At 40.1% G+C, this 85,980-nt stretch carries 82 protein-coding genes and 1 tRNA gene; 42 read left to right on the plus strand and 41 right to left on the minus strand.

What is annotated here, in order from left to right:
- The 5 genes from Q1A31_RS12035 to Q1A31_RS12055 form a co-directional block, all read left to right on the plus strand.
- A partial coding sequence (locus Q1A31_RS12035; RefSeq protein WP_299876673.1) for a hypothetical protein occupies positions 1-210 on the plus strand: 210 nt, incomplete at its 5' end.
- A gap of 298 nt (positions 211-508) precedes the next feature.
- Entirely contained in the window at positions 509-1,375 is an 867-nt protein-coding gene (locus tag Q1A31_RS12040) for a hypothetical protein (RefSeq protein ID WP_299876676.1), read from the plus strand.
- A gap of 128 nt (positions 1,376-1,503) precedes the next feature.
- Positions 1,504-2,949, plus strand: a complete 1,446-nt coding sequence (gene mltB / locus Q1A31_RS12045) for a lytic murein transglycosylase B (RefSeq protein ID WP_299876679.1) — start codon at positions 1,504-1,506, stop codon at positions 2,947-2,949.
- Between the two features lie 152 nt (positions 2,950-3,101).
- Positions 3,102-4,694: an ABC-F family ATPase gene (locus Q1A31_RS12050; protein WP_299876681.1), complete on the plus strand. Its 1,593-nt coding sequence runs from the start codon at positions 3,102-3,104 to the stop codon at positions 4,692-4,694.
- 19 nt (positions 4,695-4,713) lie between these two features.
- A complete protein-coding gene (locus Q1A31_RS12055) occupies positions 4,714-5,463 on the plus strand; it encodes a 5'-methylthioadenosine/adenosylhomocysteine nucleosidase (RefSeq protein WP_299876684.1) in 750 nt (249 codons plus the stop codon).
- A gap of 81 nt (positions 5,464-5,544) precedes the next feature.
- Here the strand turns inward: Q1A31_RS12055 and Q1A31_RS12060 are convergent, their stop codons facing one another.
- The 3 genes from Q1A31_RS12060 to Q1A31_RS12070 all read right to left on the minus strand — a co-directional run bounded on the left by Q1A31_RS12060 (position 5,545) and on the right by Q1A31_RS12070 (position 8,523).
- Positions 5,545-6,342, minus strand: a complete 798-nt coding sequence (locus tag Q1A31_RS12060; RefSeq protein WP_299876687.1) for an undecaprenyl-diphosphate phosphatase — start codon at positions 6,340-6,342, stop codon at positions 5,545-5,547.
- A gap of 117 nt (positions 6,343-6,459) precedes the next feature.
- Entirely contained in the window at positions 6,460-8,061 is a 1,602-nt protein-coding gene (pckA, locus tag Q1A31_RS12065) for a phosphoenolpyruvate carboxykinase (ATP) (RefSeq protein WP_299876690.1), read from the minus strand.
- A 385-nt stretch (positions 8,062-8,446) separates the two neighbouring features.
- Positions 8,447-8,523, minus strand: a tRNA-Arg gene (locus Q1A31_RS12070).
- A gap of 132 nt (positions 8,524-8,655) precedes the next feature.
- Between Q1A31_RS12070 and Q1A31_RS12075 the strand changes: the two genes are divergently transcribed.
- Positions 8,656-9,279 (plus strand): hypothetical protein, encoded by a 624-nt coding sequence (locus tag Q1A31_RS12075; protein WP_299876693.1) that lies wholly within the window; start codon positions 8,656-8,658, stop codon positions 9,277-9,279.
- 132 nt (positions 9,280-9,411) lie between these two features.
- On the opposite strand, the gene mutS is transcribed toward Q1A31_RS12075, so the two are convergent.
- The gene (gene mutS, locus Q1A31_RS12080; RefSeq protein WP_299876696.1) at positions 9,412-12,045 is read right to left on the minus strand and encodes a DNA mismatch repair protein MutS; all 2,634 of its coding nucleotides are present in this window, start codon (positions 12,043-12,045) and stop codon (positions 9,412-9,414) included.
- Between the two features lie 191 nt (positions 12,046-12,236).
- Here mutS and Q1A31_RS12085 point away from each other — a divergent pair, with 191 nt between their 5' ends.
- Positions 12,237-13,391 (plus strand): hypothetical protein, encoded by a 1,155-nt coding sequence (locus Q1A31_RS12085; RefSeq protein ID WP_299876699.1) that lies wholly within the window; start codon positions 12,237-12,239, stop codon positions 13,389-13,391.
- Positions 13,392-13,540: 149 nt separating this feature from the next.
- Here the strand turns inward: Q1A31_RS12085 and mscL are convergent, their stop codons facing one another.
- Positions 13,541-13,933, minus strand: coding sequence for a large-conductance mechanosensitive channel protein MscL (gene mscL, locus Q1A31_RS12090; protein ID WP_299876701.1), 393 nt, complete (start codon positions 13,931-13,933; stop codon positions 13,541-13,543).
- A gap of 371 nt (positions 13,934-14,304) precedes the next feature.
- Positions 14,305-15,141 (minus strand): triacylglycerol lipase, encoded by an 837-nt coding sequence (locus Q1A31_RS12095; RefSeq protein WP_299876704.1) that lies wholly within the window; start codon positions 15,139-15,141, stop codon positions 14,305-14,307.
- A gap of 193 nt (positions 15,142-15,334) precedes the next feature.
- Between Q1A31_RS12095 and Q1A31_RS12100 the strand changes: the two genes are divergently transcribed.
- The 3 genes from Q1A31_RS12100 to Q1A31_RS12110 all read left to right on the plus strand — a co-directional run bounded on the left by Q1A31_RS12100 (position 15,335) and on the right by Q1A31_RS12110 (position 19,851).
- On the plus strand, positions 15,335-16,018 hold the full coding sequence (locus Q1A31_RS12100; protein ID WP_299876707.1) for an HAD family hydrolase: 684 nt from the start codon (positions 15,335-15,337) through the stop codon (positions 16,016-16,018).
- A gap of 167 nt (positions 16,019-16,185) precedes the next feature.
- Positions 16,186-18,339: a bifunctional (p)ppGpp synthetase/guanosine-3',5'-bis(diphosphate) 3'-pyrophosphohydrolase gene (locus Q1A31_RS12105; RefSeq protein ID WP_299876710.1), complete on the plus strand. Its 2,154-nt coding sequence runs from the start codon at positions 16,186-16,188 to the stop codon at positions 18,337-18,339.
- A 231-nt stretch (positions 18,340-18,570) separates the two neighbouring features.
- Positions 18,571-19,851 (plus strand): MFS transporter, encoded by a 1,281-nt coding sequence (locus tag Q1A31_RS12110; protein ID WP_299876713.1) that lies wholly within the window; start codon positions 18,571-18,573, stop codon positions 19,849-19,851.
- Between the two features lie 81 nt (positions 19,852-19,932).
- Here Q1A31_RS12110 and Q1A31_RS12115 read toward each other — a convergent pair whose 3' ends face one another.
- From Q1A31_RS12115 to Q1A31_RS12135, 5 genes are all read right to left on the minus strand, one after another.
- Complete coding sequence (locus Q1A31_RS12115) at positions 19,933-21,159, minus strand: malic enzyme-like NAD(P)-binding protein (RefSeq protein WP_299876716.1); 1,227 nt, start codon at positions 21,157-21,159, stop codon at positions 19,933-19,935.
- 86 nt (positions 21,160-21,245) lie between these two features.
- Positions 21,246-22,256, minus strand: a complete 1,011-nt coding sequence (locus Q1A31_RS12120) for a M48 family metalloprotease (RefSeq protein ID WP_299876719.1) — start codon at positions 22,254-22,256, stop codon at positions 21,246-21,248.
- Positions 22,256-23,218: a thermonuclease family protein gene (locus Q1A31_RS12125; protein WP_299876722.1), complete on the minus strand. Its 963-nt coding sequence runs from the start codon at positions 23,216-23,218 to the stop codon at positions 22,256-22,258. The genes Q1A31_RS12120 and Q1A31_RS12125 overlap by 1 nt, the downstream gene beginning before the upstream one ends.
- Positions 23,184-23,429, minus strand: a complete 246-nt coding sequence (locus tag Q1A31_RS12130; RefSeq protein WP_131907768.1) for a type B 50S ribosomal protein L31 — start codon at positions 23,427-23,429, stop codon at positions 23,184-23,186. The genes Q1A31_RS12125 and Q1A31_RS12130 overlap by 35 nt, the downstream gene beginning before the upstream one ends.
- A gap of 87 nt (positions 23,430-23,516) precedes the next feature.
- Positions 23,517-23,963 (minus strand): DUF1801 domain-containing protein, encoded by a 447-nt coding sequence (locus Q1A31_RS12135; protein WP_299876730.1) that lies wholly within the window; start codon positions 23,961-23,963, stop codon positions 23,517-23,519.
- A 215-nt stretch (positions 23,964-24,178) separates the two neighbouring features.
- Here Q1A31_RS12135 and Q1A31_RS12140 point away from each other — a divergent pair, with 215 nt between their 5' ends.
- From Q1A31_RS12140 to Q1A31_RS12150, 3 genes are read left to right on the plus strand one after another with little or no spacing between them, the layout of a single operon-like run.
- Positions 24,179-24,790: a LemA family protein gene (locus Q1A31_RS12140; protein WP_131907766.1), complete on the plus strand. Its 612-nt coding sequence runs from the start codon at positions 24,179-24,181 to the stop codon at positions 24,788-24,790.
- Between the two features lie 20 nt (positions 24,791-24,810).
- Entirely contained in the window at positions 24,811-25,692 is an 882-nt protein-coding gene (locus Q1A31_RS12145) for a YgcG family protein (RefSeq protein WP_299876735.1), read from the plus strand.
- Between the two features lie 2 nt (positions 25,693-25,694).
- Positions 25,695-26,192, plus strand: coding sequence for a TPM domain-containing protein (locus Q1A31_RS12150; RefSeq protein WP_299876738.1), 498 nt, complete (start codon positions 25,695-25,697; stop codon positions 26,190-26,192).
- A gap of 54 nt (positions 26,193-26,246) precedes the next feature.
- Here Q1A31_RS12150 and xerC read toward each other — a convergent pair whose 3' ends face one another.
- The 3 genes from xerC to dapF all read right to left on the minus strand — a co-directional run bounded on the left by xerC (position 26,247) and on the right by dapF (position 28,855).
- Entirely contained in the window at positions 26,247-27,143 is an 897-nt protein-coding gene (xerC, locus tag Q1A31_RS12155; RefSeq protein ID WP_299876741.1) for a tyrosine recombinase XerC, read from the minus strand.
- A gap of 13 nt (positions 27,144-27,156) precedes the next feature.
- Positions 27,157-27,903, minus strand: a complete 747-nt coding sequence (locus tag Q1A31_RS12160) for a DUF484 family protein (RefSeq protein ID WP_299876744.1) — start codon at positions 27,901-27,903, stop codon at positions 27,157-27,159.
- A gap of 94 nt (positions 27,904-27,997) precedes the next feature.
- Positions 27,998-28,855: a diaminopimelate epimerase gene (gene dapF / locus Q1A31_RS12165; RefSeq protein ID WP_366943016.1), complete on the minus strand. Its 858-nt coding sequence runs from the start codon at positions 28,853-28,855 to the stop codon at positions 27,998-28,000.
- A 156-nt stretch (positions 28,856-29,011) separates the two neighbouring features.
- Here dapF and Q1A31_RS12170 point away from each other — a divergent pair, with 156 nt between their 5' ends.
- The 5 genes from Q1A31_RS12170 (at position 29,012) to dacB (ending at position 36,025) form a co-directional block, all read left to right on the plus strand.
- Positions 29,012-29,245, plus strand: coding sequence for a sulfurtransferase TusA family protein (locus tag Q1A31_RS12170; RefSeq protein WP_299876747.1), 234 nt, complete (start codon positions 29,012-29,014; stop codon positions 29,243-29,245).
- Between the two features lie 107 nt (positions 29,246-29,352).
- The gene (gene bioF / locus Q1A31_RS12175; protein WP_299876750.1) at positions 29,353-30,561 is read left to right on the plus strand and encodes an 8-amino-7-oxononanoate synthase; all 1,209 of its coding nucleotides are present in this window, start codon (positions 29,353-29,355) and stop codon (positions 30,559-30,561) included.
- Positions 30,558-32,363, plus strand: a complete 1,806-nt coding sequence (locus Q1A31_RS12180; RefSeq protein ID WP_299876753.1) for a mechanosensitive ion channel — start codon at positions 30,558-30,560, stop codon at positions 32,361-32,363. Before bioF ends, Q1A31_RS12180 begins: the two co-directional genes overlap by 4 nt.
- Before the next feature lie 62 nt (positions 32,364-32,425).
- Entirely contained in the window at positions 32,426-33,892 is a 1,467-nt protein-coding gene (gene ubiD, locus Q1A31_RS12185) for a 4-hydroxy-3-polyprenylbenzoate decarboxylase (RefSeq protein ID WP_299876755.1), read from the plus strand.
- A 177-nt stretch (positions 33,893-34,069) separates the two neighbouring features.
- Entirely contained in the window at positions 34,070-36,025 is a 1,956-nt protein-coding gene (gene dacB, locus Q1A31_RS12190; RefSeq protein WP_299876759.1) for a D-alanyl-D-alanine carboxypeptidase/D-alanyl-D-alanine-endopeptidase, read from the plus strand.
- Between the two features lie 119 nt (positions 36,026-36,144).
- Here the strand turns inward: dacB and ppk2 are convergent, their stop codons facing one another.
- On the minus strand, positions 36,145-37,104 hold the full coding sequence (ppk2, locus tag Q1A31_RS12195; RefSeq protein WP_299876762.1) for a polyphosphate kinase 2: 960 nt from the start codon (positions 37,102-37,104) through the stop codon (positions 36,145-36,147).
- 83 nt (positions 37,105-37,187) lie between these two features.
- Between ppk2 and Q1A31_RS12200 the strand changes: the two genes are divergently transcribed.
- Together Q1A31_RS12200 and Q1A31_RS12205 are read left to right on the plus strand one after the other, a co-directional pair.
- On the plus strand, positions 37,188-38,108 hold the full coding sequence (locus Q1A31_RS12200; protein WP_299876765.1) for a DNA ligase: 921 nt from the start codon (positions 37,188-37,190) through the stop codon (positions 38,106-38,108).
- Between the two features lie 79 nt (positions 38,109-38,187).
- A complete protein-coding gene (locus Q1A31_RS12205) occupies positions 38,188-38,958 on the plus strand; it encodes a hypothetical protein (protein ID WP_299876769.1) in 771 nt (256 codons plus the stop codon).
- 92 nt (positions 38,959-39,050) lie between these two features.
- Here Q1A31_RS12205 and Q1A31_RS12210 read toward each other — a convergent pair whose 3' ends face one another.
- Together Q1A31_RS12210 and Q1A31_RS12215 are read right to left on the minus strand one after the other, a co-directional pair.
- On the minus strand, positions 39,051-39,509 hold the full coding sequence (locus Q1A31_RS12210; RefSeq protein WP_299876774.1) for a hypothetical protein: 459 nt from the start codon (positions 39,507-39,509) through the stop codon (positions 39,051-39,053).
- A 248-nt stretch (positions 39,510-39,757) separates the two neighbouring features.
- The gene (locus Q1A31_RS12215; protein ID WP_299876778.1) at positions 39,758-40,444 is read right to left on the minus strand and encodes a DUF533 domain-containing protein; all 687 of its coding nucleotides are present in this window, start codon (positions 40,442-40,444) and stop codon (positions 39,758-39,760) included.
- 258 nt (positions 40,445-40,702) lie between these two features.
- On the opposite strand from Q1A31_RS12215, the gene Q1A31_RS12220 reads away from it, so the two are divergent.
- The 3 genes from Q1A31_RS12220 (at position 40,703) to Q1A31_RS12230 (ending at position 42,943) form a co-directional block, all read left to right on the plus strand.
- Complete coding sequence (locus Q1A31_RS12220; RefSeq protein WP_299876781.1) at positions 40,703-41,428, plus strand: 2OG-Fe dioxygenase family protein; 726 nt, start codon at positions 40,703-40,705, stop codon at positions 41,426-41,428.
- A 198-nt stretch (positions 41,429-41,626) separates the two neighbouring features.
- Entirely contained in the window at positions 41,627-42,412 is a 786-nt protein-coding gene (locus tag Q1A31_RS12225) for a hypothetical protein (protein ID WP_299876784.1), read from the plus strand.
- 264 nt (positions 42,413-42,676) lie between these two features.
- Positions 42,677-42,943: a hypothetical protein gene (locus Q1A31_RS12230; RefSeq protein ID WP_299876787.1), complete on the plus strand. Its 267-nt coding sequence runs from the start codon at positions 42,677-42,679 to the stop codon at positions 42,941-42,943.
- A gap of 103 nt (positions 42,944-43,046) precedes the next feature.
- Here Q1A31_RS12230 and Q1A31_RS12235 read toward each other — a convergent pair whose 3' ends face one another.
- The 13 genes from Q1A31_RS12235 to ppa form a co-directional block, all read right to left on the minus strand.
- Positions 43,047-44,225 carry a hypothetical protein gene (locus tag Q1A31_RS12235; protein WP_299876790.1) on the minus strand — a complete coding sequence of 393 codons (1,179 nt, stop codon included), beginning with the start codon at positions 44,223-44,225 and terminating at the stop codon, positions 43,047-43,049.
- 90 nt (positions 44,226-44,315) lie between these two features.
- Positions 44,316-44,741: a heme-binding protein gene (locus tag Q1A31_RS12240; RefSeq protein ID WP_299876793.1), complete on the minus strand. Its 426-nt coding sequence runs from the start codon at positions 44,739-44,741 to the stop codon at positions 44,316-44,318.
- 180 nt (positions 44,742-44,921) lie between these two features.
- Positions 44,922-47,387, minus strand: coding sequence for a glycerol-3-phosphate 1-O-acyltransferase PlsB (plsB, locus tag Q1A31_RS12245; protein WP_299876796.1), 2,466 nt, complete (start codon positions 47,385-47,387; stop codon positions 44,922-44,924).
- Between the two features lie 84 nt (positions 47,388-47,471).
- A complete protein-coding gene (locus Q1A31_RS12250; protein ID WP_299876799.1) occupies positions 47,472-48,491 on the minus strand; it encodes a M14 family metallopeptidase in 1,020 nt (339 codons plus the stop codon).
- Between the two features lie 29 nt (positions 48,492-48,520).
- Positions 48,521-49,936, minus strand: a complete 1,416-nt coding sequence (locus Q1A31_RS12255; RefSeq protein ID WP_299876802.1) for a glutamate--cysteine ligase — start codon at positions 49,934-49,936, stop codon at positions 48,521-48,523.
- Positions 49,937-50,112: 176 nt separating this feature from the next.
- Entirely contained in the window at positions 50,113-50,751 is a 639-nt protein-coding gene (lipB, locus tag Q1A31_RS12260; protein WP_299876805.1) for a lipoyl(octanoyl) transferase LipB, read from the minus strand.
- Positions 50,739-51,011 (minus strand): YbeD family protein, encoded by a 273-nt coding sequence (locus tag Q1A31_RS12265; RefSeq protein ID WP_299876807.1) that lies wholly within the window; start codon positions 51,009-51,011, stop codon positions 50,739-50,741. The genes lipB and Q1A31_RS12265 overlap by 13 nt, the downstream gene beginning before the upstream one ends.
- A gap of 58 nt (positions 51,012-51,069) precedes the next feature.
- A complete protein-coding gene (locus tag Q1A31_RS12270) occupies positions 51,070-52,197 on the minus strand; it encodes a D-alanyl-D-alanine carboxypeptidase family protein (RefSeq protein ID WP_299876810.1) in 1,128 nt (375 codons plus the stop codon).
- A gap of 96 nt (positions 52,198-52,293) precedes the next feature.
- Positions 52,294-52,809, minus strand: coding sequence for an SPOR domain-containing protein (locus Q1A31_RS12275; protein ID WP_299876814.1), 516 nt, complete (start codon positions 52,807-52,809; stop codon positions 52,294-52,296).
- Positions 52,810-52,883: 74 nt separating this feature from the next.
- Positions 52,884-53,906 (minus strand): lytic murein transglycosylase B, encoded by a 1,023-nt coding sequence (gene mltB, locus Q1A31_RS12280; protein ID WP_299876817.1) that lies wholly within the window; start codon positions 53,904-53,906, stop codon positions 52,884-52,886.
- Positions 53,907-55,022 (minus strand): rod shape-determining protein RodA, encoded by a 1,116-nt coding sequence (gene rodA / locus Q1A31_RS12285; RefSeq protein ID WP_299876820.1) that lies wholly within the window; start codon positions 55,020-55,022, stop codon positions 53,907-53,909.
- A 1-nt stretch (position 55,023) separates the two neighbouring features.
- Positions 55,024-57,027 carry a penicillin-binding protein 2 gene (gene mrdA / locus Q1A31_RS12290; RefSeq protein WP_299876824.1) on the minus strand — a complete coding sequence of 668 codons (2,004 nt, stop codon included), beginning with the start codon at positions 57,025-57,027 and terminating at the stop codon, positions 55,024-55,026.
- A 265-nt stretch (positions 57,028-57,292) separates the two neighbouring features.
- Positions 57,293-57,829, minus strand: coding sequence for an inorganic diphosphatase (gene ppa / locus Q1A31_RS12295; protein WP_299876829.1), 537 nt, complete (start codon positions 57,827-57,829; stop codon positions 57,293-57,295).
- Between the two features lie 129 nt (positions 57,830-57,958).
- Between ppa and Q1A31_RS12300 the strand changes: the two genes are divergently transcribed.
- The 8 genes from Q1A31_RS12300 to Q1A31_RS12335 all read left to right on the plus strand — a co-directional run bounded on the left by Q1A31_RS12300 (position 57,959) and on the right by Q1A31_RS12335 (position 64,657).
- Complete coding sequence (locus Q1A31_RS12300) at positions 57,959-58,534, plus strand: DUF2058 family protein (protein ID WP_299876832.1); 576 nt, start codon at positions 57,959-57,961, stop codon at positions 58,532-58,534.
- A gap of 152 nt (positions 58,535-58,686) precedes the next feature.
- Positions 58,687-59,571 (plus strand): energy transducer TonB, encoded by an 885-nt coding sequence (locus tag Q1A31_RS12305; RefSeq protein ID WP_299876835.1) that lies wholly within the window; start codon positions 58,687-58,689, stop codon positions 59,569-59,571.
- Positions 59,572-59,589: 18 nt separating this feature from the next.
- Entirely contained in the window at positions 59,590-60,204 is a 615-nt protein-coding gene (locus tag Q1A31_RS12310; RefSeq protein WP_299876840.1) for a YqgE/AlgH family protein, read from the plus strand.
- Positions 60,205-60,216: 12 nt separating this feature from the next.
- A complete protein-coding gene (gene ruvX / locus Q1A31_RS12315) occupies positions 60,217-60,657 on the plus strand; it encodes a Holliday junction resolvase RuvX (protein WP_299876842.1) in 441 nt (146 codons plus the stop codon).
- 36 nt (positions 60,658-60,693) lie between these two features.
- Positions 60,694-61,221, plus strand: coding sequence for a bifunctional pyr operon transcriptional regulator/uracil phosphoribosyltransferase PyrR (pyrR, locus tag Q1A31_RS12320; protein ID WP_299876845.1), 528 nt, complete (start codon positions 60,694-60,696; stop codon positions 61,219-61,221).
- 105 nt (positions 61,222-61,326) lie between these two features.
- Positions 61,327-62,286, plus strand: a complete 960-nt coding sequence (locus Q1A31_RS12325; RefSeq protein WP_299876848.1) for an aspartate carbamoyltransferase catalytic subunit — start codon at positions 61,327-61,329, stop codon at positions 62,284-62,286.
- 2 nt (positions 62,287-62,288) lie between these two features.
- Positions 62,289-63,572 (plus strand): dihydroorotase, encoded by a 1,284-nt coding sequence (locus Q1A31_RS12330; RefSeq protein ID WP_299876851.1) that lies wholly within the window; start codon positions 62,289-62,291, stop codon positions 63,570-63,572.
- Between the two features lie 41 nt (positions 63,573-63,613).
- Positions 63,614-64,657: an App1 family protein gene (locus Q1A31_RS12335; RefSeq protein ID WP_299876854.1), complete on the plus strand. Its 1,044-nt coding sequence runs from the start codon at positions 63,614-63,616 to the stop codon at positions 64,655-64,657.
- A gap of 5 nt (positions 64,658-64,662) precedes the next feature.
- On the opposite strand, the gene Q1A31_RS12340 is transcribed toward Q1A31_RS12335, so the two are convergent.
- The 3 genes from Q1A31_RS12340 to Q1A31_RS12350 form a co-directional block, all read right to left on the minus strand.
- Entirely contained in the window at positions 64,663-64,932 is a 270-nt protein-coding gene (locus tag Q1A31_RS12340) for a hypothetical protein (protein WP_299876856.1), read from the minus strand.
- A 340-nt stretch (positions 64,933-65,272) separates the two neighbouring features.
- Entirely contained in the window at positions 65,273-65,983 is a 711-nt protein-coding gene (locus Q1A31_RS12345; RefSeq protein WP_299876859.1) for a hypothetical protein, read from the minus strand.
- Positions 65,984-66,137: 154 nt separating this feature from the next.
- Entirely contained in the window at positions 66,138-66,665 is a 528-nt protein-coding gene (locus tag Q1A31_RS12350; RefSeq protein ID WP_299876862.1) for an anti-sigma factor, read from the minus strand.
- A gap of 210 nt (positions 66,666-66,875) precedes the next feature.
- On the opposite strand from Q1A31_RS12350, the gene ycaO reads away from it, so the two are divergent.
- From ycaO to Q1A31_RS12370, 4 genes are all read left to right on the plus strand, one after another.
- Entirely contained in the window at positions 66,876-68,585 is a 1,710-nt protein-coding gene (ycaO, locus tag Q1A31_RS12355; RefSeq protein WP_299876865.1) for a 30S ribosomal protein S12 methylthiotransferase accessory factor YcaO, read from the plus strand.
- A gap of 178 nt (positions 68,586-68,763) precedes the next feature.
- Positions 68,764-69,417 carry a glutathione S-transferase gene (locus Q1A31_RS12360; RefSeq protein WP_299876868.1) on the plus strand — a complete coding sequence of 218 codons (654 nt, stop codon included), beginning with the start codon at positions 68,764-68,766 and terminating at the stop codon, positions 69,415-69,417.
- A gap of 70 nt (positions 69,418-69,487) precedes the next feature.
- A complete protein-coding gene (gcvA, locus tag Q1A31_RS12365) occupies positions 69,488-70,441 on the plus strand; it encodes a transcriptional regulator GcvA (RefSeq protein ID WP_299876871.1) in 954 nt (317 codons plus the stop codon).
- 559 nt (positions 70,442-71,000) lie between these two features.
- Entirely contained in the window at positions 71,001-71,267 is a 267-nt protein-coding gene (locus Q1A31_RS12370) for a DUF1127 domain-containing protein (RefSeq protein WP_299876874.1), read from the plus strand.
- 104 nt (positions 71,268-71,371) lie between these two features.
- Here the strand turns inward: Q1A31_RS12370 and Q1A31_RS12375 are convergent, their stop codons facing one another.
- Positions 71,372-72,391, minus strand: a complete 1,020-nt coding sequence (locus Q1A31_RS12375) for a peptidoglycan-binding protein (protein WP_299876877.1) — start codon at positions 72,389-72,391, stop codon at positions 71,372-71,374.
- A 184-nt stretch (positions 72,392-72,575) separates the two neighbouring features.
- Here Q1A31_RS12375 and Q1A31_RS12380 point away from each other — a divergent pair, with 184 nt between their 5' ends.
- The gene (locus tag Q1A31_RS12380) at positions 72,576-73,601 is read left to right on the plus strand and encodes a D-cysteine desulfhydrase family protein (RefSeq protein ID WP_299876880.1); all 1,026 of its coding nucleotides are present in this window, start codon (positions 72,576-72,578) and stop codon (positions 73,599-73,601) included.
- 45 nt (positions 73,602-73,646) lie between these two features.
- On the opposite strand, the gene pyrC is transcribed toward Q1A31_RS12380, so the two are convergent.
- Together pyrC and ggt are read right to left on the minus strand one after the other, a co-directional pair.
- Positions 73,647-74,723 carry a dihydroorotase gene (pyrC, locus tag Q1A31_RS12385; protein WP_299876883.1) on the minus strand — a complete coding sequence of 359 codons (1,077 nt, stop codon included), beginning with the start codon at positions 74,721-74,723 and terminating at the stop codon, positions 73,647-73,649.
- Positions 74,724-74,895: 172 nt separating this feature from the next.
- A complete protein-coding gene (gene ggt / locus Q1A31_RS12390; RefSeq protein WP_299876886.1) occupies positions 74,896-76,635 on the minus strand; it encodes a gamma-glutamyltransferase in 1,740 nt (579 codons plus the stop codon).
- A gap of 150 nt (positions 76,636-76,785) precedes the next feature.
- On the opposite strand from ggt, the gene Q1A31_RS12395 reads away from it, so the two are divergent.
- Entirely contained in the window at positions 76,786-77,340 is a 555-nt protein-coding gene (locus tag Q1A31_RS12395) for a rhomboid family intramembrane serine protease (RefSeq protein WP_299876889.1), read from the plus strand.
- 3 nt (positions 77,341-77,343) lie between these two features.
- Here the strand turns inward: Q1A31_RS12395 and Q1A31_RS12400 are convergent, their stop codons facing one another.
- Positions 77,344-77,865 carry a DUF2799 domain-containing protein gene (locus Q1A31_RS12400; RefSeq protein ID WP_299876892.1) on the minus strand — a complete coding sequence of 174 codons (522 nt, stop codon included), beginning with the start codon at positions 77,863-77,865 and terminating at the stop codon, positions 77,344-77,346.
- Between the two features lie 184 nt (positions 77,866-78,049).
- A complete protein-coding gene (locus Q1A31_RS12405; RefSeq protein ID WP_299876895.1) occupies positions 78,050-78,304 on the minus strand; it encodes a hypothetical protein in 255 nt (84 codons plus the stop codon).
- 197 nt (positions 78,305-78,501) lie between these two features.
- Between Q1A31_RS12405 and hemP the strand changes: the two genes are divergently transcribed.
- The 4 genes from hemP to Q1A31_RS12420 all read left to right on the plus strand — a co-directional run bounded on the left by hemP (position 78,502) and on the right by Q1A31_RS12420 (position 80,653).
- Entirely contained in the window at positions 78,502-78,624 is a 123-nt protein-coding gene (gene hemP, locus Q1A31_RS20995) for a hemin uptake protein HemP (protein ID WP_366943019.1), read from the plus strand.
- Between the two features lie 218 nt (positions 78,625-78,842).
- The gene (locus Q1A31_RS12410; protein WP_299876898.1) at positions 78,843-79,157 is read left to right on the plus strand and encodes a hypothetical protein; all 315 of its coding nucleotides are present in this window, start codon (positions 78,843-78,845) and stop codon (positions 79,155-79,157) included.
- Between the two features lie 138 nt (positions 79,158-79,295).
- Positions 79,296-79,667: a TusE/DsrC/DsvC family sulfur relay protein gene (locus Q1A31_RS12415; RefSeq protein WP_299876901.1), complete on the plus strand. Its 372-nt coding sequence runs from the start codon at positions 79,296-79,298 to the stop codon at positions 79,665-79,667.
- Positions 79,668-80,008: 341 nt separating this feature from the next.
- Entirely contained in the window at positions 80,009-80,653 is a 645-nt protein-coding gene (locus tag Q1A31_RS12420; protein ID WP_299876904.1) for a hypothetical protein, read from the plus strand.
- Positions 80,654-80,673: 20 nt separating this feature from the next.
- On the opposite strand, the gene Q1A31_RS12425 is transcribed toward Q1A31_RS12420, so the two are convergent.
- A complete protein-coding gene (locus Q1A31_RS12425; RefSeq protein ID WP_299876907.1) occupies positions 80,674-81,381 on the minus strand; it encodes a DUF4124 domain-containing protein in 708 nt (235 codons plus the stop codon).
- Positions 81,382-81,565: 184 nt separating this feature from the next.
- Here Q1A31_RS12425 and Q1A31_RS12430 point away from each other — a divergent pair, with 184 nt between their 5' ends.
- Positions 81,566-82,393: a hypothetical protein gene (locus Q1A31_RS12430; protein ID WP_299876910.1), complete on the plus strand. Its 828-nt coding sequence runs from the start codon at positions 81,566-81,568 to the stop codon at positions 82,391-82,393.
- A 113-nt stretch (positions 82,394-82,506) separates the two neighbouring features.
- Here the strand turns inward: Q1A31_RS12430 and Q1A31_RS12435 are convergent, their stop codons facing one another.
- Complete coding sequence (locus Q1A31_RS12435) at positions 82,507-83,706, minus strand: cystathionine gamma-synthase family protein (RefSeq protein ID WP_299876913.1); 1,200 nt, start codon at positions 83,704-83,706, stop codon at positions 82,507-82,509.
- Between the two features lie 188 nt (positions 83,707-83,894).
- Positions 83,895-85,793 (minus strand): isoprenylcysteine carboxylmethyltransferase family protein, encoded by a 1,899-nt coding sequence (locus Q1A31_RS12440; RefSeq protein WP_299876916.1) that lies wholly within the window; start codon positions 85,791-85,793, stop codon positions 83,895-83,897.
- Between the last annotated feature and the right edge of the window lie 187 nt (positions 85,794-85,980).

Below are 85,980 nucleotides of genomic sequence, written 5' to 3' on the forward strand. Positions count from 1 at the left end.
GTGAAACGTGTCATCGCCGATGATAGTGTGGGGCTTCCCCATGTGAAAGTAGGTCATCACCAAGTTATTATCCTAAAAGCCTGTCTAGCAATAGACAGGCTTTTTTTATGCCTGCGATTTAGGGAAACATCAGGTTTATACACCGAGCATGTAACACCATCTACTATCCCCAAATCCTACGTTATGGCTTTTATATGTGAGGTAACGTGACTCTATAAGGAGTTTATCTATTAAAATAAGGGTATTACTACGCTATATAAATAAAGGTAGATATACCTCACATAGATAAAAGCTTGAGGAATTTACTGTTTACGGATTTTTATAAAAATAAAATTGTCTTATATTTAGTCTTTAGGTAAACAGCGCCCAGCCACAGCTAAGTGATATAGATAGAAAGTGCCTGAAAGTAGGGGGGTGACCTGTAATTAATATTAAAGATGTAATATATATTAGAGTATGCTAATATAGTGATTAAGATCAATGAATAGAGTTATTATTAGGTATAAATATGAAAAATACAAACTTACAGTTTTTACTATTTTCTTCCTTGCTGGTATTCGCGAGTGGAGTAAATGCTGACAACCGCCTGGTTTATCCGCCGGCTGATAACTCTCAAATATATGAATATCCACCAATAAACTTTGGAAGTGCGCCAGTAGCAAACTCCAGTATCCCTTATCCTTCAATGAATAGTGCACCAGTTTATAACCAACAAAAGTTTACTGGTAATAGACCAGCACAAAACAATGGTTATCAAAACCGCATGCTTCCACAAAACGCTATGACTAATGGTATGCCGATGAATAGGATGAACCCTTATCAAACTAATAATGGTTTTCCAATGGCTAATAATATGCCATTTAATAATAATTCGAATAATGGTTTTAATCCATTCTCTGGTGGCAATATGCCTTTTGGTAATAATTCGGGGAATAGCTTCAATCCATTCTCAGGTAATAATATGCCTTTCGGTAATAATTCTGGCAATAGTTTTAATCCATTCTCTGGTGGTAATATGCCATTCGGAAATAACTCAAACAATCCAATGAGTAATATGTTTGGCAACAACAATGCTAATAATAACACTATGCCTTTTTTCGGAAATACTCGTAATCCAAATCGTAAAAAAGCTTGGGGTGATACAAGAAATATCTGGCCTGATTTTTATACAGATTTTACAGATGATGCCTGGGATACGATGTCTAGTGGGCCACGTGATTTGGGTACAATGCCGGGTGGCTGGCGTTTTCCTCATATCAGTACACCTGATCCAGTCACTGTTTCAGATGCCATTACTAATCAGTTCCCGCCCATAGCTGAAGAAGCTGGCAATATGATGGATTTTTCTGATTGGGGTGTTTTTGACGATAAGTAAAAGTAAAAATTATGATGTTATTAATCGCTTTATTATTTTAAGTTAATACTCATTCAGCTAGCATTTATATAAATGATGTAAGATATTCCCTAAGATAGTCAAGGATGAGTTATCAAGGGGAATAAATAATGAGCATCGTAAAAATGCTAGCGGGTATCAGTATTTGTATTGCTGTAGTCAATATGACATCTTGCAGCAATACTAAAAATGATACAAAGCCAGCTACAAAAGTAAAACCAGTAAAACATCACGTTAAAGCTGATACAAAACAAAAACAACAATACGCTAAACTACTAGATATCTGGGAAAAGCAGGGTTTAGTAAAACCCAAAACAACACAAAATATACGTACTGCAACTGCTAAGCCAGCAAAAAAACTAGCTCAGTCTAAAGCAACCAATAAAGTTTCATCAAAAGTAGCACAGCAAAAAGTTGTCTATGAGAAACGGAGGCCACCTGCTAGAAACAAGATAGTACGAAATAACACAGCCAAAAAACCAGTAAAAAGCAGTTATCGTACCCCGTCTCACAGAGCTCCTGTTAAAAATATAAAATATGCCTCTCTTTCTGGAGATTATGTTAATAATCAACAGACGCATGCTTTTATTAATAAAATGGTAAACAAGCATGGGTTTGATCGCGGATATTTGAATTACCTTTTTGCTAATACTGAAGCAACTCCATTCTTGAAACGCATGGCGTACTCTGATGCAAAAGGCCCAATAAAATCCACTAAAAAATCACGTTCTGGTCGTTGGAATAGATACCGTGGGAATTTCTTGACCGAAAAAACAATAAGCAAAGGCGTTCAGTTCTGGCGTGAAAATAGAGTTGCTTTACAACAGGCTGAGCAAAAATACGGAGTACCGCAAGAATACATTTTAGGCATCATTGGTGTTGAAACTCGCTATGGTGGTAATGTAGGTAAAAATAGAGCGATTGATGCTTTATCTGCAATGGGCTTTGATAATGCTCGCCGAGGAAAATATTTCCAGAGTGAATTAGAAAGCTATTTGTTGATGACGAGAAAAGAAGGACTAGATCCTCTTAAACCAATGGCATCTTATGCTGGAGCACTAGGTCTTTGTCAATTCATGCCAAGCAATATTAAGCGATATGCTGTTGACCACGATAGAAATGGTCATATAAATCTCTGGACTCCTAAAGATGCTATTGGCAGCGTAGCTAATTACTTTAAAAAGCATGGTTGGAAAACAGGCGGTACAGTCGCTGTTCGTGCTTCTTCTAAAAACAGTAGTTACAAATCACTGCGTACAGGTTTTAAATCTAGTCATAGTTTAAATAGCCTTAAAAGTAGGGGGGTGTCTGCTGACTATCTGGGTAATATCTCTGGTAAAGCAAGTCTAATCAAACTAAACACGTATAGTGGTGATGAGTTATGGCTTGGAGGTCATAATTTCTACGTGATTACGCGCTACAATCATAGTAGTCATTATGCAATGGCTGTTCATCAGTTAGCTGAAGCAATTGATGCGCGTATTGGTGGGAAAAGTGTCATTCGACAGGCGTCTATTGATTCAGAGTTAGATGAATATAGAGCGTTACTGGATTAAGCCTCGATTAGTACAGCCTAATAATGCTTGATTAGAGCTAGTATAAATCTATAATGCACAGTCTTCTTTATTTAGAAGACTGTGCTTTTTTTTGCCCGTCTTTTTTATACTTAAATATACGATCTTCAACACAACTAATTTAGGTAATCGTTTTGATTTCAGCTTCTAATATCACAATGCAGTTTGGCGAAAAGCCATTATTCGAAAATGTATCTGTCAAATTTGGCAACGGTAATCGATACGGATTGATTGGCGCAAATGGGTGTGGAAAGTCCACATTCATGAAAATCTTAAGCGGTCAATTAGCGCCTACTGCCGGAAACGTGACAATTGATCAGGGTATTCGTTATTCGGTATTAGGACAGGATCAATTCGCATTTGAAGAATTCAGTGTGCTAGATACCGTTATCATGGGTGATAAGAAACTTTGGGCCATCAAAGAAGAGCGTGATCGGATATATTCATTGCCAGAAATGAGTGAGGAAGATGGGATCAAAGTCGCAGATTTAGAGATTGAATTTGGCGAAATGGATGGTTACACCGCAGAGTCACGCGCGGGTGAATTATTACTAGGGCTGGAAATATCTGAAGATCAGCATTGGGGGCCGATGAGTGCGATAGCTCCGGGTTGGAAACTTCGTGTTTTACTTGCTCAAGCCTTATTTGCTGATCCTGATTTATTATTGCTGGATGAGCCAACCAACAACCTTGATATAAATACCATACGTTGGCTAGAAAAAATCCTAAATAATCGAAAAAGTACCATGGTAATCATCTCCCATGATCGCCATTTTTTGAATAGTGTCTGTACCAATATGGCTGACTTGGATTATGGCGAATTACGCATGTTCCCGGGCAATTATGACGAGTACATGACAGCAGCAACACAAGCACGCGAGCAACTACAAAACGAGAATACGAAAAAGAAAGCTAAAATTGCAGAATTACAACAATTTGTAAGTCGTTTCTCGGCGAATGCATCAAAAGCAAAACAAGCTACATCGCGCCAGAAACAATTAGATAAAATTGAGTTAGCGCATATCAAACCGTCTAGTCGTGTTAATCCTTACATCGTTTTTGAACAAGAAAAGAAATTGTTTAAAAATATACTGGAAGTGAAAGGCCTAAGTAAAAGTTACGATGAACCACTCTTCCGTGATATTGATTTGATGGTTGAAGTAGGTGAACGTATTGCGATTATCGGGCCAAATGGTATCGGTAAATCTACTCTTTTACGTTGCCTAACAAATGATATACAACCTGATAGTGGCATGGTGAAATGGTCTGAAAATGCCACGCTGGGGGTATACGCTCAGGATCACGCATATGAGTTTGAAAATGGTGAATCACTGTATGACTGGATGAACCAATGGCGCAGTGAAGAAGATGATGAGCAATCAGTTCGCTCAGTTCTAGGTCGCCTGTTATTCTCAAAATCACAAAGTGAAAAATCTGTAAAAGTCATATCAGGTGGTGAACAAGGTAGAATGATTTTCGGTAAGCTTATGATGAGGAAGGATAATGTACTTCTGATGGATGAGCCAACCAATCACCTGGACATGGAATCTATCGAGTCTTTGAATCTAGCGCTAGAAAATTACCCGGGAACATTATTCTTTGTCAGTCATGACCGTGAGTTTGTTAACTCACTTGCGACACGTATCATTGAAATGACTCCTACAGGAATCAATCAATACTCTGGTACTTACGATGAGTATCTAGCTAGTCAAAGCCTAGAAGGCTAAATAAGGCTGTTATAAAGCTATGATTGGAATAATGGCTGCAATGCATGAGGAACTCAAACGCATTGTAACCATGCTTGAAGATGTAACAGAAGAAAAAGTAGGCCATAAGATAGTTTATCTTGGCCTACTCAATCAAAAAAAAGTTGTCGTCGTTTTCTCTGGCTGGGGAAAAGTGGCTTCCGCTTCAACGACAACAATGCTTGTCGAAAGATATAGAATCTCAAAGCTCGTATTTACCGGTGTCGCTGGAGCAATTCCAGAATACTTAAAAATTGGTGATATTGTTATTGGGAGTTCTTTTGTACAGCATGATATGGACTGCGCAGGTGTATTGGGTATCAAGCGCTTTGAAATACCGCTTCTATCACTCACTGAAATTTCTGCAGACCCAGCTGATTTAACGTTAGCTAAAAATGCTTCCCAGCAATATATATCCGATGATCTAAATGATGATGTTGAAGCAAAGGAATTATCTAATCTAGGAGTCACGAAGCCAGTTGTTTATACCGGCTTAATTGCGAGTGGCGATCAATTCATTAGCTCGTTGAAGAAACAACAAGAATTATTAGAGGCATTGCCTGATCTGTTGGCTGTGGAAATGGAAGGTGCAGCAGTCGCTCAAGTTGCCCATGAATACTCATTACCTTTTACAGTGATAAGGATTATATCTGATAAAGCTAATCACGATTCTATGATTGATTTTCCGCGTTTTATCGAGCAGGTCGCCTGTCACTTTACTGCGGGTATTGTGAACCGCTTGATCACTTGACATCTATTTACGTTTTAAAAAAGCTAAAACGTAATATCCTTCAAAGTAGGGGGGTGACCTATTACTAGTATTGTTATTGAATTAAGCGTGAGCAGAAGGACTAATAACTCCAGCGTAAATCAAATACAGTAATATTGCTCCAAATATAATCCGGTAGATGCCAAAGCCAACAAAAGTAAACTTCTCTAAGAATCGAAGAAATAATTTCATTGTGAAGTAAGCGACGATGAACGATACAACAAAGCCAACGGCCAAAGTCAACAAGTTTGAATCACTGAAGTCCTTATAGTTTTTTAGTAACTCATAGCCACTCGTTGCAGCCATTACTGGTAATGCCAGCAAGAATGAGAACTCAGCACTGGCTTTGCGACTTAATCCGACTAAAAGTGCACCAACGATAGTAGAGCCAGCGCGGCTTGTTCCTGGGATCAGAGCAAATACTTGAGCAATACCAACCCACGCGGCTTGCTTATAACTAATAGCTTCAACATCTAGCGTTTTAGCAACGGCATTTTTCTGAAAGTATTCAATAATCAAAAAGACGATGCCACCGATAATAAACATGATCGCAACGACTTGAACTGAAAAGAGCATTTTGATTTGGTCTTTAAATATAAAGCCAATGATTGCTAAAGGTAAAAATGCGATAAGAATTTTTACCCATAAATCGAAATGTTTGGGGTGAAACTTATCTTTGTAATTGGCAATAACAGCGAGAATCGCTGATAACTGGATAATTATCTGGAAGGCGGTATTCTCTTCGGTCTGCGGTAAGCCCATTAATTCCGAGCCCACTATTAAATGACCTGTAGAAGATATGGGTAAAAACTCTGTGATACCTTCGATGATGCCTAGAATGACGGCATGAATGATTTCCATCTAGTAAATCCCACTCTAAAATATAAAAAAGTGGGATTGTACACCAATCTAAGATGAAACTAACTATCATCTTAGATTGCTTAAAACTAAGTTTAACTAAATAAAATTAGTTGTTAGTTAGTCAATAGTTGGAGAGGCAACCAGCAATGATTTTCCTTCAGGAATATCTGTGTATTTCTCGAAGTTATCGATAAATAATTTTGCTAAGTCTTTAGCTTTGGTATTCCATTCTTCAGCATCCGAGTACGTATCACGAGGATCAAGAATTTCTGGGTTTACGTTATCTAATTGTACTGGCACTTTAAGGTCAAAGAACGGAATTGACTTTGTTTCTTGTTCGTCGATGCTGCCATCTAGAATAGCGCTGATTATTGCACGAGTATCTTTGATGGAAATTCGTTTGCCAGTACCATTCCAGCCAGTGTTTACCATGTAAGCTGTCGCACCAGATTGTTCCATACGCTTAACTAGAGTAGCCGCATATTTACTTGGGTGTAACGATAGAAAAGCAGCGCCAAAACAAGCAGAAAACGTTGGAGTCGGCTCTGAAATGCCACGCTCAGTTCCAGCTAGTTTTGCTGTGAAGCCTGATAGGAAGTGGTATTGCGTTTGCTCTGGTGTCAAAATAGACACAGGAGGTAAAACACCGAAAGCATCTGCCGATAAGAAAATAACTTTATTTGCAGCGCTACCTTTTGATTGAGGCTTTACGATGTTTTGTATGTGGTAGATTGGGTATGAAACACGAGTGTTTTCAGTTTTTGATCCGTCATGAAAATCAATCGTGTTATCTTCGCGTGTTACTACATTTTCGAGTAATGCATCACGGCGAATTGCCTGATATATTTCTGGCTCTTGCTCCGGGTCGAGACTAATGGTTTTAGCATAACAACCGCCTTCAAAATTGAAGATGCCGTCATCATCCCAGCCGTGTTCATCATCACCGATTAAAGCACGTTCAGGGTCTGTAGAAAGGGTTGTTTTACCGGTGCCAGATAAGCCAAAGAAAATTGCAGAATTTCCGTCTTTTCCAATGTTTGCAGAACAATGCATAGAAGCAATGCCTTTGAGTGGAAGTAGGTAATTCATAATCGAGAATAAACCTTTTTTCATCTCTCCGCCGTACCAGGTGCCTCCGATTAACTGGATGTTTTTGGTTAGATTGAAAGCAACGAAGTTTTCAGAATTCAACCCCTGTTCTTTCCAGTCAGGGTTAGTGACGCTTGCACCATTCATAACCGTGAAGTCTGGCTCGAATGTTTCTAGCTCTTCATCAGTAGGGCGGATAAACATGTTTTTAACAAAGTGAGCTTGCCATGCAACCATGGTGATAAAGCGTACGCTTAATCGAGAGCTTTCATTTGCACCACAGTAAGCATCGACAACAAATAAGCGTTTGTTTGATAACTCATCTACAACTAGTGTTTCAAAATGCTCCCAAAGCTCAGGCGTAATTGGGTTGTTATCATTTTTGCCTTGATCAGACCACCAGAAAGTATCTCTGGTTACATCGTCACGAACTATGTATTTATCTTTAGGAGAGCGTCCAGTAAAAATACCTGTATCCACTGCGACAGCACCGGTGTCAGTTACCACCCCTTTTTCAAAGCCTACCAGATCTTCACGTGTTTCTTCGTTAAACAGCGTTTCATATGAAGGATTATAGATAACTTCAGATGGGTCTTTAATACCGTAACTACTTAGATCAATGGTTTTCATTCTTATAAGGCTTCCTTAAGATTCTTGTACTCAGTTGTAATCAGTCGATACTTTAGTACGGCTGGGGTGGGCGAGTGTATGGATTTAAATTATTCTGTCAACAAGGATTGAAGATCTAAAGTGTAATTATACTGTGTAAATATAAACAGTATTACACTGACCTGACTCAATTTTTCATATTTACAGCAGTAACTGAAATCTAACTTATATGAAATATTAATGAATTGATTAATATCAGTCTCGACTTATAAATTTGGTATCGAAAAATAAGGTTTGTTGATTTTGGAAAGGTATTTCGATTTTCATCCATTGAAATTTAGCGGATATGATTACCAGGAACGCTTAAAGAAGTGAAATGAGGAGGGAGATTTGGCGCTGAATAAATTGGCGTCCCGAGGAGGAATCGAACCACCGGCCTGCCCCTTAGGAGGGGGCCGCTCTATCCAACTGAGCTATCGGGACAAAATACAGATAGTATTAAGGAAATACTAAGGCTAAATATTGTTGCTATGTTGCAGGATTGTATCGAACTTTTAGCTCTGTTTCAGAATATTTATTTCTCATTTGTGAATAAGTACTTATACTCCATGCCCTATGGCTTCAATCGACAACAAACTTACAAATAACGAAACACTGATTAATGAGTTTCGCCTGGGGATGGCTGATTTTAATGCGGCGATGAAATCTCGTGAAGAGCTATCTTTGCGAATTGCAAAACGCACGACACAGCTTATCCGGTTTACATTAATTGGTTTGGTTGTCTTGGGCTTGGCGATGTTTATTATGATCTGGACGCTAACTAGTAATATGGCAGACATCACCAATCATATGTCTAAAATATCAGGTGACATGAAATCGATGCGCAATGATTTTCATCAAGTTGCTGGAGATGTTGGTACTATTCGTAAAGACTTCTCAGGTGTAAGTGCAGATATTAAGTTGCTTAATAACTCTGTCACATTTATGCAGCAAGATATGTCGAAGCTTGATCAAAGTGTTGGTTATATGAGTAACAATATCAATACAGTACGAAAAATTCTGGCTCAAATGGATAAGAGTATTCACCGGATAGATGTGAATATCACCGGCATGCGACAAGATGTTAATACGATGACAATCGGTGTTGGTAGAATTTCAGACAATATTGGTTATATGACTAAAAACATTGATACGATGGCTTCACCGATGCGGGTCCTTCCATTTTCCTCTTGGCGCTGATTTGCGAATCGACTGGAAGAATACTAAAAAAAGATGCACTGACATAAAAAAACACCCTAGCTCTGCATAAATTCCAAAACCGTTTTTAAACAACAAAAACAAATTGTCATTCAAAGTAGGGGGGTGATCATATTAATTATCTAATAGCTTTTTTAGCTGATAAAGTTTCTCTAGTGCTTGTTTCGGCGTTAAGTCATCTGGATCGATATCGATCAGTGTGTTTTTAATCTCTATAGCTGATTCATCTTCAATAGCAAAATGATCATCATCTATTGGATCTTCATCAGCAAAACCTAAATTCAAAGACATTGTTTGCCCTGGTTGTGGCTTCTGTCTTGCGTCCTGTTCTAGTTGATGAAGTTTCTTGCGTGCCTGAGCTATTACGCCTTTAGGCACTCCTGCTAGTTGTGCTACTTGCAGTCCATAACTTTGATTCGCGGGGCCGTCTTTTACACTGTGTAGAAACACAATTTTGTCACCATGCTCAACAGCGTTTATATGCACATTTGCTATCGTCGGTATTTTCTCTGGTAGTGCCGTCAATTCAAAATAGTGTGTTGCGAATAAGGTGAATGCTTGTTTCTGCTTTGCTAGAAACTCGGCGAAAGACCACGCCAAAGATAAACCATCAAAGGTACTTGTACCTCGACCAATCTCATCCATTAGCACTAGTGAATTAGCCGTCGCGTTATTGAGAATATTTGCAGCTTCAGTCATCTCTACCATAAAGGTAGATCGACCTGTGCTTAAATCATCGTGCGCTCCGATTCGTGTAAATATTCTATCAATAGGACCGATTACAGCAGATTCTGCGGGTATGAAGCTTCCGATGTGAGCCATTAATACAATTAAGGTAATTTGGCGCATATAGGTCGATTTACCACCCATATTAGGGCCGGTAATCATTAGCATACGGCGCTGATCGTCCATATTTAAGTCGTTAGGTACAAAAGGGTCATCTAAGGTGCTTTCAACCACTGGGTGCCGTCCAGCAACGATATTGATGCCGGGAGCTTCGCTGAGTTCTGGTTTTGAGTAATTAAGTAATACTGCGCGTTCGGCAAAGTTACTCAGCACATCTATTTCGGCAATGTTTTGCGCGGTTTCTCTAAGTGACAGTGTGTATATTGCAAGGTCTTTGAGTAGTGTTTCATAAAGCGCCTTTTCGCGTGATAACGAGCGTTCTCTGGCAGATAGTACTTTGTCTTCAAATTCTTTTAATTCCGGAAGTATAAAACGCTCCGCCATTTTTAATGTTTGGCGACGGATATATTCAGGAGGGATTTCATCGGTGTGTGAACGTGGAATCTCAATATAAAAACCATGTACGCGGTTGTAAGCTACTTTTAAGCTAGAGATGCCTGTTCGTGCTTTTTCACGCGTTTCCAAATCTAATAAGTACTGATCTGAATTTTTACTCAGATTACGTAACTCATCGAGTTCTTCATCAAAGCCTTCAGCGACTACTCCTCCGTCACGAATTAAGACAGGTGGATTTTCTATAATGGCAGAATCAAGCAGAGCCACTAACTCCTGATGCTCATCAATCCCCGTTCTTAGTGTTTCAATGAGTGGGTTATCTAATTGTTTTAAGGTGCTGTTTAACTCAGGGACAACTTTCAGAGAGTCTCTTAGCGTGGATAAATCACGTGGCCTTGCGGTAGCCAAAGCGATTCTGGAAATAATACGTTCGATATCACCGATATGGCGTAATACGCCATGCAGTGTTTCATAGTGGTATTGTTGAATGAAACTATCGATAGCCTGATGGCGATTTCTCAATACGTTTTGGTCACGCAGTGGCTTATTAAGCCAGCGACTTAATAAGCGCCCACCCATACTGGTAGCAGTGTTATCCAATACCGATATCAAGGTATTCTTATGGTCTCCCATAAGGCTATGTTCGAGTTCTAAGTTGCGTCGACTTGCTGCGTCCAGAATAATGCCGTCATCGCTGCTTTCTACTTTTAAGCTGTTAATGTGCGGCAGTGCCATACGTTGAGTTTCATTAACGTATTGCAGCAAAACGCCAGCGGCAGTAATTGCAACGGGGAGATCATCACAGCCAAAACCTAATAAATCTTTAGTGCCAAGTTGCTTTTGTATTAGGTTTCGAGCATTTTCTTCATCAAAGTGCCAAGGTGCTCTTTTGGTAATAGAGTACTGACCCGATAACTTAATTTTGGAATCTTCATTTACGAGTATTTCTGCTGGACGCATGCGTTCAACTTCATTGTGTAAAGCCTCGATGCTATCGACTTGTTGAACAATAAAGCGCCCATTGCTCAAATCGATATACGCCAAACCAAAGTTGCTTAGGTGCTGGTTTGTTGGCTCTGAGATTGCCAGTAATAAATTGTCACGGCGCTCTTCCAGTAAGAAGTCATCAGTGACTGTTCCCGGTGTGAGAATACGAACAACTTTTCTTTCAACTGGCCCCTTGGATTTAGCTGGGTCTCCAATCTGTTCGCAAATACCAACTGATATACCTTGTTTTAGTAAACGCGGTAAATATTGTTCTGCAGCATGATAAGGAATGCCGGCCATAGGAATTGGCTCACCATCTGACTTTCCACGGGCGGTAAGCGTAATGTTTAAAATTTGAGCCGCTTTCTTTGCGTCTTCAAAAAACAATTCATAGAAGTCACCCATCCGATAAAACAGTAAAAGATCTGGGTTTTCAGCTTTGATGCGTAAAAACTGCTGCATCATCGGGGTATGTTTCTGCGTACTTTTCGGTGCAGACTTGGTAGGGGTTTGAGTCATCCGGCTAATTTAACAAATCAGTCTTACAGTGTCACAATAAACTTGGAAATCTAAACAGAGAAATTAGCATTGATGAAACTATTTATTAAGCTTATGTCTAAAAGATTTATAAAAGCAGTCTAAATTATGTCTACAGGATTGCTTATGGTAGAATCATCGCGGCTTTATTATAAAAATTTATGGGGATAAATATGTTAAAGATTAATGGCTTAATAGCATTAACCACAGTTTCATTGTTTGGGCTTACGGCTTGTGGTGGTGGCGGAAGTTCCTCTTCCGTTGTTAAAAAGGATGGTGTTTTCAAAGACAGTAACGTGTCTGGTCTATCTTATGTTTCTGGTGGTCAGGATGGCGTAACAGATTCATCTGGAGGCTTCGTCTACGAAGATGGCGAAGATGTTGCTTTCTCAGTAGGTGTAGTAGCGCTAGGATCGGGTGCTGGTAAAGCGGTAATGACACCAGTAGACCTTGTTACAGATGGTACTTTGGCCTCAGCAGAAGTGATCAATAAAGTTCGCTTTTTGATGATGCTTGATAAAGATAATACGCCGAGTAACGGCATCGAAATTTCTAAAAAAGTTCAGGCGAAAGCAGCTAGCTGGACAGCAGTAAATTTTGCTGCGGCTGATTTTCCTACGCAAAATGTGAATAATATCGTAACTTCCGCTTCGGTTGAGGATGGGGTAGTGCACGAACTGCCTGATGCTTTGGCTGCAGCAACTCACTTAAAGACGACATTACTTTGTGCGAATGCGGGTGCTTATGTAGGTTCTTACGAAGGTACAGAATCAGGTAATGTTGCATTAGTCGTAAACCCAGTAACGGGTGAGGTAGCAGGTTCTTCTTATAATCCAGATAACGAAGTATCGGTTGAAATTAGCAGTACTACGGCGCTTGATTATGATATGGGTTTAGAGTTTGTTAGTGCTGAAGATTCTGCAAAAGCATTTTCCGGAAAACTGAATTCTACAGAAGACCTATCAGGTACTTGGGAAAATAGCGCGGATACGTCCCAGAAAGGTACATTCTCTGCAGAGAGATTAGGTGGTGAAAGTGATGCGGTTTATCGTTATACGGTTCCATTTACTGGTGGAGACAAAGGTTTATTTACCTTTGATGTCGACAAATCAAATAATGTGAAGGGTTCTACTTATAGTGTTTCAACAAATGAAGAAAGTGAAATCACAGGTAAGTTAGTAGATAACAAACTTACTGCAAAATCAGCTGATGGCACTGAAATTGATGGTGTTTTAGATGAAGAAACTTTGACCTTGAGCGGAGTCTGGTCGAATGTTACAGATCTGGAGGCAGGTTCTTACGTTGGTGGTGGTTGCCGGCTAAACTAAGCTAGTTCAATAAATTTAAGTCGAATCATCAAAATAATCACATATAAGCAATAAAAAAGGGGGATGTATTTTTGCAAATACACCCCCCTACTTTTAAGCCTTTTTTAAGAAATAATCTAAATTCTTACTTCCTAAAATTAACCTAAAAATTACTTCTTTTGTAACGCGTCACGAATCTCAGTAAGTAGATCTTCTTGAGATGGACCAGCTTCTGGCTCAGGCTCTTTATTACGAGTAGCGATTTTAATAATAATAAATACAACTGCCATAATAATTAGGAAGTCGATAAAGCTTTGAATGAAAGCGCCGTACTTAAGCATAATTGGCTCTAAACCTTTATCTCCACCACCTGTTTCAGCAAGCTTGATGCCTAAATCTGTAAAATTTACACCACCTAATGCTACTCCGATTGGAGGCATGATTACGTCGCTTACTAATGATGAAATTAGTTTACCTGATGCTACACCGATAATAATACCAGTAGCCATATCTATTAAATTGCCGCTTAGTGCGAATTCTTTGAAATCTTTAATCATTCCCATGTCTATCTTCCTTAATTGTTTGTTGATAATAAAATAAGTGATTGTTTTGTAAAATCGTACGTTTAGTGCATCCCACTTAGAATTGGTTCGAAACTTTAATAAATAATATTAATTGTTATTAATTTTCTGGGAAATAAAAACCCCGAGATAGACTCGGGGTTGAATGTGGTTACAACATGAAATCATATGATCTCAGGCAGTGTCATCCTCCAAGAAAACACTAAGTAACCTTTCTCCTCGGGTGGTATTTGTGGAGAGCGCACAGTTTACTATAAAAATTACTATTGGTGAATTTAAATTCATGTATTAAAAAACGAGGTAGGGTGCTTTGTCTTTATTTTGAAAAAGAAATATAGTGACTAAGTGCTGCTCTATTTTTGAGTTGCAGTGTTAGGGATATGTTCAAGAATCTGCAATACAATTAATCCATCTTTACCATTCAATGAGTGATTTTCAGTGCTCAATGCGATGCCAGATCGGTCCTTCAATGCCCAGATGTTATTCATATCCTGACTAAAAGGAGGAACAACAAAATCGAATTTATCCGGTTTGGTAAAGGAATCATTTTTACGAATGATAGAAGCGTAATGAATATTGGGATGGTATTGGTGATTCATCCAGTAAATAAAATTATACGATGACTCTTCTTTAAGGTCAGAAAATAAACCGCGTGAATCTTGCAGTTCGTCTACACCAGCCATGCTTGCCATCATCCCAATCGGTGAATTACCTGCTAAATGCGCGATGTTCGCTGCCGGTGTTCCCAGATGTGGTGAGGCAATAGTAATCAATGCATTTACTGCTATTTGACGTTGTGGGTCGAGCACATAAAGTCGGGCAACTAATCCACCAGCCGAGTGTCCGACTAAGGTGATTGGTTCTATACGATAAGCATACAAGTGAGAAAGATACTGCATCAATAAACTTTCCTGAATTTGTAAGTTGGCTTTTGATGGAAGGTTTACCGTATAAAAGACATCGCCTTTTGTCATCAGGTCACGAGGTATAAGCATTCCTTGTGGGCCATAGCCATAGCTTCCACCATCTTTCCAGCCAGCGCTTAATAAAGGCTGGGTAAATCCAGAATATCGCCATGACATATCATCCGCCATAAATCCATGCACTAGGACAATCGTTCTTGCTTGCGCGGAACTTACAGCAAAGATTGAAATCAATAGTAAGGCTAATGATATTATGAAGCGTTTCATGAGTGCCTCCAGGGCAACTTTTGGTAGATGAATCAGCTTTAAGTAGCAAATATAAGCTTTAATATTTGTTCAAATATTGAGATCAAAATAAATCAGGATTTTCCAATCTAGCATTCACTGCAAATTATGCATTAAGTATGTTAGTTTCTTGTCTTGAGGATTGGAATATATAAATGGGAGTACACACGGTTTCATGACAATTAAATGTATCGCTTTTGATTTGGATAATACCTTGTGGGCAGTAAACCCTGTGATTATTAAGGCTGAGCAAGGTTTTTACCAATGGCTAAAATCAAACTATCCAAAGATCACCCAAAAATATAGCGGTGAGGCGTTAGTTCAGCATCGTATGGACTATATGCACTCTAAACCTGAGTTGCATCACAACTTAACCGATTTGCGTAAAAACTGGATGAAAATACTGGCTGATGAAGCGGGCTATGATCACAGTTATGTCGAGCCTGGTTTTGATGTATTTTGGTCAGCCAGAAACGAAGTGACTTTTTATGATGGCGCTTTGGAAATGCTGGAAAAGCTTTCTAAAAAATACTCTTTAGGCGTTATTACTAATGGTAATGCTGATGTGAATAAAATCGGTGTGGGTCATTATTTCGATTTTTCACTCTCTTCAGAAAAAGCTGGTGTGTCCAAACCTCATCAGGATATTTTTCATCAAGCCATGGAAATGTCAGATCACGATTTACACCAAACTGTTTATGTCGGTGATGATCCCGAGCGAGATATTATCGGCGCCCAAAAAGTCGGGATGAAAGCTATTTGGTATAACCCGACACTGATGCCATGGCCGGGTGGTCAAACGCCTGCTGCTGTATTCCAGCATCATCACCAATTAGAAGACAAAATACTAAATTTATGACATGATAGGTTGCCTATATACAGTCAAATTGCTACTTAAAGACGAATCGTAAATGGTCAATTAATAGCTTAACGTTTGATTAAATAATAAGAAGAAATAACTAAAAAAGCCCTTAAAGTAGGGGGGTGTACTTCCAGTTCAATATTTCCATTGAGGGTTTTGGGGTAATGAAGCATAGTCAGCTAAGAGATACCAGTTCGCGCACTCGCGAACAATGGATACATCGCCTATCCATTAATGAAAGCGAAGAAGATCAACAACTGCTGATTGAAGCAATTGATCTGATGCTTACTGTTGCCGAGCTTGATGAAGATTCTCAGGTGCCTTTAAGTCTGGATGTCGCAGATATCTTACGAAATTTACAAGTTGATCAAGTTACTCTAATCGCCACTGTGCTCAGCGATGTACGCCTTTGCGATACCTTTTCAATAGAAGAAATAGCTGAGAAATTCAGTAGCACTATCGCATTGTTAGTGAAAAATATGCGTTGGTTGCATAATTTCAAACCACAAAACGAAAACGAAGCCGTTATCCCAGAACAAGCCGAACGCCTTAGAAGGATGTTGTTGGCGATGGTCGATGATGTGCGTGCGGTGCTAATTTATCTCGGTTGGCGTTTACAATATCTGCGTCTTCTTGCGGATGCTGAACTATATGATAAACGCGAAGTTGCTCAAGAAACGATGGATATCTATGCGCCCTTGGCAAATCGTCTGGGTATCAGTCAGTTAAAATGGGAGATGGAAGATCTGGCTTTTCGTTATCTTGATCCCATTGGTTATAAGAAAATTGCTAAATCACTAGATGCTAAGCGTCTGGAACGCGAAGCGTATGTTGAAGCATTTATTTTTAATTTGCGCCAGCTATTAGGCGATATGGAAATAGAAGCCGAGGTATATGGTCGTCCCAAGCATATCTATAGCATCTGGAAGAAGATGCAGCGCAAAGAACTCTCTATCGATCAGCTATATGATTTACGTGCGGTCAGAGTTATCGTCAGCGATGTTAAAGCCTGCTATACCGCGCTTGGTGTTGTGCATGAAAAATGGAAACACGTTCCTGCGGAACTCGATGATTATATTGCGAATAAAAAGCCCAATGGTTATCAGTCTTTACATACCGTCGTCATTGGTCCACAAGGACGATACGTAGAAATCCAGATTCGCACACAGGATATGCACGTTTTCGCCGAATTAGGAGTTGCCGCGCATTGGCGCTATAAAGAAGGTGGCGCACAAGATGCAGCGATGGAAAGAGTCGTTGGTTCTTTAAGAAGATTGCTGGATAGCGATGATACCGATGCAGAGTTACTCGAAGATTTCAGGGCAGAGATATTTCCCGACCGGGTGTTCGTGCTAACTCCGCAGGGCGATATTGTAGAGCTATCAAAAGGTTCGACGCCATTAGACTTTGCCTATGCTATTCATACCAGCGTTGGACATCGTTGCAATGGCGCAAAAGTGAACGGTGTAATCGTCACTCTCGACCATAAACTTAATAATGGCGATCAAGTAGAAATTATCACTAAGAAAGTCGAGCAGCCCAGCAGGAAATGGCTCAATCCGACCTTAGGTTATGTCGGATCAGCAAGCTCTCGGAGCAAAATCAGACATTGGTTTAGACAGCAGGATCATGAGAAGAACTTGCAAGATGGCAAGGATGTCATCGAGCAGGAAAAACATCGTTTAAATCTTAAAAAGATAGATCTGGAGCCGTTAATTCAGCGTTTTCGATATCAATCTAAAAAAGAATTTCTGATTGCATTGGGTAGAGGCGATATCAGTGTCGCTCAGTTGATCGATACACTGGAAGTGCCGAAGAAAGAAGAAGTTAAATTCCGTAAGGTTAATGTCAAAAATGAACATAACGACCGCGGTATTCAAATTCAGGGTGTCAGTAATCTTCTGGTTGAAATTGCAAATTGCTGTAAACCTGTACCAGGAGACAATATCATTGGTTATATCACTGTCGGACGAGGTATTACCATACATCGAGAAGACTGCCCCAATATTGATGAAACCAATCTGGGTCCAGATAAATCATTACGCTTGGCTGAAGCCAGTTGGGGTACAGAAACAACGGCCTATACCGTCGATATTCAGGTGACTGGATTTAATAAGCCTGGTTTGATTAGTGATGTTGCACAAGTGTTAGCTAAAGAACAAATTAACGTTGTTAGTATGAATACCAAACGCGGTAATACAGAACTCGTATCTTTATTGAGTATTTCTATCCAGATAGAAAACACCGGGCAGTTGTTCGATGTACTGGAAAAAATCGCACAACTACAAAATGTAATGGACGCTAAACGTCAGAGCTAGTTTCTACTTGATTATGCTTTTAGTTTGATGTGTTTAAATAAGTCAGCAAGAGAACAATATTGTTCTCTTTGTTGATAATACACCCCCCTACTTTAAGCATAAAATTAGCCATATTCAGAAATATTACGCTGATGCGTTTTCTATGATATTTCTATTGGTTTTAATCAGTTTCGGTGCGAGAATGCGCCATTTTTTGACCTAACGTTTTATTTCCTTCTGCAGCTTCGTCTTATGATTAACAATATTTTAAAAACTACATGGCCTTTGTTTTTAGGTTTGGCCTTTTTGATGCTGGGAAATGGCCTGCAGGGTACTCTGGTGAGTTGGCGAGCCAATTTCGAAGGGTTTAGCTCGAGTACCACGGGTTGGATCATGACGGCCTACTACTTAGGCTTTCTGGCTGGGTCTTTACTTACCAATAAACTCATAAGACAGGTAGGTCACATTAGAGTGTTTGCAGCGCTAGCGTCATTGGCGTCAACGGCAGTATTAGTGCAAATTCTGTTAATCGATCCCGTTGCCTGGATATTTATGCGGTTGATTACCGGGTTTAGTTTTGCTGGTGTCTATGTGGTTGTTGAAAGCTGGTTGAACGCACGTGCTGATAATGACAGTCGTGGCAGGATTTTATCGCTATATATGATTGTTTCCTACGGTGGTCTGGCGGGCGGACAATTATTGTTTAAGGTCGCCGATCCCACTACCTTCAACCTATTTTTACTCTCTTCGATTTTGCTATCGGTGGCGTTAATTCCGCTATTGGTTACCCGGGTAGCGGCTCCTTTAGAAGAAGAAAGCGAAAGCATGAGTGTTTTAGAGTTGTTTAAAACCGCACATACGGGTGTTGTGAGTATTACATTAACCTCGATAGTTTCAGGTGTGGTTCTCGGTATGGGTGCGGTTTATGCCGCGAATGCAGGGATGAGTATTTCGCAAACCGCGGTCTTTATGAGTGTGTTCATTGCTATGGGTGCAGCGGCGCAATGGCCGGTAGGCTGGATATCTGATAAATTTGATCGACGTTTAGTCATCGTTGTTTTGTGTGCGCTTTCTGTTGCCTTCATTGCCGTGCTTTATAGACTAGATCCGCAGTCCACAGCCTTTATTGTAATATTTGGCTTGTTTGGCGCTGCAGCTCTGCCTGTGTATTCATTGAGTATTGCGCATACCAATGATCGTTTGAGGCCAGAGCAGATGACGAGCGCAAGTAGTACCATGGTACTGTTTTCTGGTATTGGAGCGGCTGCTGGCCCAATAACGGTAGGTTACTTAACAGCCGCTTTTGGCAATGTATGGTTTCTCTTGTATTTAGGAGCGATACATGTGGTGCTAGGTTTGCTTGTTTTATATTTCATCTTCCAGAGAGAGGCGGTACCAGACGACGAGCAAGTGGATCATCAGCTTATGGCTTCAAGAATTACTCCGGTAGGTTTAGAGGCGGTTGCATTAGATGCGGAAGAGTCAGCGAATGAAGAGGATGATGCAGAAAAAGCCGTTAAAAAAGGCATGTAACAATTTCATTTATTTATAGATATGTAGAAACAAAAAAGGATGCCAAATGGCATCCTTTTTTATTACTTTAAAAATATTTTGTTATTTGATCTTAGCAACGCCAGAATCAATTGCAGCCTTTGATATAGCCGCAGGTAAAATATCAGCTAAGCGCGGATCTAAAGGAGTAGGGATGATGTATTCAGGACCAAACTCCATAGACTCTTTGTTGTAAGCCTTAAGGACTGAATCGGGTACTGGCTCTTTAGCAATTGACGCTAGTGCGTGAACAGCAGCCATTTTCATCTCTGTATTGATGTTAGTTGCGCGAACATCTAAAGCGCCTCGGAAGATGTATGGGAAGCCTAATACATTGTTGATCTGATTAGGGTAATCACTTCGGCCAGTCGCCATAATGATGTCAGGGCGAGCTTCGCGTGCTACTTCAGGATCAATTTCTGGGTCTGGATTAGAAAGAGCAAATACAATTGGATTGTCAGCCATCGCTTTTAGTGCTTCTACACTCAATAAATTAGGACCAGAAAGACCAATAAATACGTCGGCACCAGTACATGCATCTAACAACGTTCTGTCTTCAGTTTCTAGTGCCCATTCCTGTTTGTATTTGTTTAAGTCATCACGACCAGAGTGAATAACGCCGCCGCGATCAAGCATATAGAGTTTGCTTTTATCTGCGCCCAGTGACGTTAGTACTTTCATTGAAGCGATACCGGCTGCACCAGCACCTAGACAAACAATTCTAGCATCTTTTAGTTCTTTGCCTTTCAGCTCTAAAGCGTTAATTAGGCCAGCAGCAATGATAATGGCTGTGCCGTGTTGATCATCATGAAATACCGGAATATCCAGTTTTTCTTCCAGGATACGTTCAATTTCAAAACATTCAGGTGCTTTAATATCTTCTAGATTAATACCACCAAAAGTAGGCGAGATATTTTCCACTGTCTTGCAGAAATCCTCAATTGAATCTGAATTTACTTCAATATCAAAAACATCGATATCTGCAAAGCGTTTGAACAATACGCCTTTACCTTCCATCACAGGTTTGCTTGCAAGAGCACCAGTGTTACCTAGACCTAATACAGCGGTTCCATCAGTTATAACACCAACCAGATTTCCTTTTGCGGTGTATTTATAAGCATTTTCAGGATCTCTTTCGATCTCTTTAACTGGTTCTGCTACACCAGGTGTGTAAGCAAGCGATAAGTCCTTCTGAGTTTCAGTAGGCTTTGTAATCTCAATTGCGATTTTTCCCGGCTTAGGATTTAAGTGGTACTCAAGGGCTTCTTTTTTTAGTGTTTCATTCGACATGAATTCTTCCTTATAGTAATTCTAGGTAACGTGTATTTAAGCGTAGACCAATATTAGTCTGAGTGGTGAAAAATAACAAAAATTGCTTATTGAATGACCTTTACCAAACTTCCCTGAACGGGTTGTCCTTTTGGGAACATGCCATTTATAAGACGTAAACGTTGTTCATTGACCTTGCTTTTTTGTGCTAGCGTAGCATAAGTCAAACCTGGTGTAGTTGCACGACCTACAACGATTCTTCCATTATTATTTTTATCTATGCGAAACGACATCCCATCAATTTGTTTTAAATATTTATCGTGGCCTGCATCTCTGGTGGTTTGAGTTTTGAATTTATTGGCTTGTCTAATAACTTCCTTTAGACGCGTATCGTTATCTGGGTGTGAAGAGAAAACACCGTGATACGCCTGAACTTTACGACCTTCTTTCTGCGCCTGATACTTCTCAAATTCTTCTTGTGACTTCAATACGCTAACGACTTCAATCATGTTTTCAGGATCGTATCCGACACGCGCTAAATACTCTGCGCCTAATTTATCCGCTTGCAGTTCGTGATCTCTGCCATAACCGCTCAACAGTGCTTGTCCTAACTGACCAAACCCCTTGCCTGCTGTTACACCAGCCTGATCAGCTAAAATACTTTGCAGCACGGCACCCACAGCGCCTGCACTTTGCTGTTTTACGCCATGTTTGGCTGTAACGTGACCAATCTCGTGTCCTAATACGCCGGCCAACTCGCCTTCTGAATTAAGATAAGCCATGAGTCCTGTGGTTACATAGACATAGCCACCCGGAAGAGCAAAAGCGTTAACGGTGGGGTCATCCAATACGGTGAAGGTATAGCGAATATCGCTTCTATGACTTTGTTTTGCGAGTTCCTGACCAATATTGTTAACGTAAGCCTGTAATCCAGAATTGTTATAGCGCTTCTTCTGTTTCATGATGCTTTTATGGCCTTGCGCGCCAATTGACAATTCCTGCTCTTCATTGATCAGGGTAAAGTCTCTTTTGCCAGAGACAGGATTGGTAGAACAGCCTGCAAGCGTGGTGATTAGTGCCGTAGCGATTAAGCCTCTAAAAGTAGTTTTGATGTTCATTATTTTGAGCTCCATTTAATCATCGATTCAATTTGCGTCCCTGCAAATATTTGAAGTTGTGATGGGTGATTAAGTTGAATGGTTCGTCTTTTTCTTTGGTTTTTGAGCATACCTGAAACGATTATGCTTTTGCCGATTAATTTATCAAAGTCTATGGATTTAAAATAGCCTAAGTTTTTGTTTTTTATTGTTATGTGTGTTGGTTTTTTATCATGGCTTTCAAGCGTTAGAGAAATAGATTTTTTATGTGTTTGTTTACTTTTAACGACGCCTTTTAAACGGACATAACCTTTCGTTTTGGGTTTAATCGATTCAGTCGTTACAAGCCGGTTTTTCTTGAGTTTCCATATTTTTAGTGATTTTAGTTGAGCCGTTTGCTCTGCTTTTTTGTAGCAATCTGCGAATGCAATATTAGGTGATATGGCGAGTGTTTTTGCATAGCCTTGCTGAAGTAGCCAGCTAGATATATTGGTACCATCTTTTAAAAACACATGTGCCAGTACTCTAGAATACTTATCTTTCTTTTCTTTTCCATAAAGGAGTCTGACTTTGTAATTGTGCTGTTTAAGTTTTTCTCTTAAAGCTTCTTTGGCTTTTGCGCCGTATGCCTGACCTTTTTGTTTGTGGTGTTTTGTTTCTGGCGTGTCTACACCAATGATTCTTACTTTGCGTTTGTCGGTAAGTAACACCGTATCGCCATCATAGACCCACTTAACGGTTGCGCTTTCTAATTGATTATTTTTAGGGGAAGGGCAAATTTCGGCCGCAAAGGTGGGGGGTGTCAAAACGATAAATGTGATTATCACAGACGCAAAAAAGGCACTCATAACAGGTGCCTTTTTTGAGGTATGCTTTAAAAGCATTAACGAATGTAAGTTTGCAGCAAGCCAGATCGGAACCCGGTTTAGCTCAGCAGACAAGGATTCGTTATTTTCTACCGTAACGATTGTTAAACTTGTCAATCGCACCAGCAGTTGTTTTAGTGTTTTGCTTGCCCGTGTAGAAAGGGTGAGATGCACTAGAGATATCCACTTTAATTAGTGGGTATTCATTACCATCTTCCCATTTTGCAGTCTCTTTTGAAGAAAGCGTTGAGCGAGTAAGAATTTTAAAGTCGCTCGCAAGGTCCTGAAAAATTACTTGATTGTAGTCTGGGTGTGTATCGGCCTTCATTAGAAGATCCTCTTAAAATCGTGTTCAAAAATCGAAGAGCGGGGATTCTAACAGATGCCCCCAATGCTTTGCAAGCGGAGTATGCCCTTATAATCCTAAAAGTGGAAGATGTTTTATCTTATGGTAAGTCAAACAAAGCAATAAGCATTGTTTTAATGCATCTTTAGGAATTGTTTCATCGAGAGAAAAAATAATCGCTCTATTACCATCATAGCGAAACGTATCTGGATAAATCTCTCTGAATGTCTCAACTAAAGTAGTGCTACAGGTCAAATAAACCGCGTAGTCATTGGGAGTCGACGCCTTCCACGTTAATCTTACGGTAGATCCAGACTTGGCTTTGTAAGCAGGTTCCCCCCATTTAAGTGTTTCTTCAATATCACTGATTTCATCATTATGTTTAGCGAGATCAAATATCATTTGTCGAATGGTTAGCAGTTTTTTCTGAATCGTTTCAGGATACAAACCATAGGTATGTTTGACATCATCGGATTGAATAACGTTTTCTAGTGATTTTAGATCTGGGTCAGGCATGGCTGTTAATTCCTTTGATTAATCATCCTTTTTCTTTTTCTATAATACACCCCCCTACTTATAGGCACTTTTTAAGCAGGATTAACTTAGATGTTAGATGAGATGGCACAAAAGAAGCGAGCAGGCTAGACTAGTGACAAATTCATAAATATATGAATTAATAAGGCTATTCAAAGTGAAGTTAAGTTTACGTAAAACAGAAGGGGAGAGAGAGAATGTCTAAGTTCGGAATGGTAATTCTTGCAGCAATCACATTATTTATTATTTTTGGTGTGGGTGTTTATAACCGCATTGTAAGTGGTGATGAAGGTGTGACTGCCTCCTGGTCTGAAGTGGTTAACCAATACCAGCGCAGAGCAGACCTGATACCTAATCTGGTAAGCACGGTTAAAGGTTTTGCCGCACAGGAAAAAGACGTATTAACCAGTGTTGTTGAGGCGCGTGCGAAAGCTACCTCCGTTCAAATCACACCGGAAACGCTCAATGATCCTGCGGCATTCAGTCAATTCTCACAAGCGCAAAGTCAATTAACAGGAGCTTTGAGTCGTTTGCTGGTAACGGTTGAGCGCTACCCTGATCTGAAGTCAGATAAGAACTTCCTGGAATTACAGACTCAGTTAGAAGGAACGGAAAATCGCATTACAGTCGCACGTAAACGCTATATCGATGCGGTAAAAGATTACAATTTAACGGTCAGAAAATTCCCCGGCAATATGATTGCTAGCCTTATGGGGTATTCGACCAAGCAGAATTTCACCGTTGAAAATGAAGACGCGATTGCCGCACCACCAAAGGTTGATTTTAATACGGCGCCTGCTACAAATTAAATTGATCTACTAAAACCAGAATGTATACAAGGCACTCATTATCAGGGTTATTCCTGAGTTTCTTCATAGTGATTGGGACTATCAGTGGAATACTAGTCTCAAGTAATGCGATGGCTGACTTGGTAAAAGTCCCTGACTTAAGTAGCCGAGTGACTGATTTAACGCGGACCTTATCATCGGCTGAGAAAGCAACACTCGAATCGACTCTGGAAAATCTGGAGAAGACCAAAGGAAGCCAATTGGCTATCTTAATCGTAAATAGTACAGCTCCAGAAGCCATTGAAGATTTTTCCATGCGCGTTGTGGATAAATGGAAATTAGGTCGTGAAGACACAGATGATGGCGTATTACTTTTAATCGCGATGAAAGATCGAAAGATGCGGATTGAAGTAGGTTATGGATTAGAAGGTGCAATACCTGATATCGCAGCGGGCCGGATCATCAACGAATACATCACCCCTGCGTTTCGAAGTGGCAATTATTACTCAGGAGTTGCCGCAGGTGCGAATAAAATAATCGCGCTAATTAATGGTGAAGCATTGCCACCACCGAGTTCATCACAAGGCAGTAACAGTGATTCAGTCGGCCCGATTCTGTTCTTTTTAATCTTTGTCAGTAGCTTTATTTCAAGAGGGCTTACCGTTATGTTGGGTAGCCTGATTGCTACCTCAATTATCGCTATAAGTGGGGGGGTGATCATTTGGTTTTTAACTCAGGATATATTCTTCACCTTATTTGCCGCCATGTTTTTGGCGATCTTTAGCTCTGCATTTGGCAGCTCAAAAAGCAGTAGTTACCGCGATGGTGGGGGTTACGGCGGCGGTTTTGGCGGCGGCGGAGGAGGAGGCTTTAGTGGCGGCGGTGGTGGATTCGGCGGAGGCGGCGCGTCCGGCGGATGGTAATTATGAATTTTAAAAGAACAATCAAACATCTGTTTTATCCCGGTTGGTGGTTGCGTCGTGATTTTCCGCCATCAGAAATGGCGAGAATCGAAGGGGCAATCAAACAATCAGAAAGTAAACATAGTGGCGAGATTCGTTTCGCCATTGAAAGCTCATTGCCGTTCAAGGCGCTCTGGCATGATGAGTCGATGCATGAACGCGCTATTGAGGTATTTTCGCTCTTAAGAGTCTGGGATACCGAAGACAATAATGGCGTGCTGATCTATTTATTACTGGCTGATCATAAAGTTGAAATTACCGCTGATAGAAATATCAATAAGGTCGTTGGTGAACAAGAATGGCAGAGAATTTGCGGAATAATGCAAACGGAATTTCGCGCAGGAAATTTTGGTAATGGCGTGGTGTTAGGGATTAATGAGATTGGCGTATTGCTGGAAAAGCATTTTCCTGTTACTGCCGCTGATACTAATGAATTATCGAATAAACCTGTGATTCTTTAACGGATAAACGCTTAGGTATCAATTTAAGGTCACCCCCCTACTTATAGGCGTTTTTTAATCGCTCTTCTTTTTACGCGCTCTAGGGTGCGCTTTATCGTAGACTTTGGCCAAATGTTGAAAGTCTAAATGGGTGTAAATCTGTGTAGTCCCAATATCGGCATGCCCCAGTAATTCCTGTACCGCTCTCAAATCTCCTGATGATTCTAGAATATGACTGGCAAACGAATGTCTTAGTTTGTGCGGGTGTAGATGCTGTTCCAAACCTTGTTTCTTACGCCAGAAATTTAAACGCTGTTGGATCGAGCGCTGACTAATTCGTTTGCCTCTATTGCTTACGAATAGTGCTTGTTCATCAATTTTGGCCAAGATATCTCGCTTACCTAACCACATTTGTATCGCGTCGCTCGCTTTACGTCCAATCGGAAGAACTCTGGTTTTATTACCTTTACCCAATGCTCTAAGAGAGTTTTCAGTGAGGTCGATACTGTCTAAATCAAGATTCGTCAGTTCAGAGAGTCGCAAACCAGATGAATAAAAAAGCTCCATGATCGCTTTGTCACGAATCGCTAAGATGCTGTCGGGTGGAATATCCAATAGCTGGCTGAGCGAATCAACATCTAATGTATCTGGGAGTGTTCTGGCCGACTTTGGAGCACGAATGTCGACTGCAGGATTGTTTTTGAGTTGATGATTTCTAATCAGGAACTGATAGAAGCTACGCAATGACGATAGCTTCCGTTGTAATGTTTTTCCGCCGATTCCTTGTCGATGTAAACCGGCAACCCAGTTGCGCACGTGCAAGCTGTCTGCTTTAACAATGTCATCGCAGTCATTTTTTTTCAGCCAAAGGCTGAATTGCTTGAGGTCTCTTTCGTAGGCGCCAAGCGTATGCGGCGAGTATTGTTTTTGGTATTTTAAGTGTTCAGCGAATTGTTTGGTGGCGTGCGACAAATCAGTAATCAGATTACTGATTTAGTTTCGGTAAATGGTAAGTGATGCTGGTAGAAATTAGCTCACCTAAATGACTGATAAATACAGTGCCCATTCCAGGGTGGAAACGGCTTTCGTCTTCACTACCAAGCGCTAATATACCGATGTTTTCTGCGCCGAATAATGGGACTAGCGCTGCAGAATTAACCTTGTCAGCCTGTTTTTCAAACAAGAAGGCTTGCTGCTCTTCTTTCATGTGACCACAAATAGGTTTTTTAGATTTGAAGAGGTTATCAAAGCTTTTCAGGTTTTCGTTGCTTGATGAGATAAAGTGCATGGTGTCATCGCCACCAATGATTTTTAGTGTGACAAAATCGGCATTAAAATCTTCACGAAGTACATCCTGACAGGTACCAATAACATCGTCGATACCGTCGGCGCGCATTAATTCGAGTGTGAAACGTTGTAAGCGCGTAACAATTTGCTCATTACCACGAGCCGTTCTGATCAGACCATTCAGTTGCTCTTCAAGGTCACGGCTTTTTTCACGAAGTATCGCAACTTGACGCTCAATAAGCGATGCTGTTCCCGCCCCATGAGGTACTTGAATCTGTGATAACACATCAGTGTGACGCTGGAAGAAATCAGGGTGTGAAGCTAAATACTTGGCAATAACGGACTCATCCATCATTGCATCGGCCATTATCGCGTCAGCGGATGAAGTGTCTGTGCTTTTTTCATCATTCTCTTTCGCAGATTTAGATGTTTCGCCGGTACTCATTAATAAAGCTCCCTAAGATTTCTTTGTAGGTTTAATTGGATTTTGAATATGGTTTTTATGTGGAACATGGCTATTAACCTATGTGACCAAAAATTTACAGTGAAATCATTCCCTTGAACACCGTAGCTGTTGGTCCGCTCATCATAACTGGATTTGCATCTCCTGCCCAGCTAATTGATAAATTGCCGCCGAGCAAATTTACATCAACATCATTATCCAAATGCCCCATAACTATGCCAGCAACTACTGCTGCACAGGCTCCTGTGCCACAAGCCTGGGTTTCGCCAACGCCACGTTCGTACACACGAAGTTTGATATTTTGTCGGTCGAGTACTTGCATAAAACCTACGTTTACCGAGTTAGGGAAGTAACTGCTTTGCTGAATTGCTTTGCCTAATTCTTCAACCGCTGCGGCTTGTGTGTCATCAACAACTATAACAGCGTGCGGATTACCCATAGAGACTGCACCTATCTCAATGTTCTGTTGATTGATTTGAATAGGGTAGGCTCTTTGTTGAAGGTTTTCTGCTTTGTCTTCATTGCCTGCGTTAGCAATAAAAGGGATTTGTGCTGGCTCTAGAATAGGTGCGCCCATATCGACAGTGACGTTACCATTCTCTTCGACATTTAAAATTAGCCGGCCGTTTTTAGTGATGACTGAAATTTCATTTTTATCTATTAAGCCTTCATTTTGAACAAAATGTGCAAAACAGCGTGCGCCATTTCCACATTGTTCAACTTCGCCACCATCAGAATTAAATATTCGATAGCGAAAGTCTGTGCCTTCAACATCAGACTTTTCGACCAGCAATAATTGATCGCAGCCAATGCCTAATTTACGATCTGAAATGAAACGCACTTGCTCTGGAGTTAGGTTAATTGCCTGATTTATGCCGTTGATAACAACAAAGTCATTTCCGAGGCCATGCATTTTTGTAAAGTTAATATTCATTGTGCTATCTGTCTAATTGCCTTGAATAAACGTAATTAATTCCTATATTACAATTATGGTGTCACGTTTGACATACAAAGTTGATGCAGAAATAGAAATTTAATGATAAAGTACGCGACAATATCAGCTTTCACTAATATAGAATAGGAGAATATAATGAGTGATTTTAACGAAGAATTAGACGCACGTGGACTTAATTGCCCTTTACCAATTTTACGTGCTAAAAAAGCAATTAATGGATTAGAGAATGGCGAAACTTTAAAAATCATTGCAACTGACCCTGGTTCAGTTAAAGATTTCGAAGCGTTTTGTAAGCAGACTGGTAACGAGTTAGTGTCTACTGCTGAAGATGGTAGCGAGTTCACTTTCTTTATCAAGAAAGCTGGCTAAAAAAAACTAATTATTTCCCGCTAGAAATGATTTAGTAAAAAGCACCTTCGGGTGCTTTTTTTTTATCTTCAGATTACACTGTAATATTTTAGGCTTACATTGTAACAATGAAAAATGATCCAAAATTAATACAGGCTTTCTTAAAAGAAAAACAACAGCAACACTTATATCGTAAGCCGCGTATTAGTGAATCCGCACAACATCCATTAATGCAGATTGATGGTGATAAATATTTAACCTTTTGCAGTAATGACTATCTAGGGCTGGCCAATCATCCTGATTTGATCAATGCTTTCAAACAAGCGGCTGATAAATATGGGGTTGGGAGTGGTTCAGCACACCTAATTAATGGTCATTCAATTGAGCATCAAAAATTAGAAGAAGAATTAGCTGTATTTACCGGACGAGATCGAGCTTTGCTTTTTTCAACGGGTTATATGGCAAATCTGGGAACGGTAAACGCACTATTAGATCGGGGTGATTCTTTATTCGCTGATCGATTAAACCATGCGTCTTTAATAGATGCGGGTTTGCTTTCTAACGCTAAAATGAAACGCTATGCGCATGCAGATGTGGGAGCACTCGAAAAACTCTTTAAAAAACTACCGAGTACTCAACAAAAAGATAGTTTCACCAATAGCATGATTTTGACTGATGGCGTTTTTAGTATGGATGGTGATGAAGCACCACTGCAAGATCTCGCAACAGTAGCAAAGAAATATCAAGCCTGGTTGATGGTAGATGATGCGCATGGTTTTGGCGTGCTGGGTAAAACCGGAGCAGGTCAGCTACAGCAGGATAATCTTTCACAAGATGACGTGCCTGTTCTGATGGCAACGTTAGGTAAAGCAGCAGGAACCGCAGGTGCATTTGTCGCAGGCAGTGAGGATTTGATAGAATATCTGACACAAACCGCGCGTACTTTTATCTTTACTACAGCAATGCCACCGAGCATTGCGGCAGCGACGCGTGCTAGTTTAAAAGTAATTGCAGAAGAAAGCTGGCGTCGAGAAAAATTGAATGCCCTAATCAATCAATTTAAGCAAGGGGCCGAACAATTGGGTATTGAATTAATGCCTTCCAATACAGCCATTCAACCTATTTTACTCGGTAGTACAGAACGCTCATTAAAACTAAGCAAGGCCTTATCTGATCAGGGTATACTGGTTTCTGCCATACGACCGCCTACGGTACCCGAAGGCCAATCTAGATTAAGAGTAACATTTTCTGCAAGCCACACCGATAAACAGGTAGAGCAACTTTTAACCGCATTGGAAAATGCCTTTCATGAAAATAACAGGAATACACACGAATGATCGCAACTAGTTTATTTATAACTAGCTCAGCTACTAGCAAAATAGTCAGAAAAGTAAACGGTATAGTTTCTAACTGGCTAGAAGTTTTTCAACGTCTGTTTTTAGCCTTTTGTGTGTTTTGCTTGCTCTTATCTGGAGCACCTGTTTTCGCAGAAAGTCATACAAAAACGGATGAAAATATAACGGAAAAAGTTGAAGTTCCTTCAGTTGAAGCGACTAAAGAGGAAATAAAACTAGGTCTTACCCAACAAACACTCTCTACGATGCTGGATTTTCTGGAGCTGCAAGAACGACTAAAAAATGATCTTGTTCTTTTACAAAAAGAATTAAAAACGGCTAAATCGGAAACCGAGACTGCCGAACTAAAAGCTGAAATCAAAACGATAGAAGATAAACTAAAAGACACTAAGGGTAATATTGAAAACATTGCGGCTGATACAGATTTGGGGGCATTAGAATCTGTTGAAGCAAAGCCTTTTGATCTGCAAAAAGAAATAATGGCGTTACTTGAACCTGCTTTAAAGGAGATGAAGTACGCAACCAATGATGTTCGGAAAAAATCTGATCTTCGCGAAAAGATAGATTATTTTAGTAAGAGAGAGCCAATCGTAAAAGAAGCTTTAGCCAATATTGCAGAATTAAACAAAGCAAATAAGAATCCCAAAATAGCTAAAGCATTAGAAGAAATGAATGACAACTGGTCTAAGCAGTTAGTTTTTATTCAAAGTGAGCTTAAGGCGAAGCAGTTGCAACTAGAAAAACTCGTTGCGGAAGAAACAACCTTTTTAAATAAGTCAGAGAGCTTCTTTAAGAATTTTTTCCAGCGACGTGGCTGGGTATTAATACAAGCGCTTCTTTCTATTATCGGGATACTCATATTGTCCCGGTTAATTCATTCAGTCCTAACTAAAACAGTAAAAGGGTACCGCGCTCAATATCGCAGTGTGCAACTTCGCGTTATTGATTTGATGCATCGTATTGGAACTTTGCTATTCCTCATTATTGGGCCGATGGTGGTGTTTTACCTAGCTGAAGACTGGGTGTTATTTAGTTTGGGTGTACTATTTTTAATCGCATTTGCCTGGAAGTTAGGTCAGGCAATTCCAAGATATTGGTCGCAATTGGAATTGTTTTTGAATGTTGGTCCAGTGCGAGAAGGTGAAAGACTTTTATTGTATGAAATCCCCTGGCGAGTTAAAAATATCAATATGTATTCGGTTCTGGAAAACCCCGTAGCTGATCTTACTCTGCGTTTAGATATCAATGATTTAGTCGATTTACGTTCGCGACAAATCGTACCGGGTGAGCCCTGGTTTCCCTGTAAGCAAGGTGATTGGGTCATTCTGAAAGATGGATTGCGCGGAAAAGTCATTGGTATTTCATTGGAGCTGGTACAACTTATCCAGCGCGGTGGCGCAGTGTCAACCTATCAGATGGATACTTTTTTATCGTTATCCCCATTAAATATGTCAAAGAGTTTTCGTGTTAAGGAAACGTTTGGCGTTTCTTACAAGCATCAAAAAGAAAGCACCACTGATATTGTTCAGAAACTGAAATTCATCATCAATAAACGCGCTGTAGACGAAGGATATGAAGATCATATTCAGAGCATTAATGTAGAATTCGAATCAGCTGCTGAGTCCTCTTTGAATCTGGTTGTGATTGCCGACTTTAAAGGTGAGGTTGCTGATATTTCTAATCGTTTGCGTCGTTCCATTCAACGTTGGTGTGTTGATGCTGCGACTGAGAATGGCTGGGAAATTCCGTTTCCACAACTCACAGTACACAGAGAAGATAATTAGATAGTTAAGTCATCGTATCCATATTAATTAACACACCCCCCTACTTATAGGCACTTTTTTAAATGAAATATAAAGACCTGCGTGATTTTATTAAACAACTTGAGTCTCAAGGAGAATTAAAAAGAATCACGGCTGAGATTGATCCTAATCTGGAAATGACTGAAATTTGTGATCGTACATTGCGTGCGGGTGGACCTGCATTGTTGTTTGAAAATCCTAAAGGCTTTGATGCACCAGTTTTAGGTAACCTGTTTGGTACGCCAGAGCGCGTGGCAATGGGGATGGGGGAAGATTCAGTATCGGCGTTGCGTGACGTGGGCAAATTATTAGCGAGTTTAAAGGAACCGTCACCGCCAAAGGGAATCAAAGACGCACTAAGCTCGATTCCCAAATACAAAAAAGTATTGGATATGGCTCCGAAAAAGGTGAAGAAAGCTGCCTGCCAAACTCATGTGATTGAAGGCGATGATGTCGATTTATCCAAACTGCCGATTCAAACCTGTTGGCCGGGAGATGTTGCTCCGCTTATCACCTGGGGTCTAGTTATCACCAAGGGGCCGAATAAATCTCGTCAGAATTTAGGTATTTATCGACAACAGGTAATTGGTAAAAACCGGGTAATCATGCGTTGGTTATCGCATCGTGGTGGTGCACTAGATTTTAGAGATTGGTTGGAAAGTCATCCGGGAGAACCTTTCCCAATTTCCGTTGCCTTAGGCGCTGATCCGGCAACCATTTTAGGTGCGGTGACACCGGTTCCTGATACCTTGTCTGAATACGCATTTGCTGGTTTGTTGCGAGGTTCTCGAACTGAAGTAACCAAATGTATAGGTAATGATTTACAAGTGCCAGCCTCGGCAGAATACGTGCTAGAAGGCTTTTTATATCCTGATGATATGGCGGATGAAGGCCCCTATGGCGATCACACGGGGTATTACAATGAAGTCGAACGTTTTCCTGTGTTCACTATAGAACGAATCACACATCGCGAAGACCCTATTTATCACAGTACCTATACGGGTAGACCACCTGATGAGCCAGCTATGTTGGGCGTTGCGCTCAATGAGGTGTTTGTGCCTATCTTACAAAAGCAGTTTCCTGAGATTGTAGATTTCTATTTACCGCCAGAAGGCTGTTCGTATCGCATGGCCGTGGTGAGTATGAAGAAACAGTACCCGGGCCATGCAAAGCGCGTGATGATGGGTGTCTGGTCATTCTTAAGACAATTTATGTACACCAAGTTTGTGATCGTGGTAGATGATGATATCAACACGCGTAACTGGGAAGATGTTATCTGGGCGATGACTACCCGCATGGATCCTGTGCGAGATACCACCATGATTGAAAATACCCCGATTGATTATCTTGATTTTGCCTCACCAGTGTCTGGTTTGGGTTCAAAAATGGGCTTTGATGCTACCAATAAATGGCCTGGTGAAACCAGCCGTGAATGGGGAGAGCCTATCGTGATGGATCAAGCGGTAAAGGACAAAGTAGATCAGATTTGGGATGATTTAGGTATAGATTAATCACAGGATAAACTTTCTCCTTAAGCTTCCCTTAAGGCTTAATATGTAATACTCTCCATAAGGCTTGGAATTTATTAATAATAATTAACTGAAGTCCGTTAAAGAATTAAGCCAAATCAAGATAAGAATAATAATTCAAATAAATTATCGTCGAGAAAATAATATTAAGGTGTGAATATGAAATTTGAGAAAATCTTTCTCATTTTGCTTGGGTCTGTTTTTACTATTGTTTTGTCTACTCCTGCGCGCGCAGCAGAAAAGCTTAGCTCAATGGAAGCGGTTTGGAATGCTGTAGGTGTAACACCCAATGCAAATCCTGTTGCGCAAAAGAAAGCCGCCCCTAAAACAAACAAAGCAAATAACTCTCAGGCAGAAGCCAAACTCGCACGTCAACGTGCTATGTGGAGAGCGAAATGGGAAGCACAACAACGTGCTAAAAAGAACAAGAATGCTACCGTTGCAAAAGCAGCAGCAAAACCCGTGTGGAAAAAGCCCGTTGCTGCGCCCGCAAAAGCGCCCGTCAAACAATTGGCAAAACAACAGGCACCAAAGCCTTTAACCAGAGAGCAATATATCTGGCGCTGGAAACAGCAGCAGCTGAAGGAAAAGCAACTTGCTGGCGGTAACGCTCCTGCAAAAAGAGCTCCTGCACAAAGACCAGCAACTAACAAAATACCTTCGTTTACAAACGCAGATATTAATACCGTATTAAATGGACGCGCGCCATTAACGTCCAAAAGAACTGCTTTTCGTCAAAACAAACAACCTGCCGCAATAAGCTCATTGCCGTTTGCAGTAAAGAACAAACTTCATGCTGCAAAACTAAGCTCCAATGGTATGAGTGCTTATGTTCAGGATGTGAATTCACCTAGACCTTTACTGGGTCATCAAGCGACAACTTCTAGAGTACCAGCATCAGTAATGAAGTTAATTACTTCTTATGCTGCTTTAGGAGCACTAGGACCAAAATATCGTTGGCCTTTAGATGTTTATACCAAGGGCCAGGTCCGCGGTGGAACATTACAGGGTGACCTCATTATTAAGGGTTATGGCTCTCCAGAGTTTAAACAAGCAGAATTGCGTAAAGTGTTGCAGGGTATTCGCAACAAAGGCATTAGAAATGTTTCTGGTCGCGTGGTGTTCGATAACACCTACTTCAATGTTCCGAATCAGGGTTCATTTGATGGCAAATCTCAATCTGCCTATAACGCACAGCCAGATGCATTGTTGTACAACGAGCGTCTAAGCAGTTTTCAGATACGATCTACTGGAAAGCGTGTGCATGTAAGTACTACGACGCCAACACATAATTTAAAAATTGTGAATAATATGCGTACCACTAAAAGAGGGTGTAGACCGCATATCAAAGTGTCTAAGCGAGGGGTGCAAACCGTTGTAACATTTAGCGGTCGCTTCTCCAGACGTTGTGGTACTAGAAGCTACCATCGTGTCATTAGTCGTCCGGCTGAAATGATCTATGGTGCGATGCAGGCGATGTGGAAGCGTGATGTCGGTGGTAAATTAAATACTCGCTTTGCTATGGGTAAAGCGCCTGCAAACGCTAGACCACTACTAAGAACCTACTCTCGTACTTTGGCTGAAATCTTGCCAAGCATTGATAAAGACAGTAATAACGTGATGGCTCGCCAAGTGATGTTGACCATTGGCGCGAAATCAACAGGGCAGGGCACGCAACGTAGTGGTGCAAATGCAATTGGTACCTGGTTGGCTTCGCGTGGATTAAACTTTCCCGAATTACGCATTGAGAATGGTTCTGGTTTAAGCCGAACTGCGCGTATTAGTGCAAGACATGTTGGTGATTTACTTGTTGATGCATATCGCAGCCCATTCAGAAATATATTGATGCAATCACTAGCAGTTGCGGGTGTTGATGGCACCATGAAAAGACGCTTGAAAGGCACTGGTGTTAGAGGTCGAGGCTTCTTTAAAACTGGGACTCTACGTGACGTGCGCAGTATCGCTGGTTATGTCAAAGCGGCAGATGGTAAAACTTATGTAATGGCTATTCTGCATAATGATCCACGCGCCAAACGCAGAGCATTAGCGGCTCATGATAAATTGATTGAGTGGGTTTATTCAGGTGGTCGAAGTCATAATGTGGCTATGAGATAGATTTTTATTCACTGTCTATAATATTTAAACACATATAAAAAAACGCCTATAAGAAGGGGGGTGACCTAAATAAAGTCACCCCCCTACTTATAGGCGTTTTTTTATTAAATAGAGTGTGTTTACGCTTTAAACTTACCTTTCTTGAGTCTGTCAGCTTCCATTGTTTCTATCTCTCTTGCGCCTGAAACTACAATATCCGGGTCAGGAATATAATCCAAATCAGGATTGGAGCGTTTATAAGGAACGCTGTTCAAAATTACTTTCAATGTATTCAAGCGCGCCGCATTTTTGTCATTAGAACGGACAATCACCCAGGGAGCTGCTGAAGTATGCGAACGTTTCAGCATTTCGTATTTTGCGTTGGTAAATTCATCCCAATGTTCCTGTGCCTGAATATCAACTTCAGATAGTTTCCACTGTCTTAAGGGGTCGGTTTTTCTGCGTTCAAAACGTTTAGCCTGTTCATCTTTAGTCACACTAAAATAGAGTTTTACCAATATCGTACCTTGGCGCACTAAATCTTTTTCGAAGCCAACCACACCCTTCATAAAACTTTTGTGCTCTTCTGGGGTACAAAAACCTAATACGGGCTCTACCATTGCGCGGTTGTACCAGCTCCGGTCAAATAAAACCAATTCACCACCATGCGGGAATTGCTCGACGTAACGCTGAAAATACCATTGTGAGCGTTGTTCTTTAGTGGGTTTGCCTAAAGCGACAAGACGATAATGTTTTTCATTCATATATCGTGCAACACGTCGAATAGTTCCGCCTTTTCCTGACGCATCGCGACCTTCAAAAAGGATGATCATGCGTTTATTGGTATCTTCAAGGTATTTCTGTAAAGCGATTAATTCTGCTTGAAATGGCTTCAGTGTTTTTTCTATTTTGTATTTTCTATCAGCTTTATGTTGGCTTTTTGTTAGCGCTTCAATTTGTTGTTGAAGATCAAGAATCTGTTGTTCTTGAGAAACCTCAGCGGTAATGTCTTGAGTTCCAAGGTTTTCAGCAATTACTGGATCTGGATTGGAGTTTAGATCGACTATCTTTTCATTGCTAGAATCATTATTTGCAGACATTATATTCTCCCTAATTATTACTTTTTGAGGCTTCGGGCTTTTTTAGATGTGCCCTAGAAAGTCATCATAACGAATATCAGTATATGCACCAAATTAAGTTTTTAATATGTGTCGTGTTTGTCTTAATTGGCGTTTGGGGGAACCCTCTATACGCTAAAAGTTCTTCTAAACCATCTCTCATGTTAGCGAATGTCTACCACGAAGGTATTGATCTAAATCAGTATTGGGTTAGCGAGAAGTATGATGGCGTGCGTGCTTTATGGGATGGGGAGAAGTTTTTATCTAGAGGTGGCAATATCTATCATGCCCCAAACTGGTTTATACGCGATTTCCCAAAACAGAAACTCGATGGTGAACTGTGGATAGCTCGACAACGATTTGAATTACTGGTCAGTACCGTAAGAGATCAGCAACCCGATCATAGCGCCTGGAAAAGAGTTAAATTCATGGTTTTTGATATGCCAGAACTGTCTAGACCAGGATTATCAATGAAAGAGGAAGCGATGGATTTTGATTCACGGATTCTTCATATAAACAAAGTGATTAAACAAGCCAATATAGAATGGTTGCAAGCAGTAAAGCAGTGGAAGGTTGCGAGTCACGAAGAGCTTATGCAAGAGTTGGCTACGATCACAGCTGCTGGAGCAGAAGGTTTAATGCTACATCTTGGCTCCTCTTTGTATAAAGGTAAACGCACTGGTGATTTATTAAAAGTTAAACCTTATGAAGATGCAGAAGCTGTTGTTATTGCTCATATTCCGGGCAAAGGAAAATACACCAATAAAATGGGTGCGCTTCTGGTAGAGACTGTTCCAAAGACAGGTACGCAAATCACGCAGCAGAAAATTCGTTTCAAACTGGGTACCGGTTTTAGTGATGAAGAACGTCTTAATCCCCCACAAATTGGAGATATTGTTACTTTTCAATACAGAGGAAAAACTAAAAATAATGTTCCTCGTTTCGCGTCATTCCTAAGAATTAGAAAGACTAAAAATAATAAATAGTTTACAAAATAAGAATATTAGGATAATCTAATATACATATTTTAATAATCCCCTTTATCAAATTCTAGGAAGGTAACAAATGAGAACTCAAATAATTTTAGCTACAGCATTAATTGCATTATCGGCGACGACAACTGCATCTGCAGATTGGTTTGATGGTTTTAATAACGGTACTGGAAACGGCAACGCTTACGGTAACGCAGCTGGAAATACTTCAGGCAACGGCAAAATTGATGGACAAACAGCCGCAAAAGGAAATGGCTGGGGTACTGGCAAAGGCAATGCTGATGGCGAGATGGATTTTGCTATTAATTTTAAAGCAAAAGGAAAAACCGATGTAAATACCCAAGGTAATTTACAAGCAGAAGGCACAGGTAAGGGTAATGCAGATGGCCGTGGAAATGTAGACGGAACAACAGCTGCGAACACTTACGGAAACACTATGACTAATACAGGTTCTAATGGTGGTGCTTATAACATGCCGTGGAACAACAACAGTGCGAATGGTAACGGTTTCACAATGCCATGGAATAACAATAATAATGGTTACAGAGGCAATAACTTCAACATGCCTTGGAATAACAACAACGGATATAACGGAAATAATTTCAATATGCCGTGGAATAATAGCAACGGTAACGGTTTTACCATGCCTTGGAACAATAATAACGGCAATAGCTTTAACATGCCGTGGAACAACAATAATGGCAATGGTTTCAATATGCCATGGAACAATAACAACAGTAATGGATTCACGATGCCATGGAACAATAATAATTCTAATTATTACTATCCTCCGCAGCCTCAGGGATACAAATTTGCTCCAATACCTACTGTTCCAGCTAATTAATCTTAACCAGAGATTTTATAATCAGTTTTATGGGGAGCATCCCAAAAAAATAGCCGCTAATGCGGCTATTTTTTTATTTGTTTTTAGATAAACTACTCGGGACTATTTGGAGTAGCGCTTTTACTTTGTTCCGGTGCCTTTTGCATCGTGGCTTGGTGCACTGGGTTTTCTGATGCTGGTTCTTTTGGGGTTATCTTAAAGAATCTCGCTATGCGATAAGAGAGTTTTTTCTCTTTCTCCATCTCCAATACTTTTTCGTAAGCAATCTCATTGACTGTTTTGTCTAATTCTCGATCATAGACTTTATTGAAGTGATCAAATTCGATATCGACCACTTTTTTGTGTCGATCACTGAAAAGGTTTTCTATTAGTGGAAGTTCGCGTTTACTTTGTGATGATATACCTTGTGGCTGTCCATTCTTATCCAGAAAGGTCATGCCAGTCACTCTTCGACAACCGCCATTTTCGTCAACCAAATGAAAAGTCATCTTACCTGTAGAATCAGAACACACTTCTTCTTCTATCTTTTCGATCATAAATGTTTTTAACATATCTCTGCTCTAAATTTGCGCTACGAATTATTATTATTAGGCTTGTAACTTCGATTGTAGGTATTTACGGGTTAAATACAAATGTGACTGACGAATGGTAATTCAAGATTTATATTAAATGAAAACATACGGGGATTTTAGAAAATGACTTATATAAGAAAAAGCCAGATAAAAAATGCTCTGAGAAGCATGATGGCTTACTCAGAGCATGGTCGTACTTTGTAAAGATAAGAGTTACACGTCATTCATTACGAATAAAGAGCAGGAGCGCCTAATTTTTCATGAATCTGGTTGCACGCCTGATTAGAGATATTCAAGCCTTTCGCTAACTCATCAAGGAATTTAGCTTCGTGATTAGAATCCAGGTCAATCGCTAACAGCGCCATGAAATAAACTTGTTCTTCCATTCCGCGCGGTACACTCTGGATTAAACCTTGTGTATCTAAAGGAGATTCTAGTTCCTGACGAACGAATGCGATTTCTTCTGGCGTTGCGTCGCCAAGGTGCTCAGTGATTTTACGCTTTTCTTCATCATCCAACACGCCATCAGATTTAGCTGCGCTAATCATCGCTCGTAACATGACTTCAGCCTGGTTATCTTGTTCTGTACTTGCTTCTGGATCATTACCATTTAACGCGTTATTCAATAAATCTCCAAGACCACCGCCAGATTGTGAATTGTTGCTTCCACCTAGAGAATCAAGAATTCCACCTAGACCTCCACCACTGCCAGAATTTCCTGCGAGACCACCTAATAAGCCACCAAGGCCGCCGCCTGTACTGCCAGAATTAGAGCTGTTACCGCCAGTAAGACTGCCAAGTAAACCACCTAAACCACCACCGCTGCTACTTCCGCTTCCGCCCATCATTTTGCCAACGCCTTTAGCAACGATAACGCCCATAGCGACTTTTCCTAATGTACCCATTAAACTCATTTGATCATCTCCTTTATAATTATGAATAGTTGTTGTAAACACTACTTTCATTTAGATAGTAGCAGCGAGACTCAAAATGGATTGATATTTTTTATTTTTTATTAGATTCAATAAAAAAAGCCCCCAAAGGTGGGGGGTGTCTTTGATTTACATTGTTTACGAGATACGGCAGTAAGCGATAACAAATAGTCTTAACTGTATCTGTACTGTACTAGGATACAGCGGTAATATTCCGTATTGCTTAAAAAGAATCATTCAATGAAACCCATAGACATTCAAAAAGATTTAAAGTCAGAAGGCTTTTGCTTGCTACAAGGCTTGAATATTACTAATTCTCAATGGAGTGATTGGTTAAAAAAACATGATATTGACCTAACTACCTTCCAACAAAGCTGGAATGACCTGCCAGAGGATAAATTTTTAAGTGATGGAGGACACTATCGTTTTCGACGTTATTCGGTGTTTAACTGGTATGACAATGGCAAGTTAGAATTATTACCGCACGAGCCGCATTACCAAAGTACTTACCGGAATAATATGAATGGTGGTATCTACCGCGAATTCGAAGCGTTTAAGGATGCTACGGTAAAAAGCCCAGTCTTAGAAAAACTGATTCGATTAGTCACCAAAGAAATTAGTTTTAATAACGAAAAACAATGGCGCGTCCAGGCGCATCAGTTTCGAATCGTAGCGAGCGCTGAGGAAGCGGGAAATCCTACTCCTGAAGGTATTCATCGTGATGGCGCTGACTTTATCCTGATTATGGTGCTCGAACGTCATAACATTACTGGTGGTGTGAATCACATTTACGATGATGATCAACGTTTAGTGTTTGGTAGTGTACTGACAGAAAAGGGTGATGCCGTACTAATTGATGACAGAATGGTATGGCATGGCGTGAGTGAAGTTTATCCTATTGATGAAAGCAAACCCGCATATCGAGATGTTCTGGTGCTGACATTTCATAATCAAGTGAAGAGCTGATCTGACGGTTCTTTATTCAATGGTTTTTTCATTGCATCGATTTAAATTCCTTAAAGTACATAAGTAAATAAAGAATAAATTAAAATAATACGGTAGACTGAAAATGCAAATCGTCATAGTCAGAGCTTGGGAGTGGCTATAATTTTTTTATAAGTTTAATGGCATATCCTAACGATATGTATACAGGAGATTTCAACAATGTTCGGACTATTTGACAAATTAAAAGATATGTTTTCAGGTGCCGCTGAAAAAACCATAGACGCAGCTTCCGAGGCTGCTAATTCAGCCATAGATACTGCTGCGGATGCTGCCAGTAGTGTCACTGATGTGGCAAAAGATGCCGTATCAAATGCAGTAGATACAGCCACTGAAGTCGCGTCAAGTGCAACAGATATAGCTAGCGATGCTGCTAGTGCTGCAACAGATGCGGCTAGTAATGTAACCAGTGCCGCGACAGATGCTGTATCGAACGTGACAGATACCGTTGGAGATTTGGCAAGTTCAGCAGTAGATGCAGCTACAGATGCAGCCAGTGGTGCTGTTGATGCAGCCACAAACGCGGCTTCAGGCGCAATGGATGCCGCAGGCGATGTGGCAAGTAGTGCAACAGATATTGCAGGTGATGCTATGAATAGTGCCACAGATGCAGTCACTGATGCTGTGAGTCATGTAACGGATGCTGCTGGTGATGTCGCATCAAGTGTGACAGATACGGTGACAGAGTCCGTAAGTAATGCAAGCAATGCAGTAGGGGATATGGCCTCATCGGTTACAGATTCTGTGACAGATGCAGGCAAAGCCGCCTTAGACTCAGCAGTAGAAGCGGCAAGTTCAGTTTCAGAAACGGCCGGTGATATAGCAGGAAGCGTTGCAGATGCAGGTAAGTCAGCGATGGATACAGCTACAGATATGGCAAAAAACGCGGTTGATGGCCTGACTGATACTGATTTAACAGATGCTGAGATAACCGAAAAAGACGCTTAATTATCATAAAAATGACTAGTAACTTTATGTTTTAATTTTAGTTACACAAAGAAGAGTAAATATTTTTTACTCTTTTTTTTGAATTTTTTTACTGTTTATGAATCTATATGATGAGATCTGGCGTATACAGGGGTAAGTTAGTTGGTCTACTTATCATTTTAATCTTTGATAAGGCGAACTTGGATTACCCCGAATAATCTTTTGTTAGATTCAAATAACTTTAAATAATTATCAACAACAACTTATCACTAGAGGATCATTAAAATGACACAAGTAAAGAAATTATCTGGCGTAGCATTAGCATCAGCGGCAGCAGCACTTATATTAGGTGGCGTTAACACAGCATCAGCTGCGTCTCATAGCAAAACTGCAGAAGTTAAATGTTCTGGAATTAACTCGTGTAAGGGAACTAGTGCATGTGCGACAGCAACTTCTGCATGTGCAGGTCAAAATAGCTGTAAAGCTCAGGGTTGGATAAAAGTATCTGCTGAAGAATGCACAGAAAAAGGCGGAACAGTTGTTGAAGGTTAATTAGAGCCTAACAGCGTTAAAATTAAGAGCCCTGATAGGCGATATGCTTATCGGGGCTTTTTATTGTCTGAAATTAACTAATAGTTAATCTCAATTCTCTAGTTTATTGACAAACAGAACCAATATTTTGCACAAGATACTTCATTGCTCTTTCTTGTTCAGAGTCCTGACTCGCGCCTTCTATGTGATATGAAGAGTAAAACACACAGCCTGAGTTGCTATTTTCTCTCCAGCCGACGGTGATAGGATGAATACCTGAATAAGTGCTACTAAGAGAAGTAATATCTCCTTCAACAAATGTTGTAACATCTGAGGCAACAGTATCAATCGCTGACCATACAGATAGGTCAAATTCAACTTCCATAGTGCTTCCCACTACTGATTGTAAACCTGCAGTTGTTACATCTGCTTCTATGGTACCTGTTGATGTTGCATTTCCCGCAAAATTTACTTTTCCCGGGAAGGCACTTGATAACCAACTGCTAGAAAGGTCAGAGAAATACACATGACCGCCATCATCCACAAAATCTTGAACAACCGTGTTTACTCCAGAAACATTGCCGTAATCAGCGGAGCAGTTAATAAAGAGTGAGTCGTAATTAAATAAATCATTGGACGAAAAGAAAGCGGATGCTTCTTCGGCTGAATTAATTTCATCATCGAGTACAAGCAGCCCTTTGTTTTCACAATCTGCACTACCTCTAGCACTTTCTGGTGATCCAGTTGCGTAGTTAAATGGGTTTCCTGAGCCATCCGATAAGGTACAGTCTTTTAATTGTGATAACAAAACCTGTACGCCATCAAAAGCGCCTGGTACGACAACCCATTTATTACTGTTGTCACTTTCTAGTGGCTGGCTACCCGCTTCTGTAACTGAGCCTGGTGAAACTGTCGTGTCTACGGTTGCGTCAACAAAACCAGGAAGACTAATGAGGAGGCTGACTGCTCCATTAACACCTTCAGGGAGTAAACAAACATAGTCTCCCGCAACATCGGTTAAACAAACATCAGGGTCTTCTACGCCTCTAGCAGATGCACCGCTAGGTTTAGCACCATCATCAAGTAAGGTGACTTCTGCATTTATTAATGGGGTGACACCATCACTGGCTAACGCTGTTCCACAAACCACCGCTTGTGTTGAATTGATTGTGTCGCACTCAGAAAGTCCTGATACGTCCCTTGATTCAGGTTCGTCGTTGCTACTGCTGGAGCCTCCTCCTCCGCAAGCAGATAAACCGAGAGTTATTAAGCTAATTCCAAACAGTTGATTGATGCGTTTCATTTAAACTCCTTTTATATAAATGATTGTGATCTAAGTCATAGTACATTATTAATAAGTCTGAATATAAAAAATAATTTAATAATGAAAGGTTTAGCGATTAGTAAGGAAATAATCTATTCCCGCTTGTGCAACTTCCATGTCTTGTTGAGGCGTTCCTGAACTCGCACCGATGCCGCCTACAAACTCTTCATCAATTACAACAGGTATTCCACCTCCAACTGAGCTTATACGACCGCCACATTCTGTATGAATACCAAAAGCAAGACTTCCCGGGACATTTGCAGCATTGTATTCATGGGTTGCTTTGCGTGCGGCTCCGGCAGTGAAAGCTTTATCCTGAGCGATACTAATACTGTGTGTTTTACCGCCATTCATACGTTCGAACGAAATTAGATTTCCTGATTCATCGGTGACCGCAATACACATAGGAATACCTATTTCATTGGCTTTGTCACGTGCGCCTTTGATGAGCAGGTTAGCATCATCAATATCAAGCCTTGTAATTGTTAGCATCATGATTCTCCTTGAGAGTTCCAGCAAAATTGATTTGTTTTTTATAGAATGTATTAACTACTGTTCTATATCTATTGTAGTAAGTGTTTGTAAACACACCCCCCTACTTTTAGGCACTTTTTAATAAAAAGTGCCTAAAAGTAGGGGGGTGACTTAATCTTATTAAATTATCTTTAAATAGTATTATTCACCAATCATTTGCAGGATGTTAGCTCGCATTTGCTTAGGTAATAGCAGCCGAATTCGTTTATCTGTTTTGTGAAAGACTTCATTGTATTGAAGTTGCTCCGTATCAAACTCACGTAAGTAATCGATATGAATAAGCGTTTCAATGAAGTTAGCAATGAGATGTTTGTCTGAATAATCTGGCGAGTTGATTTCGTGAATCATCGCTACTCGCTGAGACATCAAAATACATTCATCGACTAATTTTTGTTTACTGATGGTGGTTGATTCTTCTTTTTTAGAACCTCTAGAGAGTAAAGCAAGTGTGAGGTAATAGACTTCGAGAACGGGTGAAATGACCTTCGCTAGAAGTGTTAATTGCGTAAACGCTTTGGTATTTGGCGAAGGACGAGAGTAGTTGTGTTTGTCCTTGTCTTGAATGAGTAAGCCCGACTCAACTAGTTGATCTAATACTTTGGTAATCACATCTTCGAGTTCTGTTTTATCCCACGCTAAAAATAACTCTTTCTGAATAAAAGGGTAGGCAAGTGAAGCCAAGCTAACAATTTCATCTTTTGTCATCGAGCGCACATTAAAAAAGCAGCAACTGATAATGGAAGGTAGCGCTAATAGATGAAGAATATTATTGCGATAGTAGGTCATTGAAACCGCTTGTTTGCTATTCAGATAAATAATATCGCCAAGCTCATGAGGACGCCTTTTGACCATCTTTAGTGATTCCGCATGGCTGATTTGATCTTTACCCGTACGAGGGGTGATGATTATTTTTTCCGAATATCCAAGAGATTGAATCAGTGTTTTATAAGTTTCCAGTTGATGATCTAAATCCTTTTCATCCATGCTTTGATTTGAAGCGGCAAGCAACACGCTTGCTATCAGGTTAATCGAGTTAACCGTTGCCGCCTGGTTAATTCTAGTCATTATCTGTTCGGATAAATTGACCACAATATCTCTGGTCCAGACAGGACGTGAATCGTCATCATAACTTGCGGAAGCCCAATCCGGCTGCTGATGATCCAGAATATTATTCAGAAAAACAGGTTTACCAAAATTAGTCGAAACCTTGCCGTATTCACCACGTATTTTAAGGATTGATTTCACCGAGTTAATAAAAGTTTCGCTCTTTTTATCTTCCCCAGATAATTCTGCTTGATAGGCTTTGCTTTCAAGCAGTTTCTCATAGCCAATATAAACAGGAATAAATGCAACGGGTCGTTTACGGTATTTTAGGAAGCCACGCACGGTCATTGATAACATTCCAGGCTTTGCCTGTAATAAGCGACCCGTTCGACTTCTGCCTCCTTCGACAAAGTATTCAATCGCAATGCCTTTTGCGATTAACTCAGCAACATATTCAAACATCACCGTTGAATAGAGTTCATTGCCCTTGAAGCTGCGACGAATAAAGAAAGCGCCACCACCGCGTAATATCGAACCAATCACTGGCATGTTTAGATTTTTACCCGCAGCGATATAAGGAATGGCTAGGCCTTCAAAATAGATTACATAAGAAAGTAATAGGTAATCAATGTGACTGCGGTGACAAGGAACATAAACCAATTCATGGCTTAGAGCGAGGCTCTTCAGGTACTCACTATTATTGACTTCGATGCCCGAATAAAAACGATTCCAGAAAGACGATAGCGCGCGTTGCATAACCTGAATGGTGACATTAGTGCAGTTTGCGACGATTTCATTTAGATAGCGTCTTGCTTGAAGAGCGGCTTTATATTCAGTGATATTGTCTTCGGTGCTTCTTTTGCTGATTGCCGTTTGCACTGCTGGTTTTAAAATCAAATCGCGAACCAGAGTTCGTTTATGCGAGATATCTGGACCGAGTGTGGCACTTCTGATTTTCTTTAATCGATTGGCTAATGTGTCTTGCAAAGAATCTATGACTTCATCATCAGAGCGGATACTGGCAGGGTTGCTGCGATAGCTGATGATTTCTGAATATTGGATAAAGGTATTGCGTCCGTGAAATAGGACTCTGAAAAAAGTACGGGTTCTGCCAGCCAAGCCCCATGAATCTGAAAATAACACCTGCAACCAGTGTTTTTGTGTGGCGACTGGTCTGCCCCAGAAAATCTGTACGGGTATGAATTGTATTTCCTGTTCTGGGTAATCGTTGAGCGTTTCGATAATGCCCCGTAACATTCGAGAGCGCTTTGGTTGGTTCTGCAACCAGGCTTTAAACGGTTCTCTAGGGGCGATGGTATAAACGGAATGCCACGCATGTAACTCGGGTATTGCAATTTTTGCTAATGGCGCTTCAAGGCCCAATCGTTTGCATTGCTCTTCCAGAACCAGAAGGTTGGTCCATGAGCGTGTTTCTAAGACATAAATTACCGGCAAATCAGGATTGATATCCAGTTGCTCAATTTTATTGGGGATGACTTCTGTCTTAAGCCAAAGATATAAAACTTTGCGGCCGATGTAATTAAAAGTAGTTCTTAAACTCATAACACATAGTATAGAAAAAACTTGCTACTAATGTATTTCTTAATGTGTCTGTTAAATGAGCAGTCCTGAATTATTCCTGCTCATTTATGGCCTTAATTCAATTCTTTCCATCAGATAACAAAGGCAATCCTGGCGAATCACATTTTCATCTAAGGTCAGCATCGCCGGCATCATTGGTTTACTTAATACAATCTGGTTATTTTTTTTGGTGAAATAATGATCGCTAACGACTTGTTCATGGTCGTCTAAAGCTTCCAGACAGGCTTTATCGGCATTTTGTATTTGTCCAAAAACCGTTTCTTCTGTTAATTCTGAAAAATTCATACTATCAAGTTTGGTATCAAATAAAATATCTGCTGATTTTTCAGTAAAACTAAACGTGCATGTTTTAGGCACCGTAACTCTGGCGACAGTTTGGAAAACATCTATGTCGTTGGTATTTAAATGCGTTGAATTCAGACTTTCCATGTGTAATACAGTATCGAGATAATCTGTTGCATGCTCTATGCCTTGGGGTAGATGAGGCTGGCCACACTCAAGAGTGATAGCTGGGCATAGTTTAGCCATAGCCATTGATTGCACGCCTTTAGGCGTCTCAAAAAATACTACCGTGCGCGAAAACAGTGATGCTAGATACAAATACTCATCTTCAAGTGAATTGATGCAACCATAGTGTGGGTTCTTTCCGGTGTTATTGTGCACATCAATGCTGGCAAATGGTTTCTGTTTTGCTACTTCATCCACGACATTCTGCATTAAACGGGTTTCATCACATTCAGGGTGGTCGGTACCTGGCCATACCCGGTTGTAATCTGGCTGGTCTTTTAATCTTCTGACGCCTTCTTTACAGGCTGCGATATTGCCAAAAAAGATGCTCACTGATCTTGGTAATTCCTTATCCTGATACTTTTTTAAAAGCTCTTGAATAGCTATAAAACCAGTATCTTCATTTGCGTGTAAAAGCACTGAAATAAATAACGGATTTTCCTTAACTCCTTTTAAATTTAGCAGAGTAGGTTGGTCAAAAATCTGTTGAATATCCTTGGAACTGGCAAGATCTAATAGCCCATCAGGTATTTCGTTGATGATATTTAGTTTAAGCATGATTTATCTATCTTTGATTTTTAAGTAATTTAGTTGTGTGCCCAAGTGTGAACGGGTTGTCCAATGTGTTGTAAAGCAAGGTAATCAGCGGTCATTTTTGTTAAATCGCCATGATGTTGATTGAGATGATAAATTTGCCACACAGAGCCTGTTTGACCGCTAATGGTACGCTCTTTTATGATATTAAGATAATGATCGATTGATGCTTGTTCAAGGTCTAATTGTTGTAAACCTTGTTCAGCCAAAGGGATTAGTTTATCGACAATTAACTGTTGCAAACTGTCCCCAGAATAAGTGTTACCTTCCCAGTTTATTTCCCCTTGTAATCCATATTGAGCCGCTTCATAGAAATTATTTTTAGCGGTTTCAAAAGGCATTTTTTCCTGATTGGATATGCGTTCCATAATGCTTTGTGTCAGGCCATAGAAAAACGTAGCATTCGCCATCATGTCTGAAACGGTCGGCCCTGCGGGAAGAATACGATGCTCAATTCTGATATGAGGTGTTCCATCAGGGTCAAAGCCAACCAAAGGTCTATTCCAGCGCCAGATTACACCATTATGTAAGCTTAGATGTTTGAAGTCCTTTGGCTGACTATTGAATATCATGGGTAAAAACACGGAATAATCATTCAGGTTTTCCTCAAAACATTCAAGGATGGAAGATTCTGCGTAGCCAGAACCGAAGCTAACCCTTTGTTTGCCTCCTGTTTCTATCGCTTGTTCGAATAGAGGAATACGGGTTTCATGCCAGAGTTTGTCCCCAAAGAGTACGGGCGAATTCCCCGCAATAGCCATAATGGGGGCAGATGCAATAATCGAAGCATTGTAATAATGATGGGCTTGTTTCCATGGTGTCTGTATATGGATTTGAAAAGAGGTGGTAGCGGCTTCAATCATTACCGAGTGTTTGGTTAAATGACAGTGATCTTCGCCGTTAATATCAAGATGTAACGGTTTATTATTGCGTGCATTAAGAACGATTTCATTAAGCGCTTCGTAACGTTTCATTGAAGACATATTTTCCAGACAAAAATCATCTGCAACAGCAGTGGGAAGCGTGCCTATAAGAATTATATTTGATTTGAGTTTTTCTGTGACTGCATCAGCTTCTGATAAAACAGTGCGAATTTCGGATTCAAACTCTTTTAGTGAATTACCTGTGAGAGGTAAAGGAGTGTTATTTAATTCTATATTAAACTTTGCCAATTCAGGCGTAGCTAATGGATTATCGAATAAATCAAAGAATTCGTTATTGATAGGTGCTGGTCGTAAAGACTTGTCCACCAGCCAGGCTTCTATTTCAAACCCTCCCATAGGTTTATGTGAAGAAAACTCCCCAGCCTCAAACTGTTTCTTCAACAGTTTTGTTTCTTCAATCAAGAGTTCTTTAAAGCATTTGCTTTCTTCACTGGTAAAATGTGAATGCGATATTTCCTGACCCATACTTCACTCCTCCTTAAACTATGTATCCTCAGAGATGCGGATACGTTTGAAAAAGAATAACTTTTTAGCTTGTGTATAAATCAGTTTAAGATGTTGTGAAACAAATTTGTAGAATAAGTGGTGATTAATTGACCTGAAAGAGCTTCTTATTGTTGATTCTAGCTGATAATTTCGCGTTATTTACTTTCTGAGGCTTTAATAATTTCTGATTTTATAATTGAATTCAGCATTTCAGAGAGCACTGGCATTGAGTCTTTGATGCCTAAATCTACGCATTGCGTAATTTCGAGTCCTTCATAACCGCAAGGATTTATGTATTGAAAGGGTGTTAAATCCATTTCAACATTTAAACTTAATCCGTGTGTGGTTCGACCTTTAGATACTCGAAGTCCCAATGCCGCAATCTTCTTCTTGTCGACATATACCCCAGGTGCTTTTGCATCGCTATAGGCTGTGATTTGATAATCGGCTAATAGTTCAATAATGCAATTTTCAATTAAAGTAACTAATTGACGAATACCCATGCTTCTTCGATGTAAATCGAGCAAAAGATAAATCACTATTTGCCCTGGGCCGTGGTAGGTAACTTGGCCGCCTCGGTCAACTTTAACAATAGGAATAGAAGTTTCTTGGAGAATGTGATGTTCTTTGCCGTTTCTACCTAGTGTGAAAGTAGGGGGGTGTTCTACGATCCAGATTTCATCAGGGGTATTTTGATCTCGAGTTTGAGTGAAGTCTTTCATCGACTCCCAAACGCTTTCGTAATCAGTTAACCCTAATTGTTTGGTGATTATACTATTGACTAGAGTGCCCAAACTACCAGCTCGTGATTAGTAAGATCTTGATATAGCGCATCCAGCTGTGGCTTATTTTTGGCATGAATGTTTAACGTCAAACTCACGTATTTTCCTGTTTTACTGGTATTTTGTTTCGTATGACTGGGGTCAAAATCCGGATCGTGAGCTTGTACTATTTTTTCAACGGCAGAATGGAATTCCGGTATTGCTGCACCCATAACTTTAACGGGAAATTCACAAGGAAATTCAATCAGTGTTTCTTCATCTCGCACGGACATTTTTACTACTCGATATTTGTTTACTTAAGTTGAGACTTAAAAGCTATTTGATCAATAATTAGTTAAATAATTTCTTAACACTATCAGTAACTTTAGACCAGAATCCACCTGGGTCAACCGCATCAAGTGCTAATAGGGGAACCTGATTAACGATGGTTTCGCCATCTTTGATTATTGCTGTGCCAACGACATCGCCACGTTTGATTGGAGCATCGAGCGATCCATCAAGTTCCATCAAACCTTTTAACTGATTATAGTGACCTTTTTCAACAGTAACGTAGAAATCTTCCATTATGCCTGCGGGAACAGTGCTTTTATTGCCTTTCCAAACGCGAGCATCTGCAAGCACTGAGCCTTTGTCATAAAGCTTATGTGTTTCGTATAATCTGAAACCAAACTCTAATAATTCCTGACTGTAATCCGCGCGAGATTTTTCAGTTTCAGCGCCTAAGATTACTGAAATTAGACGCATATCATTACGAGCAGCCGAAGCAACTAAACAATAACCAGCAGATTCTGTATGACCTGTTTTAACACCATCAACCGTTGGGTCACGCCATAATAATTTATTGCGATTGTATTGTTTGATACCGTTGTAGCTATATTCTTTTAATGAATGAAGTTTGTATTCTTCTGGGTATTCTCTTATTACTTGACGCGTTAAAGTAACGATGTCTCTCGCTGTCGTGTAATGATTGGGATCAGGCCAACCTGTTGGGTTTGCAAAGTTTGTTGAATTTAAGCCCATTTCTTTGGCTATTTGGTTCATCTTCTCAACAAATGAAGCTTCATTGCCTGAGATGTGCTCTGCCAATGCTATAGCTGCATCATTTCCTGATTGAACGATAAGGCCTTTAATCATTCGATTTAGTGGAACTTTTTTTCCGGCTTCAACGAACATTCTTGAGCCTTCCATTTTCCACGCTTTTTCACTGATAAGGACGTTGTCATCTAGTGAGATACTGCCTTTTTCCAGTTCTTGATAAATAACATAGGCAGTCATCAATTTAGTGATACTGGCTGGTTCTATGCGTTTATCAGGGTTTTTCTCAGCTAATTGAACGCCGCTATGGAAATCGACCAGTAGATAACTATCCGCTTTTATCTCAGGAGCGCCAGTTGCTGCCCAGCCCTGATGAGTAAAAGAGATAAACAAACAAATAAAGACAGATAAAATTCGTTTCATGGTGTGTAATTATGGATTCCGAATGTCGAAGAAGTAACTACCCAAAATGAGTAATTACCAAAGTCACTAATTATAACGAGTTATAACCGAAATTGACTAGCTTTCTACTACTTTAAACTGCGATAAGCCAGTGCTGGTTAAGTTATCTTTAGCTTTGTCTATATCTTCTTGATTGTTGTATGGACCAAGACGAACCATATGCAGCAAGTTACCTGTTTTAGTCTTACGAGATTCCATTGTTGCGCCTTTTAAACCAATCGAAGAAAGACGGGTAAAGGTATCAAGCGCTTCCATTTGATCAGCATAAGTGCCAACCACGATATAATAGTTCTTGTTTGCTTGATAAGTAGCTTTACGTGCTGGCGTGGACGCGGTAGTTCTTTTCGTCGTTGCTTGTTGTGGAGCTGCAGTTGTATTGCGTGCGCCTGGCTCACGAAGACTCGGTGGGATGACTAATTTATCGTCAGTGCCTGCCGTGCTTTTATCGCTACCAAAAGTTGTCATATTTCTGGCAGATTTTCCAACTTGGCTAAAAGTACTACAGCCAGATAAGCCAACGAAAGTCGTTATTAATACTATGCTAGTACCAATGTTGAATTTACGGTATATCATTATCGTCCCCTTTTTGGATAATGGTTTTTCGTTTAAATATATAAATTTCTATAATTATTACTTTAATTTTTACGTTATTTAGCCGAGTTTAATTTCCTACGTTTTATTTCCCAAGCAAGTTGAAAAATGGCCATAGCGTATTTAGGGCTATGGTTGTATCTTGTTATTGTGTAGAAATTATCGCCCGTAATCCAGTATTCATAACCTTGCAATCCTTGTAACTGCAACAGTGAAACCTTATCAGAACTAAAATTCCCAAGTGGTTCAACGCCGTGTTGCTGCAATATTTGCATGGTATGTGCTGGTTTAATTGCTTTTGTATTTACAATTTTAGCATATAAATTGCCTAAAATTCGAGCAGGTACTGTAACATTACCATTTGGCTTCCAACCGTGGCGCGAAAAATAGTTTGCTACGCTGCCAATAGCGTCTTCTGGATGCCATAAATCTTTGTGACCATCACGATTAAAATCAACGGCATAATGACGATAACTACTAGAAATAAATTGTCCTAAGCCCATTGCCCCTGCATATGAACCGCTTAGGATATTTGGGTCTCTGATGCCTTCTTCTCTCATTAATTCAAGATAGTGTTCAAGTTCACTGGTATAAAACTTTTCTCTCGGAGGGAAATCCATCGCCAGAGTCGTCAGGCTTCTGAGAACTTTGTGTTTACCAGTGTTGCGACCATAGAATGTTTCTACTCCTATAATCGCAACAATATATTCAGGGTCAACGCCATATTGAGTACTTGCTGCTTTGATCACTTTCTCGTGGCGTTTCCAGAAGTTGACGCCAGAATTAATGCGATCTTCTGTGATGAAAATGGGGCGATATTTGTGCCACGGTTTTCCTTCTGCAGGAGAGCTAACTAACTCAAGAATGCGCTCATCGCGTTGTACTCTAGAAAAAATCTGATGTAAGTAATTTCGATCAAACCCTTTTTGCACCATGCGCTCGATTAGCTGCTGCATTGCTGGGTAACTTGTGTAATTAGCTTTTGCTGAAATTTCTGCCGCAAAGTAGGGGGGTGTCAATATTGAAGGCAATACTAATATTGCACTGATAATCAAATATTGTGTAAATACTTTTAACATTTAGTCGTACCCTCGTTTTCGTTTTCTTAGACCCATGAGGAGTCCAAATGCTGCCATCAGTGTAACTAGAGAGGTACCTCCATAGCTAATTAACGGTAATGGAACACCAACGACAGGAAGAATGCCGCTTACCATCCCGGTATTTACCAATAGATAGATGAAGAAAGTAAGACTAAGGCTACCACCCAATAATCGAGCAAAGGTGTCATGTCCCTTCATCGCGAGGTAAAGGCCGCGCCAGATAATAAATAAATATAATGTGAACAGTATTAGGTTGCCGAGTAAGCCGAACTCCTCGCCAAATACAGCGAAGATGAAATCGGTATGGCGCTCAGGTAAAAAGTCTAAGCGGGACTGATCGCCGTTCAACCAGCCTTTACCGTAAAAGCCACCAGAACCAATAGCAATTGTAGATTGGTAAATATGATATCCAGAACCTAATCGATCAGCACTTGGGTCAAGCAGTGTTAAAACGCGCTGTCTTTGATAATCGTGCATACCAAAATAAAACACTAACGGCGCAGCAATAATGATTGCGACCAATGTTGCCCCCAGCCATTTCCAGGATAAGCCGGCAAAATAGATGACGAAGAAACCAGCGCTGCCAACCAGTAATGCGGTTCCTAAATCCGGTTGCTTAACGATCAGTAGCATTGGTATAGCTACAAGTAATGTAGCAATAAAAATCTCTTTGAATCTTGGGGGTAAGCTTTTCTTTGAAAGGTAGCTAGCTACCATCATCGGGACTGCTAATTTCATGATCTCAGAAGGTTGGAAACGTAAGCTTCCTATTTCTAACCATCTTTGAGCACCTTTTCCCATTGATCCCTGAATCAATACTAAGACCAGAACAACAATACCGATAATATAAATCCAGAAAGCCCAGCGTTTGAGTAAATCGCTCGATAATTGAGTGGCAACCAGCATAACGATAGTCGCAAGAATCAAATGAATAGTGTGATTATTCATCATCCGGGCATCTTCGCCGGATGCGCTAAATAAAATAATGCTACCCAAAGCGATCAAAAGTGCGAGTGACAGAAGCATAACCAAATCTATCGAGGTCAGCCAGCGCAGTACATATCCACCAAAACTTGAACCGCCTTTTGAATTCATATTATGTTCTCGGTGCTGTTGTTAGAGGGCTGTTGATTTGAATTTCTCGTTTAAGTTTTCTTTCAAGCTCTTTCTTCTTTTTCAACTTGTTTATATTCATCAATGAAGGTGATTCATCCGTATTTTTGGCATTGTTTTGTTCACTGATTTCTTCTTTTTGTTGTGGCGTTAGCAGGTAAGTATCTAGTAATTGTCTAGCTATAGGGGCTGCCACTTTACTACCGCCACCTGCATTTTCCGCAATTACGGCTAATGCAATACGAGGGTTTTTAACCGGAGCGAAAGCCACAAATAATGCATGGTCATGTAGTTTCTTTTTTAATTTTGCAGCATCGTATTCCTTGTTTTGAGCAATACCGAAAACCTGTGCTGTTCCGGTTTTACCCGCGAATTGGTATTTGGCTCCTGCGCCTGATCTTCTTGCGGTGCCATGTGTACCATGAACAACATTAACCATGGCGCGAATCACATCATCCCAATACCTAAGTTTTGTGACACCTAATGATGGTAATTGTTCAGGTGTTACGATTTTGGGAGGTAAATTTCGAGAGACACGGGTCGCTCTGAGTACATGAGGTTTGAATTTTCGACCATGATTTGCCATGGTCGCTGTAGCAAACGCTAGTTGTAAGGGTGTCGCAGTAAAATAACCTTGGCCAATACCAGTGTTTACAGTGTCACCTGGATACCAGAATTTGTCGTATTTTTTTCTTTTCCATTCTGCAGAAGGCATGATTCCAGCACCTTCATGGGGTAAATCTATACCTAGTCTGCTGCCAAAGCCAAAGCGTTTCATTGCATCAGAATAACGTTTGATGCCCATCCGAAATGCGAGATCATAAAAATATACATCACAAGATTGATAGATTGCACGATTCAGGCTTATGTTTCCGTGTCCCGCCTTTTTCCAACATCTAAATCTATGTCTGTTGCCGGGAATTTGATAATAGCCTTTGCCGTAGACTGAGCTAGTTGGTGTGACAACGTCAGCACTTAATCCAACTAATGCAGCCATGGGTTTGATCGTAGATCCCGGAGGGTAAGCGCCTTGTAATGCTCTATTGTAGAGAGGGCGATCAATATCATCTCTTAAGGCATTATAGTTGGCATAGCTGATGCCATTCACAAATAAATTTGGATCGAAAGCCGGCATACTTGCCATCGCCAATATCTCCCCGTTTCTAGGATCGATGGCAACTGCGGCACCATTGTGTTCGGCTAATAATTCTTCTGCTTTCAGCTGAAGCTCAAGATCGATACTGAGGAAAAGGTCTTCTCCAGTTATTGGTGCTTTCTCATCAAGTTTTAGCTGAGGCTTACCGTGAGCATCGACTTCTGTTAGTTCCCAGCCAGCTTTGCCGTGTAATCGATCTTCGTATTGCTTTTCAATACCGAGTTTGCCGATATGGGTTGTGCCTTTGTAATTCTTTTTATCTAATGTTTCTAAGTCTTTTTTATCAATTCTGCCGACATAGCCAATTAAATGGCCTGCGGTTGAGCCAAGAGGGTAGTTTCGTCGCATACGTACGCTGACATTAAAGCCTTGGAAACGAAATCGATTGGCTGAAAATATTGCGGTTTCTTTTTCGGTGAGATTTTTACGTAAAACGACAGGTTGAAAACGAGAATTAACTCTCAATTTTTGTTTGAATTTTTTAATTTCCTGAGGAGTGATTGGAAGTAATTGCATCAAGCGCTTTAACTTCCTATCCATATCTTTCACATCATCTTCAGCTGCCTCGAGGACATATTCAATGTGATTGTCGGCTAATAATACGCCATTGCGGTCATAAATAAGGCCTCTAACTGGGGGGGTGGGTATTCTCTTTTGGTAATTTTCTTTTGAAAGCGTCGTATAGTGATCGTAATTTTTGACTTGTAAGAAAATAAGTCTGGCAAACACTAAGGTTAGTGCTACAAATACTAAGACTGCCGCGACAATAGCACGTGAGCGAAATAGGCGATATTCTTCGCGTTCGCTTTTGACTGTTACACGCTTTTCCATTAACTCTCTTTAAACCCGACAGCAGTGCTGCTTTTTTCTATTTTGGTGTGATGTAGTCACACCCCCCGGCTTTTATGAGGTTTTTAGATTCAAAGCTTAGTTGCTTAAGTCAAAGCAAAATCAATGAAAATCTAAAACCCTATAGCAAACGGTGAATCATTAAAATGATTCACCGAGCATAATTGCTACGCATGCTTTTTAGTGTATTTATACTCGCGTGAAAGTATTTTAATACAAAAAAGCCAAGTATTGTAATTAACCTTTTTTAACTTTTGTCATCGTTGAACATTTTGATGCTATCTAGAATAGCTTTTTTAGCTGCAGTCGCATCGTTCCAACCATCCAGCTTAACCCACTTATCTTTGTCCATAACTTTGTAATACTCAAAGAAATGTTCGATTTGCTCGAGTAATAATGGAGGCAGATCAGTATAGCTTTGTAAATGATCTGATGCTGAATGTAGTCCTTGAGCAGGCACAGCTAGAATTTTAGAGTCTTTACCCGCTTCGTCAGTCATTTCAAGAATTCCAACAGGACGTGCAGCGATAACACAGTTGTGAATTAATGGTGTTGGAGTTACAACGAGAACATCCATTGCATCGCCATCTTCAGCTAGAGTGTGTGGGATAAAACCATAGTTAGCAGGATAAAAAATGGGTGCCTGCATGAAACGGTCTACAAATAGAGCGCCACTGTCTTTTTCTATTTCGTATTTTACAGGTGAAGACTCTGCTGGTATTTCAATAATTACATTTACTTCTTCAGGGTAGTTACTGCCTATTGCGATGTTATCAATGTTCATAGAGGTATTCCGTTTCGCGGTTTAAATTACGGCGCATTATAACGGGCTCAGAGAGTTTGACAAACAGTATAGGAATTAAATAGAACCTATATTATGATTCTCAATAATTTAAAAACCTAAAGATAGATTATGAGTTCACTAAGCGACCAATTATTGAAAGCAGGCCTTGTTACTGAAGATCAGGTAAAAAAAGCCGCGGAGAAGCCAAAGCCTAAGAAGAAATTTACTGGAAACAGGAATAATTCTAAGTTAAAACAAAAGGCTACTTCAAGTCAAAACGCTGTTCCAAATAAAAAGCCAAAGAGGGGAGCGTCTGATTTAGAGCAGTTTTATAAAGAGCGTTCAAAGCTTGAAAGAAATGAAAAGCAAGAAGCGCTAAGAAAAAAGCAAGAAGCTGAGAAAATCAAGAAAGAAACAAATGACAAAATTAATAAACTGATCACGGCAAACCTTAAGAATGATGAAGCTGCTGAAATTCGTTACAACTTTGTAGTTGGAACCACCATTAAATATTTATTTGTCACCGAAAAGCAACAACAGGAATTAGCTGATAGAAGTTTGGCGATTACTTTTCTAGGTGGAAAACGAAGTCTAATTCCTATTGAAATAGCAAAAGAGATTACGGCATTGAATCCGAATAAAATTGTGATCATTGCCCCTGAGGATGATTTAACAGATACAGCAGAAATACAAACAGCGGATTAAAAGACACGAGAGTAATGGAGTAATTGAAAGAAGTGCTCTTTCTCTCTTTTTAGTTGTCGTCGCAATTTAAAAGTTTTTATGCTATAGTTATCATTCGGTTTCATACCGTGGGGCGAGTTGTTTAAATAAATACAATAATAATAGAAATGCTTATGTCTTCTTCGATAAAAATTTTTGGCAAAAATCCTCTGCTTTTAACAATACCAGTTTCATTGTTGTTACATGCTGGCTTATACGCAATGGGTTTTAAACCTCCTCAGTTTCCAGAGTCTAAACCTTCACCTACTTTTGATGTAACCATGGTTATGCCGCAGGATGTGCAAGCACCTGATAAAGCTGACTTTATGGCAAATAGTAATCAACAGGGTAGTGGCAGTGAAGACGAAAAAAGCCGTTTAAAAAGCCCTTTGGCAGCGCAAGAGGAAAACCTAGAAAACGGTGATGAGATAGTAACGTCAGAAAAAAATATCGCCGAAGTTACACCTAAACCTGAGCCACAAGTTTTAACCACGAAAGGTGATACCAATAAATTTATTGAAAAACTTCCAGAAGAACAACCTCAAGAAGAGCCTGTAAAAACGGTTGTAGATAATTCGGAGCAAACACTAGCCATTGCTAAATTGATGGCAGAGATGAGTCAACAGGAAGAGCGTTTTGCCAAGCGTCCAAGAATCCATTTCATTGATTCTTTAAGTGCTAAAGGAACGGTTGAAGCAGAATATATTTATACCTGGTCTAAAAAGCTTGAGCGGATAGGTAATATCAATTTTCCACAAAAAGCTTTGGATTTAAGTTTAAGTGGTACTTTAATATTAAATACAACGCTTGATCGCGCAGGTAGAGTGGTAGAAATTCAAATATCCGTGTCTTCAGGTTCAAAAATTCTCGATAACGCTGCTTTGAAAATTGTGAAACTAGCAGCGCCGTATGAACCTTTACCTAAAAAGATTCGTAAAAAATATGACCGATTAAATATCACCAGAACCATCGTTTTTCATAAGAAAGGCGGTAGTAAAGGCGTATTCTCATCTAACTAAATCAGGTATGATATTTTAATGGATGATAATGAGACCACGGAATCGGTCACAACTAAGAATACAAGTAGCAATGAAAATGACAGTTTTTTACAAAGTCAGCTTTTAATTGCCATGCCGGGTCTGGGCGATCCTTATTTCGAACATTCAGTCACACTGATTTGTCAGCATAACAATGAAGGTTGTTTTGGATTGACTATTAATCGACCTATCGAAATAACCGTTGATGAGCTTTTTGGTCAACTCGATATCTCTACTGAAAATTTTCCTGATAAAAAAATGCTTGCACTTCGTGGTGGTCCCGTTCAAGTCGAGCAAGGTTTTGTTATTCACGATACTCAGCGTAAGTGGGAAAATACCCTGGAAATCGGAGATGATTTAGCGGTGACTGCATCCAGAGATATTCTCGAAGATATTGCAAAAGGTGATGGTCCTGAGAACTATATTTTAACTTTAGGTTGCGCAAGCTGGGCTCCCGGGCAAGTGGAAGCCGAGATTAAAGAAAACTCCTGGCTGAATTGCCCCGTGGATAAGAAAATTATTTTCAACATGCCGTATGCAGATCGTTGGCAGGGTGCTGCAGATACTCTGGGATTTGATGTAAACCTCATTAGCGATGTTGCAGGTCATGATTAAGGGTTATTTTCATTGTCTGTAATAATTGCATTTGATTTTGGTTTAAAGAGAACGGGAGTTGCGGTAGGTAATACACTCACTGGTTCAGCAACACCAGAATGCACGCTAATAAGCAAAGATGAACGTCCTGATTGGGAAGGTATAACTCGTTTAATAGAAGAGTGGAAACCAGAACAGTTAGTCGTCGGTCTTCCGATTGAGCTAGATACTGGCCCAGAGATAAAAGAAAATCCTATTAAAAAACGAATTGAACGTTTTTGTAATCAACTTCAAGGGCGTTATAATCTCAAAGTAGATCAGGAAAATGAGCAATTTACTTCCATTGAAGCAGCAGCAAGATTAAAGCAACTAAGACAAAGTGGCAGAAAGAAAAAAGTCACTAAAGATGAAGTTGATAAAATTGCAGCGGCAATAATTTTAGAAAACTGGATGCAAAGCAACGCTTACAGATAGCACGTAGTAAAGCCATATTATAGAATGTGAAAGATAATGATAAATAAAGACCAGAATACTTACAACGTTGACGAATTGTTAACTAAAATGTCACAAGAGCTAAGTGATAGTGTTATCAAAAATAGCCCGGAAGCACCAGTAATGATCGGTATTCATACTGCAGGTGTATGGGTTGCGGAAAAACTTCATGAGTTACTTAAAATAGAAGAGCCTCTCGGTACATTGAACATCAGTTTCTATCGTGATGATTTTAGTAGAATAGGTTTGCACCCTCAAATCAAACCCTCAAAATTACCCTTCAGTTTGGAAAACAAACATGTCATTCTTGTGGATGATGTACTATATACAGGGCGAACAATACGAGCTGCAATGAATGAACTCTTCGACTTTGGTCGTCCTGCTAGCATTACTTTGGCAGTGCTCATTGATAGAGGTCATCGCGAACTACCCATTGAAGCTCAGGTTGTAGGTTTTAAACAAGAAATGACCCCAGAAAGTTATTTTAAGCTGAGTAAATCAGATGATAAATTGGAGTTGACAGTTATAAATCGTGAGACTAATTAACTCATTTATTTGAGCTAAAATGATACCTGACTAAGCTTCTAACGCATCCTCTAACCCAAATAAGAGAATAGAACTATCATTACCCCCGGCCCATTACCATCATCAATGCAGCTAACTGCAGATGGAAAACTTAAACATTTTCTCACTGTTGAGGGGCTTCCTCCTTTATTGCTAGAAGAAATTCTAGATCGTGCAGAACAATTCGTTTCACTACCTGGAAAAAAACAAGTTCAAGCTCCTTTGCTAAGGGGTAAAACGGTGATGAATCTATTCTTTGAAAATTCAACACGTACCAGAACTACGTTCGAATTAGCAGCCAAAAGACTTTCTGCAGATTTACTCAATTTGGACATTAGAAATTCCGCAACCGCAAAAGGTGAAAGCCTGCTCGATACCATTCGTAATCTTGAAGCAATGAACTGTGACATGTTCGTGGTAAGGCATCAAAGCAGCAGCGCAGCCCACTTTATTGCTAAATACTGTGCGCCTCATATCGGCGTTATTAATGCCGGTGATGGCAGGCATGCACACCCGACACAAGCGATGCTTGATATGCTAACCATCAGGCAACACAAAGGGGATTTCACACCGCTAAAAGTGGCCATAGTCGGGGACATAAAACACTCTAGAGTAGCTCGTTCACAAATACATGCACTGACAACATTATGTGCTGGAGAGATCAGACTAATCGCACCTAAAACCTTAATGCCAGAAAGGATCGAGGAAATGGGTGTGAGTACTTATACCAATATTGAAGAAGGCCTGGAAGGTGTTGATGTGGTCATCATGTTGCGACTTCAACACGAACGAATGAACACTGCACTACTTCCATCAGTCAGAGAGTTTTACGCTCGTTACGGACTCACTCAGGAGCGCTTAAATCTTGCTAAGCAAGATGCAATAGTGATGCATCCCGGTCCGGTTAATCGCGGCGTCGAAATAGATTCTCGTGTTGCCGATGGGCCTCAATCAGTAATTCTCCAGCAAGTCACTAATGGGGTTGCTGTGCGAATGGCAGTCATGTCTATGGTGCTGGGTTCACGTGCTGAAAGTGGGGAGGTGTAAACATGAGTAGATCCACACTTATTAAAAATGGCAGAATCATAGACCCTGCAAATGGTATCGATGAAATTGCTGATATAGCCATAGCTAAAGGTAAAATCGACGGTATTGGCAATAATATAAACACTGAATTTAAAGCAGAACATATTATCGATGCAAAAGGCCAGTGGGTATTACCTGGTATCGTTGATCTTAGCGCTTATTTAAGAGAGCCTGGTCAAGAGAATAAAACGCGAATTGCTTATGAAACTTATAGTGCAGTGAGTGCGGGAATCACCCGTGTATGCTGCATGCCAGAAACCAATTCACCGATTGATAGTGGTGCAACCGTAAAGTTAATTAAGAGTAAGGCGAAGCAAGCAGGCTTTGCGCGTGTAAGCGTTATTGGTTCTTTAACACAAGGCTTAAAAGGCGAGCAACTCAGTCACATGGGAAGTTTGAAATATGTGGGTTGTGTTGGTTTAAGTCAGGGACATCAGCCGATTAGAAACCTGGCAACGCTAAGAAAAGCGATGGAGTATGCGGCTACTTTCGAATTACCTCTATTTCTACATCCGATTGAGCATACATTGATGATGGATGGTGGGATGCATGAAGGCGCGCTATCGACGCGGTTAGGCATTCACCCGATTCCTGTTGCGACAGAAACAGTAGGAATGGCGCAAATTCTAATATTAGTAAAGCAGACTAATTGCCCAGTACACTTTTGCCGACTTTCAAGTGCAGATAGTATCGAGATGTTATCCAAGGCAAAACAAGACGGTTTGCCTGTGACAGCTGATGTTGCTGCCCACCAGTTGTTTTTAACTGAGATGGATGTAGCTGATTACAATCCACTCTGCCACACAATCCCTCCATTAAGATCAGAGCGTGATAGAGATGCCCTACGTCAGGCAGTTTCAACAGGCGTTATTGATGCAATATGCTCGGATCATCAGCCGCATGAGATTGATGCTAAATTAGCACCATTTGAAGAGACTGAGCCCGGAATATCGGCTTTTGAGACCTTACTGCCTTTAGTGATGCGTCTTGTCGAAGAAAAGGTGTTAACACTTTCTCAGGCAATAACATTTATAACGCAAAGCCCCGCAGAACTGGCAGGCATTAAAGCAGGTTCGTTAGAAGTGGGTCAAAGTGCTGATCTCAGCTTGTTTGATCCTGAATATTTCTGGCAGCTAGATCCTACTGATATGGTCAGTGAAGGTAAAAATTCGCCATTTACTGGTTGGGGTTTCAATGGAAAAACCACGCAGACTTTCGTTAAAGGTAAATCTGTCTTTTCTCTATGATTTCCAGTTTTGTTAAAAGGGCTATTTCTGGTCTTTTTATTTTGGGTTCGTCCGTTATAAGTGGCAGCCCTTTAAAGTCTGATGAAACGGTTGTATTTTTTCCAACTTCAGCATACCTAAATAGTCAATTACAGTGGGAAGTGCCAATTCACCAATGGGTTTTCGAAAAAGAGGATCAATCGATTCTGCGTAAACTCACCCATAAATTGCTCACAGAGCTTGCTGAAACATTAGATATTTCAGAAGAAGAGGCTAACTCTGAGCTGTTTAAAAATAAAGTGATGTGGTTTATCGTTGATAATGAGCGCAATAAAAAGCTCGATATCATTGTTGAAAGCCTAACTTCCAAGACTGATAAACAAGATAGTGTTCATACCTTAAATACTAGCGCCGCCAATGGACATGCAAGAACAACGATTAAACTACCCAGCTCATCCACGCAAAGTGAATGGATTAAATACAGGGCAATAACTGAACATAAGGCCTCTCAGGAATTTATTGGGCAATCTCAATTAATTCCCAGAACAGGTTTAAGTGTTATTTCTGATATAGATGATACGATCAAAATTAGCGAAGTTCTCGATAAAAAAGCGTTGATACGTAATACCTTTTTAGAAGAATACAGAACCACGCCTAATATGCCTGAATACTATAAAGAGTTAGAGAAGCAAGGCGCTTATTTCCATTATGTATCGGCATCGCCCTGGCAAATTTATCCGAGTTTGAAACCTTTTATGGATAAGCACTATCCGCAGGGAAGTTATTCGCTTAGAAATTTTCGACTGAAAGATTCGAGTATTATAAAGTTCTTACAATCTTCCAAGGAATACAAGCTTGAAAATATCCGTAGTATTTTAAAAAAATACCCAGCACATCGGTTTATTTTAATTGGAGACAGTGGTGAACACGATCCCGAAATATATGCCCAAATCTACCAAGAGTTTTCTGAAAATATACAGCAAATTTTGATCAGAGCAGTTCCAGATTCGGTGTTAAGCGAGGCACGTTTTCAAACAACGTTCGCTGGATTGCCAAAAGATAGTTGGAAAATCCTCAAGGATATAAAAGATACAGATACAAATTAGTTTAATTAGATTTCTTTAGGTTTTTCGTCCATATCACTGCCATATAGCATGAAATGAATGTGTACATAAAGTGCATAAGCGCGGCGATGTCTATTTTGTGAATAAGCATGACGCTCTGCTTTTGTTGCCTCAGCTCTGCGAATCTGATTTTCAACATGGCGCTGAGATTCTGCTAAATAAGCACTTTCACAGGCTTTATCGTCACAGGCTGATACATTAAAAGAGGCGATGAAAAGTGTCAAAGCTGAAAGAATAAGCGCATATTTTTTAAACATTATATTTAACCAAAGTGATTTTTGATTCAATATAATGTTGCATTCAAGCTGTTGATAGCAAAAGCAGATTTGAGGTCTATATCATCAGATAGTGGTCAAAAAACCAACAATTAACGGTAATATATGACGGATATAGTGATATTTTCCTTAAGCTACTTATTTGGCTACTAATACAAATTAAAAAGCACACCCCCCCTACTTACTATGAGATTGCCATTTCGTTTTTTGAAATGGGCAACTCATGTATGCCAGAGCTTAGGACTAGTTCGTCTGCAAGACGATTCTAGACCTTAGCGTGCATATAGAGCGTTTTTTAATGATGTATTGAAGAGCTAATCAATTAATTAACAGGAAGTTTTTCGCGCAGTTCATCTCTATCAAACCACCAATCACCAGCAACGATCGCATCAATGACCTGAGCCAGTTTTGGCAGGAATAGATTAGGATCATTTAATTCAAGTTTATCCATCCAGAAATTTAACTGGCCTTGATCTGTCACATTGCTGTGTCTTTCTGCAACCTTAGCAAGCATATTGGTAGTCAAAAACATCACACTATCTCGTTTTTCACCTTCGAGTCTAAGATCAGCAATATAGTGCGCGGTGGCAGCGGCAACAGCAGCACCATCGGATTTATCCGGTGTATCATCGACGAGGTTTTTCATCATCACAATGCTTAACTCTGGGTCGATCGGATAAGTCACGGAAAGCCACATTGCATGCCCCAGTGCAATGACTGAACCGGGTAAATCTGTACGATAAAGCGCATCCAGTGCGTTTACCGCCTCTTCATATTGATCATTTTTCATGTAAATCAAAAATGACTCTTTTGCTAAGCCCCATGCTGCTTCGGGCATGCCGTTACCACCAGAGTCCAGCATAATTTCAGCGATTTCATGTTGAAGATGGGCGCGATCTAATGGATCACAATCCGGTTTTAATTGGACCAGTTGCGCTTGTTTCTGATCGAGCTGCTGCTTCAGGAAGTCGCGAGATTCAGAGGCTTCGGTAAATTCTAAGCCAGATTTTTGAGATTCAGTGTTATCAGTCATGATTATGTTTAGTCGATGAATTCTAAGAATATTAGCAAACAATTATAAACATTGTTCTGCTTAAGGGAATATATATAAGGAAATATAGCGGATGCAGTAAATAGCCTTTGCAGTAAATAGCCTTTGCAGAAAAAGTCTGTGTCCGCTTGGATTATTAAGGTTGGGCTAACAGCAAAGGTTGGTTGTTAGCTTCACCTTCGGTGTGTAAAACCAATTCAAATTTATAAGGAGATTGGATTTTAATGGTGTCAAATGACATGAACAGATCTTTATCTTTTGTTACTTTAAACACTGCTACCAGGCTTGCTTGCTTATTAGCTTCGGTTAAATCGTGGACCCATAATTGATAATACTGATTGTCATTAATTTTAGGTAAATTGATAAATTCCACAACGCCTTGCTGCAAAGCTGCGCTCCAAACCAGACTTCCTTCCACATTTTTCATCAGTGGATTGAGTGTTCTCAACCAGTTGGTATTCACTACATTAGGCTGTAAAAGCAGAAGTTCTTTTCTTGACTGGATTTGTGAACGTTCGGCACTGACCTCAGGTTTAGCATCTTGTATTCGTTTATATGTGCTGACGCCAATCTGGCTAATAGAAAAAATGAGCACAGCAGTAATCAGCACCAGCAACCACAAGGGTAAACTGAATTTGTCTGATGTTTTTATTGTGCTGTTCAACTAAATTACCTGCTTATTCCTTAAGTCTATCTTGTAAAATGCTCGATTAAATATGTCATCAAGAAACTCTGATAAGACATCTAAAAATACATTAACAATTCATGTCGTGATGTAAATACTGATATTGTTCTGTAATAGATCCATTTTTAACGTGTTATTTAATAGTAGTTCAAATTAAAAAAAGTCCAAATTAAAAGTAGACCAAAAACCATGCCCTCGCAAACCCATATACCAGGTAAAGATGCTGCACTAGAAGATTCTATTGCTTCCATGCAGAAAAAGCTGGAAGCGTTAGACTTTCATATTACCGAACAATCCTGGTTGCATCCTGTTGCTAATATCTGGTCTGTAGATATTCGCGAGCGGGATTGTCCATTGTTATTTAGCAATGGCAAAGGCACTTCTAAAAAAGCAGCATTAGCCAGTGCCTTGGGGGAGTTCTTCGAACGCCTTTCAACCCATTATTTTTGGGCAGACTTCTATCTTGGGGATGAAATTGCTAATAGCAAATTTGTGCACTATAAACAGGAAAAATGGTTCGACACTAATAGTCATGGTTCGTGGCCAGAAGGTGTGCTTAACGATGAGCTACAAGACTTTTACAATCCAGATGGTGAGTTACAGGCAAATAAGCTGATTGATGCAAATTCAGCCAATCCTGAAAGAGGGCTGTGTTGTCTGCCTTATGTTTGTCAAAGCACGCAAGAGCCGGTCTATTTTCCTCTAAATATCATCGACAATCTTTATGTCAGTAATGGCATGTCTTCGGGAAATACGCCAGAAGAAGCCAGAGTGCAGGCATTATCTGAAATATTCGAACGTTTTGTGAAATTTAAAATTATTGCTGAAGGGATTTCACTTCCTGATATTCCCAGTAGCGTAATTGCCCGATATCCAGACATACAAGAAACTATCAAGGAAATGGAGCAGGCTGGTTATCCGCTTCTGGTCCAAGATGCCTCCTTGGGCGGTAAATACCCAGTGATAGCTGTGACACTGCTAAACCCTGAAGATCAGGGAGTGGTTGCCAGTTTTGGTGCGCATCCACTATTCGAAGTGGCATTAGAGTGTGCTTTAACCGAGCTACTTCAAGGGCGTGGATTAGATAAGCTAAATGGTTTTGCTGAAGCGGGTTTTGATATGGATGAAGTCGCGAGTCCACAAAATTTAGAAACACACTTTATCGATTCCAGCGGAATTATGAGTTGGAATTTTTTGCAGAATAAGCCAGATTATGAATTTGTTGATTGGGGGATTCATCAAAACGCTGATGATAGTAGCAACACAGCAAAAGAATTTGAAGATCTTTGCGATCGTGTTCATCAGGAAGGTAACGATATTTATATCGCTGATTTCCAACAGTTAGGTATGTATAGCTGCCGTATCCTGGTGCCGGGTATGTCTGAAATATATCAGGCAGAAGATCTGGTCTGGGAAAATAATAATGCCGGAATCGAAGTTCGTAATGCCATTCTGAAACAAAATAAAACAGCAGCAGAGTGTGAAGCACTAATAGAAGAAATCGAAGATTTGAATCTGGATGATCATCACTCTGTAGCAGCATTGCTGGGTCTGCCACCTGATGAAGGCAGTATTTTCGCAGACCTGCGTTTGGCAGAACTAATTACATTGCTGGCTCTCAAAGTTCAGGATAACGAGCGTATCCAGGAAGGTTGTGAATGGTTGCTGCACTACAAACAGATTAATCCGAGGCGTTTAAAAGTTTACCAATGCATCAATACCTTATTGCAATTAGACGGAATGGTTAATTATGCAGATTCATTAGCCAAACTTTACGGTAAAGCGGTGATGAATGATGCGCTAGCCTTGATTGATGGTGAAGATATCTTTCCTTTGCATAGTGACTGGAAAATGCATGATTTATTGATTGAAGCTTATCGCAAGGTGCATGTTGATTAAGTGTTAAAACACACCCCCCTACTTTTAGGGCTTTTTTCGTGTGTTTTTGTGATCATCTATTACGAACACTTCAATCAGAAAGAGTGAATACCCAACCTTGTTCATTATTGGTAAAGTCATTTCTCAGCACTAAATACATTATTTAATGCAATACTTAGTAGATAGAAGGGGTATGAAAATGAGCGACTTAGAACTAGTCATCGGTAATAAAAATTATTCCACATGGTCTTTGCGTCCGTGGTTTTTCTTAAAGAACCTGGATATCGAATTCAAAGAAAAAATGGTATTTCTGTTTGAAGATGATACCAATGAAATTCTAAGTCCCTATTTTTCTAACGATAAAGTGCCTGTGTTGCTTGATGAGGATCTACAAGTCTGGGATACCCTGGCAATCATTGAATATGCAGCGGATAAATTTCCAGAGAAAAATGGCTGGCCTGCAGATCTGAAAGCCAGAGCAATTGCAAGATCAGCTGCTGCAGAAATGCATTCGAGTTTTATGGCAATAAGAAATGCATTGCCAATGAATCTTAGAAAACACTTTCCTGATTATCCAATCGATGACGATGTCAAAGCGGACATTCAGCGTATTTTTGCGTTATGGGATTATTGTAAACAACATGCCAGCGTAAAAGGCCCATGGTTAATGGGGGAATTTAGTGGCGTTGATGCGATGTATGCGCCAGTCGTGATGCGCTTAATCGGTTATGATGTAAAGCTTTCAGGGTTTGCCGCAGAGTACGCAGACTTCATATTGAACAATCAGCATATGCAAGATTGGATCGCTGACGGTAAACAGGAAACGCAAATCATCACTTCAGATGAAGTTTAATCGTATAAAAAGTGGTTGAAAGTAGGGGGGTGTCCTATACTCCATTGAATTAATTCATTATTAGTAATTCATGCCGACACCGCACCTCCCACCTTTAAACGCTTTAAGAACCTTCGAGGCAGTAGCCCGTCTTAAAAGCTTTACTAAAGCAGCGAATGAGCTGTACGTTACTAGAGCAGCGGTAAGTCACCAAATTAAAAACCTTGAAGACTATCTGGGCTTTCAGTTAATAAAACGTCAAACCCGATCTATTTCTTTGACGCCAGCGGCTGAGGCGGCATTACCAAAGCTTCGTGAAGGCTTTAATAATCTATCGGATGCAGTGCATCTGATGAGTTCTCACCAGTCGAATGAGAATATCAATGTTTGGATGGCACCCTCATTTGCATCGAAATGGTTAGTGCCTCGTTTGCATAGTTTCTCCTTGAAGTACCCAGAAATTGATATGCAGATTAGTGGAAATACCGGTTTGGTCGACACAGCAGAACACGGCAATGTGTCTATGGAAGAAGTATTCCGCTCGAATAATGTGGATGTGGCGATACGATTTGGCTCAGGAAATTATGCCGGTTGTGTAGTGCATAAACTCTTCTCAGTTAAAGCGATACCATTGTGTAGTCCTGAGTTGTTAAATAATCCTGAAAAGCCACTGAAAACTCCGGAAGACCTTAAATACCATACGCTGTTACACGATAATACCGACTATAAAGGCCGTCCCGAATGGGAAGCCTGGTTGAAACACGCAGGAGTTACCGGGGTAAAAGTAGATCGAGGCTTGCGTTTTAATCATATATCACTCGCAATGGATGCAGCCATCGATGGTCAGGGTGTTCTAATGGGTATTGAAACACTGGCTAGAAGCGACATAGAAGCCGGTCGGCTTTGCCAACCCTTTGATTTAAGTTTGCCGTTGAAGCGTTCTTATTACGTCATTCGACCCGAAGCAATGGATTCTAACCGTCATGCGGTGGATGCTTTTATCGAATGGATAATCGAAGAAGCCAAAAACGATCAAATAATCTAAACGTTTTCACTGCTATTTAAGATAGTCATCCGCAATATTCGTAAGCTACTAATTTTCAGTAGAATCTTCATTTGTTCATTCTCGAACAATAGCTAAAAAGCAGTAATTAAATCTACTATAAAAATTATGGGTTAGTAAAACTAACCATATGGTTGATTTTAAGTCTCTTGTGGAAAAGCTTTCAGAACTCTAATATTAACTCATCGGACGACAAGCAAGCTTGTTCAGAAGATCAAACTGATGAGAATGTATTAGATCAAGAAAAATTATTTTCGACTCCTAATATTAAATCAGTAAACAAAATTTTCAATTAGGCAGTATATTTTTTAACTGCGTAATTAATACCATCTCCTCCTTGGACCGTGAAACATTGTGTTGTTTCGCGGTTTTTTTTGTCTAAAATTTGTCAAAGCAAGCTAATTGGTTACTAAAACTAACCAGTACGTTGATTTTAAGTCGCTTGCGAAGAATATGCGAAACCCCTAATATTCAATTGTCGAAGGGTAAAAAGCCTTTCTTATTCAAAAAACCAATAAATAAAAGATAAAGGTATATAGAGATGAGCTTCAAGAATGTATTAAAAAGTATCAATGAATCATTCAAGTTATCTGGGTATGCTCGAACAGCACAAGAATTAAACTTGCTTTCTAACGAGCAACTAGAAGACCTTGGTATTTCAAGAGAGCTTTTGAAACTTGGTGCAAGTGGCTATCCATGGCGCACAGAAATTGCAAAAGTAATTCCTGATAATGTATCGCAAATTAAGCCAGCGACATCATCAGTAGACCAAACAACAGTTATGTCGAAAACGCCAAAAGCGGCATAACTAAAACCGACTCCTCCTTGAGCCGCGGGGCATTGTGTTGCTTCGCGGTTTTTTTTTGCCTATAACTATTGTCTAACAACTAAGCTCCAAAATATTCTTGATCGTTAGTCGCAATAGGCATTTATTGATGCTCTCGTATTCGCGCCAACAATTCCATCTGGTGTCAGTCCTTTAATAATCTGATAACTGATTACCGCAAGTTTCGTGTTTGATCCAAAAATCCCATCCGCTGTTCCAGCTCCCAAGCCCAACTCATTAAGAAATCGTTGTAATTCAGCTACCTGAAATACGCCGTTTACGCCATCGCGTCTATTGATTCTTAAATATTGAGAAATCGTATTGTTTCTAAAATGCCTTAAAGCACAAGGTGCTCCCGGTGTAGGTTCAATCGGTGGAGTAGGGCCAGGGTTTGGCGCAGCTCCCGTGAAATCGGTTTGCATTGCGGATAAATAAGGCAATGCTTGAAGCCTTCGCCCCACCACATCAGCGACTATCGTATCAAACGTTGTTTTTTTAATAGAGCCGCTGGTTAATTCAACAGAATGCACAAACAAAGCTGCGGATAAATTGGCTGCATTGCGTTGCTGGATAAAATCATACGCCGCATTCACCGAATTGATATTCATTACCGGCGTATTTAGCGGATTATCTGCTGACGCGTCAGACCACGTGCTGATAATGCCTCTTGCATAAATAATGCCCGAATAGCTAATGCCATTCTCTGGCCCCGCATTACTGCCATGATAGGACATTATTCTGGGCTCAGCTCCAGTGATATCCGCGATCACATCTTTAATCTTATCCAGATTATTACTTTGATTCGCCTGACTATTGCCACGGGTAAGTGCATGCGCGCCAAGTGACACAAGATTATGATCAAGATCGTAAATACTTTGCGCAATTCTTTTTTCGGCAGGACAAAAATTGAGCGGATCAGAACATTGGATAAAAATAGTAACCGGTATCTGTTTACTCACTAAATGTTTCACAACATCGAAGGTGCTGTAAATTCCCGGGCCACCTTCGTGTAAATGGTCGATGGTGAACACAACTTTGTCGAGAAAGGGTGAATTAGCAGCATGTAGATACTGCTGCATAACAAAAGAAGGATTATACGTTGGCATGTTTCCTCGCTTTAGGTCATGAGACCTGTATTTTTTAACAATATGGCATAACAAATGCTGTTGGAATTGTTAGTGTTGATCGTAAAGTGTAAATCAAGTATTGAGAAAATCTTGTGACAAAAGTCACAAGCTCACTTTTCAATACTTTTTTATATAATGTTTAGAAATCAAACTATCATTAGGCATGAATAACATATTAGACAAATTCCCACGTAAACAAATCGTCCATGCGCCAACGCCTTTAGAGCACATGCCTAATTTGAGTAAACACTTTGGAGATTACAATTTATACGTAAAACGTGATGATTGTACGGGCCTGGGAATGGGTGGAAATAAAGCCCGTCAGCTAGAATTTTATTTTGGTGAAGCGCTGGCCCAAGGTTGCGACACGATATTAATTACAGGTGCCGTACAATCAAACTATATGCGTATGGCCGCAGCTTTTGCGCGTAAATGTGGAATGGATTGTCATCTTCAACTAGAAGATAGAGTGCCTGATAAGCCTGCTGAGTATCACAATTCTGGCAATGTCACTTTATACAAAGTGTATGGCGCAACCTTACATCATTATCCTGACGGTGAAGATGAAGAAGGCGCGGACAGACAGCTAAAAGAAATTGCAGATTCATTGGTGAATCGAGGCAAGAAGCCTTATATCATTCCACTGACTCTTTCTGAAAAGCCTAAAGGTGCATTAGGCTATGTTGCTGCTGCCTTTGAGCTAGATCAGCAATTTAAAGAGCAAAACCTAAATCCCGCAGCAATGATTGTTGCATCCGGAAGTTCATATACGCATACAGGTTTATTAACGGGGTTGAGATTGGTAGATAACCAAGTACCAGTGATTGGCGCCTGCGTGCGACGAGACGCAGTACAGCAGAAGGCTCGAGTCCATCAATGCGCGCAATATCTTTGCAATAATTTATTAGACACTAACGGCGATTTAAAAACCTTGATCGATGATGCCGATGTGCTTGTTGAGGATTTTTGCCTCGATGGAGGCTACGGCAAAATTACAGATCAAACCAAAAATGCCATTCAACTGTTGGCGCATAACGAAGGTTTATTGTCTGATCCCGTGTATTCAGGAAAAGCTTTCGCCTGCGCGTTTGGCTTAATTGAGCAAGGTCGTTTTCAACAAGGCGATGATATTGTGATTATTCACACTGGCGGCACCCCCGCTCTTTTCGCTTACAACTCTATATTTTAAAAAAGGTCTATAACTAGGGGGCAAGCAGTTATTTCGTAATGGTTTTTACGAAATAAGCTTCCAGTGACAGTGTTCACCAGCACGTAATGGTATGAGGTTTTCGTCTCCCATCGCAAGTGATTCAGGGACTTCCCAGGTTTCTTTGCTCAGCTCTATGGTGCCTGAGTTTCTCGGTAATCCATAAAAATCAGGGCCATAAAAACTCGCAAATGCTTCTAGTTTATCCAAGGCATCTGCTTTATCAAACGCTTCTGTATAAAGCTCCATCGCGTGTAATGCGGTATACATTCCTGCACAGCCACAGGCGGTTTCTTTCGCAGATTGTGTGTGGGGCGCGCTGTCTGTGCCGAGGAAAAATTTAGGGCTGCCACTTATTGCTGCTTTTACCAAGGCTTGTCGATGTGTTTCGCGTTTTAAAATAGGCAGGCAATAATGATGAGGACGAATGCCTCCGGTGAAAATATCATTACGATTCATCAGTAGGTGATGCGCCGTAATCGTTGCACCGATATTATCCGGGGCACTACTTACAAACTCCACTGCGTTACTGGTGGTGATGTGCTCCAGTACTACTTTTAGCGTTGGGAATTTAGCTATTAACGGTTTTAAAATGGTATCTATAAACACCTGTTCGCGATCGAATATATCAATCGCAGGGTCGGTCACTTCACCGTGTACCAGTAATAATATTCCGGCTTCCTGCATCGCTTCTAACGCAGGATAAATATTTTTCAGATCGCTGACGCCTTTGTCTGAATTGGTGGTAGCACCTGCAGGATAAAGTTTCAGTGCATGGATAAAACCACTTTCTTTGGCTTCGCGAATCGTTTCGGCTGTTGTGTTATCGGTTAAGTACAACGTCATTAATGGTTCGAAATCAGAATCAGGCACCGCCGCTAAAATCTCTTCACGGTATGCTTTTGCGTGCGCAACGGTTGTGACTGGGTTCGCAAGGTTCGGCATGATAATCGCGCGCTTGAATTGCTTGGCGGTATCAGGAACAACGCTTTTTAATGCTGTACCTTCGCGAACGTGGAGGTGCCAATCGTCTGGTCGTGTAATGATCATGTTATTCCTGAATTTATCTAATTGAGGGGTGGAGTTGGCTTCTGCCATGTCCATTTAATGATTCGATTCTAGAGTATGCGAATCGGGAATAAAAGAGGGGAATTAAAGAGAGTGTTATGACACCCCTCTACTTATAGGCACTTTTTTATAGTCACGTTTAAAAATGTGGCTATAAGTAGGGGGGTGACAGTTAATTATTTACATATTTGTTGAGTTAATATTGAGGCTATTTACCAAGCGCTTTACCCACACGACGCGGATCAGCACCGCCTTCTAAGCCAGTTTCTGTTCGCACGATACCGTGTAAGCCAGAATTTAAATCTCGTACCGATACTTTATGTCCAATTGCTTCAAGTCCTTGTTTCAGGCTTGCTGCATCGGTGTCCTGTTCCAAGTCGGTTGTACCATTGCGGTTTACATAGTGAGGCATGCTAATCGCTTCCTGAATATCCATATTCCATTCGAGCACCCCTAACATGGTTTTAGCGACATAATTGATGATACGGCTGCCACCCGGAGAACCGATCAACATTACTAACTGATCATCTTTATCGAATACCATAAACGGCGACATAGAACTGCGTGGACGCTTGCCCGGTTGCACGCGATTGGCAATCTTATTGCCATCTTTTTCATTGCTGAATGAGAAATCAGTGAGCTGGTTATTCAGCAAAAATCCATCAACCATAACCGTAGAACCAAATGCCATTTCGATACTTGATGTCATCGAAAAGCCATTGCCTAGTTTATCGACAATACTGAAATGAGTGGTGCTGGGTTGCTCGGGTGATTTAGATTGCTTCCAGTTAGCGTCAGCATTGGGCGGTACACCTGCTTCAGCTTTGCCCATATCTTTTTCGCCAATGAGTTTGGCGCGTTCTTTTAAATAACCCTCGTCGATTAAGCCTTCTACAGGAACATTCACAAAATCAGCATCTGCCATGTATTTGCCGCGGTCAGCGTAAGCGAGCTTGCCTGCTTGTGCGAATAAATGCGCAGACTCAACCGACAATGGTTGATATTGCGCGAGATCTTTGTCTTCCAGTAGTTTTAAAATCTGAATAACCGTCATACCGCCAGAGGTTGGTGGGCCCATGCCGCAGACCTTGTATTCTTTGTAATCAGCACACACCGGTGGACGTTCCACAGCTTCGTAGTTCGCCATATCGGCAACCGTCATTAATCCCGGGTTATCGACCGCAGCGTTTACAGCAGTCACGATATCCATCGCTATTTGTCCTTTGTAAAAACCTTTCGCGCCCAGTAACGCAATGCGTCTAAGTGTCATCGCAAACTGCGGATTTTTCTTAATAGTGCCTGCGGCAAGTGGTTTGCCATTGGGGAAGAAATAGCGCCAAGTTTCTTCGTATCGACCCAGTGCAGGATTGGTTTTATTCAGAATTGACTGACCTAACTTTGGTGAAATCTCGAAGCCTTCTTCGGCGAGTTTAATCGCATCTTCAAATAAATCAGCCCACGGAAGTTTACCGTGTTGTTTATGTACTTTTTCCAGCATTGCAACAACACCGGGAACACCAACGGCTCTACCGCCAGCGAGTGCTTCCCACCAATTCATATTTTTTCCATCTTCCTGAAAGAGTTTTTCAGTGGCTAGCATGGGCGCTTTTTCACGACCATCGTAACTGGATAGTTTTTTATTCTCATTGTCCCAATACAATGAAAATGCACCGCCACCAATACCACTAGATTCTGGCTCAACCAGATTCAGCACCAGTTGCACCGTAATAGCTGCATCAATCGCACTGCCGCCTTTTTCCAGAATACGTAAGCCCGCTTCTGTCGCATAAGGATTCGCTGACGAGACCATGTATTCATTGGCTTTAGCCAGTACCTGAGGGATTCGACCATTACCAAATTCTGGATAACGCGCTTCTTTAGCAGAGAGATTACTCGTTAAAAGAGAAAAACTAATGAGTGTGAAAAGCAGGATTCGTGTTTTTTTCATATCAGTCTTGGGAATAATTATTAGAACTTTAAGCTTAGTTCAAGATGATATTTTGGCAGGCGTTTTTTTATACAAATATCGTAAGATATTCGTATAAAGCCACCCCCCTACTTATAGGTACTTTTTTCTGAATTTCCCTATAATGGCGTTATGGTATATAAACTAAAACAGTTCATGACCGAGCCTGCATTGCTCACAGGCGCAGTCATCATCGCTTATCTTATCGATTTTATTATCCCTATCGATTTCAATCGCTTTGGTATTCATCCTCGTTCATTACTGGGGTTGTTTGGTATTCCCTTGTCTCCCTTTTTACACGGTGGTTTTGGTCATCTATTCAGTAATATATTTCCATTGTTTGCATTGGGCGTGCTGTTACGAAGTTTTGGACGACATTTATTTATTGGTTCAACCGTTGCTATGATATTGCTCAGTGGTTTATTAACGTGGCTATTAAGTTCCAGCATTGTGGTGGGTGCTTCGGGGTTAGTCTTCGCGTACTGGACGTATTTAATTACCACAGCGATTCGCCAGAAAACCACGCAAACGATCATCATTGCAGGAATTACATTGCTTCTCTATGGTGGGCTCATTTTAGGCTTAGCCAGTTTTCGGGAAGGCATCAGCTGGGCAGGGCACTTTAGTGGTGCGGTTGCAGGTATCGTGGTTGCAATATTAATACCAGCGGATAAACAGACGAGATAGCGACTAGTTTTTAGTGTTGTTGCTTCTGGTTTTATTTGGAGAGTGGCTATGATCCCCGCGATGATCATCACGACGATTGTCACGTCTATCATGATGATGGCGACGACGATGGTTATCCAGCCACAACTGTCGATCAAGCATTCTTTCTCTCAACTCTTCTAGTTCAAGGTAAATATCGCGACCTACTCGGTAGCCAGTGTAAAACGGTTGTTGTAATTCAGGAGCAGTACAAATGCCTCTGGGAATGTCGCCACTTCTGCCGAAATTTACACCATTTTCAAAGGTACAAAATACTCTTGAACCTGCACGATGCCCCGCCAGATACGCATTTTTATTCGGTACGACGCCCACTTTTGCACACGCTTTGGTATGCCCGGTAAGCCAAATTCCACGACCTTTTAAAGCATCGCTATATCCTTTATCGCGCCAGTTAGTGCCTTGGCAATCTTTAGGACTCATGGTGGCACAAGCGCTTAGTAAGCTTGAAATCAGAACAACAAATAAGGAGCGGGTAAACTTTTTCATATTATGTCCTCGGTGAGACCTTTACACGAAAGATATGACGTATAAAACTGGCTTAAATTTCCCAGATTTCCCCTGAAAATGCGATCAATAGCCCTGCTATTAATCTTATTTTTACGAAAAATTTGAGTAATTACAGTCATTTTTCTATCGCCATACTCTCGTGCAAAGGTCTCTTAATCTATAATTATCGAGATAGCCAGCTGACTAGATTAACTAAAACGGTCAAAACTATCGAGCCTATCAACATCGCTTTCCACGGGAAGAAAACTTTTACTCTGGGCTGATCATCATCTTGATGCTGCTCTATATTACGCCGGGCGTTTTCTTCGATCTTTTTCTGAAGTTTATCCGATGCATTGGGGAATATCAGGGGCAACGCATTCAGTAACACAGTGAGTATTACCGAGCCGACAATTGAGTAAAGGATAAAGTCATTCATATTATTTAGTTGGTAATCAAACAATTAAGTTCAGAAACGTGCTTCGAGCATAAAGCAATTAACAATTTTACAATGTTGAATGCAAAAAACGCTTGCAAACACAAATGAGAATCAATATCATTTAATCACGAATGACAGAAACAGAATAAATACTGATGCAAACATCAAAATCTCGTGAAATAAGTATAAAGGACATTATGCAAGGTGAAAAACAGGCCATTATCTTACACGCAGATAAGCGATATTCTTTAACAATTACTCGCCGAGGAAAGCTGATACTAACCTCCGCCGAAAACGCTAAGGAGACTGCGAGTAAATAGATTTATTCCTTAGTCGAAATTAACACAAAGTAGCGCACAAGGGGTGTGGTTCCTGCTCCCTTGTTTTTATCAAGCCAATACGATCCCTCCTCCTTCGTACTAGCCAGATCTTTTTAATTATTCTTAATGAATGTTTATGGCTCTCAATACCTAATTACTATTTATCGAGAGTCATAACAACCTAAGTAATAAAAGACTCACTAACAGAAGGTACGAATATGAATTTTTTAACCATGAATATCTACGTAAACGCCTGGTTGGATTGCCGCAATCCTTATATAGCCATCCACAACAAACATGATGGTGATTTGATGGCATTTTTTAATGCGAATAAAGTGAATCAGTTGATCGAAAGTGGTGAAGTTTCTGTAGAAGACTTTGAGTCCACAGATGAGAGCACTCGATTAGAATTGATTTCAACCTTACTAACCGTCAAGTTTGCCGATTCTATCAAAGACGAACTTAAGAAAAGAGGTCGCTCTTTAAAATCCAGAAAAGCCTCTCAACCAGCGAATGATTTAATGTGGATTTAACATTGCCTAACATTATGATTAACCCTTACAGCTTGACTCATTAATTAAAAAGTATTACTTTGTGGGTACTAATAAGTAAATCTTAGTACTCCGTAAGCTATACAAACTATAAAAATGAACTCTGAGGAGGGTCAAACTATGATGTTTACTGGTGTAACGATGGATGAAATGTTTCCAAAAGCATTACCCGTATTCAAGCCAGCATTGCCAGTGCTTAAAACTGATAAAGTCTATGCGAGCATAAACCTGAAAGCACATGAGCTTGGGCTAAACTTGAATGAACAGCAGTGGGAAGTGATTAATTTTGTGATGGATTTCTACGAAATCTGTGATGATTGTAAGAATGCAAGAAAGCTCGCAGACATCATGCAAGAAGAATATGCAGCGCAGGGTGGGCGTAAATACCTTTATCAACTATTTCCAAAAGGTCCAATAAATACGATTCATGAATTGGTTGATTTACCAAACCTTAGAAATGAAACAGATAAAAGTTTTGGAACGCGCTGGTAGCAAAATAGAAGCGAAAACTCGTAAATAATGTTTAATAGAAAATGGTCAGGATTTCCTGACCATTTTTGTTTCTGGAATACTTCTAAACTTTATAAACAACAGAAATGTGGATAAGGAAGTGAAGAGAAGAATAATAAAGACACCCCCCATCTTTTAGGCAGTTTTTCAAACGAGATAAATCCCAACACTTATTCTAAGTCTGTTTATAAATCCTCAAAACCCATTCAAACTGAATAATTCTTGTTGTTAATATAAAATAACTAGCTACTATAAAATAATCAAAAATATTACTAATGAATAAAATAACTATAAAATTCCTACTTACTTTATCCATAATCCTAATGGGTCAACATTCCCAGGCAGCTATTTATAAATGTAAAAATTCCAGTGGATCGATTGAGTATTTGGCCACTCCTTGCCCCAAAGGCACAGCAAAAAAAGATATATCAACACTACCAAAAAGCAAACAGCAGCAAGGTACAAGCAAGGCAAAAGTCTCTATGTATGAGATTAAAACCGTGTCTGATGGCATGAGTAATATTCTTCGTAATGGTTTTGCCAATGAAAATCTTAAGACATTAAAAGAAGATTATCTGAATAGGAAAAAAAGAAGTAATGCGTATAGGCTTACTGAAAAGAGTGCAGTTTGGGAGCAATATTTATGGGTAACTATCAATCCGAACTCAACTCGCGGAATTGAAATTGAATACAATGCACGCCGCAGCAAGCAAAAGGCAGCCAAGTTAAGCGAATTTGAATTAGCCCGAGCAGAGAAAGCGTTTGACCTGTCACTGATGGATGTAAATTTTCACGCAACCCGAATAGGTTTGAAAAATAAATCATCAAAAGTAAAAGCCTTAGGCGCCAAAGAAATAGAATGGAATTGGCTGGAAGATGGCTTCAAATGCGAAATGAACGCCACTATCGATAAAAAGAAGCGGTATAAAAACGCCTTAAACTACAAATGTAAATATCAAGGCGCTTAAAGCCAAAGGCTTGCTCAATCCTATTCGCTGTTGAGGATAGAAGCTTTGCTCTCCATCGCTTTTAATTCTCTGAGTTTTTTATTGTGCTTACTTATTCCTGAAGAGTTAGATTCGCATTTCGCCCATTCGATTGCTTCTTTATCATTGGTCCAGCCTTGAATATCTGGCTTCTCACCACAGCGGTTTTTAATCTCAGCGTATTCTTCACGTATTGCTTCTAGCTTTTCTTCGGTGTCTTTTCGCACAGTAAACAAACGTGCCGTTTCACGTTTTGACCAGCTATGGGCACATTCTAGATCTTCAAGGTTCTGCTCAGTTCGTTTTATAATGCCACTATTGTCGCCACTCATATTGGGATTGCTATCGAATTCATATTGTTCGTCAAAGAATTTTCTCAAACGTTTCTGTTGTCGTTGGATATCTTCTAACCAGTGTTTTTGTCGGTATTCCACATTCGCTAACTGGATCACCGGATCATCGCTGACAGGCAAGCTAATCTCACCGCAAAACGAACCATTTTTGGTTTTCTTAACACCTCTATTGACCTTGAATTTTTCTTTTCTAATTTCCACCTTTGGGGCTTTTTTGCCCTGTACCTTGGGTGGTGGTGTCTGACTAAAGTGCTTTTGACCGTTGCTATCAGTCCACTGATATATTTTAGCCTGGGCTGTAAAAGCTATGCTCATTAAGGATAAAAAGAGCAGAAGGGTAAGTGATGGTTTCATCATGATTATTCATTCGTTTGATATTTTTTGATTAGAGATCATAGTTCAAAAAAAACAATCCCAGCGATAATTCCGATTAACGTAACCCCATGATTTCCCGTTTATCTCTTGGCTTATCATTCCAGTTAAGCTTGCTATACAATGGATACCAATCGCCATATAAAAATTATAAAAACAAGGTTCGCCAATGAAAGCCATTCTAATCACCATCACTCTATCAGCGGTATTCTTATTTATCTTAAAAGCTAACGTGAGTGGCTCTGGTGATCAAGCAGCAATAGAAAAATCAGAAAGTCTTATTAAAACAGTAGAGATTAAATGTGCAGTTCCAGTTAATGGGATGATCCGTGGCGGACTGCCACCTTGTGATATGTTCCCTGATAAAAAATCCAATAAAAAGAAATATAAGCCACCTTACGTTGTCGATGATATTGCCTATAAAAATTACAACGACTTTAGTAATAAAATGATGATGCAGCAAAATGCACAACGTGACGCCTACGTAGAATATAAAAATCAATATCAGCAAGATTTAAATGAATATCATGAAACCCAGCATGAAATTGCTTATGCGAGTACACGCAAAAAAGTCGCTGAAAGAGATGCAAAAAACGCTGCTTATTTAGCTAAAAAAGAAGAAACTAAAATGCTGCGTAAGAAAGGGCAAAAAGCTAAATCCCGCGTGATGAAGTGTAAACGTTCTTCTGGAGAAACGTATTACTCGAATGATTGTTCTGGCAATAAAGCAGAGAAAGAACTCAGAATAGTAAAACTCCCAAAGCAAGACTATCAACAAAGATCAACGTATAGAGCCGATAAAGCAAATGAAGATAAACTAGCCAGTACTATTACCTATAAAGAACCTAAGGAAAAACAGTACTCAAGTAATGCAGAAAGAGAAAGAGCCACAAGAAAGTATTACGAAAAAATGTTTAATAATTCAGGATTTTCGAAAGCAGAAGTAAAGAGAAAAGTAGATAAGTATGTGAATGAAACGATGTCTTTATATAGATAGTAAATCACACCCCCCTACTTATAGGCCTTTTTTACAGATCTTTTGTTAAGAACTCTAAAAAAGCCGCTATAAGTAGGGGGGTGGATAAGCGTTTCAACAATAAACGAAACGCGTTATAGGTAACTCAAAGCCTGTTCCAAATCAGCCAGTAAATCTTCAACATCTTCAATACCCGTTGAATATCTAACCAAACCTTCAGGGATTCCAGCCGCCGCACGTTCTTCTGCAGTACATTCTACGTGACTAGTCGTTACTGGTGGGCCAACAACCGTTTCAACACAACCTAAGTTAGCAGCCATGTGCGCGTATTTCAGTTTAGGCAAAAAGATTTTGATTGCATCTAATCCGCCTTTAACAGAGAAGCTCAGCATGCCGCCGTAGCCCTTCATTTGTGCTTTGGCTACATCGTGATGCGGATGAGATTCAAGTCCCGGGTAGTTCACATGCTCAACTGCAGGGTGATCTTTTAACCAGGTTGCGATAGTCATTGCACTTTGGTTTTGACGCTGAACACGTAAGCTAAGCGTTTTCATACCACGAATAAAGCTATAAGCATCCATCGGTGAAAGCGTCGCGCCATTGATTTCGCGATAATGGTAAACCATCTTAATCAAATCTTTATTGCCACATGCAACGCCACCCAAAGCATCAGCATGCCCACCCAGGTATTTAGACGCAGAGTGCAAGACTAAATCGGCACCGAGTAGTAACGGGTTCTGATTGATAGGTGTAGCAAAGGTATTATCAACAACAACCAAAGCGCCGACCTTTTTAGCCGCAGCCGCTAATCGTTTGATGTCGATGATTTTTACCGTCGGATTAGTTGGCGTCTCCAGATATAGCATAGTGCAGCCTTTAGCCACTTCTGCTTCAATCTCTTCGTAATTGATCGTATCGCAAAGGGTTACATCGACATTCAGTGGCGGTAAAAACTCAGTGAATATTTTATTCGTTCCACCGTAACTGTCTTTGATAGAAACAACGCGATCGCCCGGGCGTAAAAAAGTCCCGAAGATATTACTAATAGCCGCCATGCCGCTAGAGAAACTGGTTGCAGCTTCTGCGCTTTCAAGCTCTTTGACTTTGTCTTCAAAAGCACGAACCGTAGGATTAGTATTGCGTGAATAGATATGCCCTGGCTCTTCTTCAAGCGCCACTTTGTGCCACGTATCGATATCTTTATAAGCGAAAGAAACACTGTGAACCACAGGGACCTGGGTAGAGCGTTCGTAAAGTTCGTGTTCTTGTTCGCCGCCCCAGATGCTAAGGGTAGATTGGCCGGGAGTGTGTTTGGATGTGGTTTTGTCAGTCATTGAAGCTCCTTTTTGTAGATGCAACTGATTGAGAAAAAGACGTATAAAAATACGAGTTAATTTCAAGGCAGCGCTTCGAGAGCCTTTATCTTGATGGGGTTCATCATACTGATGAATTTGAGATTGTAAAGGGTTTGAGATTTGAGTGGTTTTTTTCGTAGCTTGTGAATTTGGTCTTTTCTTCCGGCCTAATATATTCCTGGAATAAACTTCCAAGGTATTTGTTTTTTGTATTCAGAAAACTCAGGATTAGAACTAGTCATAAATTGATCTTCTCGTTCTGAACGTAACCAGTATTTCAATAGAAAAGCTGAAATAGCTATCCATTGTATTGGGCCAGACAAGGCTATGCTTGATAGCATAATAAACATCATTGCCTCTAGGAGATAACTGGGATGCCTAATGACAGAATAGAAGCCGTTTCGTACAACACCTTTATCAACTAAAACGCCAAACTTTCTTCCCATATTAAATATGGAAAGAGTATAGAGTAGATTTAATAACGCTTCAAAAATAAGAGTCAACCACATCCAACTATCTACGTTGTAGCTTGGTACGTTACCAGAACTTTGAGGAATAATTTGGTATAGAACACCACCTAATAATGGTCCATAACAAATAGCAGTAATAATCCAGCCTGTAAAAGTAAAATCAATATTTCGAATCTCTTTTCTGCTCCACAATATACTGACAACGGAGTAACTATATAATGCTAGACAAGTGGTAATCGTCAGTGACCAGAGGCTTAATCTAATTAATGAAAAAACAGATTGAGCGTCTACTACTTTCGTAGGTGTAGTGAGCATATGTTTAATTAATTCATACATATGGTCCCAAAACATTTTTGTATTAGCAAATTTTGGAAAAATATACTCTAACCAGCCAAAAAGCAATGGTGTAATCACGGCGGGTTGTGCAGGAAAATCAACCCAAGCGATATTGATCATAGCGCGAAGATTTGCGGTTACAACATTTCCCAGAGTATAAGCAAATGCCCAAAATACGAATAGATGTAATCCCCAAATAAGGAAAGGCCTTAAAGTTTTAGGACAGCCAAAAAACTTTTGTGGTTGATATTGTAAATGTTGCCAAATAGCATAAATGGGATTTTTTCTTTTGTAGAAGAATATGAAATAATAAATAACAGCAAGAATAACCTGACTAGGCACAATACCAATCGAAGGATAATGTGGTACTGTCACTGAGAGAATGTAGTAGTTGTAGACCCAGAATAGATGGCAAGCAACATACCAGATTAATTCGCCCACTACATAGCTAAATGGTAGGCCAAATAACAACAGCCAAATTGATCTCTGGTTGATGAAAATCTTATGGGTTATTTGGCGAACTTTTTTCGAAGTAGTTGGCCAAATATTTTTTCCGGACGGAAAAAAAGTAGTTAACCATAAACTAAAAACTATGATTAATACAAACCACTGAAAAGCTCGAATCAACGGATTATTGTTTAAATAAACGCCATTTGAATAGATGTAGATACTTGCTTGCAACCCAATTAAGTTTTGTGTTTCCATACCAGGTTCATACTGGATAACTTCTGCAGTTGATTCATTTTGACTCACATTAGTGATCTTTACATATGCTACTCTTTGTTGATCTTTATACAAATTAATTCGTTGGTTTTTTTGTATTTTGTGATTTGTGCCTAGATTTATTTTGATCAGGTTATCCGATTCAAATATTACGCTGCCTTGGTTGCCAACTGGGAATACGAAACTTGATGGAATAACTTTGGCTTTATATACACCATCTTTTAAAGCTACTATTTCAACTTCACCAATGGGTTTTTGAAACTCTGAATTAAATCGGTAAAATGCTAGCTTATCTCCAGCATCAGCTTGGTGAAGCCAAGTGTCTTTAAAAAAAACCCATTGTGCAGAATTTTCATTTTTGGTTTCAATTACAGTTTGATAGGGTGAACCGATTTTATTCAAAGGGTTAAGCAAAAGAATAAAAAAAGCCATTAACATAACAATTTCAAAACTTCTTCTTATCAAAAAATTTAGATTTTTTGCCGGAACTGATGGCTGCCTAGGGGGGGCTGTTATTTTAACACAATTGGAATCCATAATTAATTTGACAATAAAACTAAGTATATTGAAGGATATCTTATTTTCAGTAAAAACTATGGTACTTTTTTGAGGTATATTTGGATCTCAATAGGTGGCTTCTATTCAGTAATTCTATTACACATAAGAACCACGTCCTTAGGACGTGGAAGAGGTTCAAGGCTCTAGCCTCAAGAACCTACTCAGG

The sequence above is a fragment of the uncultured Cocleimonas sp. genome (genome assembly GCF_947495625.1).
GTDB lineage: Bacteria > Pseudomonadota > Gammaproteobacteria > Thiotrichales > Thiotrichaceae > Cocleimonas.

Excerpts from the sequence above, each read along its gene's own strand:
- Q1A31_RS12040 (WP_299876676.1), top strand. The coding sequence starts at position 509 with ATGAAAAATACAAACTTACAGTTTTTACTATTTTCTTCCTTGCTGGTA.
- mltB (WP_299876679.1), top strand. The coding sequence starts at position 1,504 with ATGAGCATCGTAAAAATGCTAGCGGGTATCAGTATTTGTATTGCTGTA.
- Q1A31_RS12055 (WP_299876684.1), top strand. The coding sequence starts at position 4,714 with ATGATTGGAATAATGGCTGCAATGCATGAGGAACTCAAACGCATTGTA.
- Q1A31_RS12060 (WP_299876687.1), bottom strand. The coding sequence starts at position 6,342 with ATGGAAATCATTCATGCCGTCATTCTAGGCATCATCGAAGGTATCACA.
- pckA (WP_299876690.1), bottom strand. The coding sequence starts at position 8,061 with ATGAAAACCATTGATCTAAGTAGTTACGGTATTAAAGACCCATCTGAA.
- Q1A31_RS12075 (WP_299876693.1), top strand. The coding sequence starts at position 8,656 with ATGGCTTCAATCGACAACAAACTTACAAATAACGAAACACTGATTAAT.
- mutS (WP_299876696.1), bottom strand. The coding sequence starts at position 12,045 with ATGACTCAAACCCCTACCAAGTCTGCACCGAAAAGTACGCAGAAACAT.
- Q1A31_RS12085 (WP_299876699.1), top strand. The coding sequence starts at position 12,237 with ATGTTAAAGATTAATGGCTTAATAGCATTAACCACAGTTTCATTGTTT.
- mscL (WP_299876701.1), bottom strand. The coding sequence starts at position 13,933 with ATGGGAATGATTAAAGATTTCAAAGAATTCGCACTAAGCGGCAATTTA.
- Q1A31_RS12095 (WP_299876704.1), bottom strand. The coding sequence starts at position 15,141 with ATGAAACGCTTCATAATATCATTAGCCTTACTATTGATTTCAATCTTT.
- Q1A31_RS12100 (WP_299876707.1), top strand. The coding sequence starts at position 15,335 with ATGACAATTAAATGTATCGCTTTTGATTTGGATAATACCTTGTGGGCA.
- Q1A31_RS12105 (WP_299876710.1), top strand. The coding sequence starts at position 16,186 with ATGAAGCATAGTCAGCTAAGAGATACCAGTTCGCGCACTCGCGAACAA.
- Q1A31_RS12110 (WP_299876713.1), top strand. The coding sequence starts at position 18,571 with ATGATTAACAATATTTTAAAAACTACATGGCCTTTGTTTTTAGGTTTG.
- Q1A31_RS12115 (WP_299876716.1), bottom strand. The coding sequence starts at position 21,159 with ATGTCGAATGAAACACTAAAAAAAGAAGCCCTTGAGTACCACTTAAAT.
- Q1A31_RS12120 (WP_299876719.1), bottom strand. The coding sequence starts at position 22,256 with ATGAACATCAAAACTACTTTTAGAGGCTTAATCGCTACGGCACTAATC.
- Q1A31_RS12130 (WP_131907768.1), bottom strand. The coding sequence starts at position 23,429 with ATGAAGGCCGATACACACCCAGACTACAATCAAGTAATTTTTCAGGAC.
- Q1A31_RS12135 (WP_299876730.1), bottom strand. The coding sequence starts at position 23,963 with ATGCCTGACCCAGATCTAAAATCACTAGAAAACGTTATTCAATCCGAT.
- Q1A31_RS12140 (WP_131907766.1), top strand. The coding sequence starts at position 24,179 with ATGTCTAAGTTCGGAATGGTAATTCTTGCAGCAATCACATTATTTATT.
- Q1A31_RS12145 (WP_299876735.1), top strand. The coding sequence starts at position 24,811 with ATGTATACAAGGCACTCATTATCAGGGTTATTCCTGAGTTTCTTCATA.
- Q1A31_RS12150 (WP_299876738.1), top strand. The coding sequence starts at position 25,695 with ATGAATTTTAAAAGAACAATCAAACATCTGTTTTATCCCGGTTGGTGG.
- Q1A31_RS12160 (WP_299876744.1), bottom strand. The coding sequence starts at position 27,903 with ATGAGTACCGGCGAAACATCTAAATCTGCGAAAGAGAATGATGAAAAA.
- dapF (WP_366943016.1), bottom strand. The coding sequence starts at position 28,855 with ATGAATATTAACTTTACAAAAATGCATGGCCTCGGAAATGACTTTGTT.
- Q1A31_RS12170 (WP_299876747.1), top strand. The coding sequence starts at position 29,012 with ATGAGTGATTTTAACGAAGAATTAGACGCACGTGGACTTAATTGCCCT.
- bioF (WP_299876750.1), top strand. The coding sequence starts at position 29,353 with ATGAAAAATGATCCAAAATTAATACAGGCTTTCTTAAAAGAAAAACAA.
- Q1A31_RS12180 (WP_299876753.1), top strand. The coding sequence starts at position 30,558 with ATGATCGCAACTAGTTTATTTATAACTAGCTCAGCTACTAGCAAAATA.
- ubiD (WP_299876755.1), top strand. The coding sequence starts at position 32,426 with ATGAAATATAAAGACCTGCGTGATTTTATTAAACAACTTGAGTCTCAA.
- dacB (WP_299876759.1), top strand. The coding sequence starts at position 34,070 with ATGAAATTTGAGAAAATCTTTCTCATTTTGCTTGGGTCTGTTTTTACT.
- ppk2 (WP_299876762.1), bottom strand. The coding sequence starts at position 37,104 with ATGTCTGCAAATAATGATTCTAGCAATGAAAAGATAGTCGATCTAAAC.
- Q1A31_RS12200 (WP_299876765.1), top strand. The coding sequence starts at position 37,188 with ATGCACCAAATTAAGTTTTTAATATGTGTCGTGTTTGTCTTAATTGGC.
- Q1A31_RS12205 (WP_299876769.1), top strand. The coding sequence starts at position 38,188 with ATGAGAACTCAAATAATTTTAGCTACAGCATTAATTGCATTATCGGCG.
- Q1A31_RS12210 (WP_299876774.1), bottom strand. The coding sequence starts at position 39,509 with ATGTTAAAAACATTTATGATCGAAAAGATAGAAGAAGAAGTGTGTTCT.
- Q1A31_RS12215 (WP_299876778.1), bottom strand. The coding sequence starts at position 40,444 with ATGAGTTTAATGGGTACATTAGGAAAAGTCGCTATGGGCGTTATCGTT.
- Q1A31_RS12220 (WP_299876781.1), top strand. The coding sequence starts at position 40,703 with ATGAAACCCATAGACATTCAAAAAGATTTAAAGTCAGAAGGCTTTTGC.
- Q1A31_RS12225 (WP_299876784.1), top strand. The coding sequence starts at position 41,627 with ATGTTCGGACTATTTGACAAATTAAAAGATATGTTTTCAGGTGCCGCT.
- Q1A31_RS12230 (WP_299876787.1), top strand. The coding sequence starts at position 42,677 with ATGACACAAGTAAAGAAATTATCTGGCGTAGCATTAGCATCAGCGGCA.
- Q1A31_RS12235 (WP_299876790.1), bottom strand. The coding sequence starts at position 44,225 with ATGAAACGCATCAATCAACTGTTTGGAATTAGCTTAATAACTCTCGGT.
- Q1A31_RS12240 (WP_299876793.1), bottom strand. The coding sequence starts at position 44,741 with ATGATGCTAACAATTACAAGGCTTGATATTGATGATGCTAACCTGCTC.
- plsB (WP_299876796.1), bottom strand. The coding sequence starts at position 47,387 with ATGAGTTTAAGAACTACTTTTAATTACATCGGCCGCAAAGTTTTATAT.
- Q1A31_RS12250 (WP_299876799.1), bottom strand. The coding sequence starts at position 48,491 with ATGCTTAAACTAAATATCATCAACGAAATACCTGATGGGCTATTAGAT.
- Q1A31_RS12255 (WP_299876802.1), bottom strand. The coding sequence starts at position 49,936 with ATGGGTCAGGAAATATCGCATTCACATTTTACCAGTGAAGAAAGCAAA.
- Q1A31_RS12265 (WP_299876807.1), bottom strand. The coding sequence starts at position 51,011 with ATGTCCGTGCGAGATGAAGAAACACTGATTGAATTTCCTTGTGAATTT.
- Q1A31_RS12270 (WP_299876810.1), bottom strand. The coding sequence starts at position 52,197 with ATGAAACGAATTTTATCTGTCTTTATTTGTTTGTTTATCTCTTTTACT.
- Q1A31_RS12275 (WP_299876814.1), bottom strand. The coding sequence starts at position 52,809 with ATGATATACCGTAAATTCAACATTGGTACTAGCATAGTATTAATAACG.
- mltB (WP_299876817.1), bottom strand. The coding sequence starts at position 53,906 with ATGTTAAAAGTATTTACACAATATTTGATTATCAGTGCAATATTAGTA.
- rodA (WP_299876820.1), bottom strand. The coding sequence starts at position 55,022 with ATGAATTCAAAAGGCGGTTCAAGTTTTGGTGGATATGTACTGCGCTGG.
- mrdA (WP_299876824.1), bottom strand. The coding sequence starts at position 57,027 with ATGGAAAAGCGTGTAACAGTCAAAAGCGAACGCGAAGAATATCGCCTA.
- ppa (WP_299876829.1), bottom strand. The coding sequence starts at position 57,829 with ATGAACATTGATAACATCGCAATAGGCAGTAACTACCCTGAAGAAGTA.
- Q1A31_RS12300 (WP_299876832.1), top strand. The coding sequence starts at position 57,959 with ATGAGTTCACTAAGCGACCAATTATTGAAAGCAGGCCTTGTTACTGAA.
- Q1A31_RS12305 (WP_299876835.1), top strand. The coding sequence starts at position 58,687 with ATGTCTTCTTCGATAAAAATTTTTGGCAAAAATCCTCTGCTTTTAACA.
- Q1A31_RS12310 (WP_299876840.1), top strand. The coding sequence starts at position 59,590 with ATGGATGATAATGAGACCACGGAATCGGTCACAACTAAGAATACAAGT.
- pyrR (WP_299876845.1), top strand. The coding sequence starts at position 60,694 with ATGATAAATAAAGACCAGAATACTTACAACGTTGACGAATTGTTAACT.
- Q1A31_RS12325 (WP_299876848.1), top strand. The coding sequence starts at position 61,327 with ATGCAGCTAACTGCAGATGGAAAACTTAAACATTTTCTCACTGTTGAG.
- Q1A31_RS12330 (WP_299876851.1), top strand. The coding sequence starts at position 62,289 with ATGAGTAGATCCACACTTATTAAAAATGGCAGAATCATAGACCCTGCA.
- Q1A31_RS12340 (WP_299876856.1), bottom strand. The coding sequence starts at position 64,932 with ATGTTTAAAAAATATGCGCTTATTCTTTCAGCTTTGACACTTTTCATC.
- Q1A31_RS12345 (WP_299876859.1), bottom strand. The coding sequence starts at position 65,983 with ATGACTGATAACACTGAATCTCAAAAATCTGGCTTAGAATTTACCGAA.
- ycaO (WP_299876865.1), top strand. The coding sequence starts at position 66,876 with ATGCCCTCGCAAACCCATATACCAGGTAAAGATGCTGCACTAGAAGAT.
- Q1A31_RS12360 (WP_299876868.1), top strand. The coding sequence starts at position 68,764 with ATGAGCGACTTAGAACTAGTCATCGGTAATAAAAATTATTCCACATGG.
- gcvA (WP_299876871.1), top strand. The coding sequence starts at position 69,488 with ATGCCGACACCGCACCTCCCACCTTTAAACGCTTTAAGAACCTTCGAG.
- Q1A31_RS12370 (WP_299876874.1), top strand. The coding sequence starts at position 71,001 with ATGAGCTTCAAGAATGTATTAAAAAGTATCAATGAATCATTCAAGTTA.
- Q1A31_RS12375 (WP_299876877.1), bottom strand. The coding sequence starts at position 72,391 with ATGCCAACGTATAATCCTTCTTTTGTTATGCAGCAGTATCTACATGCT.
- Q1A31_RS12380 (WP_299876880.1), top strand. The coding sequence starts at position 72,576 with ATGAATAACATATTAGACAAATTCCCACGTAAACAAATCGTCCATGCG.
- pyrC (WP_299876883.1), bottom strand. The coding sequence starts at position 74,723 with ATGGACATGGCAGAAGCCAACTCCACCCCTCAATTAGATAAATTCAGG.
- ggt (WP_299876886.1), bottom strand. The coding sequence starts at position 76,635 with ATGAAAAAAACACGAATCCTGCTTTTCACACTCATTAGTTTTTCTCTT.
- Q1A31_RS12395 (WP_299876889.1), top strand. The coding sequence starts at position 76,786 with ATGGTATATAAACTAAAACAGTTCATGACCGAGCCTGCATTGCTCACA.
- Q1A31_RS12400 (WP_299876892.1), bottom strand. The coding sequence starts at position 77,865 with ATGAAAAAGTTTACCCGCTCCTTATTTGTTGTTCTGATTTCAAGCTTA.
- Q1A31_RS12405 (WP_299876895.1), bottom strand. The coding sequence starts at position 78,304 with ATGAATGACTTTATCCTTTACTCAATTGTCGGCTCGGTAATACTCACT.
- hemP (WP_366943019.1), top strand. The coding sequence starts at position 78,502 with ATGCAAGGTGAAAAACAGGCCATTATCTTACACGCAGATAAGCGATAT.
- Q1A31_RS12410 (WP_299876898.1), top strand. The coding sequence starts at position 78,843 with ATGAATTTTTTAACCATGAATATCTACGTAAACGCCTGGTTGGATTGC.
- Q1A31_RS12415 (WP_299876901.1), top strand. The coding sequence starts at position 79,296 with ATGATGTTTACTGGTGTAACGATGGATGAAATGTTTCCAAAAGCATTA.
- Q1A31_RS12420 (WP_299876904.1), top strand. The coding sequence starts at position 80,009 with ATGGGTCAACATTCCCAGGCAGCTATTTATAAATGTAAAAATTCCAGT.
- Q1A31_RS12425 (WP_299876907.1), bottom strand. The coding sequence starts at position 81,381 with ATGATGAAACCATCACTTACCCTTCTGCTCTTTTTATCCTTAATGAGC.
- Q1A31_RS12430 (WP_299876910.1), top strand. The coding sequence starts at position 81,566 with ATGAAAGCCATTCTAATCACCATCACTCTATCAGCGGTATTCTTATTT.
- Q1A31_RS12435 (WP_299876913.1), bottom strand. The coding sequence starts at position 83,706 with ATGACTGACAAAACCACATCCAAACACACTCCCGGCCAATCTACCCTT.
- Q1A31_RS12440 (WP_299876916.1), bottom strand. The coding sequence starts at position 85,793 with ATGGATTCCAATTGTGTTAAAATAACAGCCCCCCCTAGGCAGCCATCA.